74 protein-coding genes and 2 tRNA genes (1 of these 76 running past the window's edge) are annotated in these 83,121 nt (G+C 53.8%); 50 read left to right on the top strand and 26 right to left on the bottom strand.

The window, feature by feature from the left end:
- Window positions 1-537 precede the first annotated feature (537 nt).
- The 6 genes from QEH53_RS15490 to QEH53_RS15465 all read right to left on the bottom strand — a co-directional run bounded on the left by QEH53_RS15490 (window position 538) and on the right by QEH53_RS15465 (window position 7,199).
- Window positions 538-843: a hypothetical protein gene (locus QEH53_RS15490; protein WP_309024122.1), complete on the bottom strand. Its 306-nt coding sequence runs from the start codon at window positions 841-843 to the stop codon at window positions 538-540.
- 508 nt (window positions 844-1,351) lie between these two features.
- On the bottom strand, window positions 1,352-2,458 hold the full coding sequence (locus QEH53_RS15485; protein ID WP_309024121.1) for a DUF4340 domain-containing protein: 1,107 nt from the start codon (window positions 2,456-2,458) through the stop codon (window positions 1,352-1,354).
- Window positions 2,459-2,552: 94 nt separating this feature from the next.
- Complete coding sequence (locus QEH53_RS15480) at window positions 2,553-4,358, bottom strand: GldG family protein (RefSeq protein ID WP_309024120.1); 1,806 nt, start codon at window positions 4,356-4,358, stop codon at window positions 2,553-2,555.
- 64 nt (window positions 4,359-4,422) lie between these two features.
- Window positions 4,423-5,130: an ABC transporter permease subunit gene (locus QEH53_RS15475; RefSeq protein ID WP_309024119.1), complete on the bottom strand. Its 708-nt coding sequence runs from the start codon at window positions 5,128-5,130 to the stop codon at window positions 4,423-4,425.
- Between the two features lie 90 nt (window positions 5,131-5,220).
- A complete protein-coding gene (locus tag QEH53_RS15470; protein WP_309024118.1) occupies window positions 5,221-5,949 on the bottom strand; it encodes an ATP-binding cassette domain-containing protein in 729 nt (242 codons plus the stop codon).
- Window positions 5,950-6,182: 233 nt separating this feature from the next.
- Window positions 6,183-7,199: an HAD family hydrolase gene (locus QEH53_RS15465; protein ID WP_309024117.1), complete on the bottom strand. Its 1,017-nt coding sequence runs from the start codon at window positions 7,197-7,199 to the stop codon at window positions 6,183-6,185.
- 154 nt (window positions 7,200-7,353) lie between these two features.
- On the opposite strand from QEH53_RS15465, the gene prfA reads away from it, so the two are divergent.
- The 12 genes from prfA to QEH53_RS15405 all read left to right on the top strand — a co-directional run bounded on the left by prfA (window position 7,354) and on the right by QEH53_RS15405 (window position 19,718).
- Window positions 7,354-8,451, top strand: a complete 1,098-nt coding sequence (gene prfA / locus QEH53_RS15460) for a peptide chain release factor 1 (protein ID WP_309024116.1) — start codon at window positions 7,354-7,356, stop codon at window positions 8,449-8,451.
- Window positions 8,452-8,479: 28 nt separating this feature from the next.
- Complete coding sequence (gene prmC / locus QEH53_RS15455) at window positions 8,480-9,340, top strand: peptide chain release factor N(5)-glutamine methyltransferase (RefSeq protein ID WP_309024115.1); 861 nt, start codon at window positions 8,480-8,482, stop codon at window positions 9,338-9,340.
- 249 nt (window positions 9,341-9,589) lie between these two features.
- A complete protein-coding gene (locus QEH53_RS15450) occupies window positions 9,590-10,306 on the top strand; it encodes a hypothetical protein (RefSeq protein ID WP_309024114.1) in 717 nt (238 codons plus the stop codon).
- Window positions 10,307-10,740: 434 nt separating this feature from the next.
- Complete coding sequence (locus QEH53_RS15445) at window positions 10,741-10,905, top strand: hypothetical protein (RefSeq protein WP_309024113.1); 165 nt, start codon at window positions 10,741-10,743, stop codon at window positions 10,903-10,905.
- Between the two features lie 61 nt (window positions 10,906-10,966).
- Window positions 10,967-13,267 carry a cytochrome-c oxidase, cbb3-type subunit I gene (gene ccoN / locus QEH53_RS15440; RefSeq protein WP_309024112.1) on the top strand — a complete coding sequence of 767 codons (2,301 nt, stop codon included), beginning with the start codon at window positions 10,967-10,969 and terminating at the stop codon, window positions 13,265-13,267.
- Window positions 13,268-13,282: 15 nt separating this feature from the next.
- On the top strand, window positions 13,283-13,438 hold the full coding sequence (locus QEH53_RS15435) for a hypothetical protein (protein ID WP_309024111.1): 156 nt from the start codon (window positions 13,283-13,285) through the stop codon (window positions 13,436-13,438).
- A 39-nt stretch (window positions 13,439-13,477) separates the two neighbouring features.
- The gene (locus QEH53_RS15430) at window positions 13,478-14,005 is read left to right on the top strand and encodes a cbb3-type cytochrome c oxidase N-terminal domain-containing protein (RefSeq protein ID WP_309024110.1); all 528 of its coding nucleotides are present in this window, start codon (window positions 13,478-13,480) and stop codon (window positions 14,003-14,005) included.
- 54 nt (window positions 14,006-14,059) lie between these two features.
- Window positions 14,060-15,469 carry a cytochrome c oxidase accessory protein CcoG gene (gene ccoG, locus QEH53_RS15425; RefSeq protein ID WP_309024109.1) on the top strand — a complete coding sequence of 470 codons (1,410 nt, stop codon included), beginning with the start codon at window positions 14,060-14,062 and terminating at the stop codon, window positions 15,467-15,469.
- Window position 15,470: 1 nt separating this feature from the next.
- The gene (locus tag QEH53_RS15420) at window positions 15,471-15,629 is read left to right on the top strand and encodes a hypothetical protein (protein ID WP_309024108.1); all 159 of its coding nucleotides are present in this window, start codon (window positions 15,471-15,473) and stop codon (window positions 15,627-15,629) included.
- Window positions 15,626-16,330 (top strand): sulfite exporter TauE/SafE family protein, encoded by a 705-nt coding sequence (locus QEH53_RS15415; protein WP_309024107.1) that lies wholly within the window; start codon window positions 15,626-15,628, stop codon window positions 16,328-16,330. The genes QEH53_RS15420 and QEH53_RS15415 overlap by 4 nt, the downstream gene beginning before the upstream one ends.
- Entirely contained in the window at window positions 16,321-18,690 is a 2,370-nt protein-coding gene (locus tag QEH53_RS15410) for a heavy metal translocating P-type ATPase metal-binding domain-containing protein (protein ID WP_309024106.1), read from the top strand. The genes QEH53_RS15415 and QEH53_RS15410 overlap by 10 nt, the downstream gene beginning before the upstream one ends.
- A gap of 602 nt (window positions 18,691-19,292) precedes the next feature.
- Window positions 19,293-19,718 (top strand): Rrf2 family transcriptional regulator, encoded by a 426-nt coding sequence (locus QEH53_RS15405; RefSeq protein ID WP_309024105.1) that lies wholly within the window; start codon window positions 19,293-19,295, stop codon window positions 19,716-19,718.
- A 49-nt stretch (window positions 19,719-19,767) separates the two neighbouring features.
- Here QEH53_RS15405 and QEH53_RS15400 read toward each other — a convergent pair whose 3' ends face one another.
- Both QEH53_RS15400 and QEH53_RS15395 read right to left on the bottom strand, forming a co-directional pair.
- Complete coding sequence (locus QEH53_RS15400; protein ID WP_309024104.1) at window positions 19,768-20,700, bottom strand: formate/nitrite transporter family protein; 933 nt, start codon at window positions 20,698-20,700, stop codon at window positions 19,768-19,770.
- Between the two features lie 62 nt (window positions 20,701-20,762).
- Window positions 20,763-20,891 carry a hypothetical protein gene (locus QEH53_RS15395; protein WP_309024103.1) on the bottom strand — a complete coding sequence of 43 codons (129 nt, stop codon included), beginning with the start codon at window positions 20,889-20,891 and terminating at the stop codon, window positions 20,763-20,765.
- A gap of 2 nt (window positions 20,892-20,893) precedes the next feature.
- Between QEH53_RS15395 and QEH53_RS15390 the strand changes: the two genes are divergently transcribed.
- Window positions 20,894-21,475, top strand: a complete 582-nt coding sequence (locus QEH53_RS15390; protein WP_309024102.1) for a rhomboid family intramembrane serine protease — start codon at window positions 20,894-20,896, stop codon at window positions 21,473-21,475.
- On the opposite strand, the gene QEH53_RS15385 is transcribed toward QEH53_RS15390, so the two are convergent.
- Window positions 21,472-21,744, bottom strand: coding sequence for a ribosomal protein L7/L12 (locus tag QEH53_RS15385; protein ID WP_309024101.1), 273 nt, complete (start codon window positions 21,742-21,744; stop codon window positions 21,472-21,474). The two genes, QEH53_RS15390 and QEH53_RS15385, sit on opposite strands and share 4 nt — an antisense overlap.
- 194 nt (window positions 21,745-21,938) lie before the next feature.
- On the opposite strand from QEH53_RS15385, the gene QEH53_RS15380 reads away from it, so the two are divergent.
- From QEH53_RS15380 to QEH53_RS15365, 4 genes are all read left to right on the top strand, one after another.
- Window positions 21,939-22,400, top strand: a complete 462-nt coding sequence (locus QEH53_RS15380) for a hypothetical protein (protein ID WP_309024100.1) — start codon at window positions 21,939-21,941, stop codon at window positions 22,398-22,400.
- Window position 22,401: 1 nt separating this feature from the next.
- On the top strand, window positions 22,402-22,635 hold the full coding sequence (locus tag QEH53_RS15375; RefSeq protein ID WP_345785730.1) for a helix-turn-helix transcriptional regulator: 234 nt from the start codon (window positions 22,402-22,404) through the stop codon (window positions 22,633-22,635).
- 282 nt (window positions 22,636-22,917) lie between these two features.
- On the top strand, window positions 22,918-23,748 hold the full coding sequence (locus tag QEH53_RS15370; protein ID WP_309024099.1) for a transglutaminase family protein: 831 nt from the start codon (window positions 22,918-22,920) through the stop codon (window positions 23,746-23,748).
- Between the two features lie 84 nt (window positions 23,749-23,832).
- Complete coding sequence (locus QEH53_RS15365; protein WP_309024098.1) at window positions 23,833-24,513, top strand: hypothetical protein; 681 nt, start codon at window positions 23,833-23,835, stop codon at window positions 24,511-24,513.
- Window positions 24,514-24,524: 11 nt separating this feature from the next.
- Here QEH53_RS15365 and QEH53_RS15360 read toward each other — a convergent pair whose 3' ends face one another.
- The 4 genes from QEH53_RS15360 to QEH53_RS15345 form a co-directional block, all read right to left on the bottom strand.
- The gene (locus QEH53_RS15360; RefSeq protein WP_309024097.1) at window positions 24,525-27,065 is read right to left on the bottom strand and encodes a WD40 repeat domain-containing protein; all 2,541 of its coding nucleotides are present in this window, start codon (window positions 27,063-27,065) and stop codon (window positions 24,525-24,527) included.
- A 273-nt stretch (window positions 27,066-27,338) separates the two neighbouring features.
- Window positions 27,339-27,605 (bottom strand): Precorrin-3B methylase, encoded by a 267-nt coding sequence (locus tag QEH53_RS15355; RefSeq protein WP_345785731.1) that lies wholly within the window; start codon window positions 27,603-27,605, stop codon window positions 27,339-27,341.
- A 378-nt stretch (window positions 27,606-27,983) separates the two neighbouring features.
- Entirely contained in the window at window positions 27,984-28,913 is a 930-nt protein-coding gene (locus QEH53_RS15350; protein ID WP_309024095.1) for a slipin family protein, read from the bottom strand.
- Window positions 28,910-29,290, bottom strand: a complete 381-nt coding sequence (locus QEH53_RS15345; protein WP_309024094.1) for a GntR family transcriptional regulator — start codon at window positions 29,288-29,290, stop codon at window positions 28,910-28,912. Before QEH53_RS15345 ends, QEH53_RS15350 begins: the two co-directional genes overlap by 4 nt.
- Before the next feature lie 329 nt (window positions 29,291-29,619).
- Between QEH53_RS15345 and QEH53_RS15340 the strand changes: the two genes are divergently transcribed.
- The gene (locus tag QEH53_RS15340; protein WP_345785729.1) at window positions 29,620-30,189 is read left to right on the top strand and encodes a tRNA-uridine aminocarboxypropyltransferase; all 570 of its coding nucleotides are present in this window, start codon (window positions 29,620-29,622) and stop codon (window positions 30,187-30,189) included.
- 265 nt (window positions 30,190-30,454) lie between these two features.
- Here QEH53_RS15340 and QEH53_RS15335 read toward each other — a convergent pair whose 3' ends face one another.
- Window positions 30,455-30,925 (bottom strand): DUF3592 domain-containing protein, encoded by a 471-nt coding sequence (locus QEH53_RS15335; protein ID WP_309024093.1) that lies wholly within the window; start codon window positions 30,923-30,925, stop codon window positions 30,455-30,457.
- 40 nt (window positions 30,926-30,965) lie between these two features.
- Entirely contained in the window at window positions 30,966-32,762 is a 1,797-nt protein-coding gene (locus tag QEH53_RS15330) for a hypothetical protein (RefSeq protein ID WP_309024092.1), read from the bottom strand.
- A gap of 524 nt (window positions 32,763-33,286) precedes the next feature.
- Here QEH53_RS15330 and QEH53_RS15325 point away from each other — a divergent pair.
- From QEH53_RS15325 to QEH53_RS15310, 4 genes are all read left to right on the top strand, one after another.
- Window positions 33,287-34,312, top strand: a complete 1,026-nt coding sequence (locus QEH53_RS15325) for a hypothetical protein (RefSeq protein WP_309024091.1) — start codon at window positions 33,287-33,289, stop codon at window positions 34,310-34,312.
- Between the two features lie 245 nt (window positions 34,313-34,557).
- Entirely contained in the window at window positions 34,558-35,844 is a 1,287-nt protein-coding gene (locus QEH53_RS15320; protein WP_309024090.1) for an AAA family ATPase, read from the top strand.
- On the top strand, window positions 35,831-36,655 hold the full coding sequence (locus QEH53_RS15315; RefSeq protein WP_309024089.1) for a DUF4435 domain-containing protein: 825 nt from the start codon (window positions 35,831-35,833) through the stop codon (window positions 36,653-36,655). The genes QEH53_RS15320 and QEH53_RS15315 overlap by 14 nt, the downstream gene beginning before the upstream one ends.
- Window positions 36,656-37,135: 480 nt before the next feature.
- The gene (locus QEH53_RS15310; protein WP_309024088.1) at window positions 37,136-37,834 is read left to right on the top strand and encodes a zeta toxin family protein; all 699 of its coding nucleotides are present in this window, start codon (window positions 37,136-37,138) and stop codon (window positions 37,832-37,834) included.
- Window positions 37,835-38,227: 393 nt separating this feature from the next.
- Here QEH53_RS15310 and QEH53_RS15305 read toward each other — a convergent pair whose 3' ends face one another.
- The 4 genes from QEH53_RS15305 to QEH53_RS15290 form a co-directional block, all read right to left on the bottom strand.
- On the bottom strand, window positions 38,228-38,758 hold the full coding sequence (locus QEH53_RS15305; RefSeq protein ID WP_309024087.1) for a hypothetical protein: 531 nt from the start codon (window positions 38,756-38,758) through the stop codon (window positions 38,228-38,230).
- Window positions 38,751-39,299, bottom strand: coding sequence for a hypothetical protein (locus QEH53_RS15300; RefSeq protein ID WP_309024086.1), 549 nt, complete (start codon window positions 39,297-39,299; stop codon window positions 38,751-38,753). The genes QEH53_RS15305 and QEH53_RS15300 overlap by 8 nt, the downstream gene beginning before the upstream one ends.
- Window positions 39,300-39,749: 450 nt before the next feature.
- A complete protein-coding gene (gene uvrA / locus QEH53_RS15295; protein ID WP_309024085.1) occupies window positions 39,750-45,443 on the bottom strand; it encodes an excinuclease ABC subunit UvrA in 5,694 nt (1,897 codons plus the stop codon).
- Window positions 45,444-45,508: 65 nt separating this feature from the next.
- On the bottom strand, window positions 45,509-46,657 hold the full coding sequence (locus QEH53_RS15290; RefSeq protein WP_309024084.1) for a glycosyltransferase: 1,149 nt from the start codon (window positions 46,655-46,657) through the stop codon (window positions 45,509-45,511).
- Between the two features lie 99 nt (window positions 46,658-46,756).
- Between QEH53_RS15290 and QEH53_RS15285 the strand changes: the two genes are divergently transcribed.
- The 7 genes from QEH53_RS15285 (at window position 46,757) to QEH53_RS15255 (ending at window position 53,575) form a co-directional block, all read left to right on the top strand.
- Window positions 46,757-47,179: a phage holin family protein gene (locus QEH53_RS15285; protein WP_309024083.1), complete on the top strand. Its 423-nt coding sequence runs from the start codon at window positions 46,757-46,759 to the stop codon at window positions 47,177-47,179.
- 93 nt (window positions 47,180-47,272) lie between these two features.
- Window positions 47,273-48,664 (top strand): dihydrolipoyl dehydrogenase, encoded by a 1,392-nt coding sequence (gene lpdA, locus QEH53_RS15280; RefSeq protein ID WP_309024082.1) that lies wholly within the window; start codon window positions 47,273-47,275, stop codon window positions 48,662-48,664.
- A 132-nt stretch (window positions 48,665-48,796) separates the two neighbouring features.
- Window positions 48,797-48,871: transfer RNA gene (locus tag QEH53_RS15275), tRNA-Arg, on the top strand.
- A gap of 166 nt (window positions 48,872-49,037) precedes the next feature.
- The gene (locus QEH53_RS15270) at window positions 49,038-49,502 is read left to right on the top strand and encodes an acetolactate synthase (protein WP_309024081.1); all 465 of its coding nucleotides are present in this window, start codon (window positions 49,038-49,040) and stop codon (window positions 49,500-49,502) included.
- 37 nt (window positions 49,503-49,539) lie between these two features.
- Window positions 49,540-50,778 carry a nucleoside monophosphate kinase gene (locus tag QEH53_RS15265; protein ID WP_309024080.1) on the top strand — a complete coding sequence of 413 codons (1,239 nt, stop codon included), beginning with the start codon at window positions 49,540-49,542 and terminating at the stop codon, window positions 50,776-50,778.
- A gap of 219 nt (window positions 50,779-50,997) precedes the next feature.
- On the top strand, window positions 50,998-51,642 hold the full coding sequence (locus QEH53_RS15260) for a response regulator transcription factor (protein WP_309024079.1): 645 nt from the start codon (window positions 50,998-51,000) through the stop codon (window positions 51,640-51,642).
- A 10-nt stretch (window positions 51,643-51,652) separates the two neighbouring features.
- Window positions 51,653-53,575 (top strand): ATP-binding protein, encoded by a 1,923-nt coding sequence (locus tag QEH53_RS15255; protein WP_309024078.1) that lies wholly within the window; start codon window positions 51,653-51,655, stop codon window positions 53,573-53,575.
- A 21-nt stretch (window positions 53,576-53,596) separates the two neighbouring features.
- On the opposite strand, the gene QEH53_RS15250 is transcribed toward QEH53_RS15255, so the two are convergent.
- Together QEH53_RS15250 and QEH53_RS15245 are read right to left on the bottom strand one after the other, a co-directional pair.
- Window positions 53,597-54,226: a hypothetical protein gene (locus QEH53_RS15250; protein ID WP_309024077.1), complete on the bottom strand. Its 630-nt coding sequence runs from the start codon at window positions 54,224-54,226 to the stop codon at window positions 53,597-53,599.
- Window positions 54,216-54,920 carry a DUF502 domain-containing protein gene (locus QEH53_RS15245; RefSeq protein WP_309024076.1) on the bottom strand — a complete coding sequence of 235 codons (705 nt, stop codon included), beginning with the start codon at window positions 54,918-54,920 and terminating at the stop codon, window positions 54,216-54,218. The genes QEH53_RS15250 and QEH53_RS15245 overlap by 11 nt, the downstream gene beginning before the upstream one ends.
- A 139-nt stretch (window positions 54,921-55,059) precedes the next feature.
- Here QEH53_RS15245 and QEH53_RS15240 point away from each other — a divergent pair, with 139 nt between their 5' ends.
- From QEH53_RS15240 to QEH53_RS15230, 3 genes are all read left to right on the top strand, one after another.
- Window positions 55,060-57,570 (top strand): DEAD/DEAH box helicase, encoded by a 2,511-nt coding sequence (locus tag QEH53_RS15240; protein WP_309024075.1) that lies wholly within the window; start codon window positions 55,060-55,062, stop codon window positions 57,568-57,570.
- A gap of 140 nt (window positions 57,571-57,710) precedes the next feature.
- Entirely contained in the window at window positions 57,711-58,094 is a 384-nt protein-coding gene (locus tag QEH53_RS15235; RefSeq protein WP_309024074.1) for a VOC family protein, read from the top strand.
- 85 nt (window positions 58,095-58,179) lie between these two features.
- Window positions 58,180-58,800 carry a carbonic anhydrase gene (locus QEH53_RS15230; protein WP_309024073.1) on the top strand — a complete coding sequence of 207 codons (621 nt, stop codon included), beginning with the start codon at window positions 58,180-58,182 and terminating at the stop codon, window positions 58,798-58,800.
- Between the two features lie 14 nt (window positions 58,801-58,814).
- Here QEH53_RS15230 and QEH53_RS15225 read toward each other — a convergent pair whose 3' ends face one another.
- Window positions 58,815-59,747, bottom strand: a complete 933-nt coding sequence (locus QEH53_RS15225; RefSeq protein WP_309024072.1) for a helix-turn-helix domain-containing protein — start codon at window positions 59,745-59,747, stop codon at window positions 58,815-58,817.
- Window positions 59,748-59,870: 123 nt separating this feature from the next.
- Here QEH53_RS15225 and QEH53_RS15220 point away from each other — a divergent pair, with 123 nt between their 5' ends.
- Complete coding sequence (locus QEH53_RS15220; RefSeq protein WP_309024071.1) at window positions 59,871-60,254, top strand: HPF/RaiA family ribosome-associated protein; 384 nt, start codon at window positions 59,871-59,873, stop codon at window positions 60,252-60,254.
- Window positions 60,214-61,689, top strand: a complete 1,476-nt coding sequence (hemN, locus tag QEH53_RS15215; RefSeq protein ID WP_309024070.1) for an oxygen-independent coproporphyrinogen III oxidase — start codon at window positions 60,214-60,216, stop codon at window positions 61,687-61,689. The genes QEH53_RS15220 and hemN overlap by 41 nt, the downstream gene beginning before the upstream one ends.
- On the opposite strand, the gene QEH53_RS15210 is transcribed toward hemN, so the two are convergent.
- A complete protein-coding gene (locus QEH53_RS15210; RefSeq protein WP_309024069.1) occupies window positions 61,686-62,228 on the bottom strand; it encodes a hypothetical protein in 543 nt (180 codons plus the stop codon). The genes hemN and QEH53_RS15210 overlap by 4 nt on opposite strands.
- A 224-nt stretch (window positions 62,229-62,452) precedes the next feature.
- Window positions 62,453-64,003, bottom strand: a complete 1,551-nt coding sequence (locus tag QEH53_RS15205) for a M48 family metalloprotease (RefSeq protein ID WP_309024068.1) — start codon at window positions 64,001-64,003, stop codon at window positions 62,453-62,455.
- 110 nt (window positions 64,004-64,113) lie between these two features.
- Between QEH53_RS15205 and QEH53_RS15200 the strand changes: the two genes are divergently transcribed.
- From QEH53_RS15200 to QEH53_RS15145, 12 genes are all read left to right on the top strand, one after another.
- Window positions 64,114-64,188, top strand: a tRNA-Asn gene (locus QEH53_RS15200).
- A 201-nt stretch (window positions 64,189-64,389) separates the two neighbouring features.
- Window positions 64,390-64,944, top strand: a complete 555-nt coding sequence (locus QEH53_RS15195; protein WP_309024067.1) for a 50S ribosomal protein L25 — start codon at window positions 64,390-64,392, stop codon at window positions 64,942-64,944.
- 78 nt (window positions 64,945-65,022) lie between these two features.
- Complete coding sequence (gene pth, locus QEH53_RS15190; protein WP_309024066.1) at window positions 65,023-65,628, top strand: aminoacyl-tRNA hydrolase; 606 nt, start codon at window positions 65,023-65,025, stop codon at window positions 65,626-65,628.
- A complete protein-coding gene (locus QEH53_RS15185) occupies window positions 65,609-65,905 on the top strand; it encodes a 30S ribosomal protein S6 (protein ID WP_309024065.1) in 297 nt (98 codons plus the stop codon). The genes pth and QEH53_RS15185 overlap by 20 nt, the downstream gene beginning before the upstream one ends.
- A 36-nt stretch (window positions 65,906-65,941) precedes the next feature.
- Window positions 65,942-66,397, top strand: coding sequence for a single-stranded DNA-binding protein (locus QEH53_RS15180; protein ID WP_309024064.1), 456 nt, complete (start codon window positions 65,942-65,944; stop codon window positions 66,395-66,397).
- Window positions 66,398-66,457: 60 nt separating this feature from the next.
- Window positions 66,458-66,976, top strand: coding sequence for a 50S ribosomal protein L9 (rplI, locus tag QEH53_RS15175; protein WP_309024063.1), 519 nt, complete (start codon window positions 66,458-66,460; stop codon window positions 66,974-66,976).
- Between the two features lie 24 nt (window positions 66,977-67,000).
- The gene (dnaB, locus tag QEH53_RS15170) at window positions 67,001-68,410 is read left to right on the top strand and encodes a replicative DNA helicase (protein WP_309024062.1); all 1,410 of its coding nucleotides are present in this window, start codon (window positions 67,001-67,003) and stop codon (window positions 68,408-68,410) included.
- The gene (gene bamA, locus QEH53_RS15165) at window positions 68,391-70,880 is read left to right on the top strand and encodes an outer membrane protein assembly factor BamA (RefSeq protein ID WP_309024061.1); all 2,490 of its coding nucleotides are present in this window, start codon (window positions 68,391-68,393) and stop codon (window positions 70,878-70,880) included. The genes dnaB and bamA overlap by 20 nt, the downstream gene beginning before the upstream one ends.
- A 38-nt stretch (window positions 70,881-70,918) precedes the next feature.
- Window positions 70,919-71,521 carry an OmpH family outer membrane protein gene (locus QEH53_RS15160; RefSeq protein WP_309024060.1) on the top strand — a complete coding sequence of 201 codons (603 nt, stop codon included), beginning with the start codon at window positions 70,919-70,921 and terminating at the stop codon, window positions 71,519-71,521.
- Window positions 71,522-71,754: 233 nt separating this feature from the next.
- A complete protein-coding gene (gene lpxD / locus QEH53_RS15155; protein ID WP_309024059.1) occupies window positions 71,755-72,795 on the top strand; it encodes a UDP-3-O-(3-hydroxymyristoyl)glucosamine N-acyltransferase in 1,041 nt (346 codons plus the stop codon).
- Between the two features lie 47 nt (window positions 72,796-72,842).
- Window positions 72,843-73,790 (top strand): ribose-phosphate pyrophosphokinase, encoded by a 948-nt coding sequence (locus tag QEH53_RS15150; protein ID WP_309024058.1) that lies wholly within the window; start codon window positions 72,843-72,845, stop codon window positions 73,788-73,790.
- Window positions 73,791-73,865: 75 nt separating this feature from the next.
- Window positions 73,866-75,302 carry a trypsin-like peptidase domain-containing protein gene (locus QEH53_RS15145; RefSeq protein ID WP_309024057.1) on the top strand — a complete coding sequence of 479 codons (1,437 nt, stop codon included), beginning with the start codon at window positions 73,866-73,868 and terminating at the stop codon, window positions 75,300-75,302.
- A gap of 117 nt (window positions 75,303-75,419) precedes the next feature.
- Here QEH53_RS15145 and QEH53_RS15140 read toward each other — a convergent pair whose 3' ends face one another.
- Both QEH53_RS15140 and rnr read right to left on the bottom strand, forming a co-directional pair.
- Complete coding sequence (locus QEH53_RS15140) at window positions 75,420-75,947, bottom strand: hypothetical protein (protein ID WP_309024056.1); 528 nt, start codon at window positions 75,945-75,947, stop codon at window positions 75,420-75,422.
- A 53-nt stretch (window positions 75,948-76,000) separates the two neighbouring features.
- Window positions 76,001-78,547 (bottom strand): ribonuclease R, encoded by a 2,547-nt coding sequence (rnr, locus tag QEH53_RS15135; protein WP_309024055.1) that lies wholly within the window; start codon window positions 78,545-78,547, stop codon window positions 76,001-76,003.
- Window positions 78,548-78,633: 86 nt separating this feature from the next.
- On the opposite strand from rnr, the gene glgA reads away from it, so the two are divergent.
- From glgA to cysK, 4 genes are all read left to right on the top strand, one after another.
- Window positions 78,634-80,073 carry a glycogen synthase GlgA gene (gene glgA / locus QEH53_RS15130; protein ID WP_309024054.1) on the top strand — a complete coding sequence of 480 codons (1,440 nt, stop codon included), beginning with the start codon at window positions 78,634-78,636 and terminating at the stop codon, window positions 80,071-80,073.
- Window positions 80,074-80,157: 84 nt separating this feature from the next.
- Window positions 80,158-81,570 (top strand): deoxyribodipyrimidine photo-lyase, encoded by a 1,413-nt coding sequence (locus QEH53_RS15125; protein WP_309024053.1) that lies wholly within the window; start codon window positions 80,158-80,160, stop codon window positions 81,568-81,570.
- A 5-nt stretch (window positions 81,571-81,575) separates the two neighbouring features.
- Entirely contained in the window at window positions 81,576-82,922 is a 1,347-nt protein-coding gene (locus QEH53_RS15120) for a TIGR01777 family oxidoreductase (RefSeq protein WP_309024052.1), read from the top strand.
- A 100-nt stretch (window positions 82,923-83,022) separates the two neighbouring features.
- Window positions 83,023-83,121 carry the 5' portion of a cysteine synthase A gene (gene cysK / locus QEH53_RS15115; protein WP_309024051.1) on the top strand. The gene runs 858 nt beyond the window's last position, so the window shows 99 of its 957 coding nt (coding positions 1-99); its start codon is at window positions 83,023-83,025; its stop codon lies beyond the right edge, outside the window.

Below are 83,121 nucleotides of genomic sequence, written 5' to 3'. Positions count from 1 at the left end.
TGAATGTCGTGGTCGCACTGCTTAAGGATGCTGCTTCCTTCGATTCGAGTACGTTTCCTTTATTCAGTTATATAATCATATTTTCTGCCATCAGTAGTATTCTCGACACTTAAATTTACGGGTTAATTAAGGGGGTAATTTACGTCCCCGTAAATTTTACGTTTACAAATTTATTATTAGGTAAAGACTGCAGTTGTGGATTCTGATTTGCAAGAGGTATCTTTGCCTTATGGGAGCGAGCTTCGGTACTCGGTTGAGGTGACCGATCACCGCTCGAAGAAGGGATTCAAGGTTGACCTTTATTCCTCCTTCTATGCCACGGAGCCGAGACAGTACTTGGTCTTGGTAGACGGGAAACCGTCCGTGAAGCTGCCGGCGGCGAGCAAGACGAAGGTTCTTGATCTGATCCGCCGCTGGCTGGTGTCACACTGATCGGCAGGTCTCTCGCGACGTGTGTTTACAGATTGAGAGGGGAGTACCGTAGCTTCTAAACCCCTAGGGCTCCCGCGTTCGCGAGGCATGCTTGTGGGGTGTCGCCTAGCGGAAGGCAACGTGGCCGTAGCTGAAAACAAGAACGAGGTAAATGGTGGTGATCAACTGGAATTGCAGGGCCCGACGGTAGAATGCCTTGCGGTAATTCCGTATGAAGAGGGTATGGTTGAAGACCAGGATGATGGGATAGAGTAGAGCGCCCCAGATAAAGCCGTATCCGCAGAACTGTGACAAAGCAGATTCGTCGCTAATGGGTCTGCCAACTAGATTGTACAGTGGTGCGGCCGTAAAGACCCACAGGGCGAGTGGCAGGGTGTTGAAAGCGGCGAGTAGGGTAACGAAGGTTTTCAAGAGTCGAATCGGTTGAGCTTTTCTAGCCCACTATGTCGAGATATGGGCACGAATTGTTGGTTGGATTTTTAAGGAGAGTTGATTGGCCACAAAAACGCACGAAGAGTCCTGCTCTGTTTCTCTTCGCTTTAACGGAGGGACTTCGTCGATTCGATTTTGTGCCTTTTGTGGGTAGATGAACGTATTTTGGAGAGCGGATTTTGCCCACTACCGAGAAGTGGAACGTCGACACTTAAGTTGTGTAGTGCCTAAACAATTGCAAATATGGGCGGGAGTTTTGGTTGGTTACTTGGGAGCGTTGATCGGCCACGAAAAGGTAGGAAGAATCCTGCTCTGTTTCTCTTCGCCGTAATGTTGGTATTTCGTGGGGTGGGTGTTGGTGGCTAGGGACGTTTGTCGGACGGCGTGGAAGCCGTCGCTCCAGGTGTATGAAAAAGGACGAGCTTTGGGGCTCGTCCTCTTTCGATAATGGTTTCGGGGTATTGTTTCTTCCAGCTGATTCTAGCGCTTATTCTGCGGCGGGCTCGGGGTCCTCTGCGGGCTCTTCTTCTGGCTCGGGTTCTGGGATGTCGCTGAGGAGGTCGTCCAGAGCCTTGGGAGCGGCCGTGTAGAGGGTGCTGGTGGTGGCAAAGGCGGCTCGGCTCATGTATTCGTTTATGGCAGCATCGGAGTCACTACTGGAGATTTGGACGAAGACGGCTCCGGCGGGCGTTTCTACTTCCTCCTGCATTTCAGTGACAGTCTCGCCTTCTTCGTTGGTGGTCTCGACTTCCTTCTCGACTTTTACCTCGGGGCGCTGGCCAGCGGTGATGGTGTAGGAGCTGTCGTCTGCGAGGGTGTAGCTGATGGTGTAGCTGTGGTCTTGAGCGCCGACGACTTCGGGGTCGCTTTGCTCGGCGAGGCGTATGAAGTTTATGGAGACGAGTCGATTGAGGGCGCGGGTGATAGCTCCTTGGTCGAGTTGCTTGCCTTCGGGAAGTGTATCTTCGGTGGTCCAGTCGGTGGTGTCGTCCTCGCGAGTGACGCTGAGGGTGTCGCCGTTTTCGAGCTGGAAGGTGGCGGATCGGATGGCGTCGCGTTCGACGTCGATGAGCGTCTTTTCGAGCCAGGAGACGGGGTCTCCGTCTACTGAGAAGGAGTCGCTGGCTATGAAGGCGAGCTCTTCTTGGCCGAAGCGGACGAGCTGCTTGCCGGCTTCGGTTTCGCGCCCGAGGTCGAGAGAGAGGATGCTGTTTCCGGAGGCGTCGTTGAGGTTGATGTAGTCGATTCCGAAGCCGAAGTCGGCGATGCGCTCGGGCTTGCGGGAGGCGATGCGTTGGAGCTTTGTCTCTTTGAGCTGGTTGGTGAGTTCGGTGATCTTCCCAGTGTCGGCGGGGAGGTTGTAGCTCTCCTGTAGTTGCCAGTTGGATGCGTCGGCATCGTAGAGGAAGGTCATGGACTCGGTGCCGCTGATGAGTTCGAGCTCGGTGACTTGGTTGAGCTCGTCGTTGTCGACGAGGTTGGTGCCGATGCGTGGGTCCTCGGGTTTGGAGGTGTCGGCGTTTTTGACGAAGTAGGTGACGGTGGCTGCTACGGCGAGGACAGCGGTGGTGATGTAGAGTTTTTTGAGATTCATTGTGCTTACGCTGGGTGTTGGTTTTTGGGTGCTAGGTTTTTTTTAGGATCGGGTTGTAGCGGACGACGTGGAAGTCGTCCCTCCTGGTTGTGTCCTAGTTTGACTTGCGCATGCGGTTGAAGATGAGGGCGAAGGCGAGGAGGGCGAGCGGGGCCCAGAGGAGGTTGATGGCTCCGATGGTGTTGCCTAGGGTGTCGATGCCTTGGCGGAGGCCGCTGCGGATCTCGCGGATTTGGGACTTGAGCTCGGCTTGCTTCTTTTGGTTCTCGGCGATGAGCTCCTCCATCTCGGGCGTGGCGTAGATGATGCCCGAGCCGGTTTGTTCGCTGAGGATCTCGCTGAGCTTTTGGTTGGTTTCTTGCAGTTCGGCTTCGACGACTTCGAGCTTGGCTTGGTACTGCTTCTGGGCCTCGGCTTCCATGCGCAGGACGACGTCGAAGGGACGGCTGGCACCGGCCTTGCCGCGGATGCCGATGAGGTCGCGGCTGCCGCCGAGGTACTCGATGAAGTTGTTGGCGAGATCTTGGTTGTCGTTGAGTTTTTGCACCTGCTGCATGCCGAGGAAGTTGACGCGCTGCACGGAAAACTGGTCGAGCAGGAAGTCGCTGTCTGCGATGATGAATACAGTGATATCGCCGGATGTCTTCTTGTTCTCGTCCTCGCGGTCGGGGAAGGCGGTGCTGGCGGTGCCGGTGAGCAGGCCGGCGACAGTAGCGGGCTCTGCGAGCGGCTCTGCTTGGCGGCCTATCTGGCTGGGGTCGGTGAACTGGAGCATCATGCTCTCGATCTGGCCGGCGTCTGCGGAGGTGGTGAGGATGGGCTCCCAGGAGGTGGTGGCGTCGGAGCTGTGCTTGAGTTGTCCGGCTTCGAGGAGGAGCACGCCCTCGAGCTCGGAAGAGGGAAGCAGGTCGCGGTTGACGAAGTCGTTGCGGAAGATGAGCCATGAGGGCTGGGTGAAGCGGCCTTGCGAAAGGGAGTTGGTCGGGTCGGTGAGCACGTTTGCGACATCGTATTCGATGCCCCAGGCTGACAGCAGGTTTGGCAGGTCGCTGGGGGTGGGCTGGCTCATTTGGCCCATCATCATCTGCTGGCGGCCTTGCTCGCGCTCCATGACGGAGGAGGGATCGAGGGAAAGGAAGACGGGCTTGCCGGAAAGGGCGTATTGGTCGATCGAATACTGCAGATCCTCGCTGAGATTCTTGGGGTGGATCAAGGCGAGCAGGTCGAGGTCGGCCGGGAGCTCGCTCTCGCTGCCTTGGACTTCGACGATCTCGAACTGGGTTTCCAGTTGGGTGAGGATGATCTGGTCGCTTTGCTGCTGGGGCTGGCCCGGCATCGGCATGGCGGGCGGGGCTTTGAGGGGGAGCGAGGTGATGAGGCCGAGGCGAGGCTTGGTGATGAGCTGGGTCTCGTAGATGGTCTTGGAGATATCGTACTCGAGGAAGGTTTCGCGGTCCCAGTTGAAGAACGGCTGGACGGTTTCGGTTTCGCCTTGGGCCACGACCATACCGAGGAAGACGCGGTCGCCGTTTTGGATTTCGGTGCCGTTAAGTCCTGCGGCGATGGCTCGTTCTTCTTCGGGGGAGTCGGGCTTGGGGTCGATGACCTTGAGCCTGATGAGCCCGCCGGAAGCTTTTTCGTATTGCTCGAGCATTTGCTCGACGCGGTCGGAGAAGTTCTTGAACCAGGCGGGAAGGTCGGCGATGGACTTGGAGGAGTAGAAGTCGACGGAGACGGGCTCCTCCAGCTTCTCCAGCATGTTCCTAGTGCTGTCCGAGAGGGTGTAGATGCCTTCTTCGGTGAAGTCGAAGCGTAGTGGCAGGGAGGATACTATGTAGTGGAGCAGCAGGAAGTTCAGGACGATGAGAACGGCTGCTTGGATTTTTTTGGAAAGGGTCATGGTGGAAAGTATGAAGGGTGAAAAGTGAAGGGTGAATGGCTCTGGGCTATTCGGGCCGTTGTATTTACCTTTCGATGACGATCATGTTGATGCCGAGGCAGGCGAGGGTCAGCACCAGGTAGAAGGACAGGGCGCTGATATCGATGAGGCCTTTGGACATGGAGGCGAAGTGTTGTTCGAAGCTGAGCAGCCGCAGGAAGTCGAGCAGGGCGGTGGGGGCGGAACTGCCGAGGAACTGGGCGAGCCAATCGGAGCCCATGAGGGTGGCGAAAAGGCAGATCATGACGCTGATGACGAAGGCGATGACTTGGTTCTTGGTCAGGGCTGAACAAACGGCGGTGATGGACAGGAAGGCCGATGCGGTGAGCATGGCGCCGATGTATCCAGAAAAGATGACACCCCAGTCTGGATTTCCTAGGTAGCCGGTGGTCATGGCTAGGGAGAAAGTGAGGCAAAGGCCGATGCCGATGAAGGCCAGGGCCGCGAGGAACTTCGCCACCACGGCGGTGCGGGGCGAGATGGGCAAGGTAAACAGCAGCTCGATGGATCCGGAGCGTTTTTCTTCGGCCCAGAGTCGCATGCCCACGGCAGGGATGAAGACGATGAGAATCCAAGGGAGAGGCCGGAAGAGGCTGTTGAGGCTGGCTTCGTTACGACTGTAGTAGCCAGAATAGAGGGCTAGGCCGATGACCATGATATGGAAGACAGCTAGGATGACGTAACCGACAGGGGAGCGGAAGTAGCCGAGGAATTCTTTTTTGAAGATAGGCATTTGGTTGAAATGGGTTCCGTGTTTCAGGTAATGGGTTCCGGGTGTGTTGGGATCGGGTTGATGCGGACGGGGTGGAACCCGTCCCTCCACTTACGCAAGGACGGTCTTGTTGGTGAGTTCGCGGAAGACTTCGTCAATGGTGGCGCCGGGCTTGCGGGCCTTGAACGCGGCGGGGGTCTCGTCGACGAGGACCTTGCCTTGGTCGATGATGATGACGCGGTTGCAGATGGCTTCCACTTCCTCTAGGATGTGTGTGGAGAGTATGATGGCTTTGTCCGCGGACATGGCTTGTATCAGCTTTCTCACTTCGTGTTTCTGGTTGGGGTCGAGGCCGTCGGTGGGCTCGTCGAGGATGAGCACCTGCGGGTCGTGGATGATGGCCTGGGCGACGCCGACGCGCTGGCGGTAGCCTTTGGAGAGGTTTTCGATGGCTCGGTATTTGACGGAGTCGAGGTGGCACTTGACGATGACGTCGGCCAGGCGGGAGTTGAGCTCGTCCTTGTCGGCGATGCCGCGGGCTTCGGCGACGTAGGTGAGGAATTCCACGACGGTCATTTCTGGATACGCGGCACTGGACTCGGGCAGGTAGCCGATGCGTTTCTTGACCTCGATGGGATCCTTGGCGACGTCGAAGCCATCCACCGTGGCGGTGCCGGAGGTGGGGGTGAGGAAGCCGGTGATCATCTTCATGGTCGTGGACTTGCCGGCTCCGTTGGGTCCGAGGAAACCGAGGATGTCGCCTTTGTTGATGGTGAATGAGACGCCGTCGACAGCGCGCAGCGTGCCGTAGTCTTTTACGAGTCTATCTACTGTTACCATTTTGTTTTGGGTTCCGGGTGTTGGGTCCCAGGTGTTGGGTTTTCTGGGAAAGGGAAATGCGAAAGCTCCTCGTGGCATGCGGGGAGCTTTTTAGCGGGAAGTTCCTGTATGAAACAGTCGTTTGAAGATCAAGTTTCAGTTTTCGGAATTTTAATTTTCGGTTTGGAAGGAGCGGGCTCGGGGTGGGTGGGGCCGGGGAGGTGCCGGGCGAAGCGACACACACCGTTCCCCTCTCAATCCAAGTCGAGAGTATCTTGTTCTAATTGGTCCTCGGGGAGGGCGGCTTCTTCGTCCTTCAAATGGCGGGGGGGCTTGGCGACGCGTTGGGTGAGGTAGGCCTCGCGGTCGGTGGCGATGCGTTGGCAGATCTTGTGCACGTGCATGCGCAGCCACATCGAAGTATTGGATTCGGCGGAGTAGCGGGCGGGGCCGTAGGCGTGGATGCGGTCGGTTTGCAGGAGCAGGTCGTTTTGCTCGAATTCGGCGTCGTTGCCGGGCTTGTAGACGGCGTACGCTTTGCCGCCGAACTTGCGCATGACGGAGAAGCTCGGCACGTCGCTCGGGCCGTCGGCGATGTAGATCATGTTTTGGAAGGGGATGCGTCGGTCCTCGGCGGCCATCTTGGCATTGACGTCGATTGATTCGTTCTTGTTGGCGCCTTTGTTGATTTCGAAGAGAGCGCGGGTCTTCGTGGTGTTGTCGATCATGGTGCCGATCTGGCTGATGATGTCCTCAGACTCGATCTCGAGATCGTCTTGGTCGAGGTAGCCCGGCTGGAGCGGGTTTTCGATGAACTCGCTACCCCAGATGCCGTCGACGTAGGGGGCGATGGCGGAGCCTCGAACCATTTCGGCCAGGCCGGTGGTGACGATGTAGTGCTCGAGCTGGATGTCGTGGCGCAGGTACTCCGGGCGGGATCGGGTGAGCTCGCGGAGCTCCTCGAAGAACTTAGGCAGTCCGTCGTAGAAAACGATTTCCTTGCCCAGCGCCCGCAGCATCTTGTTGTTGAGGCCGGGCATCTTGCCGGCGCGGGCGTAGGTGAGGATGTGGTTGAGGTAGACGCTTTCGCCGGAAACGGTGTAGCCCCTCAGCTTATAGCGGGCGGCCATGGTGTTGACCTCTTCCCAGAAACGAGGCTCGTCGACCTCGAATTTCTCGAAGATCGGCTGCTGCATGTAGCCGGGGATGAGGGTCTTATCGAAATCCCAAACGATGGCGATTTTGTTCTGAGTAGAGTAGGACTGAGACACGGTAGGGAAGGGTGAAAAGTGAAAGGGCAAGAGTGAATTTGATGTAGGGAGACGCAATCTGCAAATGCTGCTCTTGCCAAGAGGCTCGCTTTCGGTAACGGATTTGCGTCCTTTTCAACAAATTGGCTGCCGTGAGGCGCCGCTTTCATTTCCTATGGCTATCAAGCTTCCAGATATTTCCCCTTTTAAGGCTCGTGTCGAAGAAATCGACGCATTGATGAACGCGCCCGACTTCTACAGCGACGCTCGTCGCTCTGCGGCGCTTTCCCGCGAGCACATGAAGCTGCGCCAGCTGATCGACGACTACGCCGCTCTGGAGAAGGCGAAGACGGACCTTTCTGACAACAAGGGCATGATGGACGATCCCGCGGCCGACGAGGAACTTAAGGAGTTGGCGGAGATGGAAATCCCTGAATTGGAGGAGAAAATAGAGACGATGGAGGAGAAGATCCTCGCCGCCATGATCCCTCCTGACGAAACGGATTCCCGCAATACCATCGTGGAAATCCGGGCGGGCGCTGGCGGCGACGAGGCATCGCTTTTCGCGGCTGACCTCTACCGCATGTATTCGCGACTGGCCGAGCGGAAAGGGTGGCGTGTGGAGCAGATGAGCGCCAGCGAGAGCGGTATCGATGGATACAAGGAAGTGATTTTTTCGATAAGTGGGGAAGAGGTTTACAAAAAGCTCAAGCTCGAGAGCGGAGTACACCGCGTGCAGCGTGTACCGGAGACGGAATCGCAAGGACGTATTCATACTTCAACTGTTACCGTTGCGGTCCTGCCCGAGGCAGAAGAGGTGGACGTAGAAATCAATCCGCAAGACTTGGAGGTCACCGCGACCCGAGCTAGCGGCGCGGGTGGCCAGCACGTTAATACGACCGACTCGGCGATCAACATCGTCCACAAGCCGACGGGGATCACGGTCTACTGCGCGGACGAGCGTTCCCAGATCAAGAATCGGGCCAAGGCCATGAAGGTTCTTTACTCCCGCATCCTGCAGGTGAAGCAAGAGGAAGAGCGGGCTAAGTACGCGGAGAACCGCAAGAAGCAGGTCGGTACTGGCGACCGCAGCGAGCGGATCCGCACTTACAACTTTCCCCAGAGCCGTTTGACGGATCACCGTATCGGGCTGACCTTGCATAGCCTGCCCGCAGTGATGGAAGGCGAGATGGACGAGATCCTGGAAACGCTCGAAAACGAGGACATGCGCCTCAAAATCGATGCGTTGATGAGCTCTACCCAGTCCAAATAATCTGGATACGCACTTTCCCTAATATAAGATGCCTGAAATATTGACAGTGCTGGATGTGATTCAGCGCAGCTCTGTTTTCCTAGATGGAAAAGGGGTGGAGAGTGCCCGTCTCAATGCGGAATGGTTGATAGCCTCAGCGCTCGGCATCGACCGCATGAAGCTCTACATGCAGTTCGATCGTCCGCTCAAGGAGGCAGAACTGGCGGACATGCGCTCCAAGGTAGCCCGTCGGGCCAAACGCGAGCCGCTGCAGTATATTCTTGGCACCACGCCTTTTCACGAGCTGGAGCTCAAGGTCGACCAGCGAGCGTTAATCCCGCGGCCGGAGACCGAACAGCTGGTAGAGTTAGCGCTCGGCTCGCTCGGTGAAAACGATGAGCCTTATCGTATCGTCGATTTGGGTACAGGGAGTGGGGCGATCGCTTTGGCCTTGGCCTTTGCCTTGCCACGAGCAGCGGTCTTCGCGGTGGACGCCAGTCGCGAGGCGCTGGAGCTGGCCCAGGAAAACGCGCTTGGTTGCGGACTGCAGAATCGCGTGACCTTCGTGCTTTCCGATTGGTTTTCGGATTTCGGCCCCGAAGGGGAGTTCGACTTGATCGTATCTAATCCGCCTTACCTGACCGACGAGGAAATGGAGTCGGCGGAACCCGAGGTGAAGGATTTCGAACCTCGCTCCGCATTGTTCGCGGAAGAGGCAGGGATTTCGGATTTACAGACGATCGTGCGGGGAAGCTACGAGCGTTTGAAGCTAGGGGGCGCGCTCTGGCTGGAAACGGGAGTTAAGCATCGCGAACCGCTATTGACCCTTTGCCGAGAGCTTGGCTACGGACAGTGCGAAGGCGTTGACGATTGGAGCGATCGGCCCCGCTTCGTAAAAGCTGTGAAGTAGTTCTAAGCCTCCATTTCGCCATGCCGATAGAATTACGAGCCCATTAAATTTACCTAGGTAAAAAGAGACATGGTGCTCGACAAGACTGCGGAAACTTCGGATTAGTGTAGTCAGCTACATTTTTGTTCTATTTTCGTGGTATCAGTTCAGGCGCCGGGGGACGTTTAGAGTTTTTAGGGCCTGGAAGCGATCCGTTCGGACCGTTTGCCACGGGAATTAAGGACGCAGAACTCGAACTACACAGACTCATTGAAGGCAACTTCTACAGGAAACAACTCTCAGGGCGCCAAGTTTTGCGGCGAAAAATCCTGCCCGGTCGAATGCAAGACGTTCAATGATTGGGGAGAGTTGAAGGCTCACCTTATTCGGATTTACGAACTGGAAGATGTGGTCATCCAGCTCCGACCGGACTACGTTAACGCTGAGGACATCCAGAGTTTCGACCGAGTGGAGGTGAGGGAGGTGGACGCGGGGGAGGTCTTGCTCTCACTCTCGGTTGGCCTTCGCGTCAGTTTGGATGTGCATTTGTTTCGTGCGGCGGGCGTGGATGGAGGCAGTCGGATATGGCAGCCGAGGGAGCACTATCGATCGATTCTGATGTGCGCCAAAGGGGTTTTCAGTAGATCGGTGAGGGACCGTGTCGTTGAATTGATGTCGGACCGAGGGAAGTCTGGAGTGATTTCGTTCTTTCTCGATGGAGAGGGCCGAGTGGAGTCTGCGTCCAACGCGGCTCGCGACTTTTGCGAAAAGTACTTTCCGGCATCGAAGAGAGTGGACGACTACTTCTCGCTCGCTCAATGGGACTACTTGCAAGGCGCGATAAATCAGAGAAACTCGACCACCGAGCTAAGTTACAGAAACGAGAGTATGGTTTTCTGTTTCTACCAAGAAGCGGGAATCGTTGACTGCCTTTTGCAGAAGATGGGCGAGAACGGCTATCTACTCTCGATGGCGCTCGATCGCTAGAACGCCCCCGAATTTTCTCTGCTCCGAGAGGGACTCCCTTTTTAGAAGAGGAAGAGTCATTGGCCTGCGAATCAGTTCGCAACACGGTTATCCTAGTTGCTATCGGGTCGTTTCACTGGAGATGGCGGAGGGCCGGTAGCAAGACCTAAACGATTATACCGGAGGCTGCGCTGCGCTGCGTGGAGTCTCCAGCTACGAGGGGCGGGGGGAACCGGTCCCATCGTATTGTAAGAATATTGTCATACATGCTTCGAATTCAGGGGAATCGGGGTAGCAGATTTGATTTCGGGAATAAGAAGTGTTAATTAACGACCTTCTTATCTTCAATTGTTCGCGAATAAGGCTTGATTCGAAAATTTTATGAGTAATAAAAGAAATAAAGGTATTTAATAGTAGAAAGCTTAACCGATCAAATTAGCCCCCCTTCTAGAGAAATGAACGTCCTATTCCTAACCGTCTTCATCGGGCTGATTCTTGTCAGCCTGGCACTTACATTCTTCGCCTTCACGCGCCGCGCGTCGAATTGGAGCAGTCCGGAGCGCGACAGCCTCATGCCCTTGGAAGAGGAGCGAACGGTAGCTCATCGCGAGCGCTCATAGACTAGATGCCACTTTCAAATATTCAACAAGCGAAGACCTCCTCAAGCAACCCACTGACCTAATGTCCGATCAGAAACGAGTAATCGAGTACGACGACCAAACTGTTCGCATGTTCATGATCGCCTCCATTTTTTGGGGTATCGTTGGCATGCTGGTAGGCGTCATCGTAGCGGCCCAGCTAAACTTCCACATCCTTAACTTCGATACGTCTTGGCTGACCTTTGGCCGCTTGCGTCCGCTGCACACCAACGCGGTGATCTTCGCGTTCGTGGGCAACATGATGTTCGCGGGGGTCTACCATTCCACGCAGCGTTTGGTGAAGGCCCGATTGGGCTCCGACCTCTTATCGAAGGTTCACTTCTGGGGCTGGCAGCTAATCATCGTTTCCGCAGCGATCACGCTTCCCTTGGGCTACACCCGCGGCAAGGAGTACGCGGAGCTGATCTGGCCAATCAACATCGCCGTAGCGCTCATTTGGGTGGTGTTTGGAATCAATTTCTTCCTCACGCTGGCCAAGCGAAACGAGAAGTCTCTTTACGTGGCCATCTGGTTTTACATCGCCACGATTATAACGGTGGCGATGCTCTACATCGTCAACCACCTGTCCATCCCGACGGGACTGCTGCACTCGTATCCAATCTTTGGAGGCGTTCAAGACGCCCTGGTGCAGTGGTGGTACGGCCACAATGCGGTGGCGTTCTTCCTGACCACTCCGATTCTCGGTATCATGTATTACTACATGCCGAAGGCGGCGGACCGACCGGTTTACTCCTATCGCCTATCGGTGGTGCACTTCTGGTCGCTGGTCTTCATCTACATCTGGGCGGGGCCTCATCACTTGCTCTACACCGCGCTCCCCGGCTGGCTCCAGCAGCTCGGCATGATCTTCAGCTTGATGCTGTGGGCGCCGTCGTGGGGAGGGATGCTCAACGGTTTGCTAACCTTGCGCGGCGCTTGGGACAAGCTCCGCACGGATCCCGTACTCAAGTTTTTCGCAGCCGGCGTGACTTTCTACGGCATGGCCACGTTTGAAGGACCGTTGCTTTCCATCCGCTCCGTCAACGCGCTCGCTCACTACACGGACTGGATCATCGGACATGTTCATGCCGGCACGCTCGGCTGGAACGGATTCATGGCGGCGGGTATGTTCTACTTCCTGGCTCCTCGCCTCTGGAAGACGAAGCTCTACTCGGTGCCTATGGCGAATATGCACTTCTGGCTGGGGCTAGTGGGAATCCTTCTCTACGTAGCGTCGATGTGGGTCTCGGGCATCACCCAAGGCCTCATGCTCAACAATGCGGACGAGCAAGGTATCCTCGCGTATCCAAATTTCTTGGAAACCCTGCAGTCCATCCGTCCCCTCATGCTGACCCGGGTGGTCGGTGGCGGGATCTATCTCGCAGGCTTCATCCTGATGGCCTACAACATCTGGAAGACGGTACAGTCCGGCGAAGCGGTCAACGGCGTTTGCGAAGTGTCCGCTGCGGACGAAGACGCGAAGAAGATGGGCTTGATCGGAGCGGTTACGCACCCCGCATTTCTCTATTCGGCAGGACTCGTCGTATTCTCCTGCATCTGGCTTTTTGCCGACGGCTTCTTGGAACTCATCGGAATGGGGGCCACCATCGTGACGGTTATGAGCTGCATCGTTCACTTCACCCGAAGCGGCGACAGCTTCGCTCATTGGTACGATAAACTGCTAGAGAACTCCATGCCATTTACTGTGCTGGTGCTCATCTCGGCCGCGACGGGCGGGGTGGTGCAGATCGTCCCGCTGGTCAACATCGACAAGGCCAGCGTGGCAGAAGACAAAATGCAGAAGGTCTACACGCCGCTCGAGCTGGCGGGACGCGACATTTATGTCAGCGAGGGCTGCTATAATTGCCACTCGCAGCAGATCCGACCCTTCGTGGCGGAAGTGAAGCGCTACGGCGACTACAGCCGCCTCGGCGAATCGATCTACGACCACCCTTACCAATGGGGATCCAAGCGTACTGGGCCGGATCTGGCTCGCCTCGGCGACAAGTATCCAGATGCATGGCACTACGATCACATGCTGGATCCGCGTCAGACATCGCCGGGCTCGAACATGCCCAACTATCCGTGGCTCTTCGAAAAGTTTACGGACTACGGTTCGCTTCCCTCCAAAATCAATGCTCAGAAGATGCTAGGCGTTCCATTCCCCGACTGGTCGCCAGCGGAGATCGATTCTGCAGCCAAGGCCCAAGCCAAGGCCATCCAGAAGAAACTCGAATCACAGGGCAAGGAAGTCGACGCGGACACGGAGATCGTGGCCCTGATCGCCTACCTGCAGCAGCTCGGCAAGTCGATCGACCTAGAGCACGAAGTCGCAACCAACTAAAAAGGAAAGAAAACCATGTTTCAAAGAGTTGAATACACAGAGTGGCACACGCTTTTTCCCAAGATCGGTTTCGTGCTTTTTTTCCTAGCCTTCGGCATTATTGTCTGGAAAGCGCTCAAGATGGGGAAGGCCGAAAGCTGCAAGGCGAGCCGCATGCCGCTCGATGACTAAGGTTGTATTGAAAAATAAATTACAAGAAAGCTTTTAGAAATGAGTCAGAATCCGAACGAAGAAAAAATCCGCGAGCATACGTTCGACGGTATCCAGGAGTTCGACAAGAGCCTGCCCAATTGGTGGCTGTTTACCCTCTATGCCACGATCGTTTTTTCCATCGCCTATTGGGTCTACTATCAAAAGGCGGGCATCGGCCTCGACCAGGAAGAGGAGCTCAAGGCGGCGATGGCAGAAATCGACGAGAACGTTGCCAGAGCCAAGGCCGAGGCGGGCGTGCTCGACGACGACACCTTTGCGGTGATGGCTAAGGATCAGGGCATCGTTTCCGCTGGCGAGTTGATCTACACCCAGAACTGTTCGGCCTGTCATGGCGCGAACCGCGAGGGCGGCATCGGTCTCGCCCTCAACGACGCGGAGTGGAAGCACGGCTCCAATCCGCTCGCTATCAAGAAGATTGTGGACGAGGGGGTTGCGACTGCGGGGATGCCGCCTTGGGGCCCTGTTTTGGGCGACGAGAAGGTGAACCAAGTGGTGGCGTTTCTAGTCAGTAAGCAGGTGAAGTAGCGCCATTTAAATAAGGACGAGCATGAGCTCGTCCTTTCACCGTTCAATATCCAGATGCCTCATTCCAACAGCCAAAAGAAACACGTTCCTAATCGGGACGAGCTGACCGCGGTCAATGATGATGGTTCGCGCTACATTATCCACCCGGCGGATACGAAAGGGCGTTTCACGGTCTCGCGTCGCCTCGTGGCTTATGTGCTGGTGCTGGTCTACGCGGCTTTGCCGTGGATTGAGATTGGAGGTTATCCAGCCCTCTTTTTGGATACGAACGCGATGCGTTTCCACTTCCTAGGGATGACCTTTGGTTCCCAGGATTTGTGGCTGGCCTTCTTCCTCATTTCAGGATTGGGCTTCGGGCTCTTTTACGTGACGGCTCTTCTGGGGCGTATCTGGTGTGGCTGGGCCTGTCCGCAGACCGTGTTTCTCGAACACGTCTACCGTCGGGTAGAACGCTGGATCGAGGGAGATGCCGTCAAGCGCCGCAAACTCGACGCGGCCGGCTGGGGTTTTGAACGGATTTGGAAGCGGGGGCTGAAGCACGCGCTCTTCGCCTTTCTCTCGTTGGCCTTGGCCCACATGTTTATGGCTTACTTCGTGTCGGTTCCAGGGCTTTGGGAAATGATGCACGAGGCACCTGCCGAGAATTGGAAGATCTTCGTATTCGTTTTTGCATACGCAGCGGCCTTGTATTTCAACTTCGCTTGGTTTCGTGAGCAGCTTTGCATCGTGATCTGTCCCTACGGGCGTCTGCAGTCGGCCTTGATCGACGAGCACTCCATGGTGATTGGCTATGACGAGAAGCGCGGCGAACCGCGCGGAAAGGCTAAGACGGCTGATGTGGGCGACTGCATCGACTGCAACAAGTGCGTGCAAGTTTGCCCGACGGGAATCGATATCCGGCAAGGCTTGCAGATGGAGTGTATCGGTTGTTCCGCTTGTATCGACGCCTGTGATTCGGTGATGGACAAGCTCAAGCGTCCGCGTGGGTTGATCCGCTACGATTCGATGGAGGGACTGGAAGGACGCAAGACGAAGTACGTGCGTCCGCGCATGATCCTCTACACAGTGCTGCTCTTGGTGGGCGCATCCGTGTTGCTCTTCTCGATCAGGGGGGTTGGGGATGCCACGATCACGGCTTGGCGCGCTCCTGGTTCCTCCTACTACGTCGATGCAGAAGTGGTGCGCAACCAATTCATGGTTCGCGTGAGTAATACCAAGAACCAAGCGGCTACCTACAGCCTAGAGCTCGATTCCGCACAGGAAGCCATTTCGGTTCGCGGAATCGATCAATCCTTTGAGATCTCCAGCAATGGTAACGTGGTGAGACCGGTGGTCGTGCTGGTTGACAAAGCCGATTTCCAGGGTCCTTTTTCCATGACGGTGCGGGTCTTGGACGACGAAGGGGAAACCTTGATGAAGCGTCCGGTCGAATTCATCGGCCCCAGCCTCAGCTTGCTGAAATAAGATGACAGAGGAATCGAAGAGGACGAAAAAGGGCGGTTGGCGCACACTCGGTATTTGGGTGACTCTGGCGTTCGTGGTCGTGATCGTAGCCTGGTATTTTCTGATAACGGTGGCTTCTGAGAACGCGATGGAGCCTATCCCATTGGAGCAGTCGAAATGATTGAAGACGGGAATCTCTACGCTTTGCTCAGTCCAGCTGCTGCCTTCGTTGCAGGGGCGCTAGTAAGCTTGCACTGCGTCGGGATGTGCGGGCCTTTGAGTTGCGCCTTGATTGGACAAAAAAAGGGGCGCTCGGCACTTCCTTCGCATGGAGTCTATCATCTTGGACGCTTGATTTCATACACCCTTCTAGGAGCCTTGGTGGGCACCCTCGGGAGCCGTGTCGTCTCGTGGGTGGGTGAAAATCCTGCTCGCTTCGCGCCTTGGGCCTTGGCTGCCTTCTTCGTGGCGCTCGCCTTAAATTTAGACGGAGCGCTTACGAAGTGGCAGGCGAAATCTGGAGTGGGCCGCGGAATCGTGCAGCGTGCGTATCGGCTTTCTGGGCACACCCGCGGCTTTTCGCTTGGCGTGCTTACGCCATTGATTCCGTGTGGGCCTCTCTACCTGATGCTTTGGGCGACCACGATGAGTGGTTCGGGATCTCAAGGGGCCATTGTTATGGCTTCCTTCGCAGCGGGAACGATGCCCCTGATGCTCTTAGCCCAAGGTGGCTGGGCGTGGCTATCGCTCCGTATGGATGCTCGAAAACTTGGCTATTTAAGGCGTGGCGTGGCATTGTTGGCGGTTGGTTTGCTTTGCCTGCGAGCGCTTATGGGAACTGACGCTCAGGCTATCGTTTCTGGAGAGGGCATATGCAAATAGGGCAGAAGGTATCTGCTCGAAACGATTCCCCGAAAGAAGTCGCTTGCGAGCATTGCGGAACGCTGTTCAGTCCGGTTCAGGCTAAGGAAAAATTCTGCTGCTCGGGTTGCGAGTACGTGTATCGGATTATCCATGACGAATCGCTAGAGCGGTTTTACGATCTTCGAGGAGCAGTCTCCCGTCCGGTGGGATCCAGCGTTTTTGAGAATCAAGACTATCCATGGTTGCAGGCTTTAGTTGAGGGGGCCGAGGGCAAGGGTAAGATCGCTAGCCTGAGCCTGGCTCTGGAAGGTATTTCCTGTGTGGGTTGCGTTTGGCTGATCGACCGCGTCTTTTCCGAAGCGGATGGCGGTGTCTCCTGTCGAGTGAATGTCCAATATGGAACTATCGATATTGAGTGGGAGAGTGGGCAGTTCGATGTTTTGAGCTTTGTCGGCCGCATCAAGCAGTTCGGGTATCGGGTATGTCCGGCCCGAGAAACGGGCGAGTCCGAGTCGCGAAAAGTGGTTTGGAAGCTCGGCCTCGCGGGTGCCTTTGCTCTCAATGGCATGCTGTATACGCTTCCTGGATACTTAGGAATGGAAGCCGATTTTCTGGTTGCGACCCATTTCTATTGGTTGTCGGCCTTTTTCGCCACCTTAAGCCTGGCCTTTTGCGGGAACTATTTCATCGCCAAAGCGGCGAAAGCGGCTTTGCAGGGAATCGCTCACTTGGACCTGCCTATCTCCATTGGAATCGTTTTTGCGTACTTGATAAGCTGGTACGGAGTTTGGAGGGGAGATGATCACCTGGTGTATTTCGACTTCGTTTCGACTTTCGTTTTTCTCATGCTGGTAGGGCGTTGGCTGCAGGTAGTTGCTATCGAGCGAAACCGAAATCGCTTGGCGGATATCCAGCTGAACGCCCCGGAGGTCGAAATCGAAAGCAGCAATGGCAGCCGTATTAAAGCTCGAGCGGACCAGATTCGAGAGGACGAAGTGTACTGGTTGCCTTCTGGGCAACGCGTACCGGTGCGTTCGACTTTGTTGAGCGAGCGGGCGAGTTTAGGGATGGATTGGATCAGTGGCGAATCGGAGTCACGTATCGTCGAACGCGATGGAGAAGCCCCGTCTGGCGCGGAGTTGGAGAACCAATTTTCGGTGCGATTGAAGGCCCAAGAAGAGTGGAGCGAGTCGCTGCTGAGCAAGCTTAGCTCCCGGGGCGCTCATTCGCTGGAGCGAGATCTGGTGGCCCAAAAGTGGATTTTTCGTTACCTCGTGGTAGCCTTCGCGATTGCGGTGCTTGGCGGTATCGGCTGGATGGCCGCGGGCGACCTATCGGCGGGACTGAAAGTCTTCATTGCAGTTTTGGTGGTATCTTGTCCCTGCGCTTTGGGAATAGCGTGGCCGTTTGGCGACGAAATCGCCTTGGCTCGGCTCAAGCAGCAAGGAGTGTTTGTGACGACGCATTCCTTGTGGAATCGGCTCTCGCGCGTCCGTCAGATTGTATTCGATAAAACCGGTACTCTGACGCGGTCCTCCTTGACGCTCGTCAATCCGGAGGCGGTGCAAGGTTTGTCTCTGTCCGAGCTGAACGTCTTGAGTACGCTGTGCTCGAAGTCGCGTCACCCGATCGCGAATACCATTCGGGAGCATTTGATGGCGAAAGGGCTTTTCAAAGCAGCCGAAGGAGTATCCCCGCAGGAACACGTAGGCTTGGGGGTCGAGTTCAAGGAGCTAGGTCTCGTCTGGAGACTAGGAAAAGCGGGTTGGGCTGGTGAAACAGGCGAGGGGACGGTGTTTTCGTTTAATGGTCGCCGGCTCGTGGATCTTAAGTTCGAGGATTTGCCATTGCCAGATTCGAGTCGCGAAATCCGCGAGCTTGCGAAAGAAGGGCTGAAGTTGGCGATCTTAAGCGGTGACCGAGAAGAGAAGGCTCAGAATATCGGTCGGGCTTTGGGCTTGGGCGAGGAGACTGTTTTCGGAAATCTCCTACCCGAGGAGAAAGCCGCATGGATAGATGCGCACGACGGCGACCAAACCTTAATGGTGGGCGATGGAGCGAATGATACGCTCGCTTTTCGGTCCGCCCTTTGTGCGGGAGCTCCCGCTAACGAACAGGGAATCGTGGCCGAGAAGGCGGACTTCCACTACCTAGGGAATGGAATCGGAGGGATCCGCAGCTTGCTTGAAATCGGGCGTCAAAGGCAGGCGGCCGTTCGCGCCCTGCTAGCCTTTGCGATTGCCTACAATCTCTTTGCGATTGGCCTCTCCTTGGTGGGGTGGGTTACCCCGCTCGTCGCAGCGGTTTTGATGCCCTTGAGTTCGATCGCGAGTCTTGGGATTGTGTGGGCTATGCTCGGAAAACGAATCTCTAAGTAGCTCTAGGGGAGTGTTATAGAGGAATTCTATTATGTCTGAGACTACACGGTTTTCGCTGTAACGAAGAATAAGATAAAAAAATACAAGTTTATCATCAAATAAGCTTGCGTACTCGAAATTCAGACCTAGGTTTATCTCCAGTTTCAAGCGCTCCTCTAGACAATCAAGCTCAACACAACTCATGCTCAACGGAGCAAAGGCACAATACAGAGTTACTCCAAAATGGGCGGGATTTCTAGAAGGAGCGAGTGGAACTGAAAGGCGATTTCGCCTTTGAATTTCTGTCAGGCAATATACGAGCCAAGTTGGATTAGGCACAAAGCAGGGAAGCCCTTTTGTGAGGGCTTCCTTAGCTGACAGAAATTCAAAGGTGTTATCACCGAAAATTTTCTTGGTGTAAAAGCGTTGTTCAATCGCACCTGCAGGCGAGGCTCTCAGTCTTCGTCTGCAGGTCTTTTTGTATCGAAGCTTTGATACAATTCTATGAGCGGGGATCCGCGAATCGACGAAAGGGAGATAAAATTACAAAAAAGTCTTTATTGAAGGCATCCTAGTATCCATAACTTGGGAAATTAGATCTACTTATGTTCGGTTACGGAAAAATGGCCAATTACGCGATCGCTAGCCTTAGCTACTTGGCTGCGAACTATGAAACGGAGGGATTCAAAGCGAATTCCCAGAAGATCGCGACTGCCCGCAATCTTTCGCGTCCCTTGGTGGGGAAGTTGATGTCCCAGATGTCGACAGCTGGTCTCGTTAACGGAACTCCAGGTCCTGGTGGTGGTTTCTTTCTCTCCCGCGCGCCGAGCGACATAACCTTGCTGGAGATCGTGAAGCTCTTCGAAAAGGTGGAGGAATCTCTCATGTGTCCCTTCGGTCCCGGCTGGTGCGGAAACGGTGACCCGTGCCCCTTCCACTATGAGCTGGAGGACAAGCGCGACGAAATGATGGCTTGGCTTTCCAATACCAACCTCGAGGTTTTTACGAACCATCCGGTCAAGCCCGAGAAGGGCTACGGCGAGAGCTGAGATGTGTCTATCGCCTTTGGATTAGGCTGATCGTACTCTCAGAAATCTGCTATTCGGATTCTTCTTCGTCTTCCAAACTTCGGGTACGCCGCACGTGGGCGTAGTTCAGAAGGGCCACGAATCCGGCTCCTCCGACAGTATTGCCGGCGATGGAGAACGCCATGAAATGGATTATGGAGCCGATCGTAAACTCGGGGCTAGTGAGTCGGGCAATGAAGATTTCTACGCTGCCTGCGATAGCATGATGAAAGCCGCCCAAGCCGATTACGAAGGTGACGAGGTAGATGCATGCCATTTGGCTGAGGTTTGCTGGAGTCGACATGACGAGCCAGCCGCCTTGAGCCATGAGCCATCCTGCCAGAACGCTACTAATGAACAGAGGTAAAGCTTCGTAATGGGTTAGATGGTGACCAACTTCCACGTAGCCTACGGCAGCCCCAACGACAGGTTCGGCGTAATGCAGTAGCAAGGCACTGATGAATGCTCCGACTAGGTTGCCGCTAAGAACAAGGGACCAGAGGCGAATGAGGCGTTGGACCGTCGAACGGCGATCGAGCACTGGATAAACGGCGGTAGCGGTGTGCTCTGTGAAGAGTTCGGAACCGCTCATCACACAAATCACGAATCCAAGTGGATAGACCAGCGCGGTCACGAATCGCTCTACGAGGGTGGATTCGGCCGACCCGAAGTAGGTTTGCACGACGCCCACTGCCATAGCGGAAAAGCCGAGGATGAGGCCTGCCGCGATCGCCGATATAAAAAGGGAGAGGGACGGGCGATTGAGTTGTTCTAGGCCCTCGTGGATCGTATGCTCCAAGGTGTCGTCCGGATGGCGGCGAGACTCGTCCGTGCGTTTGATGATGACCGGCACGTATTTCTCGTCCTCCTGCAATTTAGCTTTCGCTCGTCGGGTCGGAGGATCTTGTGGCTTTGGATCTTTCGGCAGCGGCGGTTTTTCGTTTTCTACTTCTGAGTCAGACATTGGCGTGGAAAGTGTGGCTGAGAGGACTGGCGATCAAGCACCGGTAGCGGTACGATTGCCGGTCATTGGATGTTGCGTGTGTAGGTGAAATGCGGGTTTCGGCTCTCGAATGCGAGTTCGAAGACCTTTTGCGACAAATTGTCCGGTAAGATTGACGGAGCGTAGCGCGCACCTAGTGTCCGGACTTTCATGAATGGTATCGAGATTTCAAAGACTAGGAGGGGACTTGATCGCTAAGGGCAAGCTTAGTGGTTTGCTGGCTTTGGTGAGTGTCATATGGCTCGTCTACTTAGTCGGCCTGGTTGGCAGTCTCGACCTAAGCGACTATGGTGTGCAGCCGCGTAACTGGAGCAAACTCTATGGCGTATTGACTTGGCCCTTCGTGCATGCGGATCGAACGCACCTCATGAACAACTCGGTTACCTTAATTGTATTTGGTGCGATCATCTCGCTTCGCAGTTCGAGTTGGCAATTCATTGGCTTGAGCCTCATGATCACCCTTTATGCAGGATTGGGGGTCTGGCTGCTCGCTCGGGATGCATCCCACATCGGCGCCAGCGGATTGGTGTTCGGCTATTTTGGATACATCATGACGCGGGGGATCTACGACGGCCGCATCAGCTCGATCGTAATTTCCACTGGAGTAATGCTCCTCTTCGGTGGGATGATCTGGGGAATCCTGCCCACGGATGCTCGCATCTCGTGGGAAGGTCACCTCTTCGGTTTCTTGGCGGGAGTGGTGCTCGCTGTACGCTCCAAGCCCAGCTGGCGCTAGGCCGGTGACAGGGAAATGAGGTAAACCAAGCCGCAGGCCAAGGCGAACAGCGCTGCGCTGGAGCCGCATCCGACCGATGTGGAAGGGGCGGGGTAGCGATCTGGATACTGCTCGTGCAGGTCCGCGTGCAGCTTTTCAACCGCGACCTTCGCATCCTTCAGGCCGATCCCAGTCGCGTCTCGATAGGCTTTGATAGCGTCGATCTTTCGCCCTTTTTCGAGGGCCTCCGAAAGACGGTTCATCTGTTCGTCGCTGAGTTTCTCGGGCATCTTAGTGAAGCGGTTTAGGGCTGAGGTTAATCCAAGTAGTGTAGGTCATTTGCAGTTCGAGGCAAAGCTTGGGTCAGGTAAATGGTGTCTTTCTTTCCAGACATGAAGTAAAGAATTCTTGACATTGTAGAAGCTAGTATACTTTAGGTAAAGAATACTTAACACGAGGAATGTTAACTTTAACTCATAAACTTATGAAAACGTCTTATCAGGAACGAAATAACTGGATCGAGCTATTGGTCGCCGCTTGGGCCGTAGGTTATTATTTAATAACGCTCTCGAGTGTAGAAGGCGGCTTTTATGCAGAGTTGAGCTACTTCCTTCCGTTTATCGTCAAGGTCGTGGTGGTTTCGATCGTGATGGGTATCGTGCTTGCGATCTTAAACCACGTTTTGAGCGAGGACGCGAAGGATGCGAAAGACGAGATGGACAAGGCAATTGACCTGCAAGGATTTCGGAACGCCTATTGGGTGATGTCGATATCCTTGATGGGAGTGATCTTTTTGGCCTTGTTCAATGAACGAAAAGCGGAGCTCAGTGGGGTGCAGATCGAAACGACGAATTTGCTGGTGCACGCGCTTTTCATAGTGGCGTCGCTCAGCGGCTTGGTGCAAAGCGTTACTCAAATCGTCTATTACCGCAGGGGGTTGGTTTAAGATGGCGAAGAAACTTCCCATCGCGAATTCGATTCGCCGCCTGCGCTTCGAGGCTGCTGAGATGACGCAACAGCTTCTGGCGGAGAAGGTAGGCGTTACCCGCCAGACGATCTTGGCGATTGAGGCGGCTCGTTATTCGCCGACCTTGGAGCTGGCTTTCAAGATCGCTGAAGTATTCGACAAGGAGCTCGGAGAGGTATTCCAGTATCTTCCTTCGCAAGATGACTCCAAGTGAGCGTTTATAGGGTTTCTGTGTAGTTAGATTTTAGGTACGCAGGTGACAAACTGTTTTGTTTGCGCGTCTGGAGCCGTTGTGGAATTAGAATTCCATTGCTAGGGGAAGGCGTCGCTGATTAGGATTTGCGAGGGTTTGGCTCACTTGAGCTAACTCAATGGTCAAGGCCGCTGGAGCACTATGACGCCGACAAATTCTAATCTATCTCCTTTTGATATCACTGTTCGTGTGGGGTGTAGCCTTGCCTATGAGGTGACAGGTTCCGCGAGCCTGCTACTCAATTTGCAACCTACTGAGAGCTCGCGCAACGAGGTCGTCTTCCAAGCGCTGTCTCTGGGGAACGACCTGATAGACAATGCCTTCGTGGACAGCCACGGCAACCTTGTGCATCGCGTGCGACTTCAGCCCGGCAGCAACGTTTTCCGTCACGATGCGATCATAAGAGTCAGCTCGGCACCCGACAATGCCGACCTGCCTGACAAGACGCCGACCCAGCCCGCGGACCTGCCCTCCGAATTGCTTCGTTATACTTTGCCCAGCCGCTATTGTGACTCGGACAAGCTGACCGACTTCGCCTGGCAAAACTTCGGCCACATCGAGCACGGTTGGCCGCGTGTGCAGGCGATCAGCAAGTGGGTGCATGAAAACATTGAATACCGCTACCTGTCCGGACAGGCAGACCTCTCCGCTTGGGATGTGCAGCAGCGTGGATTCGGAGTCTGTCGCGACTTTGCCCATCTCGCGGTGGCCCTGAACCGTGCCTTCAATGTTCCGACTCGTTACGTCACTGGCCACCTGCCGGATATCGGTTATCCCGAGCCAGATGGTCACATGGACTTCCACGCTTATGCGGAAGTCTATCTGGGAGGGAATTGGCATACCATTGACGCTCGGTTTAACGTACCGCGAATCGGGCGCGTAAAGCTCGCCTGCGGGCAAGACGCAGTGGACGGAGCTTTTTCTACGATTTTTGGCGGAGCCACTTTGACCTACTTTGATGTGTGGGCGTATCAAGTTCCTCGTGACACAGTCGGGGTAGGAGATCCGATCGACCTGAGTTTACGTTTGGATAACCAATACGAGATTGTGCGCGACACTGATCCGTTGAAATGAAAGGAGAGGAGGCAGTTATCGAAACTTTTGCCTCTCAAAAATAGTCGCTTCCAAAATTGGAAATCGCTGCTTAGGCCTTTCTGAATGCTAAAGGCAGTATTGCAGGAAGCAGCCGCGGCAATAGCGGCTATGGACCTTACCCACCCCGTGCGGGTGGGGATAGATGGATGTAGCGCCTCGGGCAAAACGGTTTTCGCCGATAGCTTGGTCGCCCCCCTCGAGGCCATGGGGAGGCACGTGATTCGTGCTTCGATCGATGGCTTTCATCATCCGCCGGAGGTTCGGTACAGCCAAGGCGAGGGCTCAGTGAAGGGCTACGTCGAGGATTCCTTCAACAAGCAGGCTGCAATCGATCAGGTGCTTGTTCCTCTAGGACCGTCAGGAAGCCTTGAATACACTCCATCGCTTTATGATTTCGTGAGCGATAGCGAGACTAATGCCGCATTCGAGAAGGCTCAACCCGATTCTATATTGATCTTCGAGGGAGTGATGCTTTTCTGCGACCAACTAGGCGATCTATTCGACTACCGGATTTTTGTAGATGCTGACGAGGAGACGATTTTGCAGCGGGCTCTTAACCGTGATCTAGAGCGTCTCGGCGGAGTGGATACGCTCAAGCGCAAGTACCTGAATCGCTACCTGCCGGGTCAACGTCTGTATCGTGAGCGTCACTTTCCTATCGAACGCTCGCACTTGATCATCGACAACAGCGACTACGATGCACCGGTTGTCGTGCAAAGGAGTCGTCTTCTCCAGCAGCCTTGAGGCTCTTAGCCTTACTCGGTCGCGGGCGGGGGCGCTGGGTCAGACTTGAGAAGCCGGTAGAATTGTCGAGCTTGTCCGATCGGAGGGTCGAAAGGGATCTCCAGTGGTTCGCTGCTCCCTTCGAACTCTTGTTCTACCTCCCAGTCGCTCAAGTTTGTAGATCCTTCTAGAAGGTAGTTTGAGCTAGAATCGCGTGGATACGTTAGGAAGCGGTTCCCGTTAGCTGTTACGAGTTTTGCCGTAACTGGAGCAAAAGTCTGGAGGTGCCAGCGTCGGATGCTTTGTTGGCTGTCTCGAAAGAAAAAGCTTCGAGAGTCGCTCGCGAAGATGGCCTGTTCGGACGCGGGCCCGAAGCTCGTAAAGAATACGTTGGTCGGAGTCCAGTTTACGATAGCTTCGTCGGCCACCCTCTCTCGTTCGAGGTCGATGAGGATGAGTTTTTGCGTTCGTGACAGAGCGACGAGATAGCGACCATCGGGGCTGGCATCGAGGAGGGCACCGGGTGCTTCGCCGTAAAGAGACACCGTTTCTAAGGCACCCCCTTCCTCGAGGTCGAGGTAAGCGACTTGGTAGAAAACGCGGCTCAGTTGACTGGAAGAGGGGAAGAGGTAGAGGCGGTTGCCGTTTGGAGCGAACTGAATTTGGTTCCAGTTCCCGTTAGCTGTTTCGGGCAAGCTTATCTCGGAGCTATCTGCGCTACGGAAGAGCCGGGGTCGGGCAGATTTACTCGACTCGAGCTGAAGCGCGGCGATGAGCGCGCCATCTTCCGAAACTGCGGTTGCTAGGAAATTACCATTGGCGTTGTCGAGACTGAGAAAAGGCGTATTCTCGGGTTTGCGGTAGGCGACGAGCAGATTGTCGTTGTTCGGAAACCGGAAAGGTTGGGCGCGTTCGATTGCGGCGACGATTTCCCCAGAACTATCGATAGCGGATTGGCTAAGTGTGAAGCTGCTGAGCGGCGTTTCCCATAGGCTCAATCCGGTTTTTACATCGACAAGGTGTATGCTCTCTGACTGCCCTTGAATCTCGTCGGATTGGATGATTTCGATACGCAATACGAGTAGGGCCGAGGCGGAGGCAGCGAGTACGCTAGAAGAGTTTGCTCCCTCGTTGGCTAGGCGCGACATGCTGATTTCGCCGGTGCTGAGTTGCCGGTCGACTAACGCGTTCGAGCTGTTGAGGTAGGTGAGTGTGTCCGAGCTAGGCGCAGCGAGAAGTTCGATTGCGGAGGGATAGGTGATGCGTTGCCAGCTTGAAGGATTCGAGCTCTGGACTGCGATGGTTTCGTCAGTGATCGATGTGAGAATCCAGTGACGAGAATCGTGCGAAAACGTGATACCGAGGTACGCGGTGTCGAGAACGGGAAACGGGTCGGCGGTCTCCGTTTGAAGGTCGATTTGAAAGGCAGTGCTGCCCGCTGTGGCGGCTAGATACCTCCCATTCGGTGAGACTGCAAGAGTGGTGATAGTGCTGCCGGAAGGCAGGTCGTAGTTATTCCTTAATTGCCCGTTTTGGGGGTTGAGGGCATTGATTGTGCCTAACTGTTCTGCTGCAAGATAGAGTGTTTGCTCGTCTTGCGAGAAAGCGGCGACCGGAGAGGACGCGGCTGTTGAGAAAAGAGGGCTGCCATCGGAGCTGCGGAAGGCTCTCATGATTCTGTTTTGACTGTCCCAGAGCAGGAAGATTGAGCCGTTGGGGCTAAACGTAGTGGGCAGGTAGGGAGAGAGGCTTTCCGTGTTTTCGAGTGGTTTGGCGGTTCCCTTAGATGTATCCACGATAAGAATACTGGGCTGCGGCTCTTGGAGCGAGTTCGGGTCGGCGAAAGACGGTCCGAGGAGCAGGAGGAAGTGTTGGTCTGCGGACTCCGCAGCTAGGAGATAGGAGTTGCTTGGGTAGGCGGTGTTAAGATCGATATCGGAAATGATTGCACCGTCCGATAGGTCCAGGGTCTTGATGGCGGAGATACCGACGCCAAAATTAGTGGTGAAGGGGCCGAGCGGTTGCACCTCGACAGCCCGGCTTTGATCCGCGGATGGACTGAAGGTGCCTTCCTCCTGCCAGACCGTGGCGTTTTGAGAAATCGAGAATAGAAGAGAATTCTCAGGCTCTGGCCCGAAGCTTCTAGCACCCGAGATGAAGATACGATCACCATCGTCGAGTAGGGAGGGGACGCCCCTAGACACATCCAAGTCGACAGATAGTACTTCGGCACCCTCGTCGTGGACCCGAAGTTCGAGCTCTGGACTGAGAGTGAGGTACCTTCCGCTAGTCGGATGGTAGCCGACGATCGGGGCGGCTCCCGGAACGTTCTGTTGGCTGAAGGTGAGCTCGCCGCTATCAAGGTCGAAATACGTGAAACGCTGAGGGATCGTATTCGACTGTGTGGTGACTTGCAGAGTTGACTGCGGGAGGAGGCGTTCCGATCCCGGTAGAATTCTGGTGGAAGCTATGAGATTGTTACTTGGCGCAAGAAGGGTACGTCCAGTTAGCGGCAGTGCCGTGAATGTTGAGAGGACAAGTGAGCAAATGCCGGTTGCGATGGGGAAACTCATTTTGAATTTTGTTTGCGGGTAACTACCCTGGGAGGATCCGCGCTTTTACGGTTCGTTTCAACAGAAAAGCGAGCCCCTTCAAGCGTGGTGGTCAGTCATAGGTGACGGTCCTATCGGGCCACGGACCTAGGAAAACGTTTTCTTTGCTGACAGTGACGCGGACGAAACTCCTGTTCAAAGTGCATCCACGCGAGCACTGTCACGTAAAATCGAATACAGCGGCGCCGGTTCGCCTTTTTTCGCCGATCCCGCTCGGGCTCGGATTGTTGCCAGTCAGTCCTTTTGCTTTGAGCTGGGTGGCGTATTCTGCGGGCCGAAATATTTCTCGCTGCGGTAGCGCAGCCAGACTCTCAGATCTTGGGGAATCTGCTCTTTTTGTTCTGCGGTGAGCGTTTCATAGAGAGCGATCGCTTTCTCACGTTCGCCGCGACAAGGGGCGTTGCGGTGCTGCTTCCAAAATGTCATTGCCAGGCGGATACGCCGACAGACCTCTTTGACGAGGGCTTTGCCTTGAAGGGGTTTCTTCGGTTTCGCGGGCATGGTTTGGGCGAGGGCGGTGGGATGCAGGATTTCAATTATTCCGAAGAGCAAGGTGGAGTATGGAACGGTCGATTTGAGTTTCTCTAAAAAACTTTGTCACCTTTGGGCGGCAGATGGGTACTTGCTAGTATCAAGTCCTAAAACATCCAACACTACTAACAATGACACTCATTATCACCTATTCAATTTTGATCATCATAGCTCTCTCTGTCACTCTGGCTACAGATGCTGCGAACGCGTAAATTCGGGAACAGTTCGCTCTGATGAAATACTTGCGGAGAGCTCGGACCAAAAGGTTTCCGAGCTCTTTTCATATTCAAAAGGGCGATGCCATTGCGATTCCTCGACAGAGTGCAGTTGCCTATGAAAGACCGAGGTTTAAGTATGGCCTTTCTGACCTCTTAATTCTTCGTTTTTCTGTTGCTCTGCAAGGGCGGAAAGTCCCCCGATTGCTCCGAGATTCATGGAGTCTAAGGCTGAGCTTGGGACGATGATAAGAGAGCCTTTTTCCTTCAATCCCTCGAAGAGCATGTTCATGCCACGGAGTTGAAGAGCGGTGGGATTGTTTCGGTATTGATCGCTCGCTTTGGCAAACTTTTCTGCGATCTCTGTTTCAGCAGTGCCTAGGATGATACGAGCTTGCCGCTCTCGTTCCGCTTGCGCTTGTTTGCTCATCGCATCGGCGAGGGCTTCGGGGATGATGATATCCTTTATACCGACCGTCTGGCAGGTGATACCCCAAGGATTAGTATGCTCGTCCAAGGTCTTTTGCAGTGCCTCGCCCACCTTTTCGCGGTGCTGGAGCAGCTCTGCCAGTTCATGTCTACCAATGATATCGCGCAGACCCGTTTGCGCAATGAATGCAACCGCTTCGTAGTACTTCTCTACTTCGAGGGCGGCCTTTTCGACGTCCCAAACCATCCAATACACGACCGCATCAACATTCACCGGAACCGTGTCTTTGGTTAAAGTTTTTTCGGCGTGGAAATCGGTCACTCGGACACGCTGGTCGATGAAGAGGTCAACCCGTTCGATAATGGGAATTACGAAGAAAACGCCTGGTCCCTTCAGACCTACGAACTTACCCATTCGAAGCACGACCGCCTTCTCCCATTGGTTGGCTATTCTAATCGAATATGCGATGAACAATCCAATCACGCTTGCGATCGCTGCGACGAATGGAGGGATGAGCTCCATGTTTAGGAGTACAAGCGGGGTACCGATTAGGATCACGCCTACCGTAAGCGAGACGATGCTTAAACCACCATCTGTCCTGATTCCCGATTCATTCGATCTAATGTTTCTCATTTGGAGTTCCCTTCATGTTTTTTCAGTTCTTCGATAAGTTGCTTAGGAGTGATCCCGTATACAGCGGCTGCATTCACGTAATCTTCGCAGATGCTCTTCAGCTTAGCCTGCTTCTCCTTCGTCGATACATTGACTTTGATCGATCCGATAAAAGTTCCAGTGCCTTGCTGCGTCTCTAGAATCTTTTGAATTTCCAGCTCCTTGTATGCCTTGGTGACTGTATTCAGATTTACCTTCAGTTGCACTGCCAAGGCGCGGACCGTGGGAAGCTGGTCGCCAACCTTGACTCTGCCTGTCGCCATTCCGAAACGGATCTGATCGATGATCTGGCGGTAGAAGGGGACTCCGCTTCTCGGGTCTAATTGAAAATCAAGCATTTCATTTCTCCTCTCTGCTATGTCGCGCTCTCAATCTTGCGTAACATTGTACTATAAGTATAGTACACCAGTTATCTGGTTCTTTATTGGAAGTGTCAACGACTTTTTTGAATAGCGGGGATACGGACGCGATCCTCGCAATTCCGATCAGCCAGAGGTGAGCGATTTCGCTGGCCTTGGAGAGACTGGTGTCGATGGTCGCGGGATATGAGTAGGGAGATGTGTTATCGATGTAGCAGGCCGCTGCAGCTCTGCTGGTGTGGGCGGGTCGTGCCAATGGCGACGCGGACGAAGTTCGTTATTTTATGCATCCTTACGAGTATCGTCATGTGAAACTGAATACAGGGCGGCTGACTCACCATTGCTTGGCGGAAAGCGAGTTGATCGTGGGCGATCGGTTCGACGAGAATGAGTCAGTGCAGGCTTTGATCGACGATCCGAAGAATTATCCGGTTCTGCTATTTCCCGGGAAGGAAGCCCGCGACCTCTCGAAAGGGGAATTGCAAGCAGAGGACCTTAGCGGTCGGCGTTTGGTTGTTTTCCTGCTGGACGGGACGTGGAGGATGGTGCGGCCGATGTTACGCTTCAGCGAGTGTCTGCAGCGCTTGCCTAGAGTCATGTTTTCGAATGCGCATCCGAGCCGCTATGTGATCAAGCGTCAGCCGGAAGCGGGTTGTTTATCGACCTTGGAAGCAGCTCACGAGTTGCTGATTGCCCTAGAGCGGAGTGGTTTGGACGAGTACGCTGAGCCTGAGCAGATGCTTGACCTGTTTGCTGAGATGCAGGCTTTCCAGGTGAAGTGCGAGCAGGAGAACCAGCCGCCAGATTTCGTTCCGCGGAAGGAACGTGCGAAGCGGGTGGGGCGGTATAATCCTTCGAAGCGGCGAAAGGTGTTTTGAAGGGGATTTTTTTTCACCTACGAAGAGATACAGATGAGCACGAAGGTGAGTCTGATATGCTTTTTGTGAAGCGCAGTCTGATGACTACCAGGGGAGTGACGAAGTCTATCGCGACACACCTTCACCTCCCACGTTGATCAACCACTTGGCTGCGAAGAGTTGGCCATTGCCTTCAGCAACGAGGGGCTTGACGCAGTGGGTGAGTAGTTGGCGATGAAGGTTCCACTTCGTTGATCTAGAAATAACTGCTACGCGGAATCCTTTTTTATCGGTTAGAGGATTTTAGCCTACTTCTTCTTATCAAAAATGCCGTGAAAAATGTTACTATCAAAAAGGCGGGCGTCAGTACGGTGATTGCGACTACGAGGGATTCGCGACCTCCATCTGCGAGGAGGGAGATCCGTTGAGGGTCGTCTGCCTTTACATAGATGGTGAATGATTTTCCGACGCGCCACTGACCTTGGCTGTCTAAGGTATCCTCTCGCTCCGTTTTGTGCAGAATCTTTAAACCCGACTTCACGTAGGGCATTCCGTCCACTTCGTAGGCGACGTCTGCGAGGAGTGACCAAGTAAGGCTGCCTTCGCGGGAACTTACGACGCGCGTGGCTTTGATCTCTGCCTCGACGGGCAGCCAGTCATCGGGAAAAAGGGCATGTGTCGCTAACGATGTGAGCAACATTGAAAAACAGAGCCCTAGTAGGGCGGCGATGGCAATTACCCATGGGGTGCGAGTCATTTTGCAGTTGGTAATTGTCAGTACTGAGCAACTACAGTCTCTACTCGACGACTTCGAAGCGCTCCCATTGCTGGTCGCTTATGCTGATGTCGGTTCGAGGGTCGTAGAGCGTGTTGTCGGTAGGGAAGTACTTTCCATCGGCGTTGACCCAGTAGTTTTGGGCTCCGGCGTCGACTTTGTACAGTTCGCCAGTGGTGGGGTTTGATATCACTGAATGCTCGCCGATCATGTTTACTGACTTTGCCTGGCCGGCGCTCACCATGTCGCTTCGCTTTAGGTAGCCGGCGTGGCTGATGTCTAGGATGTCGCTGTTTATCTTTGCGATGCTGGAGCTGGCTTCGCCTCTGGCGAGAATCGCATTCATGCGACTGATGTGCTGGATCTGGCTTTCTTTGGTACGGGCATCCCAATACTGGGTATTGGCTCGGATTTGGGCTAGCAATTCGTTGTTTTTGGCGATCTGCCAATCGGGATTCATTTCGATGTTGCTCGCTCCATAGACGTAAGCGGCTTTGGCGGTTTCGTATTCAGAATTCGATGCGTAAAGCTCACCGGCGTTTACGTTCCAGGTGACGTAAGTTTGGTCTTGAAGGATAGAGAGCACTAAAATGGTGAAGGCTCGCTGGGCATTACTATTCTCCCATTCCGCGCCGATCACTTCGAATTGTTTGCGACTTAGACCTTGTGGCATGGATGCACCAAGCAACTCCCAGAAGCTTTTGATTTCTGGCATGGGATAGCTGTTGGTGAGTCGAAATCCCCGCTGCTGCATGTACGGAGAATATTGTTGCTGCAGAAAATCGGGTAGGGCCATGGGCGGGGCGACTTGGGCCCCTTGCATGCGGGCTGACTGGATGGCTGATGGATCGTTGGAGTAAACGTATCGACCGGAGTCGGTCTGGTAGACTTGCACCCCGTTGGGGCCGGTCATGACGAGTTGATCGTTTGGATTGGTGTCGTACCTCCAGCCTTTTGGATACGGCGAACGGTGCTGGACCATGCCGTTTTTCGGATCTTTAAAGTCCAACATCGTTAAATTCTTTTGTGAACTCGAGGTAGGGCTTTTTATCTGGGCAGGTGATTTCGCTGTTTCCTTGTTAGCGGTTTGGGCTGCCTCGTCAGGGCTTTGCTCGTAGTTGGTAAAGCCAAACTTCCCTAATCCAAAGGCAGCTATGCCGAGCGTGCCGGTGCCGATGTTGTCGTTCTCTATTGTGGCCAGTTTCTTTCCGTTTGCGATCACGGTAAGTTCTCTGCCCTTTTCGATGGCCTCGAGTTGGACCGTACCATCTTTCTTGAGGCTGATAGAGTTCGATTGCGTGAGTCGGAAGTCGTTTCCGTCGCGCTGATAAATATCCACTGCACCGCTGTTGCTCGCTACGATGAGGTAATAGAATCTGGGTGATTCGCGGTAGGCATAGAGCAACCCGGCTCTCGCCTCCGCGTTCATTTCAGCGGTTTTGACCTCCACCTTGGCACTACGTTCTCCATTTTTGCCAGCTGTGGGGGACGTATAGAAGTAGCGAATGTCGTTGGGATCGCCTGCTGAATTTTCTAGCCAGTAAATGCCGTCTTCTAACGAACCGGTCCAGCCGTCGACTGACCCCGAAAAAACGACATTGGCGAGAGGGCCGATTCCTCGCGGTTGTGAGTTGCCACCGCAGCCGGTGAGGAAAAAAGCGGTAGCGATTCCCATCGATATAACGATGGCTGCTTTCCGCTTGTTGAGATAGAGGGCGACTTTCTCGAGGTAGTTGGACGGGCGCATGCCTAGAATCCATAGTGAATCGCGGCGATAGGCAAGGATGGAGAATGCCACGAACGTTTTGGAGGTAGGCAATTTTCAATCGATTCTAATTTCCTGCCGAGCAATCTGATTATACAATGGAAGATCGGTCCTCGATCAGTAGAAGTCTATGTTAACCTCCGCATTTTCGGATACAGGGATAACGCGCTTCTATTTTCTTAGGTAGGGGGCGGTAATACTGCGTTTGGATTTTCGGAGACCGGCGAGGGGCCATGGTAGAGGATCTAGCCCGTCCCTATTATTCACTCTCGGTAGGACCCTTCTGGTCGCAATCGATTAGCGTTTTTCGGTTTTAACGGTTCGTCGGGTTTCTAGTCCGTCGGTTCGGTTGTTCCCCTGGCTTTTGCCAGTGGTTATTGTGAATCTCTGCTCGCAATTGGGGGCTCGAGTAACCTTTTATTTGTTATGGCAAGGCGTATCGATGACAGGTTGTCCGAGGTGAGATTGACAACCGTGAACGAGGACGAGTCGTTGGACGAATATGGCTAGTGGGGCGAGCGGAGCCGGTACTGCTTGATTTGGCAGGCAATAGTTGGAGAGACCTCGCGGGCCGAAAGTTGGAATTTTCTAATCCGGATGCGAAGGAGGGGATGGATTTAGAGAGCTTTGCTGCTACGCAGGTGGGAGCAGTAGGGGATATCACCGCTTCGCGAAAAGTGAAAGTGCCCGATATTCCAATAGATGAAATCGGCGAATACTATTTGGCAAAAAAGCCCTTCCCCTGGCACTGGGGCAATTCGCTGTATCTCGAATGGTTCAGCCAAACAAACGGCCGCGTGGTTATAGAGTCAGCGAGTTACGAACTAAGGATCGTTGGCTCGCCCGTTTGGGAAATGTCGGCAGAGGAGGAGAAGCTTCAACAGCTCGCCAACGAAAAGGCGATGACTGGATTTATGGATACGTTAGCGGAAGTTGCTGATGGTTCAGCTAGCGAGGGTGACCCTTGGAACGATTCGCCTCAAACAGAGGAAAAAGCCGACCGAATACTGCATTGCAATGATATATTGACGGATCGCATCCAAGCTAGAATTGAAAGGGAGGGTGAAGGAGCTGACTTCGAGCAAATCATCGAGCAGGAGATCGAACGCATGCGCAGCGAAAGTGGCGATGCTGAGATCGAATGGACGGATAACGTTTCGGATTTAGCTTCGGAGCTGGAATTGGAATTCGACGACGATGAGTTCGATTTAGAAGACCATGCCCTGGCAGAACGTGCCCAGGAGCTAGCACATCAATTGATCGAGGAAAGTCGGGAAAAGAAATGGGTGCCCCCAGGCGCGATGGAGGATCATCCGGCAGCCTACTTGGTGGAGTCCGTGACCAAGGCGGCAGCCAAATTGGCCGGAGCGCTCAATGGGCAGACGTGGCCACCGGAGATTGATGATTGCGGCATGATGATAGCGCAGCTCAAGCGGGCTCGAGTCTATTTGGACGATGCGCAAACCGCCTTGGTTTCATGCCAGGAGCAAAAGCTAATTGCAATCGAAGCAATGGGGTACGTCCTCGTGGAAGTCGCCGATGTCGCCAAAGAATCTGACGAGATCATCTCCGAACTCCGCGATCGTTTAGAAGAGGGGAGGTAGGGGAGGGGAAAGCTTCGCGTTGAGTCTGACTTACTGCAGAGTGCTCTTGATAGACTGAAAGCGTATCCTGTAATGGGATACAGTTGAAGTTTTGAGATGGCCCCTCTCTGTGTTCTTTCTTCCAAATGTCAATATGCACAGACAGAGCCCTTTTGCCTGTCAATTCAAAAGCAGATTGTCGGGTTGACTTAAGTACATAACAACCATGAACTTCTCCTTGAGAAGAACAACAACATAAAAAGAAAATGTACGAAGTTAAATCTTTCCGAATCGAGAAGCTTTGGGGTACAAAGAATATCGAAATACCTCTGCAGAACCCTACCAAGGTCTCAATCCTAATCGGGAAAAATGGAACCGGGAAAACCACGGTAATCAACCTGCTCAAGGCGATATTAGAAGTCGATACGAAGGCATTAGGGGAGACTCCATTCGAAAAGGCAATTGTTCGGCTGATCGATACAGAAAACAATCGCCAGCGAACAATCACTATATGGGTCGAGATGCGGGAAGATTCTGTCTACGACTCGATATTTTATAGAATCTCTCGAGGTAAACCCAAAGAAGTCCGACACTACTCTGATGCAAGCAGAAGGGCTTTCATGGTGAGGCGCGGTCAAATGCATGAGGGCGAGTCAGAGGTTCGCAAATTGATGTCTGGCTTGGTGAACATCTATTCAATCTCAGTCTACCGAGACATGTCGGCTGAATTGTACCGAGAGCCGTACGAAGACAGAGGAGAGAGAAGAAAAAACTCTGTCGATGTTCGATTAGAGTACCTAATGATGCAACTTACTCGGTATTTGCTAGAAATCTCAGACTTAATTGCCATTGAGACTGAAGCACTGCAAAAGGAACTCTTAAAGCTCATTTTGTTTGATCGAACAAACGATAGTGCCAAGCGTCTTTTGGATACTGTGAAGTCAAACTTCGACAAAAATGCTGTCGCGAAAAGCCTCAAACGAATATACAGAGAGCTCGGAGTTCGGGATGTCGACCGAACGATCGAAGAGCATACGAAGAAGCTCGATCAAATTATACTTAGATTTAAAAAAGATGGAACCTTGAAATTCGAGGATGTATCAGCTTTGCCATTACACTCAAGAGCAATGCTTCTTGCCAAGAAAAGCCTAGAGTCTCAAAACTGCAAAGATAAGATTCGGGAGCCTGTTAGTACATTCCTGGATATGCTCAATAAATTCATGAGTCCAAAAGTATTTAGAGAGGACCCAAACTACGGTCTATGCGTTGAGAGCATAACGGGGGAAATGCGAGTCTCATCGCTATCAAGCGGTGAAAAGCAGTTGCTAATTCTACTCGTTGAATCGTTGCTTCAGAGACAAAAACAATGCTTGTTTATCGCTGATGAGCCTGAACTGAGCTTGCATGTCGAGTGGCAAGAGAAGTTAATTCGCTCAATCGTAAAAATTAACCCGGCGGCTCAAGTCGTGGTCGCTACGCATAGTCCGGAGATAGCAGCACATCATGAAGAAACCATAATCGACATGGAGGAAGTCGCTAGTGGCGCTAATTAGAAGTTCAAGGGCATCCTCCGTATTAAACCGCTTCCATGGAGCGAAAGCCATCGTATACGTCGAAGGAGAGCGTGATGAGGCTTTCTGGAGTCATTTTGGTGAGTCATACGGAATCAGGCCGAAGAGCGCAGGCAGCAAATCAGCATGCCTAGAGCACGCTCAAAAGCTAATCGAAACGAATGAACGATTCCTAGTCGCAGTTGACTCCGACTATGATGACTTCTCATCCTCTAAAATTGATGATCCGCGCGTTATATATACCTATGGCTATTCAATAGAAAACCTAGTGTGCTCGTGCAAGGCAATTGCACGATACTTGAACCTTAAGGGCGGAGGGGTTCGAATTCGAGAAAGCGAGGTAAAGGAAGTGGCGTCTCGCTGGTTTGAGCAAATCAAAAATCTAATATACATCGATGTGTTCATGCATATCTCAAAACAGGGAAAGAAAGGCCCCTTTGCAAGAGAGCATCTTCAAGTGTTCTGCGAGACAGGACTCTCAGATGTAGAAATTAAAAAGATCGAAAACGGAATGCTAAGAGCCTTGAACAAAGCCGATTTTCTCAAATGGAAAAATGAAGTAAAGCTGACGAAGCATCACGTTAAAGGAAAATTCGTACTATGTCTAGTTAACCAAATGGCGACACGAGTATTCGGTCAAAAGAAATCGTCGAACGACGATTTGTTCGCCGGGATGGCCGCCCTGTTCCCTACTCAAATCCAATCCAAGGGACACAATATCTTTCGGAAGCAAACAGTAGAAGCACTGAAGCGTGTAGTCATTCCGTCGGCAGGCGGAAAGAAAAAGGGGTGACGCATAAACGAAAGGCGATTCAGAAAGGGGCAGACTGTGCTTTTTGATATTAACCATTAACTAGGAAAGGTGCGGCGGTTAATCGGGAAGTCTTTTCTAAGGTGGTTGGCTTTCACTTAAAATTGTTGAGCGAGTGGGCTTGTTTTGATACCGTCTGGGATTCGCTGAAGGAGGACATGGGTGAGATATGTTATGACTCGTCTGCTGTCTTTTTCAATTGCACCATCATTGCGTGCCCTTTTTTCGTGAGGCGGTACTTTTGGAGGCTTCTCGGAAGTGGTCCTCGTGTTTGAGTCCGAGTAGGCCCTGGATTTCGTTTCGTTTGAGATCGCCTTGGAGAACTTTTAGGAGCTTTGTGACTTCCCAGGCGACTGGAGTGTGGCGAGCAATGGAATTCGTGAATTCTTTCAGTGCGTATAGAGTGGCTAATGGGGCCTGTCAGTCTCTTGACTGGATTGGCGAGCGGGGTAGGGTGAGCTTATGAATCCTACGGTGATAGTGCTGGGTGGTCCGAATGGGGCGGGGAAGACGACGCTTGCCCGTCAGTTGATGCTTACCCGTTTGCCGGATTCGTTTGAGTTCCTGAATGCGGATTTGATCGCAGAAGGCTTGTCACCGTTTCGTCCTGAACGGGCTGCGGTGAGAGCGGGGCGTTTCTTTGTGCAGCGTTTCGAAGAGAAGGTAGCGAATAGGGAATCGTTTGTGGTGGAGTCTACCTTAAGTGGCTTGGCTTTGGGGCGGCGTTTGAAGTCCGCTCAAGAGATTGGCTACTGCGTGGAACTAATCTATCTTTGGTTGCCTGACGCGGAGTTCGCAAAGCAGAGAGTTGAAGAGAGAGTGAGGCAAGGGGGACATCGTATCCCGAAGGATGTGATCGAGAGAAGGTATCGGAAGTCGTTAAGCAATTTCTCGTCGACTTATCAGAGCTTAGCCGATGAGTGGGGGCTTCTTGATGGTAGCAGCACTCCCCCTGTCGAAGTGGCGGGCGGTCGAAAAGGAGAAAGTATAGAAATCTTGGATACGGAACGCTATCGATTTCTGGGCGATTTGATTTCTGATGGCGGAGATGCGGTAATGGAGTCGGAGCAAGACTATGGAAAGCCAAGTCATGTTTATATCGATGACTTATCCGAGGTGTTGGAGAAGGTCGGGGCGTTTTTGGAAGAGCGGAAGCGGTAGACTCTGTTTAAAAGATGAAGGTTTAGGCTGAGATCTTTAACCGCTGATGGACGCAGATTTTTTTGGAGAAATTCAGGGAAGCTCGGATGAGCTTTTTGTGGAGGGCAGTCTGATGACTGCTGGGATTGGCGAATCTAATCGCGACACAAGGTCGCTTCGCACATTGGGTTGTGGAGCGTGACCAACAGTCTTCGTTCGTAAACGAACTACGCCCGTCAAGAGGTTACTCCTACCTCAGGTAGGGGCGGTGATGCTGCGTTTGGATTTGTGGATACCGGCGAGCTTGCCTTGGTATTGGATCTTGCCGCCTTCGGGACGTAGCTTGCAGCTTGGATCGATGACGACCGTACAGCCTAGGTCAAGGAAGTTGTGGGCTGTGGTTATTAGTCGTGCCTAATTTAGCCCGCTTGCTCGGGCCTTTTCTAGGAGTGCCTTGACGCGTTGGCGATAGGCTCGCTGGCGGGCGATCGCTTTTTGGCGTTTTGTTTCTGCGGATACACGTGGGCGACCAGCCTTGGGAGTGAACACGTTTTGAGGGACCGTGAAGACACCCCTCTTGCTAAAACTCTCTGGAGTTCGTTCTTCCAGTTGGTTTCGGTTTTGTGTTGAATACCACGGTGTCTTGAGGCTGCGAGCTTTTCGCTTACTCCATGCGGGTTGGGAAACCTTGGCTTTCAGGGATAGCCACTCTGCGTAGGCTGCTAAGTAGGCGTCTGCGATATTTCCGTCTGTGAAGCGATTTGCGAGTATCGTAGGTGGTTCCTGGATACTTTTAGAAAGTTGCTGATGACTTGTTGCTCTTCGCGAGATCTCGTGTTGCCAGTCACGAAGATTGTAGCCAAAGGACTCAAGCGAATCGGATTGGTCGGCGACTTCCTTGAAGGTAGCAGGGCGATGGAGTGTCTGTTGTTTGGATTCAAGCATGATTGGCCTCCTCAATTAATTCAGTCAGCGTGGCTCGATTCTTTTTTGGTATGACTTCGTCTGGGAAGAACTGGTCGATACGGTCTTGGATTTCGCCTACACTTTTTATTCCTATTTTTCGGAATAAGAATATGAGATCTTCATGATCGCCACGGTAACCTGGCAGTGGATCGCGACAGGATAGTGCTTTCATCGCTAGTAGATAGTTAGCCGTTGCAACGTAGATTGTGAGTCCAGGAATGCCAAGTGGCAGTCTTCTGCGTCCATTAATAGGCGTAGGTCCGAGAAATTGCACTACATCATCATTTAGCCAATCATCATGAAGAGACAGGCTCTGTGCTACTTTCTTAGCAAGAGCGGTTCCTTGATCGCGTGGATTGAGGACAGCATCCACATCCTTAGTCGCGTTTCTCGAATCGTAGGCGAGAAGCATTGCCGAACCGCCGTAGATAGAGATCTCAAGATCGATTCCCTCCGTAAGTGCGTGTCTGCCGAGCTCCGTTAAAGCGGCTTCAAGGGTTTTTCGATCTAAGTTTCTCATAATAAAACGTAACGTTATGAAAAATTAAGAATACTTCAAGTTCGTTTAGGTTAGGAGGGAAAAGGAGAACTCCGTGGATTTTTTAGATGCGAGCGAGCATCGACTCGTGCTGTGGGGAAATGCCCGTTAGGGATAACGGGCTCTACCTTTGGAAGGTACTATCTTTGTGTTCCGTGAATTTTGTGGGTCGCGACTAAGGTTGCGGACGGCTCGGCGATCCGCTTCAAGGATGATGTGTCAGATTTCCAACCGCAGATGGCCGCGGATTTTTGGGAGAAATTTAGGGAAGCTCGGATGAGCTTTTTGTAGAGGGCAGTCTGATGACTGCTAGGCTGTGGGGAAATGCCCGTTAGGGATAAAGGGCTCTACCCTTGGCAAGGTACTATTTTTGCGTTCCGTGAACTTTTTTGGGTCGGTGACTAGGGGGGCGGATGGCCCGGCGATCCGTCCCTACCTTAGGTATGGGGCGGTGATGCTGCGTTTTGATTTACGAAGACCTGCTAGGTTGCCTTGGTAGAGAATCTTGCCGCCTTTGGGGCCGCCGCCGGGGCCGACTTCCACCACGTAGTCGGCTTCTTGGATGAGGTCGAGGTGGTGTTCGATGACGACGACGGTGTGGCCTTGGTCGACGAGCTTGTGGAGGAGGCGTATCAGCTTTTCGCAGTCGCTTAGGTGCAGGCCGATGGTGGGCTCTTCTAGGATGTAGAGGTTGGTGCGTTTGATGCCTCGGCTGCGTTCGGTGTAGCTTTGCAGGCCTTTGGCGAGCTCGGTGACGAGCTTGAGGCGCTGGGCTTCGCCACCACTGAGGGTGGGACTGCTTTGGCCGAGGGTGAGGTAGCCGAGTCCGGTTTCGACCATGAGCTGCATGATCTCGCCGAGCTGGCTGTGGAAGCTGAAGAACTCGGCGGCTTCTTCGAATCCCATCGCTAGAACGTCAGCGATGTTTTTGCCTTTCCAGTGGAGATCGAGCAATTCGGGGCCGTAGCGGGAGCCGTCGCAGTCTTCGCAGGTGACGTAGGTGTCGGGCATGAAGCTCATCTCGAGCTTAACGCGTCCGGCTCCCGAGCAAGTATCGCAGCGGCCGTGGGCGGTATTAAAGGAGAAGCGACCTGGCTTGTATCCACGCATCTTAGACTCGGGTAAGCTAGCGAAGAATTGTCTTATGATATCGAATACGCCGAGGTAGGTGGCGGGAGTGGAGCGGGGCGTTTTGCCGATCGGACTTTGGTCGACTTCGATGACGCCGCGAAATCCGGTAGCTCCGGTGAGGGAGTCGAAAAGTACATTGCCTTCCTCGCCTTCGATGCTGGGGCCGTTTTTGGCGAAGTCCCCACCGGATATCGCGTCCTTCTTGGCTTTGATGGCGTAGGTGGTGGCGGGAGCGAGCAGGTCGCGGATGAGGGATGACTTGCCGGCTCCTGAAGCTCCGCAGAGCATGGTGAGGCGGTTGTGGGGGATATGGACCGTTTGGTTTTTGAGGTTGCGGAAGGTCGCTTTGGTGAGGGAGAGGTAGGTGGAAGTGTCCGCTTTTTGCGCCGTGCCGCGAGCGGCAGCCCTACGTTTGGGGAGTGTTCGGTAGTTGCCTTGTAGCGGATGGGGGATGCCGGACTTGAGGTAGCGGCCGGTGAGGGAGTTCTTGTTTTTCTTGAGCTGGGCGACGGTGCCTTGGGCGATGACTTCGCCGCCGTGGATGCCGGCGCCGGGACCGAGGTCGATGATATGGTCCGCATGCTCCATCGTGGTGTCGTCGTGTTCGACGACGAGGAGCGTGTTGCCTTTGCCTTTCAGGTTCTTAAGCGTTTCGATGAGGCGGTCGCCGTCGCGGGCGTGTAGGCCGATGCTGGGCTCGTCGAGAACGTAGAGAACGCCGGCGAGGTTGGAACCGAGCTGGGCGGCAAGGCGGATACGCTGGGCTTCGCCGCCGGAGAGGGTTTGGGTCGGTCGGTCGAGACTGAGGTACTCGAGTCCTACTTTATCCAAAAACTGGAGACGCTCATGGATTTGGGCGATGATGTCGCGGGCGATGATTTGGCCGCGTTTGTCGAGTTGGAGTTTTTTGAGAGTGGCGAGCAAATTGCTGGGATCTTTGGCGAGCAGCTTGGGTAAGGAAATTTTGTCGCTGTTTTTTAGATACAGATAGACGTGGCGGGAGGTGCGGTTGAGTCGCTCGCCTTCGCACTCGGGGCATATGATGGCTTGGCTGTCGTCTTCGCTGGAGTTGTCGGCGCCGATGGCTTTGGCGAGCTCCTCGTCTTCTTCGAGCCTCTCGCGCATCCACGGATAGATGCGACCGTGTCCACGGCAGGCCGGACACCAGCCTTTGTGGGAGTTGAAGGAGAAATCCTTGGGGTCGAGTTCGGCGAGGGCTTCCCCGGTCTCGGGGTCCATGCGAGTGGTGGACAGGTACTGAGGCGTACCGCTCGCAGCGGTGCTTTTCTGAGGAATGACAAGGGCGGTGCCTTTTCCTCGTTGGAGCGCGTCCTTGAGGTGGTGGTTGAGTTGGGACTTGAGGTGGGCGATCGGGGCGAGGTCGGCGATGACGACTTCGATGTTATGTTCCTTGTAGCGGTCGAGTTTCTTAAAGTCGTCGGTGAAGATGAGCTTTCCGTCGACCCGCATCATTTCGTAGCCGTGGTCGGCGATCCAGTTGGCGATGGGCTGGTGGTGGCCTTTGCGGTTACGGATGAGCGGAGCGAGCAGGTAAAAGTGCTTGGCATTTTTTGCCTCGGTGGATGTAACGAAATTTTGGAGACGCTTTTGCAGTTCGCTCTCGGTTTGCGAGACAAGGGGGTTTCCGGAGTCGGGGTTGTGGGGGATGCCGAGACGCGAGTAGAGCAGTCGCAGGTATTGGGCGACTTCGGTGATGGTGGCGACGGTGGACTTGCGTGAGCCGCGGGTGACGCGCTGCTCGATGGCCACCGTTGGCTGGATGCCAGTGAGTTGGTCGAGGTCGGGGCGGGGGAGTTGTTCGACGAATTGGCGGGCGTAGGGCGACATGGATTCCATGAAGCGGCGCTGGCCTTCGCCGAAGACGATGTCGAAGGCGAGGGTGGACTTGCCGGATCCGGAGGCTCCGGTGACTACAGTGAATTCGTAGTGGGGAATGGATACGGAGATGTTGCGCAGGTTGTGCTCTCGAGCTCCGGTAACGGTCAGAGATGGTTTGGAAGTCTGAAGCGCGAGGGGAGAAGTGTGAAAGGGGGCTGCTTCTTCGGCGGCGAGAAGTTGGGTTGTCGAGGAAAATTCGGGCGCGAGGTACTTGGCGGTTTCGGTGTTCGTTTGAGAGCAGGCTTCGGGGGTGCCTTGGAAAACGACTTCGCCGCCTTTAGCTCCGGCGTCAGGACCCATCTCGATGATCCAGTCCGCGGATTTCAGGACGTCGATGTTGTGCTCGATGACGATTAGGCTGTGCCCGGAGTCGACGATGTCTTGCAGGACTTCGAGCAGTCGCCGGACGTCGTGCTTGTGCAGGCCGGTGGTGGGTTCGTCGAGTAGGATTAACGCCCGTGCTTCGCTCTTCGAGCTACGCAGGGTTCGAGCGGAGCTCGAAAGGTACTTGACGAGCTTGAGGCGTTGGGATTCGCCGCCGGAGAGGGTGTTAAGCGGCTGTCCGGATTTGAGGTAGCCGAGTCCGACTTGATCGAGTGCGGCGAGCTTGCTGTGGATCTTGGGGTGGTCGGCGAAGATCTCCATGACTTCGGAGATGGTGAGCTCTAGAAGGTCTGAGATGGAATGGCCTTCGTACTTGATTTCCAGGAGCTCGGACTTGAAGCGTTTGCCGTTGCAGTGGGGGCAAGGGACGTAGACGTCGGAGAGAAACTGCATCTCGATCTTTTCGTAGCCGAGGCCCTTGCAGGGCTCGCAACGTCCGTCGCCCGCGTTGAAGGAAAAGCTGGAGGCGGTGTATCCGTTTTCTTGCGACTGTGGAAGCTTGCCGTAGAGCTTGCGGATTTCGTCCCAAGCTTCGACGAAAACGATAGGGTTGGAGCGCGGGGTGCGGCTGACTGGGGATTGGTCGACGAGGGTGATTTCGTCGAAATCGAGGTCGGAGGATAAACTCTCGACCGCGGCAGGGTCCTCGGCGAGTAGTCCGCGTTGGGCGATGAGGTTTTGGTAGAGGACGGCGTTTAGCAGGGTGGACTTGCCGGAGCCGGAGACTCCGGAGAGACAGACGAAGCGTTGGAGCGGGATCGAGAGAGTGAGCTCGCGGATGTTGTGCTTGCTGGCGGAGCGGATGTGAAGGGCCCGTTCTTCGCTTTTCGAACTTTGCAGGGTGTTCGAAAGAACTTCTCTAGTTTCGGTGGGGACGGGGATCTGTAGTTTGCCGGAGAGGTATTGGCCGGTGATGGATTTCGCGGAGGCGAGGAGTTGTTTTTGGGTGCCTTGGAAGACGAGGTGGCCGCCGTTGGCCCCGGGCTCGGGACCGATTTCGATGACATGGTCGGCGGCGCGTATCATGGCGTCGTCGTGCTCGACGAGGACTACGGTGTTGCCCGAGTCGGTGAGGGTGCGGACGATCTGGATGAGGCGATCGATGTCGCGGGCGTGCAGGCCGACGGAGGGTTCGTCGAGTACGAAAAGGGTATCGACGAGGGAAGCTCCGAGGCAGGATGTGAGATTGACGCGTTCGACTTCGCCGCCGGAGAGGGTACGAGCGGGGCGATTGAGGGTGAGGTAGCCCAGTCCGACGTGATTGAGGTAGCGGAGGCGGGAGAGGATGGCGGAGCTGGCGATGCTTGCTTGGTGGCTCGGTTCTAGGCGTGCCACGAGGTCGCTTTCTACGGTTGATTCGATAAGTGTTTGTAGATCGGATACAGGAATCTCGTAGAGGTCGGGGAGGCGGTAGTCGTTCCATTTCCAGCAGAGGGACTCTGGCTGGAGGCGGGTACCTCGGCAGTCTGGGCATTTGACGTAGGCGCGGAAGCGGGAGAGGAAGATGCGAACGTGCATCTTGTAGGTGTTGCGCTCGAGCCAGTCGAAGAAGCCTTTGACGCCATACCAGAGTCCGTCGGAGTCGCTGCCTTCGGGGAGTTTTTGGTAGGCGGGTTCGCCGAGGATGACAATGTCTTGCTGGCGTTGGGTGAGCTTGTTGAAAGGCTTTGTAGTGGAAATTTTGAGTCGCTTGCAGGCTCGGGTAAGGTCTTTCTTTGACTCGCCGTAGACTTGGCCTTCGAAAGGTTTGATGAGGCCTTCGGAAATGGATTTGTTGGTGTCGGGGATAGCGAGGCGATAGTCGATCTCGATGACGCGTCCAAAGCCGCGGCACTTGGGACAGGCTCCGATAGGGGAATTGAAGGAGAAAAGCGGTGGGCTGGCGGGGCGGTAGGTTTTTCCGCTGGTAGTGGAATGGAGTCCGCGGGAATGGTGGGCGAGGATGGAGCCGTCTTTTTCGAGGAGCAGCAGCTGGCCTTGACCGAATTCAAGGGCAGTTTCGGCGGCTTCGAGGAAGCGCGATTTGTGGGTGTCCGCTATTTGGATACGGTCTTGTACGACGTGGAGAGTGGTGTTTTCTGCCCAAGAGTTGTACGAATCTTCACCGATCGATTCGATTCTATGCAGTTCGGGGGCTGCCGAAGATTTTTGAGTTGCTTGAAAGAAGCGGGAGTAGCCTTGGGCTTTGATGTTTTTTAGGATCTCGGGCCAGGTGAGTTTTTCGGGCTTTTTGACTTCGAACGCCACGATGAGGGAGCGGTCGGGGAAGTTAGCTTTGGCTTTTTGCCAGATGGATAGGGGGTTGTCGTCGTTGATAGGAGCCCCGGTTTCGGGGTCGTAGAGGGAGGCGACGTGAGAGAACCAGACTTTGAAGAAGTCGGTCAGCTCGGTCATGGTGCCGACCGTGGAGCGGGACGTTTTGATGGTGTTCTTTTGCTCGATTGCGATGGACGGACGCACATTTTCCGCGGAATCGAGGTCGGGCTTTTCGAGCAGGTCGAGGAACTGGCGGGTGTAGGCGGAGAATGTCTCGACGTAGCGACGTTGGCCTTCGGCATGTAGGGTGTCGAAGACGAGCGAGGACTTACCGGCTCCGCTGAGACCCGTGACGGCGATGAACTTGCCGAGCGGGATATCGACATCGATGTTCTTGAGATTGTTCTGGCGGACGCCGCGGAGGCGGATGCTATCTGGCTTGGAAGATGAAGGCATTTTGAAATCTTTGGTGATAGTCGCCTACGAAGGGCACGGTGATCACAAGGGCTAAGCTCTGGAACTCAGGTGTTATTGGCCAACGAATTGAAAAGGCGGATGTACGCGGTGGTTTGCGATTTTAGGGAAAAGTTTTTCTGGGCGAAAGCGCGAGCGGCGTCGCCGAACTGGAGGCGTTGGGAGGGATCGTGGGCGAGTTTTAGGAGAGCGGCGAGGAAGGTGGCTTCGTCTCGGTGGGGGATGAGGTAGCCAGATTTTTGGTCGAGAAAGGTTTCGCCAACGCCATTGACGTCATAGGCGACAACGGGGAGGCCGGACATTTGGGCCTCGACGAGGAAGTTGGGCAGGGACTCTTGATCGGAGGTGTGGACTGCGATGTCGGAGTCGAAGTAGAGACTGCGCGGGTCCTTGAGGAGGCCGGGAAAATGGATGCGGTCTGCAACGCGGAGGCGCTGGGCTTCGGCTTGGCAGGCGGCACGGGTAGGGCCTGCACCTGCAAGGGTAAGTTTCCAGTCGAGGTCCCTCGGTAGCTGGGAGCAAATTTGGATGAGGCGGATTTGCTTTTTTTGCGGGCGAAACATGGAGACGCTCACAAGATGGATAGCCGGAGAAGGGTTCCGTGTTTTGGGTTCCGGTGAGAAGGTGGGGATGGTGGTTTCGAAGTCGCGGAGGCAGCCGTTGTAGATGACGGTGGCGGTATCGGGACGGCGGATACTGTAGTCAGAAGCGAGGCGCTCGAGGGCTTCGCGGGAGTTAGCTACGATGTGGTCGGCCCGTTGCAAGGCGCGGCGGTAGAGGAAGGGGATGCTCCGGCCAGTACGGAAGGTAGCGATAAGCTGGTAGGTACGCTGTTTTTCTGAGGCTAGCAAGCCGGCGTGGCAGTTGGCCATACGGCCCATGGGCACGACCATGTCGGGACTGATTTGGGTGAGGAGGGACTTGAGGCCGGGAGCGAACCAGTCGGTTTTGAGGAACCGTTGATTCAGGTAGTGAGTAGTGAGTAACGAGTCTTTAGTTGCCCGTTCGTCGAGAATGCCGCCGCGTCTGAAGACGATGATGTGGACTTGATGGCCGGCCTCGGAGAGGCCTCGGGCGATGGCGAGGGTCTGGTGCTCGGTGCCACCGTTGCGGAGGTGGTCCTGGACGATGGCGACTGTGAGGGGGGCGAAGTTAATAGCGTGGGTGAGGTTTGGCGGGAGTAGGGCGCTGAGCAAGGATTTGTGGCCGGATTTTACACTCGCATGCAACCGGTGGGCTGAATGAGTGTTTAAAGGGTTATGAGTCGTGAAGGTTCAGAAGGATTTTCCTCAATTTTGAAGCGTTGGATCGTGAGCGGTCTGGGCGTGTGGCTGGGCAGTTATTTCATCGACGGGATAAGCTACGATGCAAATTCCACGCTTTTGATCGTGGTTTTGCTGCTGGGCTTGTTCAGCGCGGTATTGAAGCCGATCCTCGTTTTGCTAGCGCTGCCGTTTGTGCTGCTGACACTGGGGTTAGGAATCTTGTTCATCAATGCTCTGCTGTACCTTTTGGTGGGGGAATTGGTGCCCGGGTTCGAGGTTGCGAGTTTTTGGGCGGCGTTCTTCGGAGCTCTGTGGGTGACCTTCCTCAACCTGCTCTTTGGGAACTGGATTGGGGGCTCGAGGCGAAGCTCCGTTAAGGTGAGGACCGGGGGCGCCGCAGGTAAGCGTTCGACCCGTAAGGTGAAGGCCAAGGACGACGTCATCGACATTTAATGGGAGGGGCCAAGCTGAGGTTTTCGGGCGATTGCGCTAGACACTACGGGGCAGGGTGGCTATCCCGCTAGGCTTTCTTAATCCGCATTCAATATGGCTGACGTAAAATACGATTTAGTAGTAGTAGGAGGTGGCCCAGCAGGCTACGCGGCTGCAATTCGCGCCGGACAACTCGGCAAGAAGGTTGCTTGCGTTGAGATGGATCGCGCTGGCGGTACCTGCTTGAACTGGGGCTGTATTCCCAGCAAGGCCCTATTGAAGAGCGCGGAGCTCATTCATTCCATCAAGAAGGCAGAGGAATTCGGCATCTCGGTAGGATCGGTTGATTACGACTTCGCGAAGATCATCAAACGCTCCCGTGGCGTCGCAGATCAGATGGCCAAGGGCATCGAGTTTCTCTTCAAGAAGAACAAGGTCGACTACTTCGTGGGCAAGGCGCACGTGGACGACGCGAAGACGGTCTCAATCGTCGAAGGCAAGGAAAAGGGCAAGAAGCTCAGCACCTCGAACATTCTCATCTCCACTGGCTGCCGTGCTCGTCGTTTGCCGTTCCTGCCGGATTCCGACCGCATCATGACTTCCCGCGAGGCACTCGTGATGAAGGAGCAACCAAAGTCGATTGCCATCATTGGATCGGGCGCGATCGGTGTCGAGTTCGCCTATTTCCTCAACGCATTTGGAACCGAAGTGACGATCCTCGAAGTGATGGACCAGTTGGTACCGGTCGAGGACGAGGAAATCGCTAAGGTTCTAGGACGCGAGTTCAAGAAACAGGGCATCAAGACGGAGCTTGGCGTGCAGGTGAAGGAGTCCGAACTGACCAAGAACGGCGTGAGGCTGGTCTACGAAAAGAAGGGGAAGAAATCGGAGATTGAGGTGGATGCGGTCATTCAGGCTGTCGGCGTAGTAGCCTACCTTGACGGAGCAGTTAATCCCTCGCTGAACCTCAAGACCGAGCGTGACTACTTGGTTGTCGACGACAAGTACATGACCAATGTTGCGGGCATTTATGCTGCCGGCGACATCATCGGTCCACCTTGGCTCGCTCACGTGGCGACTTTCGAGGCAGTCCAGGCAGTCAACGGCATCTTTGGCGTCGCCAAGCCACGCCGTGTCAAGAATTTCCCAGGAGCGACCTATTGCAATCCGCAGATCGCCAGCACTGGCGTTACCGAAAGGAAAGCCAAGGAGCTCAAGCTCGACTATAAGGTCGGCAAGTTCCCTTTCGTCGCTTCAGGCAAAGCGGTTGCTGGAGCCCACTCGGAAGGTTTCGTCAAGCTTATCAGCGATGCGAAGACAGGCGAAATCCTCGGCGCCCATATCATTGGACGCGATGCGACGGAGCTCATCACGGAGTACTGTCTAGCTATGGAAATGGAAGGTACGATCGACGAGATCCATGGCACTATCCACGCTCACCCGACCATGAGCGAAGCCCTCGCCGAGGCCGCAGCGGATACGCATTCGGAAGCGATCCACATTTAGGATTTCCAGTTTAGCAGGTACGGCAATTTCAGGTCGCCCGCGGAGCGGCCAGCCCACCTTTTGATTTATTGACGCTTTGCCCTCGACTTTCGTAGGCGGGTTTCGGAATTATCTCCGCGATTGTTTTCAGGCGCTCCCGTAGTTCAATGGATAGAATGTTGGTCTCCGAAGCCGAAGATGTGGGTTCGATTCCCGCCGGGAGTACCAGAAGCGATATGGACAGTGAATGAGTCGAGCGTTTGAGAAGCGGAAATGGATTTCTCGACGCGAGCCGGAGTTTGTCACGGAAGCGGCGCGAATCCTTGCTAATTGGGCCTAGGTTCTTAAGTAATAGCCTCTTGCCCCGTATTCTGCATCTAGAATTATCATTTAGATGGACAACCCTTCGATCGAAACAGAAACCGCAGTTCCGGATCCCGTTAAGCAGCTCTCCATCTTTATGGAGAACAAGGTGGGGCGTCTATCAGATATATTTCGTCTCTTCGACGACAGCGCGATCCACGTGATGGCTCTCACTACCTTGGATACGACGGACTGCGCGATAACGCGAGTGGTCGTGGACGATCCGCAGAAGGCGAAGGAGCTTCTTTGGGAGCATGATGTCACCTTCAGCGAGAGCGAGGTACTCGCTGTGGAAATCGTAGGGGAACACGATATCAACCGCGTTTTGGCGGCGTTGTTGCAGACGGAGATTAACATCCACTACATATACGCTTTTGTAAGCCGCCCTCATGGACGCTCCGCCTTAGTCATCAGTATTGAGGATACCGATCTTGCCGTCCATATTCTCAATACGCACAACATTCGCGTTTTGAGCCAAAGGGACATTTCACGCTAGTCATTCCCGCCTATCTTCCTATCCACACTGCCCACACATGAGCGAAAAACCGTTGCCACCGAGCGTCCAACCACGAGAAATAGAAGCCAACTCCGTTGCCGCTAGGCACCAGGACCTTGAGGTCAAGGACGCTCAGATAATCTTCAACACGGTTTGGAACAAATTAGAAGAAAAGTATGGCCGCACGCGCCTGCACTTTCCGCAAGAGCTGATACTGCTCGGCGGCGCGCCGGGTGCCGGTAAGGGGACAAACACTCCCTTCATCCAGGAAGTACGCGGGCTGACAGCAGAACCGATAGTCGTAAGCTCTTTGCTGGATACGCCGGAGATGCGGGCCATCAAAGACGCCGGTGGAATGGTGGGCGATACCGAGGTGATCAGCATCTTGTTCGAGCGCTTGCTTTCGCCGGACTACGAGGACGGAGCCATCCTGGACGGTTTTCCGCGCACCTTCGTTCAGGTCGAGTGTATGAAAATGCTCTACCACAAAATGCTTCAGCTCCGCGCCGAGTTTTTTAATACAGAGTACAGGGCTAGCTTTCGGCAGCCTCTGATCCACATCATGATGCTCTTCATCGACGAGAAGGAAAGCGTGGCCCGTCAGTTGAAGCGTGGGCGCGAGATCATCGAGTACAACGAAGAGGTGGAGCGCACTGGGATCGGCGAGCCGAAGGAATACCGGTCCACAGACTCCGACTCAAAAGCGGCCCAGCGTCGTTACCGCGTTTTTAAGGAGGCAACATACGATGCTCTGCAATCACTTCGTGAGGTCTTCCATTACCACTTCATCAATGCCCAAGGAAACTTGGCAGAAGTGCGGCAGAACATCATAAAGGAGCTCCAGTACCAGAGCTCGCTCGAGCTGGATCCTCGCACCTTTGACTCGCTGCACCGTCTACCGATCGCAAAGAAGATCATCGAAAGCGCTCGCCAGCAGCTCGTGCGACGTCTCGACCAGTACGAGATGGAGAATAGCGATCAATTCCATCGGGTTATCGATTTTATTGAGCAGAAGATAATGCCAATCGTGAAGCACCACGCGATTACCGGCTCCGCGCATATCAACTCTGAGGATCCGACCTTGGACGATCCGCACTCCATGGCTATGCTCATCGATATCTTTTCCGAACGCGGCTACCATGCGTCGGTGGACCTGCACAAGATCGAGATTCCCGAGGAGTTCGATTTGCAAACTGGCCAGATCCGTTGCCGCATGAAGAAAGTTTGGCGTATCCAGATTCGTTTCAAGGGTTCCGAAATACGCCGTGGTTCTTGATGTCGTCCGCAGCTATGGCTCAAAGTGAAGGAGGGTACTTTCTTGGGGCGCTTTTGAGTGAAGACTTAACTTGCGCCCGGAGTCTCAGCTACCTAGTTCTTATGCTGCTTGATGGGAGGCGCACTGCGGGTCCCAAAAAGCGATATCCCCGATCGAGTAGTACAGCCATCCATTGCCAATTTTTGACCTGTCATCGGGTTTGAATTGCACTTCGAAAAAATGTCCAAACCCAATCCAAAAGTAGTCGTCGCAGAAGACGAAACCTTGTTTCGCGACTTCCTCTGTAGAATCATCCGCCAGCGATTTGGCTTCGAAATAATCGGAGAGGTCGCGACGGGAGAGGAAGCTTACAAGCTTTGCGAAGCGCACCGCCCGGATTTGGTGATCCTTGACCTTCGTCTGCCTGGCATCTCGGGCCAAGAACTAGCAGAGCGTTTGATAAGCGAGCAGCCTGATGTGCGCATCCTGATCATTTCTTCGGTGGAAGACCCCAAGCGCATTGGCTCATTATTGCAAATGGGAGTGACTGGATTTCTTAACAAAAAAGAAGAGTTCAGCGTCTTCGAGCAGGCCATCGAAGCAGTTGCCAGTGGAAACATTTTTGTAAAGGCTTCGGCCCAAACTCAACCGGATTCGCCCGACGCTCTTGACCAGCGAGAGCTGCTCGAGACCTTGAGCGATAGAGAGCGACAAATTGTGGTCTTCGTCGCATCTGGTATGACGAATAAGGAGATAGCTCAAAATCTCGGACTGAGCATCAAGACGGTAGAGTCTCATCGAAGTAACATATCCAAAAAGCTGAAAATCTTCGATATTGCGGGAGTGACGTTATTCGCGGTCAGAACGGGGTTGGTTACGCTTTAGAAATCGAACGATGAGCAACGGCGGGGACACGAATTTCACGGTGATTTTCAACGCGAAGCGTCGCGTTCTCAGGATGCCGGATTCGCTGCGCGCTATCTTAGAGCTCGATCCGGATTCGGAAGTAGATTGGCAAAGCCTAGTCATTGAGGATGCGTCGTCTTTCGTTCCGGGGTCGTCGGACTCGACGCTGCGAAAAACGGGCTATCTTAAACGGAAGTCGGGCGAAATTCTCCCTGCGTCATTCAATTGCGAGATGATCGAGGAGTCGGACGGGCTGGTCTGCGCCGAGATATCCGTCCCGACCACTTCCGAAAAGCGGATGGAGCCAGTCGAGAGGGAATCGCTAGATTTTCTCACGACCGTAAGCCACGAGCTCCGTGTTGCTCTCAACGGAGTGATCGGTTTCGCGAACGTGTTGAACGACTCGACTCTCAATGTGAACCAACGGGCGATTTTGGAAAAGCTTCAGTCGTGCAATCACATGCTCAAGGGATTGATTAACGACATCCTCGAATACTCCAGGGTGGCGACGTCGAAGATCAACTTAAAGGCAGAGTCGGTAGATCTAAGCGAGTTTGTGCATGAAGTAGTTGGGCTTTTTCGGGAGCGTGCCCGTTCGAAAGGCTTGCAGGTTGAGGTCGAAGTTGGCGACGAGCTACACTCTACAGTCGTTTTGCCTCGTATGCGAGTGACTCAAGTTTTGAGCAACCTTATCGCCAATGCCATCAAGTTTACCGATCAAGGTTGGGTGCGAGTGTCGGCTAGCTTGCGAGAAGACTCATTGTGTATCGATATTCAGGATACGGGACCGGGTGTTGATCCATCGTTAAGTGATTCTATCTTCAAACCTTTCTTTCGCTTGGGGGATCAAGCAGATAGCCCGGAGGGCACTGGCCTAGGCCTTGCCATAAGTAAAGAGCTCACAGCGAAGATGGGGGGAGAGTTGGTGCTCAAGCAACCGAGCGGAGGGGGGAGCCTTTTTTCCTTCAGCCTTCCGTTAAAGAAATGGTCGGAGGATTTATCTGCGAACGAAGTGATGCCCAACGAACCGGTTCGTTCCGTTGAAAGAGCCAAATGCCGAAATGGTGACAAACGAGTTCTTGTAGTCGAAGACAACCAGCTCAATGCGGATATCTTGGGGCATTTCCTGCAGGACTACGGTGTAGCTTTCGACCATGTCGACAATGGGCGAGCTGCGGTGGAAGTGTATCAAGATGGCAAGTACGATCTGATTTTGATGGATGTTATGTTGCCTGAGATGAACGGATACGAGGCGACTGAGAAAATTTTAGCCCACTCGAAACTCAAGCCTCCGGTCCCGATCGTGGGTGTGACGGCGAAAGTTTTCCGCCAAGATCAAATGCGTTGTATCGAGGTGGGAATGGTCGAAGTCGTACACAAGCCTGTAGATTTCAGACAGCTGCGGAAAGTGCTAGATCAGCGTATGTACAGCTCGGATCCAGTTGAGGATAAGGTTACTGCTCCCTCTGGTTCTGGTGCGGTTGTTGAGAAGGTGTCCGAGTCATCGGGGAGTGAGGCTTTGCTTGAAAGAGCGCCAAGCTCGGGCGGTCGCGATTGTATGGACGCTGGAACGCTTGAAGCCTACATTGACCGTATGAAAACCCCGGATACAAGCCGTTCCGACATTGTGAAGACAGCAACGGCAATTGTAGACGCCGAGGTAATAAGTCTCGTTGAATCTATAGATAAGGGCGACCGGAAAGAGGTAGGTATGCGTGCTCATTCGCTCAAAGGCGCGTTAGCTCTTTTGGGGGCTCGCGATATCATGGACCTCGCAAAGGGCTTGGAGTTAATTGCCAATGATGGTCGCTCGCCGCTTAAGGCAGAGCACTGGAAAAATATGGTCGAAGGTTCTTATGCCAACTTCCGTAAACAGCTGGAAGCTTATATGGAAACGACAGTCGTCGACTAGATCGGGCCAATTATTAGGCCGTCAGTACTTTGGTATTCGGATATGGGTGTTGTGCTCGACGTAGCGAGCGAGCGATGCGAAGGCAGCTTGTTGCTCCTCTTTACTGTGAGAAATCTCGTTCAGTGGCGTATTCAAAATGCCCGTAACTTTGCTAGAGAGTTCAGTAGGTAGCTTGTGGGACCAGTCAGCCAAGACGGGATAGCCTTCATCGCGAGCGTAGACGTAGAGCGATTTGAGCAAAACTGCCTGTGGTGGGGCGCCATTGGAGAGGGAATCTAGAGCCCGAGCCGTGAGGTTGAAGGTTTCCTCTCCCAGTTCGTCTTCGTGGGATGGATTTGCGAGTAAAAGGTTAGAGATCCAAGAGGCTGCCTGCAGGGCGGCGTAGCTTTTTCCGAGTCCTGTCCGTTTTCTGGATACAGTGAATTCCGTTAGGAACCCGTTGTTTGCGTTCTCCCCGGATTTGAAGTCTACATGCGCTTCACCTTGGTCGAAGATGTCGACTGCGTATCCTTGACCCTTGGTACGGTTTCGTTTGAGCACGCTCAGCAGACCGCGCTCTGAAGAGAGGAGCCTGACTTGGGTGAACGTTTCGCCAGTTGGCGTTAGCTTCAGTACGATCGCGTCCGCGACGATAAGCTTCTCAGCCGGCATCCTTTGGCTCTTCCTCTTGGAGGGGCTGGGGGGCTTTTGCTTCCCTGAACTTGAGGCTATTTTCTACGGGAGGATAGGGAGGCGCTACTGCTCCGCCGGAAATAATGAGTTTCATACCCTGGCCAACTGTCATATCCAAAACTTGGATATCTTCCTTCCTCATCATGACCAGGAAGCCGCTAGTCGGATTTGGGGTGGTGGGGACGAAAACGTTTTGAAGAAAGTCGTCGGTCTTATGCTGCACTTCACCTTTTCCGTCGCCGGTTAGGAATCCGAGGGCGTGGCAGCCTTCCTTAGGAAATTCGACAAGCACTACTTTCTGGAAAACAGCTCGGTTTTGGGAGCTGAAGGTATCGACGATCTGTTTTACGGAAGTGTAGACCGTATTTATAATTGGAACGTTGTTGAGAAAACGTTCCCCAATCGAAAAAAGGTACTTTGCGATGAAGTACCGAGAGAGGAAACCAAGGAGCGTGATAGCGAGCAAGACGATGATCGTGGCGAGCGTATCCCAGACGAGGGTGAGGCTCTCTCTGGAAACAAGATTCTCCGGGATTAGAAGTAGTTTGAGGATCGGCTCCTTGACGTTTCCTCCGACTTTGATGACCAGCCAGTTGAACACGAAGAACGTGATACCGATCGGAGCGAGCAGGATGAGTCCTGAGAAGAATGATTTGCGAAGTCTTGCGAGCATGGAGGCGTATTGAGCTACAAACAGGAGTGTTGATGATTTACTAGATCAGGTACACGCCAAAAGGAAGAAGGTTTCGTATTTGGCGCTTCGCTCGAAAAGCGTTGAGTGGAGCATCTGCATTTTTCAAGGTGGACGGTTTATGAACTGGAAAGGAGCTAACCGCCTCTACTCGCGGCACTCGCTGGTGCTTTGGAGTTCTCGCCTCGGCGAGGACTGGGAAGCCGCATTTAGCGATGCCGAGCTTCGTCGCGGTCGCTCGATCTACAAGAAGGGACGTATTCGGGAAATCTCGCTAAATGACTCGGACGTCATCGTGAACTCCAAGATTGGAGCGGCGGAAAGCTACTCGGTAGTGGAGTGGTTGGGCGGCAAGCTAGCGGTTCGTTCTTCTAGCTCTGACGAGGAGCTCGGAGGAGCGATTGCGGTGGCGGGTCTGCTGGAGATCGAAGAGCTGCTAGCGGACGAGGACCTTTCTTTATTGGAGCGGGGCAGCCTTGCCTCGGGCAGCGAGGAGCTCGAGGGAGAAGAGGAAGAGGAGCGTCCCCTTGACCTCTCGAAGAACGCGATGAACAAGACTGGCGAGGTTCGCGTGCTCCATCTCGTGCTGGATACGCATTTCAAGGGGCTCATTTGCGAAGCGTATTGGCTGAGCGAGGATGGGGCTCGAGTCTCGGCCTTGAGCAAGGAGGATGGTGCTCCGCGGGCCAACAATTCCGACGAGCGCGGGCGACTCATTATGTTGGCAGCTCGGGCGCGCAAGTCCCACTTCGTCTACTCGCCGGAGTTCGGCGGCTACCTATTGGAAAACCTGCGCGAGGTCGTGTATTTTATCCAGACAGTGTGGCCGACTTGGAAATCACGCTTTTCCACCGAAGAGCGGGAAAATGTGAAGCACATTCAGCAAGGCGTGGTAGAGATCAAGCTGAAGCCGCAGGCTAGCAGAGCCCGTTCGGGGGGCTTGGATATACAGTGGGTTTTCGACTCGGGAGCCAAGTTGCTCGATAGCGGCTTGGCGGACGAGTTGCTGGCCCGTAACGATGAGCCGATGCTGGTGCCGGAATTGGGAGTGATCAAGCTGACGGAGGAGTCTCGCCAGGCCCTGAGCGCTTGGAAGGAAGTCGAGGCGGATGCCAGTGGGGAGGGACAGCTCTATCAGCTCTTTTCCTTGTTTGGGGAAGGGGAGGAGGAGGTCGAGCTTTCCGACGACTTATCCCGGTGGCGGGAAGGCCTGCTCAACCCGAAGCCCGACGAGGAGATGGAGCTGCTCGACTGTCTGCGTTCGTACCAGCGTCAGGGAGTGGAGTGGATGTCCCGTTTGCTGCGGCACGATTGTCATTGTCTGCTCGCCGACGAAATGGGATTGGGAAAGACGGTTCAGGTGATAGCCCTTTTGGTGGCCCAGCGAAAGGCGGACGAGCGAGTTATTGTCGTCTGTCCCGCGAGCGTAGTTCCGGTCTGGATCAGTGAGTTCGCTAAGTTTGCCCCCGATGTCAACATAGGGAAGTTTGGAGGGAGAACTGCGAAGGCAGCCGCGAAATTGGATGTGGTGGTTGTGAGCTTCGCTCTTCTGCGAAACCGGATTGATCGACTGGTAGCGGAAGAGTTCGCCTACGCGATTGTCGACGAAGCTCAATTTATCAAAAACCCGGACTCGAAGGTCTCCCGCAGCTGTCGTCGCTTGCGGGCGAAACGTCGCATCGCCCTCACTGGAACGCCGATCGAGAACAAGCCGCTCGATATTTGGCCAGCCTTCCAGTTCCTGATGCCAGGCATGTTGGGCTCGCGAGATCAGTTTGACCGGCTCTATGCGGAAAATCCAGGAGCGTTCAAAGCTAGGTTACGGGCGCAGATCCGTCCATTTATGCTTCGTCGGACCAAGAGTGAAGTCGCTCTGGAGCTGCCCGAGAAGACAATCGTGGACCTCGAGTGTCCCGTGACGCCGGTACAGGCCCGCGAGTATCAGCGGATCTGCGAGGAAGGTTTGGCACGATTTGGCGATGATCTCGGCAGTGCGATGCGGACTAACCGTTTCGCGACCTTGAGTCTACTCACTCGTCTGCGCCAGGTGAGCTGCGATCCGCAGTTGCTGCCTTGGATGGATGCGAACATTGAGGACAGCGGCAAGTTGATGGTATTGCTTGAAAAGCTGATTGAGGTGCTGGGTACTGGCCATAAGGTTGTGATCTTCAGTCAGTTCGTACGGTTTCTGGTGCGGGCTAGGGAGATGATTGAGCATGCGTTTCCTGAGCTGCCGATTTTTGAGCTGACAGGTTCGACGGCCGATCGAGAGAAGCCGGTGAGAGAGTTTCAAAATACGGATCAAACTTCGGCCATGCTGGTAAGCCTGAAGGCTGCGAGTGTCGGCATCACCTTGCACGCCGCTGACTACGTTTTCTTGCTTGATCCATGGTGGAACCCTGCAGTGGAGAGCCAAGCTATCGACCGCGTTCACCGGATAGGCCAGACCAAGAGTGTGTTCGTCTACCGACTGTTTGCGCGAGGTACGATCGAGGAGAAAATCCAGCAGCTTCAGCGGGAGAAGAGAGATTTGTTCGACTCGATCGTTAATGGCTCGAAAGCCGGTCCGGACCTGCTTGCGAGTGGCGTGCAATCGCTGCAGAGTTTGCTAGCCTTGGCTCAAGGGAGCTAGTCTTGGCGAGGAAGGCCCTCGTTTCTATCTCCTCAATTCCCTCCATATCGCGTGTTTAGGGTTCAGGACTCGCGAACTGATGTCGATATAGGGGGTGAACTACCCACTGCCTGATCACTTCACCTAATCTAGCACATCTTATGGCCCAAGCAATAGCACCTACCTTAACGACTATCGGCCAATTGGAGCTTCGAGTCGGAAACATCGATGAAGCGCGGGTGTTTTATGGGGATCAGCTTGGGGTGGAGGTCGATTCGCTATTTGGGCAGACGATGATGCTCAAGTGCGGAGAACTTACGATCATGGTGCAAGAGTCGGCTAATCGCCCGATCGGCTGCCCCATCTACTTCCGGGTAGACGGGCACGTGCACGAGGTCGCTGACCAACTGAAGGCTAACGGCATCCGATTCAAGAGCGGTCCTAGCTGCATTGTTGAGAACTTCATGGGCAAGTCATCTTGGCTAGCGTTTTTCGAGGACCCTTGGGGCAACCCCCTTGGATTAATGGGCGACATGCCTGTTTGAGGCTCTGCATTTTTTTTGTGAGTCTCAGGGCTACGGCGCGAATTTGCTTCTCTATGGAAGCAAGTTGTTCTAGCCCACTCGTTTGATGCCAGACCATAACGATTCAAACGATTTGCCAGATTCCCTGAGAGAGGGGCATATGCGTTTTCTCCAAAACGACTACGCAAATAACAGGGAGCTATACGCTCACCTTGCGGACGGTCAGTCGCCGAAGGTCATGTGGATCGGTTGCGCGGATTCGCGGGTACCGGCTGAACGCATACTCGGTGCCGAGCTGGGAGATCTCTTCTTGCTTCGCAATGTTGCAAATATCGTACCTCCACTAGCAGCCGACGAAGCGTCAGTGGGGTCGGCACTACATTTCGCGGTAGACCAGCTAAAGGTGAGCCACGTGGTAATCTGCGGACACTCTGATTGTGGTGGTATGAAGGCTTTGCTGCAGTTGGGTAAGGTGCCTATGGACCGGATGCTTTCCTCATGGGTCGAGTACGCGATTCCTGCCTTGGAGGATTGTGAAGTGCAGTCGCTCGAAGGAGTAGCCAAAGCCAATGTAATCTCACAGTCCGAGCACTTGCTGGAGTATCCTTGTGTCAAAGACGCGGTTGCCGAAGGCAGGCTCGCGATTCACGCCTGCTATTACGAGATAGGCATCGGCCGACTGGAGCAGTACGACGCTGTCAGCAAGACTTGGAACTACATGGTGTAGTCGGCCGAGGTGGCTCAGCCATTCGCGCTGAGACGGTAGCTGCTGGGAGACTCGCCGGATACTTTTTTGAAGGCCCTATTAAATTGGGCGATCGAGTCAAATCCGCTGGCAAAAGCGATGTCGGAAATCCGATCATTTGTTTGGCTGATGTGCTTCTTGGCCCTTTCCACGCGTTCGCGGGTCAGGTAGTCGACGAAGGTGATGCCAGTCTCTTCTTTGAAGATCTTGCTGAAGTGGCGGACGCTGGCTCCGGCAACTTTTGCGATTTCAGCCAAAGGTATGGGATGATCGCAGTGCTGGCGGATGTATCGCACAGCCTTTAGCGCTGCTTGGTTTCCAGACTTGTCTGCCTTGCCAATATGTAGGGCGTTGGCAGCGGCTCCCAAGCTTTCGGCGAAAATCTCGAGCATTTTCACGAATCCTTGGTATGCTTCTCGGTCCATGCAGACACTCTTGCGATAGGCTTTGCGAGCCTCTCGGGAATCGAGCTCGATGCCTCTGAGGATCATCTCGCCGTGGGCTCGGTCGTAGTGGGAGTTGTCGAGAGCTTCGAGCGCGACCTGCCCAGTTTGTAGGTAGGCTATGATGCGGTTTCCCATCTTGATGGGAACGAGCGTGTCACTCAGTCCGGCGAAACAACGAAAGCTGGTTGCTGTGTGGGTCGCTGACTTCTCTAGCTCCGATTGCGCCATCAAGCAAGCTAGGCAACCCTTCCGGGAGGTTGAGACGAGGGCGCAGAATGGATTTTGCTTCTTATGTCCGGTAGCTGGCATCCGGAAGGTGCCGATAGGGCGAAGGGTGAGAGGAAGACCAGAGGCGGCGGTGAAGGAGCGCTCGTATTTGGCGAATAGGCGAGTGGCTCCGATGCTTTTGGTGAGGTTTCGGCTCTCCTCCGGTGTGGCGTACTCGACGGCCGCTAAAACTCGTTTGGTTCCTTTCTTAGCCATGGGTGGAACTTTTGAGCTAAAAAATAGAGAGTCAATTGTAATTAATTCTCTTTTAGCTGAAAATGAGAAGTATATAGCCAAATCCGAGTAGGGGGATTGGGCCAAATCTGAGATAGTCCCCCCATGGACTCTAATAACGAAGTTGAGATAGTGGGACGTCACCTTGAATTGACGGAACCCATTAAGTGTAAGGTGAAGGAGCTGGCGGAGAAGCTTCGCGAACATGATTCCGATATCAAAAGGATCCGAGTGGAGCTGGAGCTCGAGCGCCATGCCAAGACGCACCAGGACGAGTTCATAGCCAAAGGGCATGTGGATGGCCACCGGAATCACTTCGATGTGACCGCCCAGGGTGACGATCTCTACAAGGCGATCTCTGATCTGGGAGACAAGTTGGATCGCATCATTCGCAACAAGAGTCGTCGCCGCGTTACTGAGCGGCGGCACCTGAGTTCGATCGACTTGGATGCCGATCTACCAAAAACCGGAACCAACGATCTCTCGTAACGAGATCTCTCCACTAATCCTCGAACAAACGACGGTCATGCCAAATGTGCCTCTCAGCTTTTCGCGCGAATCTCTCGGTCTTAGTGCCGATTTGATTCGAAAGTATAACCAGCCCGCTCCGCGCTACACCTCGTATCCGACGGCCTTGAAGTTCAAGACAATCGAGGATCGCAGCAGCCGGTCGGCTTTGTTGGCGGATCTCGAGGATGCGGGGGGACCTTTGTCTCTCTATGTCCACGTGCCTTATTGCCGTAGTCTTTGCTGGTTTTGCGGCTGCGCAAAGATCATCTCGACCGATACTTCCCTCGCGGATAAGTATCTAGACTACTTGGAGGTTGAGGTGCGTCGCTACTCGGAGCTCATTCGCAAGGGTCGCAAGGTCGTGCAGCTACACTTCGGTGGAGGCTCGCCAAATTTCCTTTCCCCAAAGCAGATCAAGAGGCTTTCGTCGATATTGCGTGGATCTTTCGAGTTTGACGAGGAGGCTGAAATCAGTGTGGAGCTGGATCCGCGCACACTGTCGGAGGCTCAGGTCGCAGCTTTCATGGAACTTGGAATTAACCGTGCTTCGATCGGAGTGCAGGACGTAAATCGCAAAGTGCAGGAGGCGATACACCGTATCCAGCCAACGGCTACGAATGCTAAGACTATTGGCTGGCTGCGGGAGGCGGGCATTAATTCGATCAACGTTGACCTGATCTACGGCTTGCCCCACCAGACTGAGGAAAGCTTCAAGGAAACCTTGCAAGAGGTGCTCTCCTACGATGCGGATCGGCTGGCTGTGTTTTCCTATGCTCATGTGCCTTGGAGCAAACCAGCTCAGAAAATCCTCGAGCGCTCGCCGCTGCCCGGCGCGGATTCGAAAATCGAGATCCTCATCCAGACTGTAGAAAAGTTGACTGGCTGCGGTTATGCCCATGTCGGCATGGATCACTTTGCTAAGCTGGAGGACCCGATGGTCAAGGCTCAGCAATCGAAGACGTTGCAGCGAAATTTCCAGGGCTACAGTCTGCATGCGAATGTCGATATTTGCGCCTTCGGGATGTCCGCTATTAGCCAGTCGCAAAACGCGTTCCGCCAAAACCACAAGGATTTGGATACGTATTACAGCATGCTTGATGAAGGGAGTATTCCTCTAGAAAAAGGTTACCTTTTGACGAGGGACGACCAGATTCGCCGTGAAGTCATAATGCGTTTGATGTGTGATCTTGAATTGGATTTTGCGGAGCGAGGAATTGTCAACGGAATCGACTTTTCGAGCTACTTTGGCTCGGAGCTTGAAAGCTTGAGAGGCATGGAAAGCGATGGGCTTGTACGTTTAAGCGAAAGCGGGTTGAGCGTCACCCCGCTCGGACGGCTGCTTATCCGCAACGTCGCCTCGCGATTCGATGCCTATATGGGCAACGCCGCCCAAAGTTTCTCGAAGGCTATCTAGTCAAGCTCTGAAGGCTTGGTTCCGAATGGTCGCCTTTTCCTGCTAATCCTGCTGCTTGCCAGCAGGGTTGCGAATAAAGCCATTCCCGAGAGGGAAGCTGTGGCGCCGCTGTCCGGCACGCGGCTAGCGTAATGAGTGTCCTTTGCGAATACGCGTGCTCCGTATTCCGTGTGGGGGAGTGGCTCGAAATCGTAGTTTCCGCCGTCGTAGAAGGTCGATTCTGATAGCCGGCGATCGTATTGGTCTGCAAAATAGAAACGGAAGTGAGTAGCCCATGAAACGGCTACATCGTCGAACGGTGCGAACTCTTCTCCTGCTAGCGAAGTAATCGAATCAACGATCTGTTCGATGCTGTCGGCTGCACGTGGGTCTAGGACGTAGTAATCAGGGAGAGAGGCAAGTGGGCGTCCCGGGTCGCTCCCCCAGACTATATCGTAAACGTCAACCTCCTTCGGGTAATTTACAGGCGTAATTGAAAGGGCTTGGCATGAAAGAGGGATAGAGCAGGCGATCAATAGAAATGTGGCGAAGTTTTTCATGGTTTCTGGGAAGAGTGGTTCATTAATTTCACGAGGAATCCTACCCTCCTAAGTTAACGGCTTCTCGTCCATCGTCCAGCCGTACCGCCGAGCTTCCGGCGATCTGAGGCTTTCTCTCATAGCTCTCGGGTCGAAAGGTATTACGTACTACGCCGAAATCGTTGCTTATGTTCCTTCTTTGTGGGTGCTGCTAGGGGCGACGTCGACAGCCCCCCATTTCTAGCTCAATTTCGAGCCGGCAATTTTACGAGTTGCCCACGTTCGATGGTTTGATCGAGCTCGACTTGGTTCATGATCGCCCAGTCGTGGGTATCGGTGCCGGGAGGGAGTCGCTCAGGCAGCAGGTCTTTGAAGGGCGCTGTTCGCGCGGCGCTCTCGATTGCGATGCGGTGCGGCTGGATGTTTAGGATGTCTGGATTCGTGAGATTGTCGAATGAACCAGCTACTCCTCGAATCGTCTGAGCTTGAGCGGGAAAGGAAGCGCTGGTGCCGTATCCCAAGAAAGTGAATACTTTGTCGCCCATCTGTATGAACGTCGAGTTCAGCATCAAAGTGCCGGTTTGGTTGCTCACGGTGCCCTCAACGACGTACGCGGGCATCCCGTTGACGCGAGAGTCTTGAGCGTAGGTGGGCTCGATGGATAGTTTTGATATGAATGCTTGGGCTGCCTCGAGCGGGCTGCTTTCTTTGGCAATGGTAAATGCGAGCATCACTGACCGGTTGGCATCCGTCAGGTAGACGGCTCCGCTTTCGTTTTGTAGGCTCCAGCCGGCTGGTTTATCGAATTGGAAACGGAGGTCGGGATGGTAGAAGCGTTGTCCGTCGCTGTATCCGTTTCTTGGATTCTGCCCGACGACGAGTCCGTCGATCATTTCAAGGAAGCGTTGCTGGCCGACGACGGGCGCTTGAGCTCCTATGCTGGGACTCCATTGTTTCGCCAGCTCTTGGATGGTCTTTTCGCGCTCTCCGGGATCGGGATGGGAGGACATCCATGATGGTATGCTTTGGCCGGACTTTTCGGAGATGCGGTCCAGCGAGCGGAAGAATTCCGAACCTTCAGCGGCGGCATAACCTGCTTTGGCCGCGTATTCTACGCCATGCAAGTCCGACTCGCGCTCAGCGTCACGTCCGTATTTGAGCGTGGCGAGTTGGAAGAGTTCGCCACCGAGATTGACCATGTCTCTAGCGAATTCCTTGTTCTCGGCTACTTGCTCGCCGATGACGGCTCCAGCGACAAGGCCAATTTGGCCGAGTTGTCTTTTGAGTGCTTGCTTGGAGGCGTGGCGCGCCTCGACGTGAGTTATTTCGTGACCGATCACCACCGCGAGCTGGGCTTCGTTTTTCAGGTGCGCGAGAAGTCCTCTAGTGACGTAGATGTAGCCGCCAGGAAGCGCAAATGCGTTCACGACATCGGAGTCGAGGAGGCGGAAGGTGAATTCTGTATTTTGATAGATCTCTGGGGCTCCTACCGCCTTGATGGCGCTGTATTGGAGAAGATCTTTCCCGATATCGCGAATGTAGGCTGCAAGCGCATCGTCTTGGTATAGGCCCATTTGCTGGACGATTCCTGCATCTGACTCGCGTCCCAGCTTGAGCTCTTGTTCCCAAGTGTAGGCGTAGTAGCCAGTCTCTCCCGTGTAGAGGCTAGGCTCGGTGGCGCAGCCTCCGAGAAGTAGGGCAATCGTGGATACTAGGCAGGTAAAAGTAAAGAGTCGGTGGCGCATATCGGCTTGGATTAGTCTGAACGGGAAAAGTTCGTTTATCACAATGACCATGGATTTAGGCCTCGGTCAAACGCCTCGAGAGGGGATTGTACTTTTTTTGGAATTCTTGAATCAAAGAGTTGACAAGGAGCGCTCGAAACGACTTTTTCCGAATCCTTCATTGCCCTGTAGCTCAGTGGTAGAGCAGGTGACTGTTAATCACTTGGTCGCTGGTTCGAATCCAGCCGGGGCAGCCATTTTATCTCCGTCCGCCAGACTGGCGGTTTTTTTGTGCTCAGGCAGCCTTCCCAAAAAAAGAGGCTCAACTGTGGCTGCTTTTGCTTTTGCCAAGTTTTTCTGTGTTTTGGCGAAAGTTTTGATTGATTTCCGAATGAAGCGACTTACGGTTCGCCTCCTTTCTCTCGGAGTCTTGCTCCGCATCTAACGATTTTCGTACCATGAATACGCTCACAATCAACGCTTCCACCCGCGAACAAGCGGGATCTGCATCATCCGGCCGTCTCCGTGCCGAAGGCCGCGTGCCAGCTGTTGTATACGGCAAGAGCAAGAAGCCTGAAAATTTGTCGATCGACTCTAGCGAGCTTCGTCAGCTTCTCCGCTCGATCGGTAACAACACTCCTGTCGTTCAGCTCAAGGCTGGCGAGGGCGACGCAGTTACTTCTATTATCAAGGAAGTACAGCGTCACCCCATCAAGGACACTTACACGCACGTCGACTTCCAGGAAATCGGCGTCGACGAGCTCGTCGTCCTCGAGATCCCCGTTCACGCCAAGGGCGAGGCTTGGGGAGTTAAGAACGAAAACGCGACCGTCGAAACGGTTTCGCAAACCGTCAGCGTACGTTGTTTGCCGAAGGACATCCCGTCCTCTATCGATGCGGACGTCCGTCCTCTCAAGGTGGGCGATAGCCTCCACGTCAGCCAATTACCTGTCATCGAAGGCGTGCAGTATCTCGACGCTCCCGAGCAGCCGGTCTTCGCAGTCGTTAAATAAGCGGCCTAAACTTTTCCAGGTGCGCCAACCGATTGGCAGGCTCACCTTTTTGTTCTTTTCCAAATTCTAGAACGGCTCATGAGCTACCGGATGATAGTCGGCCTCGGCAATCCCGGAAGCGAATATGCCAATACTCGCCACAATGTCGGATTCCGTGTGGTCGAAGCTTTTGCTGCGAAGCAGGGAGCGGAGGCCTGGAAGGTTGAGCGTAAGCAAAAAGGAGAGATCGCTCTTCTTAGCGGTTCAAAGCTAGGAAAGCTGGTCCTCGTGAAGCCTACGACCTACATGAACGAGAGTGGCATCTGCGTGCAGAAGCTTTGCAGCTACTATAAGATACCGCCGGAAGAAGTGGTGGTCGTTTACGACGAGATCAACCTCGAAGTGGGCGAAGTGAAGCTCAGCATGACAGGCAGTGCGGGTGGCCATAACGGCTTGTCCGACATTATCAGCCGCATAGCCCCTCGATTTGCTCGCATCCGCGTGGGAATCGGCGGCAAGCCGCTAAAGGAGATGCCGTTGGCAGATTACGTTCTAGGCAAATTTTCAAGTGACGACGAGTCCGTCGTCTCCGCTACCATGGATCGATACGTCGAGAGCATCGAGCTCTTGCTTTCCCTCGGCCCGGAATTGGCGATGAACCAAATCAATCGAAAACGAAAACCCGATGACAGCAACAGCATCTAACTACAAAGCAACCTTCATTCTCGACACCCGTGGTCGCGAAGAGTCTATCGATGACCTCATCGAAGGCCTCAAGGCGGATCTCGCATCCGCCGGCGCCGAAGTTTCCGAAGTCGAGAATCTCGGCCGCCAGGACTTCGTTCGTACTCCAGACGTCAAGTACACAGCGGGCATTTACGTTCGCTACGAATTCTCCGGTACTGCTGAAGTACCAGCTGCGATCCTCGAGAAGCTTCGCTTGAACAAGCTCGTTTCTCACAAGATGATCCAGAAGGTGTAAATCGCGCTTTTCTGAATAACCTGTCCCGCTCAGTCTATGGCCAATTTCAACAAAGTAATTCTCCTCGGAAACCTCACTCGCGACCCTGAACTTCGCGTGACTCCGAAAGGCACCTCCGTGTGTCAGTTTGGTATGGCGGTTAACCGAGTCTATCGCTCCGGCGATGAGACGCAGGAAGAAACGACTTTCGTTGATCTTGAGGCATGGGGCAAGCAGGCGGAGATTATTTCTAAGTACGTTAGCAAGGGTAACCCGCTCTTCGTTGAAGGCCGCCTGAAGTTTGACTCATGGGAGTCGAAGGAAGGCGAAAAGCGAAGCAAGCTGAAGGTCATCGTTGAAAACATGCAACTTATGGGCAGCCGCGGTGATAACGGCGGCAGTGGCCAAAGCTCTAGCAACTATGCTCCGGCTCAGCGCGATAGCGGCTCTTCAGCTCCCTCCTCTCAAGCTCCCGCGTCTAGCGGCGACATCGAAGAAGACGTCCCTTTTTGATTAGCGGCGCCCTCCTCAAAACAATCCGAATTTTAAAATACACTTAACCACTCGCACATCATGGCAACTAGCGAAGTACTACTCATCGAGGCTGTTCAAGGTCTCGGCGGCGAAGGCGATCAAGTAACAGTTAAAGCGGGCTTCGCTCGCAACTTCCTCCTTCCTACAAAGAAGGCGATCCCCGTAAACCGTTCCAACCGCAAGCAGATCGAAGCTCTCAAGGACCGTCGCGCCAAGCGCGAGGCGAAGGAGATCGAAGACGCGCAAGCGCAAGCTGCTAAGCTCGGCGAGACTCAGATCGGCATCGCGGTCAAGACGGGTGAAGCAGGCCGCATGTTCGGCGCTGTCACTTCTATCCATATCCACGAAAAACTCGTGGAAGCTGGATACGAAATTGACCGCAAGAAGATCCACCTCGAGCAGCCTATCAAGGAGCTTGGTCAGCACACTTTCATCGTGAAGGTACATCCAGAAGTCGAAGTCGAAATGAAGATCGACGTCGTCTCCGAGAACCCGATCGTCGAGCCAGAAGCTGAAGATGCCGAAGGCGAAGCGAAAGCGGCTTCCGACGCAGAATAATTATCTACGGCTTGACGATCCCGCATGTCGAACAAGCCGTTTTCGGAGGATAGATTCTCCGACAAAAAGAAGGGTCCGTCCGCGTTTTCGCTGGCCGGGCTCACTCCGCCCCACAGCATAGAAGCGGAAAAAGGCCTCCTCGCCGCCTGTTTACTGGACCCAGCCGAGATCATCTCTCGATGCTTGGCTCAGAAGCTGCCCGCGGAGGCTTTCTACCATCCGGCTCATCAGATCGTTTTCGAGACTTGCGTCGATTTGTTCGAGAACAAGTCGATGCTCGACGCTCAGGTCTTGGCCGAGGAGCTCCGCAGCCGCGGAAAGCTCGAAGATGTGGGCGGCCTAATGTACGTGGCCGATCTCACTTCTCACATCGAGACGACCGCACATGCGAACTACTTTCTCGATAAGGTCCGTGAACACTATACGCGACGCCGTCTGATCAAAACCGCATCAGCCAGCATCGAACGTTGCTTCTCCGCGGAGCACAACGACATCGAGATGTTGGTCGACGAGATCGAAAAGGAGATTTACTCGATCTCCGACGCCCAGGTCGCGGATACCACGCTTCCCGTCAAGGAGGCAGTCGTCGAGGCGGTCAACCTCGTCAAGCGGATGATCGAGAACAAGGGTGAGCTGACCGGACTTTCAAGCGGTTTCGTCGGCATCGATAAGATGCTCAGCGGATTAAAGCCGACTGAAATGATCGTACTCGCGGCTCGACCATCGATGGGTAAGACCTCTCTGGCACTAAACATCGCTGAGCGTGTTTCCATGTCCTATAACGGGAAGCCCTCGCAGGCGGGGACACTCGTTTTCAGCTTGGAAATGGGAGCGGAGCAGCTCGCCATGCGATTACTTACCGGTCGCGCCAAGATCAGCGTGTCGCGATTGCGAGACGGTATCGTCAATCAAGAGGAGCAGGAGAAGATCGCCGCAGCCGCGATCGAGCTTAAGGATGCTCCGATCTGGATCGACGATGGCGCTCAAGTTACCATTAACCAGCTTCGCGCGAAGTCGCGGCGCGTTTTTGCCCGGAATAAGAACATGGGCCTGATTGTGATCGACTACTTGCAGCTCATATCCGGCACCGATCCTCGCACGCCTCGCGAACAGCAGATTTCCGAGATCTCGCGCGGAATTAAAGGTCTCGCCAAGGAACTTAAGGTTCCTGTGATTGTTCTTAGTCAGCTTAATCGTGACTCGGAAAAGGAAAAACGTCAGCCCAAGCTTTCAGACCTTCGCGAATCGGGCTCTATCGAGCAAGATGCGGACGTTGTTTTGCTTTTGGCTCGACCGAAAGACGCCGGTGATGATTTTTCCGTTGCAGCCGACAAGGCTGACCTAATTGTTGCCAAGCAACGTGCTGGCGCTGTCGGCGAAATTAAGCTCAACTTCATCAGAGAAATAACCCGTTTTGAAGATTACACCGAATAGCCAGTCCCACCTGGCCCGCTTATCCCTAGCCCTTGTTCTCGTAGTACTTAGTTTCGTTTCTGCTTCTGCCCAAGAAGCAAATGAAGCTGAGCCTCCCACGATCAATAAGCTCATCATTAATTTCACGGGTCTCTCGAATGTGAACGAAGAGGTGGCTCGGGCGAATATGTCGATCAGAGAAGGGGAGAAGTATGACCCTGTCGCCGTAGACAGAGATATCCGATCGCTCTATCGCTCCAATCTTTTTGAGTACATCGAAGCTCGCATCGCTCCAGCGGGCGACAATGCGATCGATGTAATCTTCGACATCCGCCCCAAGTTCCGCATATCGGCAATCATCTTCGAGGGCAACGACAAGCTCAGCAACAGCAAGCTGAAGCGGGACATGAGCATCGTCGTCAACCAAGTCCTGAACGAGCCGCGTGTTAAGGGTGCGGCTGAGGATTTGCAGGAAATGTACCTGAAGAAGGGGTTCTCGCAGGCTCGCGTCGATTATCAGATAGATCGCAGCCCGGTGACTGGATTTGCAACGGTCACCTTCCAGATTCGCGAAGGGCGGAAGTTCAAGATTGGCTCGATTAATTTTGTAGGTAACGAGAACGTCAAAAAGCGGAAGCTCAAGAAAAGCATGGAAACCAAAAAATGGGGTTTCCTTTCTGTACTGACGGGAAGCGGTCGATTCGATCGCGACAAGTTCGACGATGACTTGGAGAGCTTGAAGGATGTGTATCGGGAAGAGGGATACCTCGACATCGATATCGACCCAGCCCAAGTCCAATTTTCTTACCCGTCCGAATCTCGGATGCGCATTGATATCAACGTGGGAGAGGGCAAACAGTACAAGGTCGGAAATGTGGAGTTCGTAGGGAACGACACTTACGAAGACTCTGTCCTTCGCCTTATGCTAAGGGTGCTTCCAGGCACCGTTTATCGTCCTGAAAAAATTGATGAGGACGTGGCTAGACTGGAAGATTTCTACGGCCAGTTTGGCTTTATGGAAACGCGGGTTCGAATGCAGCGCGTTCCAAATGTCGAAACGGGAGACATCGATATACAGTACGTTGTATACGAAAGTGATAAATTCCAAGTCGAGTCGATCGACATCGAAGGTAACACTAAAACCAAGAGCGTGGTCGTTTTGCGCGAGCTCGCTTTGACTCCAGGTAGCACGTTCGATAGCGTTCGCATGGACGCCAGTCGTATGCGTTTGGACAATACGCGCTACTTCGAGGAAACAAACGTAACACCGCAATCGACCAACGTCCCCGGGCGCAAGGACTTGCGTGTCACTTTCCGCGAAGGTCGCACTGGAAACTTCTCGTTTGGCGCTGGTTTCAGCTCCCTTGAGAAGGGCGTTTTCTTCATTGAGCTGACGCAGTCTAATTTCGACATCTTTAATTGGCGCGGAGCTTTCCAAGGCGATGGACAGAAGTTCCGACTCAAGGCTCAGCTTGGAGGCCGTTCTTCTTCGACCGTGATTGCATTTGAAGAGCCATGGTTGTTCGAGCAACGCTTAGCCTTTGGATTGTCAGTATTCAACCAGTCTACCGATTACGATGGTTTGAGCTACGACACGGAGATCCAAGGCTTCGACGTCTCTTTGCGTAAGCGTCTGATTGAATTGATAGAAGGCAAACTCACGTACAGCTACACTTCGACGGAGTACAGCTATCCAGGCTCCGAATTGCTTGATCCCAGCGATCCCGACTACGAGGAAAAGAAGGCGGCTCTCGAAGGTCAGAATAAGCTGTTGGAAGCAAGTAACGGTGATATTTCCCGCGTTAATTTGCTTCTTTTGCGGGATACCCGCGACAGGATAATCAACTCCCACCGAGGAATGCGTCTGGAGCTCGACCTGCACTACGCGGGAGAAATGCTGGGTGGAAAGTTCGACTTTTATAAGATCGAGACCCGCAACGCTTTTTATATTCCACTAAGTGAGAAGCTGACACAGACCTTGGAATTTCTCGTCCGAGCTGGAGTTGTGGACGAATTTGGAGATTCAACAGAAGATGTGCCGTGGAACGAACGATTCTTCCTTGGTGGGCCGAACACCTTGCGCGGGTTCGAGTATCGTGACGTTAGCCCGTCAGAAGGTGGTAGCCCATTCAACCGTCCTTACGAGATTGGCGGAAAAACCTACGGTATGTTTGGAGCTGAGTACTCCTTTGGTATCACGGAGGACTTCCGCATCGCAGCCTTCTATGATGGAGGTTTCGTCAACAAAGAGGCAGGAGATTTCAATATCGATGCTGACGAACTCTCTTACGAAATTTTCGGCCTAGAATATCTACCCGGCCGCCGTAGATCCGGCTGGAACGACAACTATGGTTTCGGCATCCGCATGTCCATGATGGGAACGCCGCTACGCCTCGATTATGCGATCCCCATGACGACCACCGGTGACTCGGACGTCGGCGGCAACGACAATGGTGGACAATTCAACTTTACTTTTGGCGGAAGATTCTAATCTCTCTTCGCCCCCAACACAATAACTCCTATTCTTACATGAATCGTTTTAAATCCCTTCTCGTTATCCTCAGTGCCATTGCGATGGCAGCAACTAGCCTTCGCGCGGCCGAAGATGTTATCGTTACCGTTATGGTAGACGACGCTCTCGGTAGCTACTACAAGGTCCAAACCTTTATGGCCGAAATGGAAAAGAGCGAAGAAGAAGCTCGTGCCAAGGCCTCTGAAATCGAAGCGCAAGGTACTGCGCTCGTTGAACAGTTCCAAGAACTCCGCGAACAGGCCAACAGCGACATCCTTATGGAGGAAGCCAAGCAAGAGGCGACTCAGGATGCTCAAAAGAAGATGCAGGAAATCCAGCAGAAGGAGCAGGAGCTCCGCCAGTTTGTTGGAAACACGCGTCAACAGTTCGCCGCAATCCGCCAGCAGCAGCTCAATGCCTATTACCAAGAGATCGCGGAGGTCATCACAGAAATCGCCAAAGAGCGTAGTGCGACTCTCGTGATCGACATCACAGCCCGCGCTGGTGATGGCCGTGCTCCGGTTCTCTATACAGATGGCTCTTACGACATCACTCCATTGGTTATCGAGCGGATCAACGCTACCGAAGGCCAAGAAGAGGAAGCTCCAGCGGCTGAGTAGTCGGTCATTCGAATAATTTCTTTTTTTAAAGCCCTGCCGGTTACCGGTGGGGCTTTTTCGTTTCTTGAACTTCGTTAATTCCTTACCTCACAGTTTTGGGCCTTGGTCCGCCTCCACCTACGTGAGGTTTATACGCTTCGTCAGATGCCAAAGAACAGCGAGACGCTCGAGGGTTGATTTCCCGCGGTTTCGCTTCCATTTTCACGACTCCTCAAAATTTTGCAGATCACGTTATGGATATCGTCCTCTCTCTTAATGCTGTCTTAGATCGCATCAACTATTCGACTTTCGAAGGAGAGTTGGGGGTTCGTAGCATTACTGGAGTGGCTTCTTTAAGCGACGCACAGAGGGGGGATGCGACTTTCATCACGTCTGCTAAGTACTTGGAGGACCTTAAGAAGACCGAGGCATCGTTGGTGGTCTTAGGCAAGGACTTGGAGATCAAGCCAAAGCCGGGCCAGCTATTCTTGAGGGTTGAAAACCCATCCATTGAGATCGCGAAGCTCTGTGAGCTTATTTCTCAGAAAATGTGGGACAAGCCCAAGCCTGGGATTCATAGGTTGGCCAATATCGATCCAGCTGCCGAGATCCACCCGAGCGCTAGTATCAATGCCTTTGTGACGATCGCCGAGGGCGCTCGGGTGGGGCCGGGATGCGTAATCGGATCAGGTTGTTACATCGGTCCAGCGTGTGAAGTCGGGACGGATTGTCAATTGGCCGCCAACGTTTCCTTGGAGCGTGATACCGTATTGGGAAACCGGGTACGTATTCATGCTGGAACGGTTATAGGTTCGGATGGATTTGGCTACGAGTTCGAAGGCGGGCGCCATCGTAAGGTCCCTCAAGTAGGGTCGGTGCGGGTTGGAGACGACGTGGAAATCGGGGCGAATACGACGGTCGATCGCGGACGCTTCGGACCGACTCGTATCGGAGAGGGCAGCAAGATCGACAATCTGGTGCAGATTGGCCACAACGTGGTAGTCGGAAAGCACTGCATTCTTTGTGCTCAAGTGGGAATCGCCGGTAGCACTATCTTAGGGGACTATGTCGTGATGGGCGGACGAGCCGGAGCCTCGGGGCATGTCGAAATCGGATCGGGAGCGCAGCTTGCGGGGCAATGCGTGGCCTATTCGGACCTTGAAGGCGGAGCTAAGTATGGCGGCGCGCCTGCTATACCATTGGTATCCTATCAGCGGATCACGGTTGTTACTCGTCGATTGCCGGAGCTCTTCAAGCGTCTTACCCAATTGGAGAAGCACTTGCTTCACGATTAATTAGATTTAGGCCTGTGCAATCTCTTGGCGTTTGATAGGCCTTTTGAATGCGCGGCAAAAATCTCAAGATCATCTCCGGTAACTCTAATCGGCGGCTTGCCGAAGACATTTGCGAATTTATCGGTGTTCCGCTTACGGATGCGATCGTGACGACGTTCCCAGACGGCGAATCGTTTGTGAAGATTAATGAGAACATACGTGGACAAGACGTATTCCTTATCCAATCGAGTTCTCCGCCGGTTAACGATAATCTCATAGAGTTGCTAATCATGATAGATGCGGCGCGCCGCGCCTCAGCGGCCCGTATCACTGCGGTGATTCCATTTTATGGATACGCCCGCCAAGATCGTAAAGACCAGCCCCGAGTACCGATCACGGCGAAGTTGGTTGCGAATCTGCTAACCTCAGCTGGAGCAGATAGGGTGGTGGCTGTCGATTTGCATGCCGGGCAGATCCAAGGCTTTTTCGATATTCCAGTGGACCACCTGCTCGCCTTTCCCGTCCTCTACGAATACATCGTAGAAAAGGAATTGAAGAACCTGATGGTTATGGCTCCGGATGTGGGCGGCGTAAAAATGGCAGATGCGTACGCTCGAATGCTCAAGTGCGGGCTAGGCTTTGTAGCTAAGAAGCGCCACAGCGCTACGCAGGTGGAAGCCACTAGTATCGTGGGTGACGTGAAAGGGTGCGATGTCCTCCTAATCGATGATATGACGGAAACAGCAGGGACGCTTTGTGCAGCAGCTCGATTGATCAAACAGCAAGGGGCTAGTCGTATTCTAGCGGCTGTGACGCACGCGAATTTGCAAGAAATGGCGTACGAAAGGCTGCAGAACGGGCCCATAGAAGAAGTCATCGTAACCGACACGATCCCAGTGGATCCCAAGGACCTACCGATCAAGGTCTTGAGCGTGGCTCCGCTCTTAGGAGAGGCGATTCTGCGAATAAACAACAACGAATCCGTCACTAGCTTGTTTCGAGTTAAGGGCTTCTGATGCTAGTGCTTGGAAACTGCGTTTTCGTATGTGAGACTTGTAGCTAGTTTCGATCACCCCTTCCACCAAATGCATATGCCTCATCTAAAGCGCGCGTTCTTTTTAGTCGGATTAGTCCTCATTGCCGCTCTGCCAAGGTTGCAGGCTCAAGAGCAGGTAGACGTGTCTAGCATCGTCGAGATCGACCCGACTCCACTGGATCGTACTCAATCAGGGAGGGTGGTCAGCTACTCCGAATCTTTGAAAGAAGCGCGCCCAGCGGTCGTGAGCGTTTATGCGAAGTCTCTGGACGCTTCGTTAAGCAGGGAAGAGTTGCTCTTAGAGCAACTCTTTGGCAAGCGTTTACCCCGGCCTCAGAATCCACAGTTTGGCCTTGGTTCGGGCGTAATCGTATCTAAAAGTGGGTACATAATAACCAATAATCATGTTATCAGCCAGGCGGATGAAATTAAGGTGCAGCTTGATAGCCAGCGTATTTACGACGCAGTTTTGGTAGGCACCGATCCTCGCACCGATATTGCGATTTTGAAGATTGAATCAGATATCGTTTTGCCATCGATACCCTTGGCGGACAGCGATCAGCTCGAAGTTGGAGATGTCGTATTCGCTATCGGTAATCCGTTGGGAATCGGCAAAACGGTGACTATGGGAATTGTATCCGCCACGAAACGACAACAAATGGGAGTTATCGATGGTGGTTTCGAAGACTTTATCCAAACGGACGCTCCCATCAATTCTGGGAACTCGGGCGGCGCGCTAGTCGATGCACGTGGGCGTTTGATCGGCATCAATACTTTGATTCAAACGGCAGGAGCTTCCACCGGAAATATTGGAATCGGTTTTGCCGTGCCAGCTAACCTTGCTTACTCGGTGATGACTGACCTTGTGGAAACGGGAGCTGTTTCGCGGGGGTTCCTAGGTGTTGGTATTAGAGGTTTGAGCCAGGAGAAGGCGGTGGAACTTGGTATTGAGAGTTTGAAGGGAGCGTTGGTAGACCAAGTAAACGAGGGGACTCCTGCGGCTAGTGCTGGAATTGAAGTCGAAGATGTTATCGTCTCACTCGATGGAGTTGCCGTAGACTCTCCAAGCGATCTCAGAATTCGGATAGCGGCACGAAAGCCCGGAGATTCTGTATCGATCAGCCTGATAAGAGACAGTGTACGTCAAGAATTGCAGGTGGTGCTGGCCGAACTGGGCGAGGTTGGGCCGGTTCTTTCAATAGTGGATTTACCAGCCACGTTTTTGGAAGGCGTTTTGATCGTCGCTCTAACTGATGACCTTCGCGAAGAGTACGAGGTCAATGAAGATGTGGATGGGGTTATCGTGATTGAGGTCGAAGAAGGCAGTCCTTACACGGGGCAATTGACCGCTGGAATGGTCATCCAAAGCATCAACGGACAGGACGTAGTGAGTTACGAAGAAGCGGCTCAAGCATTGAAACCATCTGGCAAGAACATGTTCAAACTCACTCACCGAGGCGTAAATCGCTGGGTCGGTATCGAGGTAGATTAGACTAGCCTTGAGATTTTATTAAATGAAAAGCCGCAGTCCGAGGTGGACTGCGGCTTTTGGTAAAAGAGCTCGGTGTTTTAGTCCGCGTTTAAGATCGTTTCTGCACCGAGGAGCCGACTAACACTGGGGGCTACGTTTCTTTACGAAATCGATGATCGCGGGTGTGTCGTCCATGTTCGCCCAGACAAGTCGAAGGAATTCTCCGGGATGTATATCGTGCGTCTGAAGAAAGTTTCTGTCTCCACCACAGCAATACATGATTTCGTCGCACAACTCGCCCTTCACTTTTCCTTTAGCTTTCTCGATGATGCGAGGAAGCCATGGGATGCCTTCGAGCTTCTCGGGTTTCGGCGTGAGGCTAGAAGCTTCGACACGGGTTTCTGACGATACCCCTTTCTGCATATGCAAAAAATAGTCGCGCCGGACTTGTTCGATGGACTGAGCGATTTCGTAAGAGGGTTCTCCCCCTTGAGCTTGATCTTCTCCGTAATCAAAGAAGTCCTGCACTCGCCAGCCATTTTGGGCGATGAATTCCAGTTCGTCGGCATCGAACCAAGTGCTCTTATCAGTGTTGCCCGAACGGTAAAGCTCGACTGATTTGTCGTAGAGTTTCTTGAAAGTGTCCTGGTAGTTGTAGTGCTTCATGGGCGAGAGATACGATGGAAGTGCGGTTCTGATCGCAGAAAGTGTCGGGCTTCCTATTTGTTCCGTTTTCTGGAGGGTGGCTTCGCTGCTTTTTTAGCAGGTTTCGCTGCCGGCTTTTTCGGTTTAGCGCCGGCGGCGGAACGCGTCGGTTTTTTAGACTTCTTCTGCTTGCGATAGAATTTCTTGGGTGCGGGCCGCTCGTTTTCCGAAGAGTCCTTAGTCCGGTTTGCAGGAGATTTCGTATTGCCTCCCGTGGACTTAGGCTTGCTGGCCGGCTCAGCAGCATCAGATGGCATGATTGTCGGCTTGGGGTTGTCGGCGCGTTGCTTGGCGCAGAGGCGGAAATCGACTTGACGCTTAAAGCGATCGACCTTGTGGACCTCGACTTGGATGGTTTGCCCAAGCGAATACGCGTTCTTCTTCTTGCGTCCGATCAGGGCCGTTCCGCTGGCGTTTAGACGGTAGAGGTCGTCTCGCAGGGCGGAGATGTGTACCATACCGAAGGCGCTGGATTCCTTGAGCTCGATAAACATGCCATGGTTGCGTACCTCGGTGATGATCGCGTCGAAGGCGGTTTGCGGCTTTTTGTCGAGCTCGCGTTCGAAGAACTCGAGCAACTTTACCTTTACGGATTCGCGTTCGGCTTCGACCGAATTGACTTCGGTTTGGCTCAAATGATCGGCAATGCTCGCAGCCTTGGAGGCGTTGTAGCGAGGGCCTGGCTCGGCGAGAGCGGGTTCACCGCGTACTTTGTCAAGGAAGTGGTTGAAGACGCGGTGCGTTACCAAGTCACTGTATCGACGGATCGGAGACGTAAAGTGCAGGTAGTCGTTTTTGCACAATCCGTAGTGCCCGTCCGGAGTGGACTTGTAGCAGGCTTTTTTGAGAGACCGCAGGACTTGGGTGCGTAGGAGTCGGCTTTGCGGGTGGGCAGAAAGCGTTTCCAGCAGTTTGACGAGCTCGGAGCGATTATTGAGGTCTGATGTCTCGATGCCCCAGGTGGCCATGTATTCGCGAAGGTCGTTAAGCCGCTCTTCGTCAGGATCGTCATGAACGCGGTAAATGCAAGGGAGGCGGTTGCGCTTCATCTCTCGAGCTACGCATTCGTTCGCGAGTAGCATATACTCTTCGATGAGCTGGTGGCTCTCGTCGTTGTGAATTTTCTCTAAGCGATCGGCGTAACCTTTTTCGTCGACGAAGATTTTGGTCTCTTCCATGTCGAGGTTGAGGCTGCCTTTTTTGAAGCGCGCTGCTCGAAGCTTGGAAGCGAAGCTCCAGAGCTCGCGGACGGAATTCTGTAGCTTGCCAAGTTCCGCTTTGCTGAGCGTGTTGAGCGCGCGGCCGGTGGATCCTGTTTGGTGGGAAGGAGGGAGCTTGAGGTCGCGAGCGACTTGCAGGTCGTCGTGTTTCAGCAGGGCGTAAGCTTGCTTGTAAGTTAAGCGCTTATCGCTGCGGATGACGGTGTTGGCATAGTCGACGTCGACGATGTCACCGTTCTTGGTGAAGGTGACGAAAACGGACTTAGTGAGGCGATCTTCATCTTCCACGAGGCTGCAGACTCCATTGGATAAGGAGCGGGGAAGCATGGGAATAACGATCCCGACGAGGTAGGTCGAGTTGCCGCGGTTGAAGGCTTCCTTGTCAAGCTGTGAGCCGCCGCGGACGTAGGCTGCTACGTCCGCGATATGAATGCCGATGCGCGTGTGCTTGTCGTCTGGATACTCCAGCGAGATAGCGTCGTCGAAGTCCTTGGCGTCGTCTGGGTCGATGGTGAAAGTAAAGGCTTTGCGTAGGTCACGCCGTCCCTTGAGTTGGTTCTTAGTAACTTTGTCTGGTACAGCTTCGGCCTCCTTCATGACTTCGGGAGGGAACTCGGTGTTCAAGTTGTACTTATGCAGCACAGCCATCAGCTCTGCTTGTGGTTCGTGAGTCTTGCCAAGATTGAGGATGAGCTCGCCCTCCGGGTTGACGTGGCGTTGTTCCCATTCGTGGAGCTTTGCGACGACCTTGTCCCCGACTACTGGGATCGGTTTGAGGCCGGACTCTTCAGGGGGAGGTACATAGATGTCGTGGATGATACGTGGATCGTCTGGCGCGACGTAGTGGAAGAAGCGGGTCTTGCAGAGTGTGCCGACCACGGTTTCGCGCGCACGCTTTTGAATGCGGATGACGCGTCCGTAGGGGCCTTCGTTTTGCGGGCCAGGCTTTTTGTTGCGGTTCTTCCAGATTGGCTGATTCGGCGGAGCGTCAGCGATTCGCACGACAACCTTGTCGTCATGCATGGCTACGCTGGTGTCCTCTGCATTTATCTGGATGGGCTTGGGGTTTGGATCGGATTTTTTTGCGTCGGGTATCAGGATTGCTGAACCCTTTTGGCGGAATTTAATGGTTCCGGTGACGAGGTCGACATCGCGAGGGATAGCGAAGCGGTCCCCTTTAATGCGAATGATGTCTCCATTAGCCAGGAGAAGGCGGACTTCGTAGTCCAGATTGCGGCGTTCCTTTTTGCCGAGTCCAAGTTCTGCGGCGATGCCGGACTTGTCGAGCGGAGCGTAGTCCGCTTGTTGCATGAGGGCGATGATTCGTTCCCTTAGTTTCATTTATCGTGTAATTGGCCGATTATTGGCCTTTGGGCGGTCAGATTGTTGTTGGATTTGCGCCCCTAATCCCTAGGACAGAGGAATCTATGAAAATAGTTCATGCAGCAAGCGAGATGTTCCCTTATGTGAAAACTGGAGGCTTGGCAGATGTCTGCGGTTCCCTCTTCAGGTCGCTAGCCGGTGTCGGCCATGAGGTTTCGTTTTTCCTTCCTGGGTATCGAAAGATCATCGAGTCGAAGGAATTCGAGAGCGCTAAGCTGAAGGTGGTACTGCAGGTCGAGTTAGGCGAGCAATTTCTCCGGGGCGAAGTTTGGGCCCTCAGCTTGGGGCGTCGTCAGACTCTGTACATAATACGCCGAGACGAGTTCTTCGATCGCAGCAATCTTTATGGCACCCGCGAGCGGGACTACGACGACAACGACCGTCGCTTCATCTATTTCAGCAAGGCGGTTGTTCAGGCTATGCGCCTTCTAAGCATCAAAGCAGACATCTTGCACTGCCACGATTGGCAGACCGGCCTGCTGCCATTGTTCCTGCGAATCGCTGAACAAGATACTGGCAAGTCGCTAGCATTGAAAACCTTTTTCTCGGTGCACAACTTGGCTTTCCAAGGGCTCTATCCTCGTTCTTCCTTCAAGTACACGAACCTGCCCAAGGAGTTCGACGGCATAGATGGGCTCGAGTTCTATGAGCAGATCAGCATGATCAAAGGCGGTATCTTTTTCGCCGACAAGATCATGACGGTGAGTTCCAACTACGCCCGCGAGATATTGACGCCGGAGTTCGGTTGCGGTCTCGAAGGAGCGTTAAAGGTTCGAGAGGAGGATCTCGTGGGTATTGCCAACGGCATCGACATGGATGTTTGGAATCCAAGTAAAGATCCGTATTTAATCAATCACTACAGTGCATCGGACCTTTCCGGCAAACAGGATTGTCAGGAAACGCTACTCAAAAAGGTAGGTCTGCAGAAAGGCAAAGGCCCGGTCTACGGCATGGTGGCGCGGCTTACTCAGCAGAAGGGATTGGACCTCTTGCTGAAGCAAATGTCATTTTTCGTGAAAAATGACTGTCGCCTGGTACTGCTGGGCAAAGGGGATCCCATCTACGAAAAGGCCTTGCAACGCTTTGCGAAGAAGCATCCGGAGCACATTGCTATTTGCATCGTGCTCGACGAAGAGATGTCTCATTACGTGGAAGCAGGATCGGACTTTTTCCTTATGCCATCTATTTTCGAGCCTTGCGGGCTCAATCAGATGTATAGCCAACGCTACGGCACCTTGCCCCTCGTTTCGGGGGTTGGTGGATTGAAGGACACAGTTATCGATATCTCTACCGATCCGGCAAATGGCACGGGTTTCGTTTTCGAACCGAATGATGTTGGTTTCGCTTCTGGATTGGCGTCGTCTCTGGAGTTGTATGAGGACGAAAAGGAATTCGTGCACGCAATCAAGCGCGCCATGAAGCGCGACTTCTCTTGGAAGCGAGTGACTACTGAATACGAGTCGCTCTATCTTGATAGTATCTGAACTAGTTCGTAAATCATTGGAAAACAAGGTGTTCGATTCCGATAAGCCTTGTTTTTCCCTGCTGCTCGGTCGCATGATTGAATCATGTCTGAGCAAGCTCCGGTAATCGTTTGGTTTCGTCGCGATTTGCGGCTCGCCGATAACCCCGCTCTTGAGCATGCCTGCGAGAGTGGGCAAGCCGTCCTACCTGTCTACATTTTTGATGACGAGGCCGAGGGAGCTTGGCCGGATGGGGGTGCTAGTAAGTGGTGGCTGTACTACTCTTTGAAGTCGCTGCGAAAGGATTTGGAGGAGTTAGGATCTCGCTTATTGCTGCTCGAGGGAAAGTCAGGCGACGTGCTCACCGGTTTGTGCAAATCCACGCAAGCGAATGGCGTATTTTGGAATCGTCGTTACGAGCCGTCAATCGTCGCCCGCGATACGGAAATCAAAAAAACGCTCGCTGACCAAGGTCTGCTTACCCGTAGTTTCAACGGTTCCTTGCTGCAGTCGCCCTTGAGTGTGACCAATAAGTCCGGTACGCCTTTCAAGGTGTTTACACCATTTTGGAAGCATATCCAAAAATTGAGTACACGAAAACCTATCGCCAAATCGCAGCAGCTGCATGCACCTGGGGCATGGCCTCGCACCGAGTCGCTCGATTATTTCGGTTTGCTGCCCAAGCGGGACTGGGCGGATGGATTCGCCAAAGAGTGGACTCCAGGCGAAAGAGGAGGGCAAGTTGCTCTGAGTGTATTTCGAGATAAGTATGTTGGCAAATACTCTGACCTGCGTGACACCCCCTCCGTGCGAGGCGTTTCGCGGTTATCCCCCCATCTCCATTTCGGAGAATTGTCACCGAATCAGATTTGGCACGCGATGGACCGCGAAAAGAACGAACCGTATCTACGCCAAATAGCGTGGCGTGAATTCGGGCACCACTTGTTATACCATTATTCGGATACGCCTGAAAAACCCCTGCGCCCGGAATTCAAGAAATTTCCTTGGAGGCCGGATAAACGTCATCTGAAAGCTTGGCAAATGGGTCAGACGGGATACCCGATCGTGGATGCTGGAATGCGTGAGCTTTGGCATACCGGCTGGATGCACAACCGCGTTCGCATGATCGCGTCTTCGTTTTTGGTAAAGCATCTACTGCAGCCTTGGCAGGCGGGGGCAGAGTGGTTTTGGGACACCTTGGTAGATGCGGACCTCGCGAACAACACCATGGGTTGGCAATGGGTTGCTGGTTGCGGTGCGGATGCGGCCCCGTACTTTCGTATTTTCAACCCCATCACCCAAGGGGAGCGTTTCGATGGTGATGGTGAGTACACGCGCAAGTGGGTTCCTGAAATAGCTGGACTGCCGGATAAGTATCTTTTCAAGCCGTGGGAAGCTACCGCTGAACTGCTCGAGGAGGCTGGTATTGATTTAGGCAATACCTACCCGAAACCAATCGTTGATCATCCAGAGGCACGCCAATTGGCGTTGGACGCATACGCGGACATGAGGTCTTAATCGATATGAAATTTGAAAAGCGCAGTCCGATGCCATGCTCTGCTCAGGAGCTTTTCGATTGGCACGGTAGTCCCGGAGCCTTCGGGAGGCTAGCCCCGCCCTGGCAGTACATGGAGGTATTGCGGGAGGATCCCGGCTTGACGGAAGGCAAGCGTATCGAGCTCAAGATGGGCACGCCGTTAGGCAAGAGGGAGTGGCACGCTCGGCATACGCAGTGTGAACTGGGGAAGAGCTTTACAGACGTGCAAGAGAAGGGACCATTCAAGAGCTGGACGCATCGCCACGTTTTTGAGCCAAGGGGACTAGGGGAAAGCGATTTGGTAGATTCGATCGAATATGAAATGCCGATTGGTGAAATCGGAGACTCGATCGTGTCGGGCCAGTTGAAAAAGAGCTTTGCTTTCAGGCATTGGATCACGCGGAGAGATCTTGAACTCAAGCGGGCCTTGCCAGATTTTCGAACGCTAAAAGTTGCAATAACCGGGGGTAGTGGATTTTTGGGCACACAACTAAAACACCTTCTCGGTGCCCAAGGTCATGAAGTATTCGTTGTAACTCGTAGCAAAGACTCTGATTCAGACATTCGTTGGGACCCGGCGGAGGGTGAGATTGAATTGTCGCGGCTAGAGGGGCTCGACGCGATCGTACACTTGGCGGGAGAGAGTCTGACCTCAGGACGCTGGAGCGAGGAACGAAAGAAACGGCTTTGGTCGAGTCGCGTGGACACGACCGATTTTTTGGTGGACGCAATAGGGCGTCTGGAGCGTCCTCCCTCGGTCCTGCTTAGCGGTTCCGGGATCGGTATCTACGGGAGTGACCCAGAGAAGATCTTTACCGAAGAAGCAGCTAGGGGAGAGGGGTTCTTGGCGGAGCTTTGCGAAGCGTGGGAGGCTGCGGCTTCGCGCGCTGAAACTGTGGATACGCGTGTCTGTTTTCTTCGAACGGGAGTGGTGATCGATCCGAGAGGCGGGGCTTTGGAAAAGATGTTGCCCGCTTTCAAGTTTGGTGCGGGCGGCCCCTTGGGCGACGGCCAACAGTGGTTTCCTTGGGTGGCATTGGAGGACTGGATTGGGGCGGTCAATTGGTTGCTTCTTGCGCGCGGGGCGAAAGGGCCGGTCAATCTGGTAGCCCCAGGGGTCGTAAGGCAGAAGGAGTTCGCTCGAATTTTGGGTAAAGCTTTGAGTCGTCCATCATTTTTACCGGCCCCTAAGTTCGCTCTGAGGACCCTTCTTGGAGAGATGGCCGATGCAGCCTTGCTTTCCAGTATCCATGCGAAGCCGAACCAGCTCGAAACGTTGGGTTATCCTTTTGCCTTCGCGAAGCTCGACGAACTGTTTTCGAAAGTCCTTTGAGGAATTCGCAGTCGACGAAGCGTCTCCTGGCGTTTAGCGTTTCTGTCCCGTTTAACTAATGTTGACTAAGATAAGTCAGAAACCCATATAACCAACCATTATGGCAAAAGCATTCCCTGATATCACTGCTGCGATCGGCAACACCCCGCTTATTAAGCTCAACCGCCTGACCGAAGGCTGTGTGGCTGACATTTACGTC

Origin of the sequence: Pelagicoccus sp. SDUM812002, from assembly GCF_031127835.1 — a bacterium.
Lineage (GTDB): Bacteria > Verrucomicrobiota > Verrucomicrobiia > Opitutales > Opitutaceae > Pelagicoccus.
The sequence above is the reverse complement of the archived record's forward strand: the minus strand, read 5'-3'. Positions and strand labels throughout refer to the sequence as shown.

Coding starts and splice junctions, on each gene's coding strand:
- QEH53_RS15485 (WP_309024121.1), bottom strand. CDS start 2,458: ATGAATCTCAAAAAACTCTACATCACCACCGCTGTCCTCGCCGTAGCA.
- QEH53_RS15480 (WP_309024120.1), bottom strand. CDS start 4,358: ATGACCCTTTCCAAAAAAATCCAAGCAGCCGTTCTCATCGTCCTGAAC.
- QEH53_RS15475 (WP_309024119.1), bottom strand. CDS start 5,130: ATGCCTATCTTCAAAAAAGAATTCCTCGGCTACTTCCGCTCCCCTGTC.
- QEH53_RS15470 (WP_309024118.1), bottom strand. CDS start 5,949: ATGGTAACAGTAGATAGACTCGTAAAAGACTACGGCACGCTGCGCGCT.
- prfA (WP_309024116.1), top strand. CDS start 7,354: ATGGCTATCAAGCTTCCAGATATTTCCCCTTTTAAGGCTCGTGTCGAA.
- prmC (WP_309024115.1), top strand. CDS start 8,480: ATGCCTGAAATATTGACAGTGCTGGATGTGATTCAGCGCAGCTCTGTT.
- QEH53_RS15445 (WP_309024113.1), top strand. CDS start 10,741: ATGAACGTCCTATTCCTAACCGTCTTCATCGGGCTGATTCTTGTCAGC.
- ccoN (WP_309024112.1), top strand. CDS start 10,967: ATGTCCGATCAGAAACGAGTAATCGAGTACGACGACCAAACTGTTCGC.
- QEH53_RS15435 (WP_309024111.1), top strand. CDS start 13,283: ATGTTTCAAAGAGTTGAATACACAGAGTGGCACACGCTTTTTCCCAAG.
- QEH53_RS15430 (WP_309024110.1), top strand. CDS start 13,478: ATGAGTCAGAATCCGAACGAAGAAAAAATCCGCGAGCATACGTTCGAC.
- ccoG (WP_309024109.1), top strand. CDS start 14,060: ATGCCTCATTCCAACAGCCAAAAGAAACACGTTCCTAATCGGGACGAG.
- QEH53_RS15420 (WP_309024108.1), top strand. CDS start 15,471: ATGACAGAGGAATCGAAGAGGACGAAAAAGGGCGGTTGGCGCACACTC.
- QEH53_RS15415 (WP_309024107.1), top strand. CDS start 15,626: ATGATTGAAGACGGGAATCTCTACGCTTTGCTCAGTCCAGCTGCTGCC.
- QEH53_RS15410 (WP_309024106.1), top strand. CDS start 16,321: ATGCAAATAGGGCAGAAGGTATCTGCTCGAAACGATTCCCCGAAAGAA.
- QEH53_RS15405 (WP_309024105.1), top strand. CDS start 19,293: ATGGCCAATTACGCGATCGCTAGCCTTAGCTACTTGGCTGCGAACTAT.
- QEH53_RS15400 (WP_309024104.1), bottom strand. CDS start 20,700: ATGTCTGACTCAGAAGTAGAAAACGAAAAACCGCCGCTGCCGAAAGAT.
- QEH53_RS15395 (WP_309024103.1), bottom strand. CDS start 20,891: ATGAAAGTCCGGACACTAGGTGCGCGCTACGCTCCGTCAATCTTACCG.
- QEH53_RS15390 (WP_309024102.1), top strand. CDS start 20,894: ATGGTATCGAGATTTCAAAGACTAGGAGGGGACTTGATCGCTAAGGGC.
- QEH53_RS15385 (WP_309024101.1), bottom strand. CDS start 21,744: ATGCCCGAGAAACTCAGCGACGAACAGATGAACCGTCTTTCGGAGGCC.
- QEH53_RS15380 (WP_309024100.1), top strand. CDS start 21,939: ATGAAAACGTCTTATCAGGAACGAAATAACTGGATCGAGCTATTGGTC.
- QEH53_RS15375 (WP_345785730.1), top strand. CDS start 22,402: ATGGCGAAGAAACTTCCCATCGCGAATTCGATTCGCCGCCTGCGCTTC.
- QEH53_RS15365 (WP_309024098.1), top strand. CDS start 23,833: ATGCTAAAGGCAGTATTGCAGGAAGCAGCCGCGGCAATAGCGGCTATG.
- QEH53_RS15360 (WP_309024097.1), bottom strand. CDS start 27,065: ATGAGTTTCCCCATCGCAACCGGCATTTGCTCACTTGTCCTCTCAACA.
- QEH53_RS15355 (WP_345785731.1), bottom strand. CDS start 27,605: ATGCCCGCGAAACCGAAGAAACCCCTTCAAGGCAAAGCCCTCGTCAAA.
- QEH53_RS15350 (WP_309024095.1), bottom strand. CDS start 28,913: ATGAGAAACATTAGATCGAATGAATCGGGAATCAGGACAGATGGTGGT.
- QEH53_RS15345 (WP_309024094.1), bottom strand. CDS start 29,290: ATGCTTGATTTTCAATTAGACCCGAGAAGCGGAGTCCCCTTCTACCGC.
- QEH53_RS15335 (WP_309024093.1), bottom strand. CDS start 30,925: ATGACTCGCACCCCATGGGTAATTGCCATCGCCGCCCTACTAGGGCTC.
- QEH53_RS15320 (WP_309024090.1), top strand. CDS start 34,558: ATGTACGAAGTTAAATCTTTCCGAATCGAGAAGCTTTGGGGTACAAAG.
- QEH53_RS15310 (WP_309024088.1), top strand. CDS start 37,136: ATGAATCCTACGGTGATAGTGCTGGGTGGTCCGAATGGGGCGGGGAAG.
- QEH53_RS15305 (WP_309024087.1), bottom strand. CDS start 38,758: ATGCTTGAATCCAAACAACAGACACTCCATCGCCCTGCTACCTTCAAG.
- QEH53_RS15300 (WP_309024086.1), bottom strand. CDS start 39,299: ATGAGAAACTTAGATCGAAAAACCCTTGAAGCCGCTTTAACGGAGCTC.
- uvrA (WP_309024085.1), bottom strand. CDS start 45,443: ATGCCTTCATCTTCCAAGCCAGATAGCATCCGCCTCCGCGGCGTCCGC.
- lpdA (WP_309024082.1), top strand. CDS start 47,273: ATGGCTGACGTAAAATACGATTTAGTAGTAGTAGGAGGTGGCCCAGCA.
- QEH53_RS15270 (WP_309024081.1), top strand. CDS start 49,038: ATGGACAACCCTTCGATCGAAACAGAAACCGCAGTTCCGGATCCCGTT.
- QEH53_RS15265 (WP_309024080.1), top strand. CDS start 49,540: ATGAGCGAAAAACCGTTGCCACCGAGCGTCCAACCACGAGAAATAGAA.
- QEH53_RS15260 (WP_309024079.1), top strand. CDS start 50,998: ATGTCCAAACCCAATCCAAAAGTAGTCGTCGCAGAAGACGAAACCTTG.
- QEH53_RS15255 (WP_309024078.1), top strand. CDS start 51,653: ATGAGCAACGGCGGGGACACGAATTTCACGGTGATTTTCAACGCGAAG.
- QEH53_RS15250 (WP_309024077.1), bottom strand. CDS start 54,226: ATGCCGGCTGAGAAGCTTATCGTCGCGGACGCGATCGTACTGAAGCTA.
- QEH53_RS15245 (WP_309024076.1), bottom strand. CDS start 54,920: ATGCTCGCAAGACTTCGCAAATCATTCTTCTCAGGACTCATCCTGCTC.
- QEH53_RS15240 (WP_309024075.1), top strand. CDS start 55,060: ATGAACTGGAAAGGAGCTAACCGCCTCTACTCGCGGCACTCGCTGGTG.
- QEH53_RS15235 (WP_309024074.1), top strand. CDS start 57,711: ATGGCCCAAGCAATAGCACCTACCTTAACGACTATCGGCCAATTGGAG.
- QEH53_RS15230 (WP_309024073.1), top strand. CDS start 58,180: ATGCCAGACCATAACGATTCAAACGATTTGCCAGATTCCCTGAGAGAG.
- QEH53_RS15225 (WP_309024072.1), bottom strand. CDS start 59,747: ATGGCTAAGAAAGGAACCAAACGAGTTTTAGCGGCCGTCGAGTACGCC.
- QEH53_RS15220 (WP_309024071.1), top strand. CDS start 59,871: ATGGACTCTAATAACGAAGTTGAGATAGTGGGACGTCACCTTGAATTG.
- hemN (WP_309024070.1), top strand. CDS start 60,214: ATGCCGATCTACCAAAAACCGGAACCAACGATCTCTCGTAACGAGATC.
- QEH53_RS15210 (WP_309024069.1), bottom strand. CDS start 62,228: ATGAAAAACTTCGCCACATTTCTATTGATCGCCTGCTCTATCCCTCTT.
- QEH53_RS15205 (WP_309024068.1), bottom strand. CDS start 64,003: ATGGTCATTGTGATAAACGAACTTTTCCCGTTCAGACTAATCCAAGCC.
- QEH53_RS15195 (WP_309024067.1), top strand. CDS start 64,390: ATGAATACGCTCACAATCAACGCTTCCACCCGCGAACAAGCGGGATCT.
- pth (WP_309024066.1), top strand. CDS start 65,023: ATGAGCTACCGGATGATAGTCGGCCTCGGCAATCCCGGAAGCGAATAT.
- QEH53_RS15185 (WP_309024065.1), top strand. CDS start 65,609: ATGACAGCAACAGCATCTAACTACAAAGCAACCTTCATTCTCGACACC.
- QEH53_RS15180 (WP_309024064.1), top strand. CDS start 65,942: ATGGCCAATTTCAACAAAGTAATTCTCCTCGGAAACCTCACTCGCGAC.
- rplI (WP_309024063.1), top strand. CDS start 66,458: ATGGCAACTAGCGAAGTACTACTCATCGAGGCTGTTCAAGGTCTCGGC.
- dnaB (WP_309024062.1), top strand. CDS start 67,001: ATGTCGAACAAGCCGTTTTCGGAGGATAGATTCTCCGACAAAAAGAAG.
- QEH53_RS15160 (WP_309024060.1), top strand. CDS start 70,919: ATGAATCGTTTTAAATCCCTTCTCGTTATCCTCAGTGCCATTGCGATG.
- lpxD (WP_309024059.1), top strand. CDS start 71,755: ATGGATATCGTCCTCTCTCTTAATGCTGTCTTAGATCGCATCAACTAT.
- QEH53_RS15150 (WP_309024058.1), top strand. CDS start 72,843: ATGCGCGGCAAAAATCTCAAGATCATCTCCGGTAACTCTAATCGGCGG.
- QEH53_RS15145 (WP_309024057.1), top strand. CDS start 73,866: ATGCCTCATCTAAAGCGCGCGTTCTTTTTAGTCGGATTAGTCCTCATT.
- QEH53_RS15140 (WP_309024056.1), bottom strand. CDS start 75,947: ATGAAGCACTACAACTACCAGGACACTTTCAAGAAACTCTACGACAAA.
- rnr (WP_309024055.1), bottom strand. CDS start 78,547: ATGAAACTAAGGGAACGAATCATCGCCCTCATGCAACAAGCGGACTAC.
- glgA (WP_309024054.1), top strand. CDS start 78,634: ATGAAAATAGTTCATGCAGCAAGCGAGATGTTCCCTTATGTGAAAACT.
- QEH53_RS15125 (WP_309024053.1), top strand. CDS start 80,158: ATGTCTGAGCAAGCTCCGGTAATCGTTTGGTTTCGTCGCGATTTGCGG.
- QEH53_RS15120 (WP_309024052.1), top strand. CDS start 81,576: ATGAAATTTGAAAAGCGCAGTCCGATGCCATGCTCTGCTCAGGAGCTT.